This is a genomic window from Streptomyces sp. XD-27 (assembly GCF_030553055.1).
Classification (GTDB): domain Bacteria; phylum Actinomycetota; class Actinomycetes; order Streptomycetales; family Streptomycetaceae; genus Streptomyces.
In genome coordinates this window covers 172,271-287,613 of the sequence record NZ_CP130713.1, presented here as the reverse complement: position 1 = coordinate 287,613, position 115,343 = coordinate 172,271, and the positions used below count along the sequence as shown (strand labels likewise).

The window sequence follows — 115,343 nt, the reverse complement described above, 5'->3', positions numbered from 1 at the left end:
TGATCCTGGTCGCCGGCTGCGGCGGCGGTGCGGACGACGGGGGCGGCGGGGCCAGCGGGGGCAAGAACAGCTCCGGCTCCGCCCAGCGGGCGGGGCACAGCGCCTCGCCCACCGCGGACCCGACCCGTATCCCCGAGGTCGGCGACGCGCTTCAGTCCCGCATCCCGGCCGGATCGCGCCAGGTGGTCGCCGTGTACGGCAAGGGGGAGGACTCGGCGGACGCCACCGTCGTCCTCTATACCAGGGCCGCCGGGGAAGGCCGCACCTGGGAGAAGCAGCGCAGCTGGCCCGCGCACAACGGCAAGCGCGGCTGGACGGTCGACCACCGGGAAGGCGACAAGCGCAGCCCCGTCGGGGTGTTCACGCTCACCGACGCGGGCGGGGTCCTGCCCGACCCGGGGTCGCGGCTGCCCTACGCGCAGGGCGCCGCGTTCGCCGCGCCGCACTACTGGCCCAAGACGCACTGGCACGACTTCGACTACGTCATCGCCGTCGACTACAACCGGGTGAAGGGCACCAGCCCGATCGACCCGACCCGCCCCGAGGGCCGGCGCAAGGGCGGCAGCATCTGGCTGCACATGGACCACGGCAGCGGTACGTCGGGGTGTGTGAGCCTGCCCAAGTCCGGCATGGAGTACCTGCTCAGGACCCTCGACCCGCGGCAGCGGCCGGTCGTGGTGATGGGCGACAAGGCGCACCTGGCGAGCTGAGACCAGGGACGGGGCCTGAGACCAGGGATGGGATCTGAGACCAGGGACGGTCCGAGCCCCGGCGTGAACGGGGCCCGGCACCGAGCCTCATCGTCGGCGCGGGCCCGGCGCGCGTCCGGCCGGGCCCGCGCCCGCCGTCACTCGGCGGGCTTGTCCGAGTCCACGCCCGGCCGGGCCTTGGCCCACAGCCCGCGCGTGAAGTCCGGCATCTCCTGCGGCGCGCCCTTCGCCCTGATGGACGCGTTGCTCAGCGGGACCGGCGCGCTCCAGGTCGCGGCGTCGTACACGTCGAAGTCCGGCACCAGCCCCAGCCGCATGCACTGCATCAGCCGGTACAGCATGATGTAGTCCATCCCGCCGTGACCACCGGGCGGGTTGCTGTGCTCCTTCCACAGCCAGTGGTCCCACTGCGCGTAGGCGCCGAAGTCGCCCCACCGGTCGTCGGTCATCTCGGGTTCGAGGTAGATCCGGGCCGGGTAGTCCTCGAAGACGCCTTTCGTCCCGCCGAGGATGTTCACCCGGCTGTACGGGTGGGGGTTGGAGACGGCGTGCTCCAGCCGGATGACCCGGCCCTTCTCCGTCTGCACCAGGCTGATCGACATGTCGCTCTCGATGTACGACTCCTTCCAGCTCGGGTGGCCGGGCGGCATGTGCTGCTCGCGGTAGGCGGCCAGCCCCAGGGCGGGTGAGCCGAACGTCGAGATCCGTACGGCGCGGTCACCGCGGTTGACGTCCATGTAGTTGCCGACGGGACCGAAGCCGTGGGTGGGGTAGACGTCGCCTTTCAGCCGGGTGTGCCACAGCCGGCGCCAGGGGCCCTCGTAGTACTCGGGATCGAACATCAGCTCGCGCAGGTCGTGGATGTACGCGCCCGCCCCGTGCAGGAGTTCGCCGAAGAGCCCGGCGTGCGCCATGCGCAGTACGCGCATCTCGTTTCTGCCGTAACAGCAGTTCTCCAGCTGCATGCAGTGGCGGCGGGTGCGCTCGGACGTCTCGACCAGCTCCCACAACTGGCCGAGTTCCATCGCCAGCGGACACTCCACGCCGACGTGTTTGCCGCATCGCATCGCCGTCCGGCACATCTCGAAGTGCCAGTCCCAGGGCGTGGCCACATAGACGAAGTCGATGTCGGTGCGCGCGCACAGGTTCTCGAAGTCGTGCTCGCCCTTGGTGTACAGGGCCGGGGCGGGCCGGCCCGCAGACGTGACCTTCGCGGCGGCAGCGGCGGCCTTGGCCCTGACCGTGTCGCACACCGCGACGACGCGCACGCCCGGCAGGGCCAGGAACAGGTCGATCATCTCGCCGCCGCGCTGGCCGAGGCCCACGAGGCCCACGCGCACGGTTCCGCGCCGCTCGAACGGCACTCCGATCATCGTGGCGCCCTGGCGCGGCGGAGTGCCCGGGACGGCGGCCGCGGCGGGGGCCGCGGCGGCGCTCTGGGCGCCGACGCTCATCGCGCCGACCCCGATGCCCGCGCCGGCGGCGCCCGCGGTCCACAGGACGGAGCGGCGGCTGGGGTGCTGCGGTGTTGCCTCGTTCATCGATCCTCCAGGAGAACTGACGTGCGGGGCTGGTGGTCGAACCACGGTCAGGAACCCTGGCGGCTGGTGTGCATGAGACGCAAGAGGGCACTGGTTGAACTTTCGGCGCGGACTGTTGGACTCTCCCGCGAACGTGCCCGACGGTGCCCCTCCCAGCGCCGCGCGAACGTGTCCGACGGCCCGGTCGCCGGGCGTCCCTGCCCCCGCGCCGCTGTCAGTGGTCGTCACTATGCTCGTCGTGCCGACGACGCCCCTCTTACCGGCCGGAAGCCCCCGGCACCGCTCACCCCTCACGGAAGGAGCCCATTGCACCCCGACACGGCCGAATGGACCCCGCCTCCCGCCGACCCGGAGCAGCCCGCCCAGGTGCGGCGCATCCTCCGCCTCTTCCGCCCCTACCGCGGCCGGCTCGCCGTCGTCGGGTTGCTCGTCGCCGCCTCCTCACTGGTCTCGGTCGCCTCGCCGTTCCTGCTCCGCGAGATCCTCGACACCGCCATCCCCGAGGGCCGCACCGGCCTGCTGTCCCTCCTCGCCCTCGGGATGATCGCCGCCGCCCTGTTGAGCGGCGTCTTCGGCGTGACGCAGACCCTCCTCTCCACGACCGTGGGCCAGCGCGTCATGCACGACCTGCGCACCGCCGTCTACGAGCGGCTCCAGCGCATGCCGCTCGCCTTCTTCACCCGGACCCGCACCGGCGAGGTGCAGTCCCGCATCGCGAACGACATCGGCGGCATGCAGGCCACCGTGACCTCCACCGCCACCTCGCTGGTCTCCAACCTCACCAGCGTCGTCGCCACGGTCGTCGCGATGCTCGCGCTCGACTGGCGGCTGACCGCCGTCTCCCTGCTCCTGCTGCCGCTGTTCGTCTGGATCAGCCGCCGTGTCGGCCAGGAACGCAAGAAGATCACCTCGCAGCGCCAGAAGCAGATGGCCGCCATGTCCGCGATGGTCACCGAGTCGCTCTCGGTCAGCGGCATCCTGCTGGGGCGCACCATGGGCCGCTCCGACTCCCTCACCGCGGCGTTCGAGCGGGAGTCCGAGCGGCTCGTCGCCCTGGAGATACGCGCCGGCATGGCCGGCCGCTGGCGGATGGCCACCATCGGCGTGGTCATGGCGGCCATGCCCGCCGTCATCTACTGGACCGCGGGGATCGCCATGCGCGGCGGCGGCCCCGGCGTCTCGCTGGGCACGCTCGTCGCGTTCGTCTCCCTCCAGCAGGGCCTGTTCCGGCCCACCGTCGGCCTGCTGTCCACCGGTGTGCAGATCCAGACCTCGCTCGCGCTCTTCCAGCGCATCTTCGAGTACCTCGACATGCCGGTGGACATCACCGAACCCGCCGAGCCCACGCGGCTGCCGGAGATCCGCGGCGAAGTCCGCTTCGACAGCGTCGACTTCGCCTACGACCCGCCCGGCGCCGAGCCCGCCCGCCGCACCCTCAGCGGCGTCGACCTGACCATACCGGCGGGCGGCAGCCTGGCCGTCGTCGGCCCGACCGGCTCCGGCAAGAGCACCCTCGGCTACCTCGTGCCGCGGCTGTACGACGTGACCGGCGGCCGGGTCATGATCGACGGCGTCGACGTGCGCGAACTCGATTTCGACACCCTCGCCCGCGCCGTGGGGGTCGTCTCGCAGGAGACGTACCTCTTCCACGCCTCCGTGGCCGAGAACCTGCGGTTCGCCCGGCCGGACGCGACCGACGAGGAGCTCGCCGAGGCCGCCCGCACGGCCCAGATACACGACCACATCATGTCCCTGCCCGACGGCTACGACACCGTCGTCGGCGAGCGCGGCTACCGCTTCTCCGGCGGCGAGAAGCAGCGCCTCGCCCTCGCCCGGACCATCCTGCGCGACCCGCCCGTCCTCATCCTCGACGAGGCGACCAGCGCCCTGGACACCCGTACCGAACAGGCGGTCCAGCAGGCCATCGACGCCCTCTCCGCCGGCCGTACGACCATCACCATCGCGCACCGGCTCTCCACGGTCCGGGGCGCCGACCGGATCGTCGTCCTCGACGCCGGCCGCGTCACCGAACAGGGCACGCACGACGAACTGCTCGCCGCGGACGGGCGGTACGCAGCCCTCGTACGCGGCGACACCCACCTGACCTCCGCCCCCGCGGCCTAGCTAGGGTGGCCGCATGACACGCCACGACGACCTCCCCAAGGCCGAGTTCGCCTTCCCCGGCCCGGTGCGCGACCAGCTGGTCGCCGCGATCCTCTCCGGCGCCAAGACCTCCACGACGACGCTGGACGTGGAGTTCGAGATCTTCGGGGAGCCGATCCCGGTCGTCGGGGAGCGCCAGGTCGTCGTCGACTCCCAGGACCGGCCCGTCGCCGTCATCGAGATCACCGAGGTGCGGAAGCTGACGGTGGGGGAGATCGACCTCCAGCACGTCATCGACGAGGGCGAGGGGGACGAGACGATCGCCCAGTGGCGCGCCTCGCACGAGCGGTTCTGGCACAGCCCGCAGATGCGGGAGGCGCTCGGCGACCCCGGCTTCACCGTCACCGACGACACGCCGGTGGTCGCCGACCGCTTCCGGGTCGTGGAGCGCCTGGACCCTGCCGCCCCCTGACAGCGGTACGCCAGGCCGGGCGGGGGCGTAGGTCAGGAGAACTCGGCGCGGACCGCCTCCGTGTGCTCGCCGAGCGCGGGCACCGGCCGCATCGGCGCCCGCCGGCCCGCGACCTCCACCGGCGGCAGCAGGCCGCGCAACGGCCCGACCGGGGAGCCGAAGTCCCCGAACCGGTCCCGAGCGGCCAACTGCGGATGACCGGCGAACTCGTCCACCGTCCGCAGCCGGGCGCAGGCGATCCCGGCGCCCTCCAAGAGTGCGCTCACCCCGTCCGCCGTGTGCCCCGCGAAGCACCGCTCCAGCTCGGCCGTGAGCTCGTCGTCGTGCGCCCGCCGCAGCGGGTTGTCCGCGAACCGCGGATCGCGGGTCAGCTCCGGCCGGCGCAGCACCCGCTCGCACAGCGCCACCCACTCGCGGTCGTTCTGCACGCTCAGGAACACCCGCGCCCCGTCCCGCACAGATACGGCCCGTACGGGGAGATCGACGGATGGCGGGCGCCGCTTCGCGCCACCGGCGTCCCGCCGTACGCCTGCGCGTAGAAGGGGTGCCCCATCCACTCGCCCAGCGCGTCCAGCAAGGACACCGCCACCGCCGTGCCCTCGCCGGTGCGCTCGCGTTCGTACAGCGCGGTGAGCACGCCGGTGTACGCGTACATCCCGCCCGCGATGTCGGCGATCGAGACACCCGGCCGGGCGGGCTCCTCCGGGGTGCCGGTGATGGACACCAGACCCGTCTCGCACTGCACCAGCAGGTCGTAGGCCTTCTTGTCGCGGTACGGTCCCGTGTCGCCGTAACCGGTGATGTCGCAGGTGATCAGCCGCGGATGCCGGGCGCGCAGCGCCGCCGAGCCCAGGCCGAGCCGCTCGCAGGCGCCCGGCCTGAGGTTCTGCAGCACCACGTCCGCGCGCGCGACGATCCGATCCAGCAGCGCGCGGTCCGCGTCGTCCCTGAGGTCCAGGACGACGCTCTCCTTGCCCCGGTTGACCCATACGAAGTACGCGGACATGCCCTTGACCTCGCGGTCGTAGTCGCGGGCGAAGTCACCCCGGCCGGGCCGTTCCACCTTGATCACCCGCGCCCCGAGATCGGCCAGCTGGCGGGTGGCGAACGGGCCCGCCACGGCCTGTTCGAGCGCGACGACGGTGACACCCTGGAGCGGCAGCACGGCCCGTCAGCCTCCGAACAGCTTCCGCAGGAACCGGACCTGCTCCGCCTGCTGGTGCGCCCCGCCGCCCTCGTGCCCGTTGAAGGACCACACCTTGAGCTCCTTCTCCCGCCCCGCGTAGTGGTGGTACGCGGCGAAGCCGCCCGAGGTGGGCGTCACGGCGTCGCGCAGCGCGGTCGAGAACAGCGCGGGCGCGCTCGCGCGGGCGGCGAAGTTCAGCCCGTCGAAGTGGTCGAGGGTGTCGAAGACCCGGTCGACCAGATGGCGCTGGCCGGACAGGTACCGGGCCAGCTCGCCGTAGGGATCCGCGTCGGTGATCTCCACCGCCCGGCGTATGTGCGTCATGAACGGCACATCGACCAGCGCGCCCGCCAGACCCGGCACCAGGCCGGCCGCGGCCAGCGCCAGCGCGCCGCCCTGGCTGCCGCCGCTCACCACCACCCGCTCCGGGTCGACCGCCGGATGCGTGCGCGCCGCCTCCACCGCGCGCACCGCGTCGGCGTAGAGCCGGCGGTAGTAGTAGTCGTCCGGTGCCAGCACGCCCCGGGTCAGCTGTCCGGGCGCCTCCGGCCCCGTGCCGCCCACCGGATCAGCGGTGTTGCCGTAGGTGTCGGGGCTCCAGCCCTGCCCCCGGGTGTCCATCACGAACACCGCGTACCCGGCCGAGGGCCACACCAGCCACTGGTACGGCAGGCCCCGGCCGCCGCTGTAGCCCACGTACTGCACCACGCACGGCAGCGGCCCGGACGCCGCGCGCGGCACCAGCAGCCAGCCGCGGATCCGGTGCCCGCCGAAGCCGGAGAACTCCACGTCGTGGCAGGCGGCCTGCGACAGCCCCGCGTCGGTCTCGGTGAACCGCGCGTCCAGCCCGTGTCCGCGCGTCTCGTCCAGCGTCCGCTTCCAGAACCCGTCGAACCCGTCGGGCTCGGGCAGCGGCGGCCGGTACGTGCGGAGCTGATCCAGCGGCAGGTCGACGAACACGGCGGGAACCTCCGGAGTCGGGTCACCTGGTGCGTGCGGGTGGACGTCCTGTTCGAGATGTCGGCTGCGCGGGGTGGTCGGACGCATGTGATGGTCACATGCGTGTACGACGGCGAGTCAAGAGCGTCCCATGCTGTCCGGCGCGTCCACCCGGGCGGCCGCGGGATCCAGCACGCGCGTCAGGAAGGCCCTGGTCCGCGGCTGCCGGGGCGCACCGATGACCTGATCGGGACCGCCCTCCTCGACGATCACGCCGTCGTCCATGAACACCACGCGGTCCGCGACCTCCCGCGCGAAACTCATCTCGTGCGTCACCACCAGCATCGTCATCCCCTCGTCGGCCAGCGCCCGCATGACCGCCAGCACATCCCCGACCAGCTCCGGGTCGAGCGCCGACGTCGGCTCGTCGAACAGCATCAGCTCCGGGTCCATCGCCAGCGCCCGGGCGATCGCCACCCGCTGCTGCTGGCCGCCGGACAGCTGCGCCGGGTACGCCGCCTCCTTGTCCGTCAGGCCGACCCGGGCCAGCTGGCGCCGGGCCACCCGGTCCGCCTCGGCCCGGTCGCGCCGCAGCACCCGCCGCTGCGCGATGGTGAGGTTCTCCAGGGCCGTCAGGTGCGGGAAGAGGTTGAACGACTGGAACACCATGCCGATCCGGCGCCGCACCCGGTCGATGTCCACGTCCGGGTCGGTGACCTCGGTGCCGGCCACCGTCACCGTGCCGGACGTCGGCTCCTCCAGCAGGTTCACGCAGCGCAGCAGCGTCGACTTCCCCGAACCCGAGGGCCGATGACGCACACCACCTCGCCCCGCGCGACGCGGAAGTCGATCCCCTTGAGCACCTCCGTGTCACCGAAGGACTTGCGCAGCCCCTCGACCCGGATCGCCGCCGCGCCGTCCACCGCGGCCGTCTTCGCCACGTCCACGTCCACGCCCCTCACCTCGACTTCGCCGTACGGGCCTCCAACCGCCGCACCAGATCGCCCAGCGGGAGGGTGATGAGCAGATAGCACAGCCCGGCGACCATGATCGGCGTCAGACTGCGGTGCTGGTTGAGCGCGTCCCGGCCGAACTTGGCCAACTCGTACTGGTCCAGCGAGAGCCCGAGCAGATACACCAGCGACGAGTCCTTGGTGAGCAGGATCAGTTCGTTGGTGAGCGGCGGCAGCACGATCCGGAACGCCTGCGGGATGATGATCGACACCATGGCCCGCGCCTGGGACATGCCCAGGGAACGGGCCGCCTCCAGCTGCCCCTTGGGCACCGCCTGGATGCCCGCGCGGATCGTCTCCGCCATGTACGCGGCGCCGACCAGCCCCAGCGCCAGCATCACGGTGACGTACCGGTCCAGTGCGATCTGGAAGGCGAGCGGGACGCCGAAGCCCAGGGAGATGAAGACCAGCAGCGCGGGCACGCCCCGGAAGAACTCGATGTAGGCGATCGACAGCCAGCGGTACGGCGGCACCTGCGACAGCCGCATCAGCGCCAGGACCAGGCCCAGGACGAGCCCGAACCCGAAGCCGAACAGGGTGTAGACGACCGTGTTGACCAGGGCGGTGGCGATGATGTCGGGGAACAGCTCCCTGGCGACCTCGACATCGAAGAACGCCCGGCGCAGCTCACCCCAGTCCGCGGCCAGGACGACGGCGAGCAGGACGGCGACGAGCACGGCGTACTGGAGGGTTCGGATCACCCGCGTCCGCTGGCGACGGGTCATGGCCATATCGGAAGCGACTCCTCGACTCCGGCGGGAAGGACGGATAGGGGGGTATGCGGATATGGGGGCATGAGGTCACTTTTTCGGCGCGGCGCCGAACCATTTCTTGTAGATCCTGTCGTAACGGCCGTCCGCCCGCGCCTTCTTGATCACGTCGTTGATCTTCTCCCGCAGCGCGTCGCTGCCGGTCCGCACCGCGATGCCGTAGCTCTCCCCGGTGTCGAACTCCGCGGTCACCTCCGTGTCGCCGTTGTCCTTCACGTAGTCGTACAGCACGCCGTTGTCGTTGATGGCCGCGTCGACCTGGCCGGTCTTCACCGCCGTCAGCAGCAGCGCCAGGTCCTCGAACTGGACCAGCTTCACGCCCTCGCCGTGCTTCTTGGCGTACTCCTCGCCCGTGGTCGACTGCTGGACCCCCAGCGACTTGCCGTCGAGGTCGCCGAGCGTCCGGTAGCCGGCGCCCTTCTTCGCGATCAGGGCCTGGGTCGCGGCGAAGTACGGATCGGAGAAGTCCAGGTTCTTCTCGCGCACCGTGGTGATCGTCATGCCCGCGGCGGCGACGTCGCACTTGTTGGTGTTGAGGTCCTCACCGGACTGGATGCCCTCGAAGGGCGTGTCCACGATCTCCTGCTCGACGTCCAGTTCCTCGGCGACGAGATCGACGATGTCGACGTCGAAGCCGACGACCTTGCCGCCCTCCTTCACCTGGAACGGGGCATAGGGCAGATGCGTACAGGTCGTGAGCTTGCCGGACTTCACGAGGCTGATCTTCGAGCCGTCGCCGGACGGCTCGGTGCTGGTGCAGCCCACCAGCAGGGCGGCAGCGGCGGCGGTAGCGATCACAGGCAGTGCGGAGCGAGCGGACACGGCACCTCCGGGGCACGGGTCGGTGAACGTCCTACTTGATCAGCGAGCTGGCCCGCATCCTGCCATCGCCGGTGCGCGTTGTCGCCGCCGCGTGCGTTGCGAGCACGTAACGACCACGCGGTCTCGCGACCGGCGAACGCCCGGGAGGGAGCCGGGTTCCCACCGATGGACGATCGCCACACCGGTTCCGCGCTGGAAGACTGGCCCGGCATGACCGGCCCGGTACCACCGCCCCGGCACGACCGGCCCGGCCGATCTGCCCCCCGCCCCCCCACCGAGCAAGGACGACGCACATGGCCTATCTCGCCGCCGAGGACCGCTACGACGCCATGCGGTACCAGCGCTCCGGACGCACCGGGGTCCTGCTGCCCGAAGTCTCCCTCGGCCTGTGGCACAACTTCGGAGACACCCACCCCCTCGCCACCCAGCGCGCCGTGCTCCGCCGCGCCTTCGACCTCGGCGTCACCCACTTCGACCTGGCCAACAACTACGGCCCGCCCGCAGGCAGCGCGGAGAGCAACTTCGGCACGCTCTTCGCGCAGGACTTCCGCCCGTACCGCGACCAGATGTTCATCGCCACCAAGGCCGGATACGGGATGTGGCCGGGACCGTACGGCGAATGGGGCTCGCGGAAGTACCTGCTCGCCAGCCTCGACCAGTCCCTGACCCGCATGGGCCTGGACCACGTCGACGTCTACTACTCCCACCGCTTCGACCCCGACACGCCCCTGGAGGAGACGGTCGGCGCCCTCGACAGCGCCGTACGCCAGGGCAAGGCCCTGTACGCGGGCCTGTCCAACTACCCGCCCGAGGCCATCACCCGCGCCGCCGCCCTCCTCAAGGAGCTGCGCACCCCCTACCTGGTCAACCAGCACCCGTACTCGATCCTCCAGCGCGACGTCGAGGACGGGGTCCTGGCCGCCTCCGCCGACGCGGGGGTCGGGTTCATCGCCTACTCCCCGCTCGCCCAGGGCCAGCTCACCGACCGGTATCTGGCCGGGGTGCCCGCCGACTCGCGGATGGCCGTCGGCCACTTCCTCACGCGGGACGCGCTCACCGACCGCAAGCTCACCCTGCTGCGCGCCCTGGACAAGCTGGCGCGCGGCCGCGGCCAGACCCTCGCCCAGCTCGCCCTGGCCTGGGTGCTGCGCGACCCGCGCGTCACCTCCGTCGTCATCGGCGCCAGCGGCGTGGCGCAGCTGGAGCAGAACATCGCCGTCCGCGACACACCGCCGCTGACCGAACCCGAGCTGGCCGAGATCGACCGGCTCTCAGTGGAGGCGGGGGTCGCCATCCCCTGAGCGGGTCCGGCTACGATGAGTGACCGATCCGTGATCAGTGCTCGTCGTACGGAGGCCCCGCCTTGGCAACCCATCGGATACCCGTCGTCCTCATCGCGGGATTCCTGGGATCCGGCAAGACCACGGTGCTCAACCATCTGCTGCGGGTGAGCAGGGACACCCGCATCGGCGTCATCGTGAACGACTTCGGGAGCATCAACATCGACGCCCTGGCCGTGGCCGGGCAGGTCGACTCGATGGTCCCGATCGAGAACGGCTGCCTGTGCTGCGCGGCGGACGCCGAGGAACTCGACCGGATGCTGGACCGGCTCGCCGACCCCGCCGCCCGCATCGACGTGATCGTCATCGAGGCGAGCGGGCTGGCCGAGCCGCAGAGCATGATCCGCATGCTGCTCGCCAGCACGGACGAGCGCGTCACCTACGGCGGCCTGGTCGAGGTCGTCGACGCGGCCGAGTTCGACGGCACCCGCGCGCGGCACCCCGAACTCGACCGGCACATCAGGGCCGCCGACGCCGTCATCCTCAACAAGGCCGACCGGGTCGGCGGCGAGCAGCGGCAGCGCCTGCTGGAGACGCTGCGTACGCTGGCGCCGGGCGCGCCCGTGGTGGTGGCCGAGCACGGACGGGTCGACCCCGGCTTCCTCTTCGACCAGCGGCCCCGTACGGCGCGCACCGAGCCGTTCCGGCAGCTGTCCTTCGCGGACCTGTGGGCCGACGGGGTCGATGAGGCTGACGGGACTGACGGGGCCCATCACGATGACGACCACGACCACGACCACGGGCACGGTGCGCATCTGCACGCCGCGTACGAGAGCGTCGAGTTCTCCTCCGGCCGGCCCCTGCACCCGCGCCGCTTCATGGAGTTCCTCGACAGCCGGCCCGCCGGCCTCTACCGCATGAAGGGCTTCGTCGACTTCGCCGGGGCGGACCGGCCGCAGAAGTTCGCCCTGCACGCCGTCGGCTCCTACCTGAGGTTCCGGCAGTCCGCGTGGGAGCGCGACGAGCCGCGCGCGACCCAGCTGGTGATGATCGGCGCCGGTATCGACGCGGCCGCGCTCAAGGACGGGCTGGGGGAGTGCGTCGAACCGGCGCCGGAGACGGTCGAGGAGCACCACATGCTCGGTGTGCTGCGGTACGTCCAGCAAGACCAGCAAGACCAGCACAGCGAGCCGGACGAGCCGGCCGCGTACGCGGAGCCGGTGCAGCACACCGAGCAGGGCGCATCCAGAGCGCCGGGTCAGTAGGCCCGATCGGCGCCCGTCACGAGCCGCTTTTCCAGCAGGGTGACGGCGTACCGCTTGCCGCCGTCGCCCTGCTTGGCGGCCGTCTCACCCACGACGGTGTACCCCGCGTCCTCGTAGTACCGGCGCAGCCGCGCGTTTCGGCAGTCCAGCCGGCACAGTTCGCGCCCGGCGGCGGCGATCCGCCGCTCGGCCCGGGCGAGCATCGCCCGTCCCGCCCCGGCGGGCGCCGCCCCCCGGTCCGTCATCAGCCGGTGGACGTAGCCCGCGACCGGCGGCTGCGCGCCCCACGCGGCGACGTCCTCCCACCACAGCTCCCAGGCCCCGGCGGTCGGCCCGTCGGGACCGAGGGTGGCCAGCCACACCTCGCCCTCCGCGAGCCGCGCCCGGAAGTGGTCGCTCCCCATCTCGCCCGGCTTCCACTGGTCGATGCCGCAGCTCATCTGCCAGCGTGCGGCGGCGTCCCGCAGCCGGACGAGTTCGGCTATGTCACGCTCGTCGGCCTGTCGGAAGGACAGCGCCGGCGCGCTAGTAAGAGTCTCGCTCATGGGCCGATCCTGCCTGATCGCCCAGCGGGCGCGGCGATCGGGCCCATCCGGTGTCCGGCTGCCGGACACCGGCCCCATCCGGTGCCCGGCTGCCGCGGGCCCGGTCATCACGGCGCGGCGCGAGGTCCGTCGTTCAGGTGGTCTCGCGGCGCCGTCGCGCGCCTGGGCCCGCGGCGTGCGGGACGGTATGCGCATGCGTCACCAACTGCTGCTCTACCCCCTGCTCGGACTGCTGCCGGGGCTCGCCGGATGCCTCGTCGTCTCGCCGGACCGCGCCGCGAGCAACGCCACACCGGCCGCGGCCGCTCCGCGCGCGACCGCGGCGTCCCCGCGCCCGACCGAGGCGCCCGGGCGGGCGGGCCGGATCCCCGCGGGGACGGGCCACCGGGACAAGAACCGCGACGTGGCATCACGGCACACCGCACAGCCGTCCGCGCCGGGCGGCGTCCCCCGGCCCCGGCCGTCGGCGCCGGAGATCGGCGCCAACCGGCCCCAGTCGCCGCCGCCCGCGCGCAGGCGGCCGCGGGCCGGCGACCTGCCGGGCGCCGGGGTGCCGGGCGGGGGCCTGCCGGGTGCCTTCGTCCCCGACCAATGGCTGCCGCGCCCCGGAGGGAACGCGGGGTCGGGCTCGCTGTGCGATCTGGCGGGACGGCGGCTCAGCCCGGAGCACATGCGCCAGTGCCGGGGTCTGTACGGGTAGCGGCATTCGGGGAGCGGCCTGCGCCTCGGCGGCCGGCGTCAACCGGGCGGTGTGCGTACGCAGCCACTCCACCAGCCGGACGAGCCGCGCGTCGTGCCCGAGTGGCCGGGCGGTGAGCAACTGGTAGCAGGTGCCGTCCGCGACGAAGCCGAACGGCGCCACAAGCTGACCGCGCGCCAGATCGTCCTGGACCAGCGCGTACGGGCCGATCGCGACACCCAGTCCGGCGACGGCGGCCTGGAGCGACAGGTAGAAGTGCTCGAAGGTCTGCTCACCGGCCGCCTCGACCGCGGCGCCGGTCAGCCGCAGCCACTCAGGCCACGCCCCCGGACGGGTGCGGGTGTGCAACAACGTGACGCCGGACAGCCGCGCGGGATCGGTCAGACCGGCGGCCAGGCCCGGACGGCAGACGGGGCCGATGTACTCGTCGAACAGCGGCGTCCGGCCGACCCCCTCGGGAACGGCGAAGTCCTCGCGCCTGATGGCCGCGTCGACGCCGTCCCGGGCGAAGGACACCGGGCCGCCGCCCGCCGACAGGTGCAGGGCCAACGACGGCTCCAGACCGGCGAGTCCGGGCAACCGCGGGATCAGCCAGCGCATCAGCAGCGTCGGCTCGTACGACAGGGCCAGCGGCCCCGCCTCCCCGCCCCGCGCCACCTGCCGCGCCGCCGCACCGATCTGGTCGAAGGCGTCCCGTACCACGTCGGCCAGGCGCACGGCGGCCGCTGTCGGCACCATCGCACGCGCCGTCCGCTCGAACAGCCGGGTCCCCAGGGCGCGTTCCAGGTGCTGGATCTGCCGGCTCACGGCGCCATGCGTCAGATGCAGCTCCCGCGCCGCCCGCGTCACACTGCCGTGCCGCACCACGGCCTCGAACGGGAGCAGTGAGTTCAGCGGCGGCAGATCGCTTCGGGGCATGTGAGATTTTCTCACAGCGAGCGTGAGGAACATTCGCTTGTCCCCACCCCGGCACCTGCGACAACGTTGATCCGCCACCCCCGGCCGATCCACCACCTGTGAACGGAGCAGCGTGCCCAGGCGTATCGCCGTACTCGCCGACGACCTCACCAGCGCGGGTGACGGTGCCGCGCCCTTCCTGCGCGCGGGCCACCCCGCCCGCGTCCTGCTCGCCCCGCCCGCGACCCCGCCCACCGCGCCCGGCGTGACCGCCGTCGACCTCGACACCCGGCGGATGGGGCCCGGCGCCGCCGCCGAGCGGACCCTGCGGGCCGCCCGCACCCTGGCCGCCGGGCTCGGCCTCGGCGACATCCTGCTGAAGACCGTCGACTCCACACTCCGCGGCCATCTGGCGGCCGAGATCGCCGCCGCCCGGAGCGGCTCCGGCCGCCGCGCCGTCATCATCGCCCCCGCCTTCCCCGGCGAGGGCCGCACCACCGAGGGCACCGTCCAACTGCTGCACGGCATACCGGTCCACCGCACCGGGTACGCGGACGATCCCGCGCACCCCGCCCGCTGCTCCGACCTCGCCGCCCTCGTCCCCGGCCTCACCGCGGTCCCGGCCGAGCGGACCGCGTTGCTGCCGGAACTCGTCGCCGAGGGCCGCACGCTGCTGTGCCCGGCGCGCTCCGACCGCGACCTGGACCGGGTGGTGGCCGCGGTGCCCCGTCCGGAGGACGTGCTGTGGGTCGGCTCGCCGGGCCTGGCCGCGGCCCTCGCCCGCCGCTGCGCCGCCTCCCGTCCCTCGTCGCCACCCCCGGTTCCGGCGGCCCGGCGGCCCCTGGTCGTCGTCGGCAGCGCCAACCCCGTCTCCCGCGGCCAACTCGCCCGGCTCGGCGCGACGGAGGGCGTCGGCGGCACCGTCCTCCCCACCGGCTCCGCCGAGCGGCACGGCCGCGGCCCCGCGCAGGCGGCCCATGGAACCGATGGCGCCGGCGCCCCCGGGGCCGCCGGCACGGCCGGTGACGGAGCCCTCGCGACGGCCGCCGCCCTGCGGGCCCTGGCCCACCCCGTCCGCACCCTGAGCACCCCCGACCGGCGCACCGCCCCCGGCGGGGACGCCCCGCTCGCCGAGCGCCTCGCCGCGGCAGTCCGCCCCCTGGTCACCGAGGGCGCCGTGGACGGCCTCGTCCTCACCGGCGGCGAGACCGCCCGCGCCGTACTCGACGCCCTGCGCGTCGCCGCCCTCGAACTCGTCGACGAACCCGAGCCCGGCATCGCCCGCGCCCTCCCGCTCAACACCCCCGGCTGCCCCGTGCTCATCAAGGCGGGCGGCTTCGGCGACGAGGACACGCTGCTGCGCCTGTGCAGGCTGCTCACCCACCCGTACCCCGAGGAGATCGCATATGAAGCCCGTCGCCGTCACCATGGGCGACCCCTGCGGCATCGGCCCGGAGATCACGGCCAAGGCATGCGCCGACCCGGGCCGCACGGTGCCCTTCGTCGTCATCGGCGACCCCGGCCTCCTCGCCCGCACCTGCCGCCGGCTGGAGCTGCCGCTGACCGTCCGGCGGATCGCCACCGTCGCCGACGCGCGCGCGGCGCCCGGGACCCTGGAGGTGCTCGACGGGCCCGCGCTCCCTGAGGACCTGCCCGTCGGAACCGTCGACCCGCGCGCCGGCCGCGCCTCGTACGACTACGTCCGGCGCGGCGTCGAACTGGCCCTCGCCGGTGAGGTCCGCGCGCTGACCACCGCCCCCCTCAACAAGGAGGCGCTGCGCGCGGCCGGAGTGCCCCACCCCGGCCACACCGAGATCCTGGCCGAGCTCTCCGGCACCGGTACGTACGCCATGATGATGGCCAACGACGAACTGCGGGTGGTCCTGGTGACCGTCCACCAGTCACTGCGCACCGCTCTCGACGCCCTCACCACCGATCGCGAACTGGAGACGATCCGGCTCGCCCACCGCACCCTGCCCCGGGCGGACGGTACGGGCCCCCGGATCGCCGTCGCCGCGGTCAACCCCCACGCGGGAGAGAACGGCCTCTTCGGCGGCGAGGAGCGCGACATCCTCGCGCCGGCCGTGCGCGCCGCGCGGGCCGAGGGCATCGACGCGAGCGGGCCCTGGCCCGCGGACACCGTCTTCCTTGCCGCCCGCCAAGGGGAGTTCGACGTCGTCGTGGCGCAGTACCACGACCAGGGGCTGATCCCCGTCAAATACGCCGGCCTCGCCCACGGCGTCAACATCACCCTCGGCCTGCCCTTCGTCCGCACCAGCGTCGACCACGGAACCGCCTTCGACATCGCGGGACGCGGCATCGCCGACCACACCCCCCTGCTCACCGCCCTCCGCCACGCCGCCCGCCTCACCGCGCCGGCGCCCCGCCCCTGAACCGCGAAGGCCCGCCATGGACTTCATCTTCATGCTCACCCGCGACGACCGGACCGTCCGCGACTGCCTGCACGTGCTGGACACCGTCGCCGACGCCGGAGTCCGCCACATCGGATTCAAGGACGTCGGTGTCGAGCGTGCCACCCTCACCGCGCTCCACACCCGCATCAAGGAGCTGGGCGCCACCAGCCACCTGGAGGTCGTCAGCACCGACCGGGAGCAGGCGCTGGCATCGGTCGCCACCGCCATCGACCTGGGGGTCGACTGGCTCATGGGCGGCACCTGGGTCACCGAGGCGCTGGAACGGCTGCGCGGCACCGCCATCGGCTACCTCCCCTTCGCCGGGGAACCGCTGGGACACCCCACCCGCCTGGCGGGCGGACCGGCCAGGATCGCCGAGGACTGCCGCCGCCACGAGGCCGCCGGCTGCGCCGGCGTCGACCTCCTGGCGTACCGGGCCACCGAAGCGGACCCGCTGAGCCTCGTCCGCGCCGCCAGGGCCGCGACCTCCGGGCGCCTCGTCGTGGCCGGAAGCATCTCCGGCACCCGGCAGATCCAGGAGCTGGCCGCGGCGGGCGTGGACGCGTTCACCATCGGCTCCGCCGCGTTCAGCGGCTCCCTCGACCCGCGCAGGGGGTCGCTGCGCGGCCAGCTCGACCACGTCATGACGACGCTGACGGGTCAGGGCCGTCAGGGCTGAGCACGGCGTCGAGGTCGTAGCTGACCGGCTCCTCCAGTTGCGCATACGTGCAGCCGCGCGGGTCGCGGTCGGGCCGCCAGCGGCGGAACTGCGTGGTGTGCCGGAACCGGTCGCCCTGCATGTGGTCGTAGGCCACCTCGCACACCCGCTCGCAGCGCAGCGGCACCCACACGGCCAGGTCCTTCGCTCCCGACCAGCGGCTGGGCGCCCCGGGCAGCCGGGCCGACTCGTGCGCGGCCTCGTCCATCCAGGCGCCCCACGGATGCCCCGCCGGCGACGCCATCCGCAGCGGTTCCAGCTCCTCGACCAGTTCGCGCCGCCGCCGCATGGGGAACGCCGCGCACACCCCGACGTGCTGGAGCCGCCCCGCCGCGTCGTACAGCCCGAGCAGCAGGGAGCCGACCACCGGGCCGGACTTGTGGTGGCGGTAGCCCGCCACCACGCAGTCCGCCGTCCGGGAGTGCTTGATCTTGTACATCACCCGGGCGTCCGGCCGGTAGGGCTCGTCGAGCGGCTTGGCGACGACCCCGTCCAGGCCCGCGCCCTCGAAGCGTTCGAACCACTCCTGGGCCAGCTCGGCGTCGGTGGTGGCGGGCGCCACGTGGAGCGGTGGGACCGCCCCGCCCAGCGCCTCGACCAGCGCGGCCCGCCGCTCGTCCTGCCGAGTGGCGAGCAGTGACTCCTCGCCGAGCGCCAGCAGGTCGAAGGCGATGAAACGGGCCGGGGTCCGTTCGGCCAGCAGCCGCACCCGCGAGTCGGCGGGGTGGATCCGCTCGGTCAGCTGGTCGAAGTCCAGACGGCCGTCATGCGCGATCACGATCTCGCCGTCCATGACGCACCGCTCGGGCAACTGCGCCAGGAAGGCCTCGACCAGTTCCGGGAAGTAGCGCGTCAGCGGCTTGCCGGTCCTGCTGCCGACGACGACCTCCGCGCCGTCCCGGTACACGATGGCCCGGAAGCCGTCCCACTTGGCCTCGTACAGCATCCCAGGCGGGATCTTCGCCACGGGGCGGGCCAGCATCGGCTTCACCGGCGGCATGACCGGCAGGTCCATGTCCCGATTCTGCCGCTCACCGGCCGGTTCCGCCCGATATGCGCGCCACCCCAGGCGGGACTTAACGTGACTGACATGGGCGAAGCGGTGGAACTGGACGCCGGCGGGCACACGATCCGGCTGTCCAATCCGGACAAGGTGTACTTCCCGGAGCGCGGTTTCACCAAGCTCGACGTCGCCCGCTACTTCCAGGCCGTCGAGCCCGGCATCACCCGCGCCCTGCACGACCGCCCGACCACGCTGGAGCGCTATCCGGACGGGGTCGGCGGCGAGTCGTTCTTCCAGAAACGCGTCCCCAAGAACCACCCCGACTGGCTGCGGACGGCCACCATCTCCTTCCCCAGCGGCCGCCAGGCCGACGAGCTGTGCCCGGCGGACCTCGGCGCCGTGCTCTGGGCCGTCAACCTGGGCTGCCTCACCTTCCATCCCTGGCCGGTACGGAGCGGCCGGCTGGACCACCCCGACGAGCTGCGCATCGACCTGGACCCGCAGCCGGGCACCGGTTACCCGGAGGCCGTGCGTGCCGCCCACGAACTGCACGCGGTCCTGGCCGACCTCGGGCTGCGCGGCTGGCCCAAGACCTCCGGCGGCCGCGGCCTGCACGTCCTCGTGCCCATCGAGCCGCGCTGGACGTTCACCCAGGTACGGCGCGCCGCGATCGCGCTGGGCCGGGAGCTGGAGCGCCGGATGCCGGAGGAGGTCACGATCAAGTGGTGGAAGGAGGAGCGGGGCGAGCGGATCTTCGTCGACTACAACCAGACCGCCCGTGACCGGACGGTCGCCTCGGCCTACTCGGTCCGGCCCCACCCCCGTGCCCAGGTCTCCGCGCCGCTGCGCTGGGAGGAGCTGGACGAGGCCGTCCCGGCCGACTTCGACCTGGCGACCATGCCCGGGCGCTTCGCCGAACACGGCGACGTCCACGCGGACATCGACGACCACGCGTACGCGCTCGACGGGCTGCTGGAGATGGCCGCCCGCGACGAGCGGGAGCACGGCCTGGGCGACCTGCCGTATCCGCCGGAGCACCCGAAGATGCCGGGGGAGCCGAAACGGGTCCAGCCCAGCCGCGCCAAACGCCGGACCGACTGAGCACCGGCTCGCCCGGCCGTCTGCCCGGACCTCTGCTCGCAGGCATCAACCGCCGCGTCGGTCGACGACACGGCGGATCTTGCCGACCGAGCGTTCCAGGGTCTCCGGCTCCACGATCTCCACCTCGACGGTCAGGCCCACCCCGTCCTTGAGGCCCTTGCCGATGGCCTCCGCGGCGGCCTCTCGTATCTCCGGACCGGTCCCGGCCCGGGCCTCGGCGCGGACGGTCATCCGGTCGGTCCGGCCGTGCCGGGTGAGCAGCAGCTGGAAGTGCGGGGCCACGCCCGGCGTACGCAGCACGACCTCCTCGACCTGACTGGGGAAGACGTTCACCCCGCGCAGGATGATCATGTCGTCGCAGCGGCCGGTGACCCGCTCCATGCGGCGGAAGGCGGGCCGGGCGGTGCCGGGCAGCAGCCGGGTGAGGTCGCGGGTGCGGTAGCGGATGACCGGCATCGCCTCCTTGGTGAGGGACGTGAACACCAGCTCCCCGCCGGCGCCTTCGGGCATCACCTCGTCGGTGACCGGGTCCACCACCTCGGGATAGAAGTGGTCCTCCCAGATGTGCGGCCCGTCCTTGGTCTCCACGCACTCCTGGGCCACACCGGGGCCGATGACCTCCGACAGGCCGTATATGTCCACCGCGTGGAGGTCCAGGCGCGTTTCGATCTCCCGGCGCATCTCCTCGGTCCACGGCTCGGCGCCGAAGATGCCGATCCGCAGTGACGTGCCGCGCGGATCGATGCCCTGGCGCTCGAACTCGTCGAGGAGGGTGAGCATGTACGAGGGGGTGACCATGATGATCTCGGGCTCGAAGTCCTGGATGATCCGCACCTGGCGGGCGGTCATCCCGCCGGAGGCCGGGATCACGGTGCATCCGGCCCGCTCCGCCCCGTAGTGCGCGCCGAGCCCTCCGGTGAACAGGCCGTACCCGTACGAGATGTGCACCTTGTGGCCGGGTCTGCCGCCCGCGGCCCGGATGGACCGGGCGACCACATCGGCCCACATGGACAGGTCGCGCTCGGTGTAGCCGACGACGGTGGGCTGCCCCGTGGTGCCGCTGGAGGCGTGGAGGCGCCGCACGTCGGCCAGGGGGACCGCGAACATGCCGTACGGGTAGGTGTCGCGCAGATCCGCCTTGGTGGTGAAGGGGAAGCGGGCCAGGTCCGCCAACGACCGGCAGTCCCGCGGCGTGACACCCGCCGCGTCGAACTTGCGCCGGTACAGCTCGACATGCTTGTACGCGTGGTGCAGAGTGGCCTGCAGCCGCTCGAGCTGGAGCGCCCGCAGCTCCTCACGGGACATCAGTTCCGCCGGGTCCATGAGGGCCGCCGGGAGGGCCGGCCCGCGCCGCACCGCCGCGCCCGCCGTGCTGGTCGCACCGTCGCTCATGCGTGTCCTCACCTCCGCCTCGGACAACTCCACCCCGTACAACGAGCCGACCGAACATTCGGTACGGGTTGTGGTGAAGTCAATCCGCCGCCCGAGCCGCGTGTCAAGAGGTGTGCACGCCCTCCCCGCACGCCACACACTGGAGGGGAAGCGGGCCCTGGCGGTGGAGCGGCCGGAGAGGTGGGCCGATGCGGGAGTGGACATGGTCCTACGAGGGCTACGAGCCCGCCCAGGAGCGGCTGCGGGAATCGCTGTGCACCCTGGGCAACGGCTACTTCGCCACCCGGGGCGCCGCGTCCGAGGCCGTCGCGGACGAGGTCCACTACCCCGGTACGTACGCCGCCGGCTGCTACAACCGGCTGGTCTCCGCCGTCGGCGGGCGGCAGGTCGAGAACGAGGACCTGGTCAACCTGCCGAACTGGCTGCCGCTGCGCTACCGCCTCAAGCCCGCGGACGGCCCGGCGGGCCCCTGGCTCTCGCCCGACCGGACCGAGCTGCGCGACCACCGGCAGACGCTGGACCTGCGCGAGGGCGTCCTCACCCGGCAGTCCTCGTACGAGGACGCCCAGGGCCGCAGGCTCCGCGTCGAGGAGCGGCGACTGGTCCACATGAGGGATTCGCACGTGGCCGCGCTGCGCACCACGTTCACGGCAGAGAACTGGACGGGCGCGATCGACATCGTCTCCGCCGTCGACGGCGCGGTCGCCAACGCCGGAGTGGCCCGCTACCGCGAACTGGCCTCCCGGCACCTGACCCGGACGCAGACCGGCACCGCGGAGCCCGACACGGTCTGGCTGCGCTGCCGTACCAGCGCCTCGGACCTCCGCATCGCCATGGCGGCCCGCACCCGGGTGAGCGAAGGAGTCCCCCTGGTCTCCCGGCCGGACCTGTCCCGGCACCGGGCCGCCCGGACCCTCACCGCCCCGATCGCCGCGCACGGCTCCGTGACCGTGGAGAAGACCGTCGCGCTCCACACCTCCCGCGATCCGGCCATCAGCGATCCGCTGCGGGCGGCTGTCGAGCGGGTCAGGCGTGCCGCCGACTTCGCCGGCCTGCTGGCCTCCCACCGCATCGCATGGGACCACCTGTGGCGGCGCGCCGAACTGGAGGTGCCGGGGGAGGCGGGCCGCATCCTGCGCCTGCACCTGTTCCACGTCCTGCAGACCCTCTCGCCGCACACCGCGGAACTCGACGTGGGCGTACCGGCCCGCGGGCTGCACGGGGAGGCGTATCGCGGCCACGTCTTCTGGGACGAGCTGTTCGTCCTGCCGTATCTGAACCTGCACTTCCCCGAGGTCTCCCGCGCGCTGCTGCTCTACCGGCACCGGCGGCTGCCCCGGGCCTGCCGGGCCGCCGCCGACATCGGGCGGGCCGGGGCCATGTTCCCCTGGCAGAGCGGCAGCGACGGCCGTGAGGAGGCCCAGGTCCTGCACCTGAACCCGCGCTCCGGACACTGGCTGCCGGACCACTCCCGGCTCCAGCGCCACGTGGGCGCGGCCGTCGCGTACAACGTGTGGCAGTACTGCCAGGCCAGCGGCGACACCGACTTCCTGCACGCCAAGGGCGCGGAGATGCTGGTGCAGATCGCCCGCTTCTTCTCCGACCTGGCCGTACTCGACCCCGTCTACGAGCGCTACCGCATCCGCGGCGTCGTGGGCCCCGACGAGTACCACGACGCCTACCCGGGCGCCGCGTTGCCGGGGCTGGACGACAACGCGTACACCAACGTCACCGCCGCGTGGGTGCTCGCACGCGCCCTCGACCTCACCCGCGACCTCCCCGAACCGCGCCGCCGGGAGCTCTTCGAGCGCATCGAGCTCGACGCCGCCGAACTGGACCGCTGGGAGGACGTCTCACGGCGCCTGCGGGTGCCCTTCCACGACGGCGTCATCAGCCAGTTCGAGGGCTACGGCGACCTGATGGAACTGGACTGGGACGGCTACCGGGAGCGCTACGGCGACATCCGCCGCCTGGACCGCATCCTGGAGGCCGAGGGCGACACCGCCAACCGCTACCAGGCGTCCAAGCAGGCCGACGCCCTGATGCTCGGATACCTCTTCGCGCCCGGCGAACTGGCCGGGCTCTTCGGCCGGCTGGGCTACCACCTGGACGACGAGACCTGGCACGCGACCGTCGGGTACTACCTGCACCGCACCACCCACGGATCGACCCTGAGCGGACTGGTGCACGGCTGGGTGCTGGCGCGGGTCCGGCGCGCCGACGCCTGGCGCTTCTGCCAGGAGGCGCTGACCGGCGACGTCGCCGACATCCAGGGCGGGACCACGGCCGAGGGCATCCACCTCGGCGCCATGGCCGGCACCCTGGACCTGGTGCAGCGCGGACTGACGGGCCTGGAGACGCGTGAGGACGCGCTGTGGCTGGACCCGGTCCCGATGCCGGAGCTGTCCGAGTACGGGTTCTCCGTGCGCCACCGGGGCAACTGGGGCGTCAGCCTGCAGATGAGCCGCGGTCAGGTACGGATCGCCGTCCCGGTGTCGGACCCGGAGCCGATCCGCGTGGTGCTGGCCGACCGCGAGGTGACCGTGGCACCGGGGGAGTCCTCGGACCTGAGGCTGCTGCCCGACGGCTCGTCTTGACCACTTGCACATGCATCGCACCTGGTCAGAGCCGGTATGACGGCAATAGCCGCAATGGGCTTCCTGTGCCACCGTAAGCACCATGACGGGCAACGGGCACAGTCACGAGCACGGGCACGGTCATGAGCATGAACACGGGCATGGGCATGGGCATCGTCACGGCCGCCGGTTGGCCCATCTGCTCACGCCGCACTCCCACGAGTCCTCGGACAAGGTCGACGCGGCCATGGAGTCGTCCGCCGAGGGCATGCGCACCCTGTGGCGCTCCCTCGCAATCCTCGGCGCCACCACCGTCGTCCAGGCGGTGATCGTGGCGATATCCGGCTCGGTGGCGCTGCTGGGCGACACCGTCCACAACGCCGCGGACGCGCTGACGGCCGTCCCCTTGGGCATCGCGTTCCTCCTGGGCCGCAGGGCGGCGACAAGGAAGTTCACCTACGGCTACGGCCGCGCCGAGGACCTGGCCGGCGTCGTCATCGTGCTCACCATCGCCGCGTCCGCGGTGTTCGCCGCGTGGGCCGCGGTCGACCGGCTGCTGAGTCCGCGACCCGTGTCCCACCTGGCGGCGGTCGCCGCCGCCGCGGTCGTCGGCTTCCTCGGCAACGAGTGGGTCGCCCGCTACCGCATCCGCACCGGCCGCAGGATCGGCTCCGCCGCGCTGGTCGCCGACGGGCTGCACGCCCGTACCGACGGGTTCACCTCCCTGGCCGTCCTCCTGGGCGCCGGCGGCTCCGCACTCGGCTGGCATGTGGCGGACCCGATCGTCGGCCTGCTGATCACGGCCGCCATCCTGCTGGTCCTCAAGGACGCCGCACGGGAGGTCTTCCGGCGGCTGATGGACGCCGTCGACCCCGCGCTGGTCGAGACCGCCGAGCGCGCGCTGCGGCAGGTCGACGGCGTCGCGGACCTCGGCGAACTGCGGCTGCGCTGGATCGGCCACCAACTGCGCGCCGAGGTCGCCATCGTCGTCGACGGCGAGCTGAACCTACGTCAGGCCCACCGCGTCGCCGTCGAGGCGGAGCACGCCCTACTGCACGCCGTGCCCCGGCTCACCGCGGCCCTGGTCCACGCCGACCCGGCAGACGACCCCGCGCACACCGACCCCCACGCGGGCCTCGCCCACCACCGCTAGGCGCCGCGCGGCGGCAGCGGCTGCTCGGCCCAGATCACCTTGCCGGTCAGGGTGTACCGGGTCCCCCAGCGCTCCGCGAACTGGGCCACCAGGAACAGGCCGCGCCCGCCCTCGTCCGTGGTGGCGGCGTACCGCATGTGCGCGGAGGTGCTGCTGGTGTCGGAGACCTCGCAGATGAGGCTGCGGCCGCCGTGCAGCAGCCGCACATGGCTCGGCCCGGAGGTGTAGCGGATGGCATTGGTGATCAGCTCGCTGAGGATCAGCTCCGTGGTGAACGCGACCTCCTCCAGCCCCCACAGCGCCAGCTGCCGCGAGACCTCGGCCCGTACCCGGGAGACCGCCGCAGGGTCCGCCGGCACGTCCCAGTCCGCGATCCGGTCCGCCTCCCACACCTGCGTACGGGCCACGAGCAGGGCGATGTCGTCGCTCGGGTGGGCCGGCAGCAGCGCCTCCAGCACCGACCCGCAGACCTGCTCCGGCGGACGCCCGGCCGCCTCGAGCAGCACCTCCGTCAGCACGCTCAGCCCGGTGTCGATGTCCCGGTCGCGGCTCTCCACGAGCCCGTCGGTGTACAGCACCAGCTGACTGCCCTCCGGCAGCTCCAGCTCCGCCGTCTCGAACGGGACTCCGCCCACGCCCAGCGGCGGCCCCCCGGGAACCTCGGCGAACCGCACCTCGCCGTCCGGCAGGACGACCGCCGGCAGCAGGTGGCCGGCCCGGGCCACGCTGCACCGCCCGGTGGTCGGATCGTAGATCGCGTACAGGCAGGTCGCCCCCGTGATCGCGGCCTCCCCAGCGGGGACTCGGCCTGGTCGATGCCGCCCACCAGCTCGTCCAGATGCCCCAGCAGCTCGTCGGGCGGCAGGTCCAGCGTGGAGAAGTTGTGCACCGCCGTGCGCAGCCGGCCCATGGTGGCGGCCGCGTGCAGCCCGTGCCCCACCACGTCGCCCACGACCAGCGCCACCCGCGCCCCCGGCAGCGGGATCACATCGAACCAGTCACCGCCCACTCCCGCCTGCGCGGGCAGATAGCGGAAGGCCAGTTCGAGCGCGTCCTGCGCGGGGAAGCGCCGCGGCAGCAGGCTGTGCTGCAACGTCACGGCCATGTTGTGCTCACGCGTGTAGCGGCGGGCGTTGTCGATGCACACCGCCGCACGGGTCGCCAACTCCTCCGCCAGGGAGAGGTCGTCCTCCTCGAACGGCTCGGGCGCCTCCGACCGCCAGAAGTTCACCACCCCCAGCAGCACCCCCCGGGCCCGCAACGGCACCGTGATCAGCGAATGGATGCCGTAGTCGAGCACCCTGGCCGCCCGCTCCGGATGCTGCGCCTGCCAGCCGGACGCCTCGGACAGCACCGGTTCGAGCACCGGCCGACCGCTGTGCAGCCCCCACCCCTGCGGCGTCGACGGCACATACGTGATCCGTTCCCCCAGCGGGAACAGCGGGTGGTCGTCGCGGATCCCGGCGACCGCCGTGCGCAGCATCCGCGGATCGTGGCCGACGTGCGGCTCCTCGCCCCGCAGCACCGGCTCCGCCAGATCGACGGTGACGAAGTCGGCGAACCTCGGAACGGCCACCCGCGCCAGCTCCTCGGCTGTCTGGGTCACGTCCAGCGAGGTGCCGATGCTCGTACTCGCGTCGTACAGCAGCCGCAGCCGCCTGCGCGCCACATCGGCCCGCTCCGACAGCGCCCGCAGCTCGGTGGAGTCACGCAGCGTCGCGACACTGCCCGGCGGCCCGCCCTTGCGGGCGGTGAGCCGGATGTTCACCGCCAGCAGCCGGTCACCGCTCTCCACCACCTCGTCGGTCGCCTCCCGCCCCGACGCCAGCAGCTCCGCCACCCGCGGCGCGAGCCCGAGCCCGGTGACCGGGCGGCCCTCCGGGCGCTCGGGCAGCTCCAGCAGCCGACGCGCCTCGTCGTTGGCCAGCACCAGCCCACCGTCGCCCCCCACGATGAGCACGCCCTCCCGGACCGAGTGCAGCACCGCGTCGTGGTGCTCGTACATCCGGGTCATCTCGGCCGGACCGAGCCCGTGCGTCTGGCGCCGCAGCCGCCTGCTCGCCAGGGCCGCCCCGCCGGTGGCCAGGACCAGCGCCGCGACCGTGCCGCCGATCAGGATCGGCAGCTGACGGTCGACCGCCCCGCTGACCTTCTCGATCGTCACCCCGGCCGACACCAGGCCCACGACCTGCCCGTCGGCGTCGTTGACCGGCACCACGGCCTGCACCAGAGGGCCGATCGTGCCCTTGATGGTCTCGGTGACCGGCTTCCCGGCCAGCGGCTCGGCGATGTCCCCGACGAACTTCTTCCCGATCCGGTCCGGCAGCGGATGCGTGTAGCGGATCCCCTTGGTGTCGGTGACCACCACGAAGTCCACGTCGGACAACCTGCGGGCCTCCTCGGCCCGCGGCTGGAGCACCGCCGTCGGATCGGGCCCGCGCAGCGCCTCGACAATCCCCGGCGAGTTGGCGAAGGTCTCCGCGACCGCCAGCGACCGCCTGCGGGCCTCTTCCTTGCTGTCCCGCTCCGCCTGGAGCAGCAGCGATACCACCCCGCCACGACCAGCAGCAGCACGACGATCAGCTGGAGGACGAAGACTTGCCCGGCCAGGCTGCGCAGATACGCCAAAGTCCGGGCTCGACCTGGGATCCGGGCCATACGTCATGGTCCCACTTCCCCGCGCCCGGATGCGAGTGGAACGGGCCGACCGATGCAAACGCGCGCCCCGCCGCGTCCCGGTCGGGGACGCGGCGGGACGGCCGGGGACGCGGCGGGACGGCCGGGTTCAGCGGGTCCGGGTCTCGTCGCGGATGAGCGAGCGGACCATCCGGCAGGTGGTGTTGGACGGCGGGCGCACACCGATCCGCGCCGCGGTGGTCCGTATCCGGCGGTTGCGGGCCTGCTCGGGACGGTACACACCCGAGTCGAGCAGGGCGATGGCCAGGCGCATGGCCTTCAGACGGCGGTTGTGGGACTCGTACCACTCACGCGGCTGCCCGGCGGGCAACCGCTTCTTCGGCAGGGTCGGCAGGCACGGGAGAGGTTTTGCGGCAACGGCCATCGGCATCCTCCACGAAAGAGTCGGGAACCGCTTGCTGAACACCCCCCATTCTACGTCCCGGCACTGACAAAAGGCCCTGGCCAGACCGGGTTTGAGGGGGCTTTGGGGTACCGTGTCGGCCATGGAGATCTGGATCAATCCCGCGTGCTCGAAGTGCCGTGGCGCGATCAAGCTGCTCGACGCGGAGGGCGCCGGATACACCGTCCGCCGCTACCTGGAGGACACGCCCGACCAGGACGAGATCCGGGCCGTGCTCGGCAGGCTCGGCCTCGAGCCCTGGGACATCACGCGCACGCAGGAGGTGGCGGCGAAGGAGCTCGGGCTCAAGGAGTGGCCGCGCGAGGAGGGCACGCGCGACCGCTGGATCGCCGCCCTGGCGGAACACCCCAAGCTCATCCAGCGGCCGATCATCACGGCCGACGACGGATCGGCCGTGGTGGCGCGCACGGACGAGGCGGTACGGGAGGCCCTGTCCCGGTCCGCGCGCTGACCCGCGCGGTCCGGCGGCGGAACTCCGGCGGCGGAACTCCGGCGGCGGGGTCTCCCACGGCGGAACTCAGCCCGGCGGCAGCGGCCTGGCGGCAGACCTCAGCCCAGCGGCAGCGGCCTCGGCAGCGGCTGCTCCGCCCAGATGGTCTTGCCCTGCCGGGTGTAGCGGCTGCCCCACCGGCTGGTCAGCTGGGCGACGAGATACAGCCCGCGGCCGCCCTCGTCGGTGGCCCGCGCGCGCCGCATCCGCGGCTGCGTGCCACTGGGGTCCGACACCTCGCACGTCAGCACGTCGGTGCGGATCATCCGCAGCCCCACCGGGCCGCCCGCGTACCGGATGGCGTTGGTGACCAGCTCGCTGACCACGAGCTCGGTGGTGAACAGCAGCGATTCCAGGCCCCAGACGGCGAGCTGCCGGGCCACCAGCTCCCGCGCCTCGGCGACGACGGCCGGGTCCGCGTCGAGCGTCCAGGTGGCGGTGTCCTCCGGCGGCACACACCGGGTGCGGGCGACGAGCAGGGTCACGTCGTCCGGCAGCCGGGTCGGCGGCAGCCCCGCCACGACCTGCTGGACCACACCGTGCAGCGGGCTGTGCAGCGCGTCCGCCCGCACCAGGCGTTCCCGCAACTGCGCCATGCCCTCGTCCACGTCACCCTCGCCGCGTTCGATCAGGCCGTCGGTGTAGAGCGCCAGGACGCTGCCGGGGGCCAGGTCGACCACCGCCTTCTCGAACGGCAGGCCGCCCACCCCCAGCGGCGGGCCCGGGTTCAGCTCGATGTACGAGGCGGTGCCGTCCGGTTCGAGCAGGGCCGGCGGCGGGTGTCCCGCGCTGGCCAGGGCGCAGCGCCCGCTCACCGGGTCGTACACGGCGTACAGGCAGGTGGCGGCGAAGGAGTCGCGCCCGCCGTCGGAGGCCGTGTCGAGCACGCGGCCGCGGTCCGGCCCGTGCGCCGCCCCGATCCGCTCCGGGGACTCCGCCCCGCCCGCCGCCCCGGCGCGTTCCACCGGCCCCGGTTCCGCGGGCAGCTGCATCACCAGGTCGTCGAGGTGCGTGAGCAGCTCGTCCGGCTCCGGGTCGAGATCGGCCAGTGTGCGCACGGCGGTACGCAGCCGTCCCATCGACGCCGTCGCCCGCAGACCGTGGCCCACCACGTCCCCGACGACCAGCGCCACCCGGGCGGAGGACAGGGGGATGACGTCGTACCAGTCGCCGCTGACGCCCCCGACCGGGTCGGCCGGCAGGTAGACGCTGGCGGTGCGGACCGCGGCCATGTCGGCCGTGGCCGGGGGCAGCAGGCTGCGCTGCAGGCTGACCGCCGCGAGATGCTCGCGGGTGTAGCGGCGGGCGTTGTCCAGCGCCAGCCCCACGCGGGCGGCGACCTCCCGGACCAGCACGAGGTCGGCCTCGTCGAACGCGGGCCGGTCCGGTTCCGTGCGCCAGAGGGTGAGGGTGCCCAGCTGGGTGTCGCGCGCACTCAGCGGCGCGCTGATCGCCGACCTGGCGCCCGGCACGGCGCGGGCCCAGCCGGCGGCCTGGTCGCCGGTGGAGCCGCGGGCGTCCCGCACGAGGAAGCCGCGCCCCTGGGCGAGGGGAGGGGGCGCCAGATCGTCTCCGCCGGCCGGCGCCTCGGACCCCGGCTCCTCCGCGCCCGCTCCGGCGGTGGCCGTGCGGCGCTGGGCGACCCGCCCGTACCGGTCGGGCACGGGCTCGCTGCCGTCGAACACCGCGTCGGCCACGTCCACCGCGACGCGGTCGGCGAACGCCGGGACCAGCACATCGGCCAGGTCCCGGCTCGTCTGTTCCGCGGACAGGGACCCACCGAGGGCGGCGGTGGCGCGGTGGAGCACGGCCAGCCGCTCCTGGGCGCGGTGCTCCTCGGTGGTGTCGGTGTAGGTGACGGCGACACCCAGGAGCTGCCCGCCCGGTTCCTGGAGCCGGAACGCCGAGAACGTGAGGAAGCGTCCGCCGCGCGGGTCCTCCAGCGTCCGTGCCAGGGTGGTGAACCCGACCACCGGTTCCCCCGTTCGGAGCACACGGCCCAGCTGCGCGTCGACCATCTCGGCGTCCTGCGCCCACAGGAAGTCACCGAGCCGCAGACCGCGCAGGTCCGGGGGCACGCCGGTGTACGGCAGGAGGGGCGTGTTGGTGCGCACCAGCCGCAGACTCGCGTCGAAGACGGCCAGCCCGATGCGGTCCTGCGCGAACAGCTCCCCGGCCAGGGCGTGGTCCTCGCGCCACCTGGCGATCACGTCGGCCGGGGCCGCGAGGATCAGATGGCTCGGCGCGTGGCGGTGGCCTGCCCCGGACAGCGGCGTGACGCGGAAGAGGACCTCCAGCTCCCCGCCGGAGCCGTGCCTGAGGGTGGCCCGGCCTTCCCGTACCTCCGAGCCGCACGGCGCCGGAGCCTCGGCCCTGTGCGCGGCCGGGTCGGCGAGGAGGTCGGTGACCGGGCGGCCGCACACGTCTTCGGCCCGGCGCCCCAGGAGTCCCTCCGCCGCGGCGGTCCACGCCAGCAGGATGCCCGCACCGTCCACCAGGGCTGCGGCGGTGTTGTAGACGGCGAACGGATACCCGTCTGCTGCGGTGGGTGTGTCCATGCGGATTCGTCCTGTTGTCGGTCGGTCACCATGGTCTCAGGGCCGGCGGAGGTGCACGACCAGGCCGGCCGATCATGATTCTGCCCATGCTCAAGGCCGCGCCGGGAGACTGCTCCCCGGCCGAAGTGGCGCGGTCATCGTTTCCGTGTCGGAGCAGCGGTGACTGCCGTTTTGGGGGCGCCTCCGCAGAGGTCTGCGCCCCAAAGGAGCATGATGCGCGAAGATCGCAGCGAACGACCTCCCGACACCCCCGTCGAGGCCGTATCCGCCGACCTGCCGGGAGGTTTCTCCGTCAGTCCGATCACCGACAACTGCCGCCGGGTCTGCGAAGAAGGGCGGCATATCGTCGTGGGGATCAGCCACGGCAACAGCTATTTCAGCGTCAAACTACTCAGGAGTCTGCTGCGCTGGAGTCATGCCAGATTCCATCGGGTCGACGTCATCATTCCTGACGCGGCGCTCCGGGAGAACCTGCTGGTGCTGGGGCGTTCTCCCGAGTACGCGGAGCGCAAATCCCGCCAGGAGACCAACGCCGTGCGCAATCGGGTGGCGCGGGCGCTGGACACGGCGCGCATTCCCGCCACCGGCGCCACCCATGTCCACCTGCTGTCGGAGCTGATGGGCGACCCGGTCTACCGCACTCTGCGTGAACGCGCCGAAGCGGCGCTGCACCGGGACGGCGAGATCCGGCGCGCCTGCCTGCGCATGAGCCGCCTCGCGCTCGCAAAGTACCTCGACGGCGCCGCACCGACGGAGGACCAGGTCCGGGCGGGAACACGCTACCCACTGGCCGAGCTGCCCTTCTTCCTCGGTTCCGCCGAGTTATTCGGTGTGCCGTCCTCGCTGTGCTTCTATCACAAACCGATCCCGCTCGCCGACATCCTGTTCTCCAGGAATACGGACCTCGCCCCCTCCCCGCGGCAGGGGTACGCGGTCATCCGCCCGGCTCACCATCCCGCACGACCGGACTCCCCATTCCAGGAGGGCGCATGCACGCGCGCGAGCTGACAGCCGCCGGCCTGCACGACAGGCGAATCGCCGCCGCCTACATCTGCTGCGGACGATACCTGTCCCGGGGAAACCCTGCGGCCTATCCGATCGCGCGCAGCCTGCTGCCGCCCGGGAAACGCCCCTATTGGGACGCCATTCTCGCCTTCGCCGTGTACGTGGACAATCTGATCGACGATCGGACGAAATCCACCACCGAACGGCGTGCCCAGTACGACGCCTACATGAAGCAGGTCCTCCTCTTCCTCTCGGGCGATGATCCATGGCCTCGGGACCCGAAAACGAAGGCGGACCTGATGGGGCGACAACTTGCTCTCGCATTCCGTCATTTCACCCGCACATGGGATATCCCCGAGTCGTCCGTCCACCGGTTCCTGACGACCATCCGCACCGACCTGTGGGTCACGGAGTATCCCCGGTACGCGGACCTGGCGGAGTACATCGACGGGGTCTGCGGGGAGAACACGATCTGGGGCAACGCCTTGTTCGGGACGCGGGACGAGGAAGCCGACAGGCGGGCCGTCGCCGCGAGCTTCGGGCTCCAGCTCACCGACTACCTGCGGGACCTGGGCGAGGACCTCGCCGACGGGCGCCTCTACCTGCCGCTGGAGGACCTGCGCGACGTCGGCCTGACCCGCGCCGATGTGGAACAGGCCGCTCGGGACCGGCGCATGACCCCGCGACTGCGGGAGCTCGTGGAGTTCGAGACCGATCGCGCGCGGCGGTGCTTCGCCGAGGCGGCCGACTGGTGGCGGCTGGTGCATCCGTCCGGCCGCGAGCTGACCCGCACCTATGTCCGCCTCGGCCAGATCTCCCTGGAGCAGATCCGGCGGTCCGGCCACGACATCTTCCGCATCCGCCCGCGCGCACGCCTGGCCTGCGCCACGGCCTCCTGTGCCGGTTTCGCCGCCGGCTACGTCCGGGCCGCCGCCGGACGCCGTCGTCGGTGAGGCCCTTCACCAGGGGCGCGGTTGAGGCGCTGGCGCGGTCGCGGCGCCCACCGGGACCTGCCCGTGCGGACGGTCGAAGTGGGACTTGGCGTACCGGGCCGTGTCGCACAGCCCGGTGAGCAGATGCAGGCCGAGCCGGGTGGCGATGCCGCTGGACACGGTGAACACGCTGGAGAGGGACGGCAGCCCGACGCCGCTGCCGCTGGGCAGCGGCCGTTCGGGGGAGCGGGGGCGGGGATGGAGGGCCCGGCCCCTCCGAAGCGGCGGGTGCGCTGGGCGTACAGCTCAAGGGCGTGCCGGAAGTGCTCCGCGCCGAAGTCGGGCCACAGCACCTCGGGGAAGACGAATTCGGCGTAGGCGCACCGCCACAGCGCGAAGTTGGACAGCCGGTGCTCGCCGGAGGTGCGGATGACGAGGTCGACGTCCGGCAGGTCGGGGTGCTGCAGGTGCTGGGCGAAGCTCTCCTCGGTCACCTCCTCGGCCGGCACCTGCTCTTCGATGAGCGTGCGCGCCGCGCGCACGATCTCGCCGCGGCCGCCGTGGTTCAGGGCCACCGTCAGGGTCATCGCGCTGTTGTCCCGCGTGAGGTGCTCGGCGTAGTGCAGCTCCTGGCGCAGCGTTTCCGAAATACGGGGGCTCTTCTCGCCCAGGACGCGGATCCTGATGCCGTCGCGGTGCCAGTCGTGGACTCTTCTTCGCAGGAACTGGCAGCCGGTGTCCATGAGGCAGTCGACCTCCTCCTGCGGACGCGACCAGTTCTCCGTGGAGAACGCGAACAGCGTCAACCACGGGACGCCCTCCTCCAGGGCGGTTCTGACGACCGTGTGGACAGCCGTCTCGGCGGCCATGTGCCCGTGTGTTCTGGGCAGTCCGCGCTGCTGGGCCCAGCGGCCATTGCCGTCCATGATGCACGCGACGTGACGCGCTGCCGTGTGTGACCCCATCTGTCCTCCTAGGTGAGCACTGCATGTATTTGAGGGGTTTCGCATAGCGATCTACCCCGGCGAGGGCGGGCTCATCCACCGGTCCGGGCGCGCCGCGGACCGGCCGCTGACCCGTGCGGCGTACGCATGTGCTGAGTTGCACGTCGCCCATCGGCGGGTATGACGCATCGCCGAGTACTCCGTCAGGACAGGACATGTGCGCCATGGACGACGACGACATCACCGCCACGCTCGACAGGGTCAGGGACGCGGCGGTCAACGACTGGAATCCCGGCTTCCGGCGCTGCGCGGCATGCAACGCGCACCTCGCCGTGGTGGTGTCCGCCGAGGACCACGCGTCACCGTCCTCGGCGATCAGGGTCCGCGGCGTCTGCCCCGCCTGCCCGCGCGCCGCCGACCGCCGGGTCGCACGGCCGAGTTGAAAGCCCCCCACGCCCCCAGGGCGTAGGGGGAGGGGCAGGGGAATACGCGCCGCAGGCGTTGCGATCCGCCGGGCACGGCGGGCCGAGAACGATGCGGAGAAGAGAGGGAGATCGGAGGGGTCAGCGGCCGACCTTGCGCTTGTTCCAGACGTCGAACCCGACCGCGGCGAGCAGCACCAGGCCCTTGATGACCTGCTGGTAGTCGGTGCCGATGCCGACCAGCGACATGCCGTTGTTGAGGACGCCGAGCACCAGGCCGCCGATCACGGCGCCCATCACCGTGCCGACGCCGCCGCTCATCGACGCGCCGCCGATGAAGGAGGCCGCGATCGCCTCCAGCTCGAAGTTCAGGCCCGCCTGCGGGGTGCCCGCGTTCAGCCGCGCCGCGTACACGCAGCCCGCGAGCGCCGCCAGCACGCCCATGTTGACGAAGACCAGGAAGGTGACCCGCTGGTCCTTGACGCCCGACAGCTTCGCCGCGGCCTTGTTGCCGCCCAGCGCGTACACGTGCCGTCCGACGACCGCGTTGCGCATCACATAGCCGAGGCCGATCAGCAGCACGCACATGATGAGCATCACCACGGGCACGCCGTGGAAGCTCGCCAGGGTCAGCGTGAACGCGACCACGGCCGCCGTGATCGCCACGCACTTGGCCGCCCACACGCTGGTCGGCAGCACGTCCAGCTCGTGCGCCAGCTGCCGCTTGCGGTCGCGCCATTCGCGCAGCAGCAGGAAGGCGACGGTGACCAGGCCGAGGACGAGGGTGGGGTTGTGGTACTGGGTGTACGGGCCCATCTCCGGGATGAAGCCCTGGGCGATGTCCTGGAAGCCCTCCGGGAAGGGGGCCAGCGACTGGCCCTCCAGCACGATCTGCGTCAGGCCGCGGAAGAGCAGCATCCCGGCCAGGGTCACGATGAACGACGGGATGCCGAGGTAGGCGATGAAGAAGCCCTGCCAGGCGCCCGCGACCGCGCCGATCAGCAGCGACAGGACCAGCGCGAGGACCCACGGCATGTCGTGTTTGACCATCATCACCGCCGCCATGGCGCCGACGAACGCGGCCAGTGACCCGACCGACAGGTCGATGTGGCCGGCGATGATGACGATCATCATGCCCATGGCCAGGATGAGGATGTAGCCGTTCTGCTGGATCAGGTTGGAGACGTTGTTCGGCAGCAGCAGCGTGCCGTCGGTCCAGATCTGGAACAGCACGACGATGAAGGCCAGCGCGACGAGCATGCCGTACTGGCGCATGTTGGAGCGCACGAGCCGCGTCAGCAGCGCGACGGCCGACGGCGGGGCGGCCTTCGCGGGCGAGGGCTCTTGCGGGGGAGCGGACGTGGTGGTCATGGCGGTGCCTCAGCTTCTGTTCATGGTCATGTGGCGCATCAGGACTTCCTGGGTGGCCTCCGCGCGGGCTACCTCACCGGTGAGCCGGCCCTCGGCCATCGTGTAGATCCGGTCGCACATCCCCAGCAGCTCCGGAAGTTCGGAGGAGATGAAGAGCACCGACTTGCCCTGGGCCGCGAGCCGGTCGATGACGTTGTAGATCTCGTACTTGGCGCCGACGTCGATGCCGCGGGTCGGCTCGTCCAGGATCAGCACCTCGGGATCGGCGTGGATCCACTTGCTGAGCACGACCTTCTGCTGGTTGCCGCCGGACAGCCGCCCCACCTGCTCGAAGACCGTGGGGGCCTTGATGTTCATGGTGGTGCGGTAGCGCTCGGCGACACTGCGCTCGTGGTGCTCGTCGACGAACCCGCGGCGCCGCATGCCCGGCAGCGACGCCAGCGAGATGTTGCGGTTGATGTCGTCGATGAGGTTCAGGCCGTACCGCTTGCGGTCCTCGGTGACGTACGCGAGTCCGGCCGCCACCGCCGCGGGCACGGTCCTGGTGGCCACCTCGACGCCGCCGATCTCCACCGTCCCCGCGACGTAGCTGCCGTAACTGCGCCCGAAGACGGACATCGCCAGCTCGGTGCGGCCCGCTCCCATCAGGCCCGCGATCCCGACGATCTCGCCGCGCCGCACGGTCAGGGACACGTCGTCGACGACCGTGCGCTGGTGGTCGACGGGGTGCCGGACCGTCCAGCCCCGCACCGCCAGGGCGATCTCGTCCGCGTCCGCGCCCTCGTAGCGGGTGCGCTCGGGGAAGCGGTGGTCGAGGTCGCGGCCGACCATGCCGCTGATGATCCGGTCCTCGTGCAGCAGGGGTTCGGAGTCCGGGGTCTCGCGGACCGCCAGCGTCTCGATCGTCCGCCCGTCCCGCAGGATCGTCACCGAGTCCGCGATGGCGCGGATCTCGCCCAGCTTGTGGGAGATGATGATGCTCGCGATGCCCTGCTCGCGCAGCTCCAGGATCAGCTCCAGCAGCTTCGCGCTGTCCTCGTCGTTGAGCGCGGCGGTCGGCTCGTCGAGGATGAGCAGCTTCACCTCCTTCGACAGGGCCTTGGCGATCTCCACCAGCTGCTGCTTGCCGACGCCGATGTCGGTGACCGGAGTCTGGGGGTTCTCCCGCAGCCCCACCCGCTTGAGCAGCGCGCTCGCCTTGCCCAGCGTCGCGTCCCAGTCGATGAACCCGCGTGAGGTCTGCTCGTTGCCGAGGAAGATGTTCTCCGCGATGGACAGGTACGGGCTGAGCGCCAGCTCCTGATGGATGATGACGATGCCGTGCCGCTCGCTGGCCCGGATGTCCTTGAACGCCACGGGCTCGCCCTCGAAGAGGATCTCGCCCTCGTAGGAGCCGTGCGGATGGACCCCGCTGACCACCTTCATCAGCGTCGACTTGCCCGCGCCGTTCTCGCCGCAGATCGCGTGGATCTCCCCGGGCCGCACCGTCAGGTTCACCTCGGAGAGCGCCTTGACGCCGGGGAACGTCTTGGTGATGCCGCGCATCTCCAGTATCGGCCGGGTCACTTGAGCTGCCCCGCCGTGAAGTACCCCTCGCGGACGAGGAGATCGGTGTTCGACTTGTCGACGCTGACCGGGTTCAGCAGGTAGGACGGCACGGTCTTCTTGCCGTTGTCGTAGTCCTCGGTGTTGTTGACCCTGGGCTTCTTGTCGTTGAGTACGGCGTCGCCCATCTGCACCGCCTGGGCTGCGAGCTTGCGGGTGTCCTTGAAGACCGTCTGGGTCTGCTCGCCCCGGATGATCGACTTCACCGAGGCCAGCTCCGCGTCCTGCCCGGTGACGACCGGCAGCGGCTGGCTCTCGGAGCCGTAACCGGCGCTCTTGAGCGCCGAGAGGATGCCGATGGAGATCCCGTCGTACGGGGACAGGACCGCGTCCACCCGCGCGTCGCCGTAGCTCTTGCTGATCAGGTCGTCCATGCGCTTCTGGGCGGTGCCGCCGTCCCAGCGCAGCGTGGTGACCTGGTTCATGCTCGTCTGCTTGCTGCGGACGACCAGCTGACCGCTGTCGAGGTACGGCCGCAGCACCTTCATGGCGCCGTTGAAGAAGTACTTGGTGTTGTTGTCGTCCGGGGAGCCCGCGAACAGCTCGATGTTGTGCTTGTCGTCGGCGCTCTTGTCCGGCTTGCCGAGCTTGAGCTTGTCGACGATGTACGTGGCCTGGAGCTCGCCGACCCGCTCGTTGTCGAAGGACGCGTAGTAGTCGACGTACGGCGTGCCCAGGATGAGGCGGTCGTAGCTGATCACCGGGATGCCCGCGTCGTGCGCGCGCTTGAGCACTCCGGTGAGCGCGGAGCCGTCGATCGCGGCGACCACCAGCAGCCGGCGACCCTTGGTGATCATGTTCTCTATCTGGGCGACCTGGTTCTCGACCTTGTCGTCGCCGTACTGCAGGTCGGTCTCGTATCCGGCCTTCCGGAACTGCTCGGCCATGTTCCTGCCGTCGTTCACCCACCGCTCCGAGGCCTTGGTGGGCATGGCGAGGCCGATGGTGCCGCCCTTGCCCGCCGGGGGCTTGTAGCGGCTGCCGCCCCGGGCCTCCTGGCCGCAGGCGGTGAGCGAGACGGTGAGCAGCGCGGCGAGCACGGCCGCGGTACACGTGGTTCTGGTGCGCATAGGTCAGTCCTCTTCGGGGACGGGGAAACGCCGGAGTTCGCCGGGCTGCCGCGAGCCGAGCGGCGACATCCCGCCATCCGCGCCGTGCCGGGCCAGCAGGTCAAGGACGAGGCGGCCCCGCCTGACCCGCTCACGGGCGGTCGCCAGGGCCGTGTCGCGCAGCTGCGCGCCGTACGGATAGATGCCGGGGGAGCGGCTCAGGCCGAACTTGAGGTAGAGCGGGGCGCCGCGCCGGATCAGCTCGGCGGCCTCGTACATCCGGATGTAACCGCCGAGGTCGTCGGGCGCCTCGACGTAGATGTCCATCGGGGCGCCGCTGACCCGGCGGATCTCGGTGAGATGGGCCGGCGTCAGATCCGAGGGCACGTTGAGGGAGTCCGCGCCGAGCCGCTCGTACACGGCGTACGAGGCGGGGTTGACCGGCCCGGTGAGCGCGGACAGCTTGAAGGTGGTGTCGGCGGGCAGCAGCCCGGCCGTGCGCATCCGGTGCAGCGTCCACAGCACGCCCTCGTCGGCGACGAGCAGGCAGCGCACCCCCAGCGCCGTGGCCCGCAGGGCGTCCTCGACGCAGCCGGCGAGCGCGTCGTGACCGCGGGCGCGCAGCCCCGCGCCGCCGGAGTCGGTCCGGGTGGAGGCGCCGATGTCCCAGGTGCCGCGCGGCCCGGTGAACAGGCACAGCTCGATGTCCCGCTCGGCGCAGGACCCGACCATCTCGATGATCTCGTCGTCGGTGAGCATCCAGACGCCGCTGCCCTGGCTGATCCGGTGGACGGGCACCTCCAGCCGGGAGCTCTCCTTGAGGACGACGGCCAGGGCCTCCGGGCCCTCCACCGAGGGGATCTCGGTGCGCCAGGTGCCGCCGTCGGGGAACGCGTGCGGTGAGGCGTCGGCCGGGTCGGCGGCCCGCACCGTATGGCCGATGCGGGCGAGGGCGTCGACACCGGGTCGGCGCGGTAGGGAAGGGGCGGTCACGGGGCTCCTCCGTGCTATGCGTCCGGTATTTCGGACATGAAGAGTTTTGTTGGCAAGCTCTCGGCATTCATGCGGCGACTCCGAACGGAAGGCAACAAGAAGCAGCAGCATCAGACGTAATCGCTCAACATGCAAGCCTGTGGACGGAGGCGGTTCGACCAGATCGACGCCACGGGGGCGTGGCCGGGCCGCCGGACATGTCAGGGACGCAGCAGCACCTTCCCGGTCGTCGGGTCGCCGCCGCCGACCAGCGCGATGGCCTCCCCGAACTGCTCCAGCGGAAACTCGTGGGTGATCAGCGGCGCCGGGTCGAGCAGCCCCAGGCCGAACGCGCGGACCGCGTCCGACCAGGCCGACGACGGCGCGCCGAAGACGCTGCGGATCTCCAGCTGGCTCAGGCTGAGGTGCACCGGGTCGATGCCGGTGGCGCCGGGGGTGAACATCCCGGTGAGCACCACCCGGCCGCCCCGGCGCGCCAGCAGGCACGAGGACGCGGCCGTCGACGGCGCGCCCGCGGTCTCCACCACCAGGTCGAACCGGCCGTCCAGCGCCTCCGCGTCCGCGGGCGACAGGCTCCGGTCGGCGCCGAAGACCAGCGCCTGCTCGCCGCGTCCCGCCCGCGGGTCGATCACCGTCAGCTCGGCGGGGGAGGAGGCGGCCAGCAGCTGCACCGCGAGCAGCCCGAGGGTGCCCGCGCCCACCACCGCGATCCGCTCGCCGGGCCGGGGGCGGCCGGCCCGTACCGCGGCGGCGATCACCGCCGCGGGCTCCAGCAGGGCGGCGGCGCGCAGGTCGGCGTCGTCGCGCAGCGGGTGCAGCAGCCGGGCGGGCACCGTCAGATGGTCGGCGAACGCGCCCGGCTCGGTGAACCCGGTCTCCGCGTAACCGCCCTCGCACAGGCTCGTCTCGCCGCACCGGCAGCGCTCGCACACGCCGCACGCGCGGAACCCCTCCGCGACGGTCTTCCGCCCGGCGAGCGCGGGGTCCACGCCCTCGCCCACCGCCACCACGGTCCCGGACCACTCATGACCGGGCGTCACCGGGTAGCGCACGTAGGCCGCGTCGCGGTGGCCGTCGTAGACCTCGCGGTCGCTCATGCAGATCCCGGCGGCCCCGACCCGCACCAGCACCTCGCCGGGGCCGAGCTCGGGCCGCGGCCCGAGCACCAGCCGGTAGGCGCCGGGCCGGTCGATGACGATGGCGCGTGAGGGGCCGGTCGTTCCCGACGTGCCGGTCGTTCCCGACGTGCCGGTCATTCCCCGGTCCCCTTGGGCGCCCGCCGCTCCCAGCCCTCGGCCCACAGGTCGAACCGCGCCTGCTGCTGCGGGAACTCGGCCGCGGCGTCCACGTCGAGCTCGACGCCGAGCCCCGGGGCGTGCGACACCTCGAAGCAGCCGGTCTCCGGGTCCACCCGCGGCGCGCCCCGCACCACCTTCTTGATCTCCGCGTCCGCGAAGTCGTTGAAGTGCTCCAGGACCTTGAAGTTCGGGGTGCAGGCGGCGACCTGGAGCGAGGCCGCGGTCAGCACGGAGCCGCCGACGTTGTGCGGGGCCACGAGCACGTAGTGGGTCTCGGCGGTCGCGGCGAGCTTGCGGGTCTCCAGGATGCCGCCGATGTGCCCCAGGTCGGGCTGGATGATGTCCGCGGCCTGCGACTCGAACAACTCCCGGAACTCGATCCGGTCGTGGATGCGCTCGCCGGTGGCGATCGGCAGGTCCACCTTCTCCGCGACCTTCGCCAGCGCCTTGAGGTTCTCCGGCGGCACCGGCTCCTCCAGCCAGGCGGGCCGGTACGGAGCCAGCTCGCGCGCCAGCCGCACCGCCGTGGACGGGCTGAACCGCCCGTGCATCTCCAGCATCAGCTCGGCCTCGGGGCCGATGGCGTCCCGTACCGCCTCGATCAGCGACACCGCGTACAGCGTCTGCTCGTGGTCGAGCTCGAAGTGGCCGGTGCCGAACGGGTCGATCTTCAGCGCCCGGTAGCCGCGCGCCACGACCTCCTGGGCCGCCTTGTGGTACGCCTCCGGGGTGCGCTCGGTGGTGTACCAGCCGTTCGCGTAGGCCTTGACCCGGTCGGTGACCCTGCCGCCGAGGAGCTGCCAGACCGGAACGCCCAGCGCCTTGCCCTTGATGTCCCAGCAGGCCATCTCCACGCAGGCGATGCCCGACATCACGATCTCGCCGGCCCGGCCGTAGTCCCCGTACTTCATCCGGCGCACCAGGTCCTCGACCGCGAACGGATCGGAACCGGCGATGTGGTTCGCCTCCGCCTCGCGGAGGTACCCCACGAGCGCGTCGGTGCGGCCGAGCATGCGTGTCTCGCCGACACCGGTGAGGCCCTCGTCGGTGTGGACCCGGACGTAGGTGAGGTTGCGCCAGGGCGTCCCGACCACATGCGTGCTGATTCCCGTAATACGCACGACAGTTGTCCCTTGACTTGTTCGATATTTCGTCACGCGTTCGAAATGGTGGCGTGACCGTATTCACGTTGGCTGGAGGGTGTCAATGGGTCGGACGGGTGGGTCTTCGATCACGGCCATGGGGTCTTCGGTCACGGTCATTGCGCCGCGAACCGCGCGCCCCCTACTCTGTGTTCGTCATACCGATCATTGATCGAAGTTTCGGACATGTGGGTGGGAGGCCGACCATGGGGCGACTGGTGCCGGCGGTGACCAGGGCGCTGGACATACTCGAACTGTTCCTGGAAGGGGACGGGACGTACTCCGCGCCCGAGATCACCCGCACACTCCAACTGCCGCGCACCACCGTGCACGAGCTGCTCACCACCCTCGCCGCCCGCTCCTACCTGGTGCCGGTGCCGGAGCAGCCGGGCCGCTACCGGCTGGGCGTGCGCACCTACCAGCTCGGCAGCCGCTACGCCGAACAGCTGGACCTCGCGGCCGAGGGGCAGCAGGTCGCCCGCGAGGTCGCCGAGACCTGCGACGAGACCGTCCATGTGGCCATCCTTGAGGACACCGACGTCATATACATCGCCAAGGTGGACTCCACCCATGCCGTGCGCATGGTCTCGGCCGCGGGCCGCAGGCTCCCCGCCCACTGCACGTCGGTCGGCAAGATGCTGCTGGCCTCGCTGCCGCTGACGGAGCTCGAAGCCCGCATGGCGGGACGCGAGTTCGCCGCGATGACCCCCGACAGCATCACCGACCCGGAGGAGTTGCTCGCCGCGCTCGCCGGGATCCGGGAGGCGGGCATCGCGTCCGAGCACCGCGAGTCCAATCCGGACGTGAGCTGCGTGGCCGCGCCGGTACGGGACAGCGCGGGCCGCGTCGTCGCGGCGCTGTCCATCTCCGTGCCGATGATCCGCTGGAGCGAGGAGCGCGAACGGGAGCTGGCCGAGCTGGCCGCCAAGGGCGCGGGCGACCTCTCGGTCCGCCTCGGCCACCGGGGCGGACGGTGACGCCCGGCCCGACGGCGGGACGGGTGCGGGCGAGGGCGTACGACGTCGCGGTGCGGGAGGCGGCCGAGCTCGGTGAGGGCCCCACCTGGGACGCGGCGGCCGACCGGCTGATCTGGGTCGACATCCTCGGCTCGCGCGTCCACACCTACGCGCCCGGGGACGGCCGCCGCACCGTCATGGCCACCGAGCAGCACGTCGGCGCGGCGAAGCCCCGGCGCGGAGGCGGCCTGGTGGTCAACCTCAGGGACGGCGTCGGCCTGTACGGACCTGAGGGGGCGTCCTTCTCCTGGCTGGTGCGCAACCCGGTGCCGGGCCGCCGGGGCAACGACGCCGCCGTCGCCCCGGACGGGTCGCTGTGGGCGGGCACCATGGCGTACGACGAGCGGCCCGGCGGCGGCAGTCTCACCCGGATCGCCCCGGACGGCACCGCCACCGAGCAGCTCGGCGAGGTCGCCGTCAGCAACGGCACGGGCTGGAGCCCGGACGGCAGGCTCGTCTACTACATCGACAGCCCCACGCGTCGCGTCGACGTCTTCGACAGCGCGGAGGGCGGGGGCGTCTGCGCCGTGAACAGGCGGCCGTTCGCCGAGATCGAGCAGGGCGCCGGGTTCCCCGACGGGCTCACCGTCGACGCGGACGGCTGCGTCTGGGTCGCCCTCTGGGGCGGCGCCGCGATCCGCCGCTACACCCCGGACGGACGCCTCGACCGCACCGTCGGGCTGCCGGTGCGCCGGCCCACCGCATGCGCCTTCGGCGGCCCCGGACTGCGGGACCTCTACATCACCACGGCCCGCACCGGTCTGGACCGCCCGCACCCCCTCTCCGGCTCGCTGCTGGTACTGCCGGACGCGGGCCAGGGCCTGCCCGGCGTGCCGTTCGCCGGCTGACACGCAACCCGCGTACCGCCCGCCCAGGCACCGGACCCCCGGTGCCGGGGCGGCGTCGTCTCCGCGGCCGTGCCTCCTTGCGTGCCGTATCCGATTGAGTCCGTTTCCTTGCCCGAGTGTGTTTACTTCCCCGCAGCGTCTGCGTAATGTGACGCCAGAACCACAGCTTCGGGCATGGAAACGGATGTAAACCCACATGTACGCAGCGGAGCGCCAGCAGGAGATCCTGCGTCTCGCCCGGGAGAGCGGCCGGGTCGACGTGCTGTCCCTCGCGGAGGAGTTCCAGGTCACCGCCGAGACCGTGCGGCGCGACCTGAAGGCCCTCGACCGCGCCGGGCTGGTGCGCCGCGTCCACGGGGGCGCCATCCCCGCGGGCCGCCTCGACTTCGAGCCCGACCTCGCCGAACGCGACGCCGTCGCCGCCGAGGAGAAGGACCGCATCGCGCAGGCCGCGCTCGCCGAACTGCCGACCGACGGCAGCGTGATCCTCGACGCCGGCACCACCGCCGCCCGCCTCGCCGCCGCCATCCCCGTGGAGTCCACCCTCACGGTCGTCACCCACGCCCTGCCCGTCGCGGCCCGGCTCGCCGACCACCCCGGCATCACGCTCCACCTCGTCGGCGGCCGGGTACGGCACCGCACGCGCGCGGCGGTCGACGCCTGGGCGCTGCGCGCCTACGGCGAGATCAACGCCGACGTCGTCTTCCTCGCCACCAACGGTTTCTCGCCCGATGGCGGCCTGACCACCCCCGACCTGGCCGAGGCCGCCGTCAAACGCGCCGCGATCGCGGCCGCCCGCCGGGTCGTGCTCCTCGCCGACTCCAGGAAGTTCGGCAAGGAGCACTTCGCCCGCTTCGGCGACCTCTCCGAGGTGGACCTGCTCATCACGGACACCGGGCTCAGCCCCGACGACGCCCTCGCCATCGAGCGGCAGGGCACGGAAGTAGTACGCGCATGATCCTCACCATCACCCCGAACCCGAGCCTGGACCGCACCTACGAGCTGCCGGGGCTGGACCGCGGCGCCGTGCTGCGGTCCACGGCCGACCGGGTCGACCCCGGCGGCAAGGGCGTCAACGTCTCCCGTGCGGTCGCCGCCGCCGGCCACCGCACGGTCGCCGTCGTGCCGTTGGGCGGGCCGGAGGGCGCCCTGCTCGCCCGGCTCCTCGGCGACCTGGGCATCGAGGCCGCCGGGGTCCAGGTCACCGGCAGCACGCGCGTCAACATCACCCTCGTCGAGCCCGACGGCACCCTCACCAAGGTCAACGCGGCAGGACCCGAGATCACGGCGGGGGAGTCGGAGACCCTGCTGGAGACCGCACGCTCCCACTCGGCCGCCGCCGACTGGATCGCCTGCTGCGGCAGCCTGCCGCGCGGCCTGCCGCCCCAGTGGTACGCCGAATTGGTCGCCCGCGTCCACCGGGCAGGAGCCCGGATCGCCCTCGACACCTCCGGCGCGGCCCTGACCGCCGCACTCGCCGAACAGCCCGATGTGGTCAAGCCGAACGCCGAGGAGCTCGCCGAGGCCGTCGGCCGCCCGCTGGTCACCGTCGGCGACGCGGTCAAGGCGGCGGAGGAACTGCGCGAGCGCGGCGCCCAGGCCGTCCTCGCCAGCCTGGGCCCGGACGGCCAACTGCTGGTCGACGGCACGGGCACGCACTTCGGCAGCGCACGCGTCGCCGCCGTCCGCAGCAACGTCGGCGCCGGCGACGCCTCGCTGGCCGGCTTCCTGGCCGCGGGCGGCACGGGACCGGCGGCGCTCGCCGCGGCCGTCGCCCACGGCGCGGCCGCGGTCCAGCTGCCGGGCAGCGCCATGCCGACCCCCGCCGATCTCGACCTGTCCGCCGTCACCACGACCGCGGACATCCCCGTGGACCGCGTGCTGACGGAGCCGGCGCCGTGACCGCCCGCCGCGTCGGCCGTCGTACGGTCCCGGCCATCCGGGGCCGCCCCTAACGCCCCTGCCCCCACGAGCCTGGTCGGCGCACCCCCCATGCCCTGACCACCAGCCCTGCCCCCCACGCCTTGAGTCCCCACTCCCCCAGGCCGCCTGTCGCGGGGCGGTCCGCGAGCAAGGATCCGTGCAATGAGTGAGTTGATCACCGAGGAGCTGGTCGATCTCGACCTGTCCGCCGAGACGAAGGAAGCGGCCGCCCGCTCGCTCGCCGAGCGCATGGTTGCCGTAGGCCGCGTCACCGACCTCGACGGCTTCCTGGCCGACGTGGCGGCGCGCGAGGCCCAGATGCCGACCGGTCTGGACGGCGGCATCGGCATCCCCCACTGCCGCAGCGAACACGTCACAGCCCCCACGCTGGCCTTCGGCCGCAGCGGCCGGGGCATCGACTTCGGCGCCTTCGACGGACCCGCCGACCTGATCTTCCTGATAGCCGCCCCGGCCGGGGCCGACGACGCTCACCTGACGATCCTCTCCAGCCTGGCCCGACGCTTGATGGACGCCGACTTCACCGGCGTCCTGCGCGCGGAGCGGGACCCGGCCGCGGCCGCCGCCCTCATCCGCGGCGAGCAGCCGACGCCGCCTGAGACGGCGGCAGCGACGGAGCAGCCGGTCGCGGAGCCGCGCGGCGCCGAGGCCTCCACCGCGTCCCCCGGCGGGGCGCAGGCCGGCGCCCCGCTGCGGCTCGTCGCCGTGACCTCGTGCCCCACCGGCATCGCCCACACCTACATGGCCGCGGAGTCCCTCCGGAAGGCCGCCGAGGCCGAGGGCGTCGAGCTGGTCGTCGAGACCCAGGGCTCGGCCGGGTTCAGCAGGCTCGACCCCGCCGTGATCGCCGCCGCCGACGGCGTGGTCCTCGCGCACGACGTCCCGGTACGGGAGAAGGACCGGTTCGCCGGGAAGCCCACCGTGGACGTCGGGGTGAAGGCCGCCATCAACCGCCCCGCCGAACTCATCGCCGAGGTACGGCAGAAGGCCGCGCGCGGGGAGGGGACGGCCCCCGCCGCGGCCCCGGCGCCCATGGACGCCGCGGGCGAACCCGGCGAGCACTTCGGGACCCGGCTGCGCACGTGGCTGATGACGGGCGTCAGCTACATGGTGCCGTTCGTCGCCGCGGGCGGCTTGCTCATCGCCCTGGCCTTCGCCATCGGCGGCTACAAGATCGACAAGGCCCCCTCGGTCGCCGAGCACTTCGTATGGACCGACCACTCCAGCTGGGCCGCGCTGCTCTTCCAGATCGGCGCCGCCGCGTTCGGCTTCCTCGTCCCGATCCTCGCCGGATACATCGCCTACGGCATGGTCGACCGCCCCGGCCTCGTCCCCGGCATCGTCGGTGGCGCCATCGCGGTCACCATCGAGGCGGGCTTCCTCGGCGGCCTCGTCGCCGGTCTCCTGGCAGGCGCGGTGGTGATGGCGATCCAGCGCGTCGACGTACCCGCGGTCCTGCGCGGCATCATGCCCGTGGTCGTGATCCCGCTGATCTCCTCCGCGGTCGTCGGCTTCCTGATGTTCGTCGTCGTCGGAAAGCCGATCGCCTCCGCGCAGTCCGCGCTGACCGACTGGCTGAACGGGCTCTCCGGCGGCAACGCGGCCCTCCTCGGCATCGTCCTCGGCCTGATGATGTGCTTCGACCTCGGCGGCCCCGTCAACAAGGTGGCGTACGCCTTCGCCGTCGGCGGCCTGACCGACGCGACCGACAACAACCTCAAGATCATGGCTGCCGTGATGGCCGCGGGCATGGTCCCGCCGCTGGCCATGGCGCTCGCGACGACCGTGCGCGGCAGGCTGTTCACGCAGACCGAGCGGGAGAACGGCAAGGCCGCCTGGGTGCTCGGCGCCTCGTTCATCAGCGAGGGTGCCATCCCCTTCGCGGCGGCCGACCCGCTGCGGGTGATCCCCTCCGCCATGGCGGGCGGCGCCGTCACCGGCGCCCTGTCGATGACCTTCGGCTGCACCCTGCGGGCCCCGCACGGCGGCATGTTCGTGGTGCCGCTGATCGGACAGCCGCTGCTCTACGTGGTCGCGATCGCCGCCGGTACGGCCGTCAGCGCCGGCCTCGTCATCGTCCTCAAGGGCATGCGCGGCACGGCCGGGCCGAGGAACCGGCCGCCGCCACCGTGCCGGAGCCGGCGACCACGGCACCGTCCGCGGCCTGAGGCGGCCGACCCTCAGGCTGCCCAGCCCCGAGGCGCCCCGAAGCCCGCAGGGCCGGGCCACCCAGGTCCCATCCCATTCCAAATCCCTTCCACCCTTAGGAGAGATCCCATGCCCCAGCGCACCGTGACCGTAGGCTCCCGCAGCGGGCTGCACGCCCGTCCGGCCTCGCTGTTCGTCCAGGCCGCCGCCCGCCAGCCGGTCAGGGTGACCGTCGCCCGCGACGGCCGCGACCCGGTCGACGCCCGGAGCCTGCTCTCCGTACTGGCGCTGGGCGCCCGGCACGGCGACGCCGTGGTGCTGGCCGCCGAGGGCGACGGCGCCGAGGCGGCCATCGAGGAGCTGGCCGCCCTGCTCGCCGCCGACCTCGACGCCAAGGAGTAGCGGTGACAGCTGTGATGACCGGCGTCGCCGGGGTGCTCAGCGCGTACCGGTGAGGACCGGCAGCGACTCGGGGTGGCGGGCGACGGCGACGCGGTAGGGGAGCGCGGAGCCGTCGGCCGCCAGCCGCAGGTCGGGCAGGCGGCGGAACAACTCCGTGAGGGTGGCCTCCAGAACCAGCCGGCCCAGGGCGGCCCCGGCGCAGTAGTGCGGCCCGTGGCCGAACGTCAGATGTCCCGCCGGAGCGTCCCGGGCGAGGTCCAGCTGTTCGGGGTTCGGCCACGTCCGGGGGTCGAGGTTCGCCGCCTTGAAGGAGAAGACGACGACGTCGCCGCGCGCCACGTCGCATCCGGCGATGCGCAACGGCTCGGTGGCGAACCGGTAGTTGCTGCCGGAGAACGGGGCCGACAGGCGCAGCACCTCCTCCAGCACCCGCCGGCTCCCTGCCGCGTCCCCGACCAGCCGGTGCCTGGCCTGCGGGTTGCGCAGCAGATGCAGGCTGCCGGAGGAGGCGGAGGCGATGGTGGAGTCCAGCGCGGCGAACATGGCGCTGATGAGCATGCCCACCAGATCCTGCCGGTCGGGGACGGCGCCGGAGCGGTACGCCCGCAGCGCCGAGGTGGCGATGTTGTCCGCCGGATCGTGTTCCGCCTCCGCCAGCGCCGCCCGGATGTGGGCGGACAGGCGTGCGGCCGCGTCGAGCATGTGCGGCGCCTGCGGGTGATCGGTGCTGCTGAGTACGCGCACCAGGCCGGCGGCGTCCACCCGGCGCCGCGGGGGGATGCCGATGAGGTCACCGGCCACGTTGGTGGCGATGGGCAGGATGTAGTCCGTGACCAGGTCCGCCTCGCGGCGCCGGGTCAGCGCTTCCAGCGCCTCGGCGACGGTGCGGTGGACGAGCGGCGCGCGGCGCCGCACCGCCGCCTTGTGCAGCTGCTGGGTGAAGATCGCGCGAAGTCGGCGGTGCTCGGTGTGGTCGCGGCTGAGGGGACTGGGCAGGACGGTGAGGAAGTCGGTGGCGTAGCGCATGTGTGGCATGCCGTGGTGCGAAGGCAGCACGGAGCGGGCGTCGTTGACCAGGCGCCGGTCGTTGAGCCACTGGCGGGCCACGTCGTGTCTGAGGACCAGCCAGCCGGGGAACCCGGCGGGCGTCGGGGCCAGCCTGACCGGGCCCCGGCTGTGCAGACTGCGGTAGAAGGGAAACGCCCGCGGCTCGCTGCTGCAGGGCAGGAGCCGGCCGGCCGCCCGCTCCGAGCGGCCCGGCGCTGCGGGGGCGGCGGGCGCGGCGGGGACGGCGTACGGGCAGGCGGTGGTGTTCACAGCCGGATCACCATCAGGCCTGTGCTGGTGCCCGCTGCCAGGCCGACGAGCGCGATCAGGTCGCCGGGCCGGGCCTTGCCGGTCTCCATCGCCCGTACCAGCTGGAGCGGCAGCGAGGCCGAGGCGACGTTGCCGTGCCGGGGCAGGGTGAGGATCAGCCGGTCGGCGGGGATGCCGGGGTCCTCCGGATACCGCTCGACGTCCGCGACGGCGACCTGGTGCACCCCGACGAACGCGAAGTCCGCCCACCCCAGGCCGAGTTCGTCCAGCAGCGGTTGCAGGGAGCCCCAGCCGAGCCCGTCGATGCTCCTGCGCAGCCGGGAGCCGTCCATCTCGAAGTACGCCCGCTCCTGGTCGGGATCGCGGGCGACCGTGCCGCCGAAGCGGAAGGTGGCCGAGTCCCACGCGGCCGAGTCGGCGGCGAACCGGCTGCCGAGCACTCCCGGAGCCGAGGGGGAGGTGTTCGCCCCCGCCCTGAGCAGCAGGGCGGCGCCCGCGTCGGAGAACCCGTAGGAGGCGAACGAGCGGAAGAACGTCGCGTTGTCGCCCACCCGTAACCGGGCGGTCAGGGACGGCGCCTCGCCGCAGGTGATCAGCACCGTGCGGTAGCGGCCCGCGGCGATGAGCGCGGCGGCGACCTCCATGCCGTTCAGCACGCTGTTGCAGGCGTTCTTCACATCGAAGGCCGGGCAGGTCAGACCGAGTTTGGCCGCCACGATGTGGCCGGTCGCGGGCTCCGCCATGTCCTGACTGCCCGCCGCGAAGATCATCAGCTCCACGTCCCCGACGGACGCGCCGCTCTCTGCCAGCGCCTTGCGCGCCGCGGCCACGGCGAGGTCCGACGCCTGCTGGTCGGGCGCGACCAGATGCACTCCTTCCACACCGGTCAGCCGGCGCACCAGTCCTGCGGGAGGGACGAAGGGGGCGCTGGCCGCGGCGATCTGCGCTTCGCGCTCGGCGATGTCGATCCAGCGCTCCGCCAGGTGAACGGCCGCTCCCGCCACACAGGCCCTCATGTCGGTCATCTGCCCGACCGTAGTGACCCGCACGTCGCGCCCTCGGCAGCCATCGCCGCACCGGCCGCCCCTTTCACCCGTAAAGCGGATGATCGGCTATACGGATTTTATGATGAATTACGGGGGTGGATGCGGAGGCCGCCCACTCCGCCTTCGGGTCGTCGGCCCGCTCCAGAAGGCGGCCGATCCACGGGGCGTCGGCCGTGCCGGGCGTCACGCGTCCTCATCTGCCTCCTGCCACCCCAAGCGGACGACTATGTACCCCTCTCCCGGCCCCGGCGGCCGGGTCCACGACCGGGTAGTGACGGTGTGGAGACGACCGTGGGTCAGGGTGAAGCGCGGCAGCGAGACGCCGAACTCGGCGGCGATCGCCTCCAGAGCGCGGCGCTCACCCAGGCGTGCTGCGTCCGCGTCCGAGGTATCCGCGTCCACGGTATCCGCGTCCGAGGTGCCCTCAGTCGCTTCCGGAGCGAAGAGGCGGTCAGGGTCCAGCGCCGCCGGTATCGTCCCGCTCCGGCGGATCGTCGTGCCCTGGATCGTGAACGCATAGGCCTCCTCGCCGTTCTCCGCGACGGAGAGGTGGAACAGCTCGGGGGACCCGTGCGATGCGGCGGGAGCACTCCAGACCACGACCGCGCGGCCACCACGCGAGGCGGCGACGGCCGGGGAGGTGAACCGCCGCTCGTCGAAGGGGCTCGGCCATTCGTCGAAGGCGAAGCTCCAGCCCGGCCCGGCGCGGCCGACGGAGGCCAGTGCCTTGTCGTCGTACGACGAGCTCCCCCGGCCGCTCCGCAGCTCCCAGCGCGCGTCCGATGTCATCGGCTCGTGCAGCACCGCGTTCTCGTCGGCGCCGACGAGGGCGGGCAGGTCGGCCGGGTCCACGCCCTCCACCAAGATGAAGCGGTACGACTCAGGGCTCCTGCCCGGTTCCGGCTCCGCCAGCCACGCCAGGCCCCCGGGGTCGAGGTCCATCGTGGGTGCCGGAGCTTCGCCCGGCTCCCCGCCCCTGGTGGTGGCCAGCAGCTCCCGGCCCCGCTCCGGCGTGACCAGCGGGCCGAGGACGGGGTCGGCCAGCAGGCCGAGCGGCGCGAGGTGGTCGGGGCCCAGCGGCCGCCACCGCGGCAGCGCGGCGAGCAGCGTCCGCCACGCCGCGTCCGCCGCGCCCCAGCGCGCCTGCTCCCGCGCCCTGTCCACGGCCCGCCCGAACGGGCCTGACGCGGTGTAGCGGTAGCTCCCCTTCCGAACCTGCCGGAGTATCCCGTCCGCCGCCTCGCGCACCTCGTCGGATGCGCCCCGCACGTGATACGACCACATCTCCGCGTCATGCCCGTTCTCCACATGGTCCACCGCCAGCACGGGCAGCACCTCGGGGGCGTACACCGGGTCCGCGGCGAGTTCGTCGAGGTCCACCATGGAGGTGTGGCCCTGCAGGCGCCGGATCTGGTCGCACAGCGCCCGCGCCCGGGGCCTGCCGTACTCCGCCGCCTCCGCGAAGGCCGTCTCGGCCCGCTCGTACTCCCCGCGCAGCGCCTCCCGCCGCGCGTCCTCGACGGCCGCGTCCAGCTTCCGCGTCGTGTCGTTGGCGAACTCATTCTCCGGGCGGTCCGCGCGCAGCATGTGGAACTCCCGGTACATGTCCTCCATGAACTCCCGGAAAGACGCGTACCGTTCCGGCGGCATGGCAGCCCAGCTCTTGTAGCAGTACACGGCCCACTCGCCGCCGTCGCCCACGTCCCCCGGATCCAGCAGCACGTACACCGAGTCCGACTCCACGTCCAGCTGCAGCGCGCGGTCCCACATGCCGGCCTCCAGGACCTCCTCCGGCAGGGAGTCCTCGTCCAGGTCCTCCTGGTACATCTCGCCGAGCCCGGACTCGTCCTCGTGCCAGCGGGCCTCCTCGGTGCCGGCGAGCAGCCAGACGAAGCCGCCCGCGTGCCGCCACCCATCACTGACCTCGAGGAATGCCCGGTACGACGGTGGCAGCCGGTGGCCGAGCCGCTCTTCCGTCGCCGCTATCCGCGCGCCGGACGCGGGCGGGAAGCCCAGCCAGCGGTCGCGCCGGGCCTCCGCGTCGTCCTCGTCCTGTCCGTGGGGCGACTCGTCAGGGTCGTACGAGTCCGCCCACTCCTCGCTCCACCGGGTCAGGAAGGACTGCCAGTCGAAGGTCGTTTCCGTCATGTCAGTGATGGTTCCACCCACCACTGACAACCCCCTTGTCCCGTACGTCAGTCCAGCGGCGCCGCGGGCGCCGCGCGCCCCGGACCGGCCTCGGCGACGTGCGGCAGGACGTCCTCCAGTTCCTGCAGCAGCCGCCGCTTCGGCCGCGCCCCGACCAGTTCCTTGACCAGCTCGCCGTCGCGGTAGACCTGCAGGGTGGGGGCGGCGAGGACGTTGCGGGCGACCATCGTGGCCGGGTTCTCGTCGGTGTTGAGCTTGGCGACGGTCAGGCGGTCCGCCTCCTCGCGGGCGATCTCGTCGAGGACCGGCGCGAGCTGCCGGCACGGGCCGCACCAGGGCGCCCAGAACTCGACGAGAACGGGCCGCGTGCTGCGCAGGACCAACTGGTCGAAGGTGTCGTCGGTCACGGTGACGACGGCGGGCTGTGTGGTGGTCACGGTTGATGTCCTCTGCTTTCGGGCGGTCAGGTCGGGACCCGGCCGGAGGTCAGGGCGGGACCCGAACGCCGGGTCGGGACCCGGATGTCAGGTGGGCCCGTCCCGGAAGCCGGGCCGGGATCATGCCGAAGTCAGGGGGAGAACGCGCAGCGCGGCTCGGCCGCCCGGGACTCGACAGCCAGCTCCAGCTGCGCCGCCACCCGCTCGCGCACCTCGCCGAGTCGCGCGATGCACGCGTCGAGCTCGGCGAGCTTGCGCCGGTATACGGCGATCGAGTCGGGGCAGCGGTCGCCCGCCTCGTGCCCGCCGCGCAGGCACTCCACGAACGGCCGGGTGTCCTCGAGACCGAAGCCGAGGTCCAGCAGCGAGCGGATCTCCCGCACCATCCGCAGGTCCTCGTCTCCGTACTCGCGGTAGCCGTTGGCGGCCCGCCGGGCCCGCAGCAAACCCTGCGCCTCGTAGTAGCGCAGCGACCGCGTGCTGACCCCGGTCCGCTCGGCCAGTTCCCCGATCCGCATGGCGGCTCCTCCCTGGTTCACCCGAGACGCTAGACCTTGACGCCGGTGTCAACGCCAGCGCCGGGGACCAGCCTGCCACCGGGCGGCCGCCCGACCGCCACCGGGACCACCGCCCGACCGCCGCCGGGGGGGCGACCCGGACCAGGACGACCGTATTGCGCCAGGCTCGCCAACTCGACGGCCACGGGCCCCTTCCCATACGGCGGCGCCATGCCCGACAACCACTTCGGTCTGGTCGACGGCGGCCGGATGTCCCTCCGCACGCGGCTGGAACCGCTGGGCGCAGGGGACCACTGGGCCGCGTCCCGGTACCACGCACGCGTGGTGGGCGCGGCGGGGGACGGCCGTACGCCAGACGGGCTGGCCGGCGGCGGACGGGGCCGCACCCTGGGCGGCCCGGCCCCGCTCCACACGCTGACGGACGTGACGGTCGTACGGTCCCCGACGGCGCGCACGAGGTGACGGTCGACTGGGTGAACGGCCCGACCCACCGGGCCCGCCTGACGCTTGAGACGGTCCGCGTCGACGACTGACTGGATGAGGGCCTGTCCGTTTACGTCCCGAAGCGTTCCAGAGCCGACCGGGTCAGGCCAGCTCGTCTGCGAGCAGGTCCATCAGGAGACCGTCCTGCCAGGCGCCCGTCCGATGGTCGCGCGCGTACGCTCGCATGATCCCCACAGGTTTGAACCCGACCTTGCTGTAACAGCGGATCGCCGCGGTGTTGGCCGCGGCGGGATCGATGGTCAGCCGGTGATGGCCGCGTTCCCGCACCAGCCACTGAGCCAGCGTGCGTACCGTGTCGGCACCGAGTCCCTTCCCGTGATGCCTTGCCGACAGGAAGATATCGATGCCGGCATGGCGGAACTCGGGATCGGTCTCCTCGTCGAACTGGACGGCGCCGATGACCTCACCCCCGAAAACGACGGCCAGCATGTCCTCATAGTCCTCCGGGGGCGACCACCACGCCGCGACTTCCGGTTCTCTGACGATCCTGTCGAGAATCTCGGCATCGCCATCCGTCACCGATCGCAGCACGACCTCGTTCCCATGAAGTTCCATGCCCTCATTCTCCCTGGATAGCGGTGAAGGCGCTCCCTGTTTTTCGAACGCTTCGGGTCGTATTGCTCGTCTCCCGTCTCATTCAGGGCAGTGGGCTATGACGCGGCCCAACTTTCCGGCCTGAGAGGTGTTTACGAGTCGACTCGCTTGCTGGCCGCGCTTGGAAGTCAGCCGCTCCAGCAGCCCCGGGATCTCCTCGGGGCGGGGTTCGGGCTGCTCGCGGAGTTGGTCAAGAGCAGCCGGGATCGGGGATGACGCGTCGGCAGGCACGGTCTTCCACTCGGATCACGGGGCGTCGAGAACTCCATGATCTTCGAAGCCCGTGCGCGGGCCGGCCCCAGCTCCGGTGACGCGCGGCGCGCACCTGCGCGAGCTGCCTGGCCTCCCTCGACGAACAGCGCTGTGGGCAGGTCGGACAACGCCTGGATCCGCACCTAACCGAGTGCCGGCGGGTGCTCGGCTGGACGGCGTCCCCAGGCCGAGATCAGCGGCGCGAGTGTCAGGTCGAGTGTGCCCGCGTGGATGGCGGCCAGGTGCGCGTCGATCTCGGCGTCGTCGGCCAGGCCGGCCGCGAGCAGCTCGCCGCGCACGTGCCGGATGGTCGCCGCCTCCAGCCGGTCGCAGGCCGGCCCGCCGACCGGGAAAGAGCCCCCCGCGGCGACATCTACCAAGCCGGCCTCACGCAATGCCCGCGGCAGTGTCCGGCCGTAGCGCAGGTCCGCGCCGCGGCGCGTCAGCAGCTCCCGGACCGCGTCACGCAGCCGGTTGGCCCGCCGCTGCGCCGGGCCGCTGTCGTCCAGGCATGCAAGTGGCTGCAGAGCGGTATCGGCGTCCTCGACCAGCAGCCAGCCGCCGGGCCGCAGCGCCGCCGCCATCGTGGCCAACGCCCGAGCCCGGTCGGGTACATGGACCAGCACGAGCCGAGCGTGCACCAGATCGAACGTCCCCGGCTCCGGGGGCGGATCAGCGGCGACGTCGTGCTGGCGCACCTCGTACCCGTCGCCTGCCGTCAGCCACGACGGGTCGATGTCCGTGGCCAGCACGTGCCCGGTCGGACCGACGGCCGCCGCGAGCGCCTCCGGGATACTGGGGCCACCGGCCCCCACTTCCCAGCAGCGCGAGCCAGCCCTGACCCCCAGTCGATCGAAGTGCCCGCGCGTCACACCGTCGAACAGCTCGGCCAGCCAAACGAATCGCTCGCCCGCCTCGGCGCGCGCGTTGTCCAGCAGGTACCCGCGGGCGGGAGCGGACTCTCCACCGAGCGCGGTAGTCCCGCCTGTCGTATCCGGTCGGACACCGACGTGCGGCGGGCGGGGCGAGGAGGTCATGACTACATGGTCAACCTTCCCAGGCCACCAGCGCCACGACGACGGGAGAGGGATGTCTCACACAGCCGGCCAACCCCGCACGTCCTACGCACGGTTCTGCACCGTGACGTGCCGGAAGGGGTACATGTATTCGGCCCCCACAGCCATGTCGAGCGCGGCGAGACCAAGGTGGGCGTGGTCGGGTTCAGCCTGCCGGACAACGAGAACGCCACGTCGTTCGAACTGCGCGGTCCCACGAAGGAAGCCTCCATGGACACCGACCGATTCGCCTGTGTTCCGGTCAGGGCCCCGGACCGGACCGCGGGCTGACGAACAAGCACCCGAGCCGAGGCCGGGTGCTCGCCGTCGGCAGTCCGTCGGTGGTGTTCAGTGGGCGTCGGCGTCCTCGGGCGTGCTGCGTGCCAGGGCGGCCAGGGTGTCCAGCGCGGCGCCCAGCACATCCGGCGGGGGCGAGGCCAGGCCGATGCGCACCGCGCCGGGGGCCCGCCCGCTGCCGACCACGAACGCGGCGGCGGGGGTGACCGCGATGCCCCGGCGGGCGGCGGCGGCCACGAAGGTCTCGGCCCGCCACGGTGGCGGCAGTTCCCACCAGCAGTTGTAGGCGGCCGGGTCGGCGCACAAGGTGCCACCGGCCAGCCGGGTGGCCGCGATGCGCTGCCGGGCCGCGGCGTCCTCCCGTTTGGCGTGCACGATACGGGTCACCGTGCCGTCCCCGATCCAGCGGGTGACGGCGTCCAGCGCGAAGCGGGTCGCCGTCCAGCCTCCGGAGCGCAGCGCCGCCCCGATCTGCTCGGCGAGCGGTGCCGGGGTCACCGCGAATCCGGTGGTGAGGCCGGGGGCCAGCCGTTTGGAGAAGCTGTCGACCAGGATCGTGCGGTCCGGGGCGTAGCCGGCCAGCGGCGGCGGCCCGTCCCGGAGAAACGCCCAGACGGTGTCCTCGATGGCGTACAGGTCCAGTCGGTGCAGGGCGTCCGCGAGTTCGGCGCGGCGTGTGGCGGACATGGTCGTGCCGAGCGGGTTGTGCAGGGTCGGCTGGAGGTAGACGGCGTGCGTCCGGGCGACCCGGCAGGCGGTGACGAGGGCGTCCGGCCGCAGTCCGTCCGTGTCGGTGGCCAGCGGCACGAGGGTGACGCCCAGCCGGGCGGCGACGGCCTTGACCACGGGGTAGGTCAGTTCCTCGACGCCGAGCCGCCCGCCGGGCGGGACGAGGGCGGCGATGGCGGCGGCGATGGCCTGCCGGCCGTTTCCGGCGAACAGCACCCGGCTCGGGTCGGGCGCCCAGCCGGGCCTGGTGAGCAGCGCGGCGACGGCGTCCCGGGCGGCGGGGGTGCCGGTCGCGGCGACCGGGCGCAGCGCGGCGGCCAGCAGGTCGGGGCGGAGCAGCGGTGCCAGCCCGGCCGCCAGCAGCTCCGACTGGCCCGCGATCGCCGGGTAGTTGAGTTCCAGGTCGATGCGCTGGGCGGCAGGTTCGGCCAGGGCCGGGCCCGGGACGGGGGGTTCGGCGCGGACGAAAGTGCCGCGGCCGACCTCGCCCACCACCAGGCCGCGGCGGACGAGTTCGCGGTAGACGCGGCCCGCGGTGGAGTTGGCGATGCCGTGGGCGCGGGCGAAGGCCCGCTGGGTGGGCAGCCGGTCGCCGGGGCGCAGCCGCCCCGCCGCGATGTCCTCGGCCACCGCGTCCGCCGCGTGCCGGTAGTCCTCCATCGTCCGCTCCCGTCTCGGGCATTGCCCCGTATTGCACCGAGGGCAAAGTTATCATTGCACTCACCCGGTGGCCCGCCTAGCATCCACTCAACAGGGTCTGGCGAACGGGGAACTGATGAATACAGCGCTGGTGAACGGCATATCGATCGGGTACGACGACGAGGGGCCCCGGGACGGCGCGACACCTCTGCTGCTGGTGCACGGGCACCCCTTCGACCGGTCCATGTGGCGGCCCCAGCTCGCCGAGGCGGCCCGCGCCGGGCACCGCGTCATCGCCCCCGATCTGCGCGGCTACGGAAGCTCCGCGGTGGTGCCGGGCACCACCCCGTTCTCCGACTTCGCGGCGGACCTCGCCGGGCTGCTGGACCACCTGGGGATCGACGGCGTGGTGCTCGGCGGCCTGTCGATGGGCGGCCAGATCGCGATGGAGTTCCAACGGCTCCATCCCGACCGGGTGCGGGGGCTGCTGCTCGCCGACACCTCCGTGGAGCCGGAGACCGAGGAGGGCAGGGCGCGGCGCCACGCCATGGCGGACCGGCTGCTGCGGGAGGGCATGGGCCCGTACGCCGACGAGGTGCTGGACATGATGGTGGCGCCGTACAACATCGAGGCGCTGCCGGATGTCGCCACGCATGTGCGCCTGATGATGGGCGGCACCCGGCCGGAGGGCGCCGCGGCGGCACTGCGGGGCCGCGCGGCGCGGCCGGACTACCGCCCGGTACTCGCCCAGGTCGCGGTGCCCGCGCTGGTGGTGGTCGGCCGGGACGACGCCTTCACCCCGCTCCGGGACGCCGAGACCATGCGGCGGCTGATCCGGGGCGCGGAACTGGCCGTGATCGAGGGGGCGGCCCATATGCCCAACCTGGAGCGACCGGCGGAGTTCACCACGCTGCTGCTGCGCTTCCTCGACCGGATCGGACACCGGCGGGCGGCACGGACCGCCGGGACCGGGGCGGAGTCCTGACGATCCCGCGTCGCCGCGGACTTCCCCTGGCCGGACGGGCTGAACTCAGCCCGTCCGGCCAGGGCGGCCGGGGCCCGCGGTGGATCCCTGCGCGCACCCCGGCGCGGAGTCCGAGACGCGCCCCACAGCGGGGCGGGGCCGGGGAACGGACCCGCCCGCACCAGGACAGCCGCGTCAGGCGGTCTCCTCGCACGCGAACGTGAACGAGAACTCCGCCGGCGCCACCGCCAGCCGGTACCGCGGCAGCACCGTCGGCCCGCACGACTCGCTGCCGATGCCGTGCAGCCCGTGGTCGAGGTTCAGCCACACCGTGTCGGCGGACGGGACGAGGTCCGTGGTGTGGGCCGCGGCGTCGAGCTGCTCGCTGGTCCAGCGGCGCGCCGTGAGCCAGAAGTGCGGCCGGCCCTCGACGCGCAGGCTGCGCCCGTCCGACGCCGAACTCAGGCGCGCCCAGCGCACGTCCGCCCGCGCCCCGTTCTCCTGCGGCCGCACATACGGCGTCTGCAGGTCGTCGACCTCCATCTCCCACCGCGTGACCCGCGAGGCGGCCCGGGTGTCGGGGTACGCCTCGCCGGGGCCGCCGCCGAACCACGTGGCGTGGTCGTACGACGCCGGGACGCCGAGCCGGATGCCGAGCCGCGGCAGCGGGCAGGGCCAGTCGCCTTCCGGCGTGACCGAGACGGTCAGGTGCAGCCGCTCCTCGGACGCCGTCCAGCGGTAGACCGTCCGCAGGGCGAGGTCCACCGCGGCCGGGGCCACCCGTGTCACCACGATCAGGGCCCGGTCCGCCCCGCCCGCGCCGTAGTCTCCACAAGTCCCGTTCGACGACATCCCCACCGACACTACCCGGTGCCGCATCCGGTGCAGGCCGAGCTCCCGCCACCGCAGGCCGTTGCGCGGGTCGTCCGGCTGCCAGGGGCGCCGTTGTCGTTGTCCGTCGGCGCGCGCCAGACGTCCAGCCGCGCGCCGCCGGTGACCGGGACGGCGCCCACGGCGAGCAGCGTGCCGCTCGCCGGGTCGAAGGCCGCGGGGCCCAGACGGATGACGCCGTCCGCGTGGCGCGGGGCCACGGTGGTCATGGCGCGAGGGGGCCGGGAGCGGGGGCGCTCCGCCGCCGGGAACTGGGCCCACGCCACCCGGTGACCCGCGTCCGCCCACGCCGTGTCGGCGGCCAGCACCGCCTGTACGGTCCACAGGGCCTCGCCGTCCCGCTCCGCGTCCGGCGCGCCCGGCAGCTTGACGTCGGCGGACTCGCCGGGGGCCAGCGGCGGCACGGGCAGCTCGCCGGAGCCGACCGCCTCGCCCTCGACCTCGTAGGCCCAGGTGAACGTCAGGTGGGCCAGGTCGGCGAAGTCGTAGGTGTTGGTGACGCGCAGCGTGCCGGCCGCGCCGTCGCCCTCGATCCGGACCGGCTCGATCACCTTCTTGTACTCGACCAGCCCGGGGGAGGGCGTACGGTCGGGGAACAGCAGGCCGTCGCAGACGAAGTTGCCGTCGTGCAACTCCTCGCCGAAGTCCCCGCCGTACGCGTAGGACAGCTCGCCCTCGGGCCGCGCCGGGCGATGCCGTGGTCGATCCACTCCCACACGAAGCCGCCCTGGAGCCGCTCGTGACGCTCGAACAGCCGCTGGTAGTCGGCGAGCCCGCCGGGCCCGTTGCCCATCGCGTGCCCGTACTCGCACTGGATGAAGGGCAGCGCCCGGCGCCTGGCGTCCAGGTCCGCTTCGCCCCACGGGGCCTCGGCGCGCCGCCCGATCAGCTCCACCTCCTCGTGCGAGGCGTACATGCGCGAGTAGACGCCGGTGTCCTTGCAGGACAGGTCGCCCTCGTAGTGGATCACGCGGGACGGGTCGCGCTCGCGGATCCAGCCGGCCATGGCGGTCAGGCCGTGGCCCGTGCCGCACTCGTTGCCCAGGGACCACATCACGATGGAGGGGTGGTTCTTGTCGCGCTCGACCATCCGGCGGGCCCGGTCCAGGAGGGCCGGGGTCCACCGGTCGTCGTCGACGGGGTTGCCGCGCCAGCCGAGGGCGACGAAGCCATGGGTCTCCAGGTCGCACTCGTCGATGACCCACAGGCCCAGCTCGTCGCAGAGATCGAGGAACGCCGGGTGCGGCGGGTAGTGCGCGGTGCGGACGGCGTTGATGTTGTGCCGCTTCATCAGCACCAGGTCGCGGCGCATGGTCGCCAGGTCCACCGCGCGGCCCGCCTCCGGGTGGAACTCGTGCCGGTTGACGCCCCGGAAGAGGACCGGTTCGCCGTTGACCTTGAAGAGGCCGTCCTCGACGGCGACTGTACGGAAGCCGATGCGCAAGGACAGGCGCTCGCCCGCCGTCACCAGCTCCGCCTCGTACAGGCGCGGCGTCTCCGCCGTCCACGGCTCGACGGGGACGGTCGCGCTCGCGCCGGTGGCCAGGTCCAGGCCCAGCTCGGGAACGGTGACCCGGCCGCGCGGCTCGGCGTCCACGCGCAGTGTGCCCTCCCCGCTCACGTGGTCGTACGAGGCGTGCACGAAGACGTCCGCCACCGCCCCGGCCGGACGGTGCAGCAGTGTCACGTCGCGGAAGATGCCCGGCAGCCACCACTGGTCCTGGTCCTCCAGATAGCTGCCGGAGGACCACTGGTGGACGCGCACGGCCAGCACGTTGCCGCGCCGCCGCAGCAGCCCGCCCCCCGCTCCGCCCGCTTCCACGGCTTCGACCGTTCCCACGGCTCCCACCGCGAACTCGTGCGGCAGCCGACTGCCCTTGAACGTGCCGAGCTCCCGCCCGTTGAGCCACACCCGCGCGCAGGACTCGACGCCCTCGAAGCGCAGCACCGCCTCCCCGCCGTCCGGCCAGTGGTCCGGGAGGTCGAAGACGCGGCGGTGGTCGCCGGTGGGGTTCTCGGTCGGCACGTGCGGCGGGTCCACCGGAAAGGGGTACAGCGTGTTGGTGTAGATCGGCGCACCGTGCCCGCGCAGCACCCAGTGCGCGGGCACGGGCAGCCGGTCCCAGCCGGAGTCGTCGTACGCGGGGTCGGCGAACGACTCGTCCTCGGCGGTGGCCGTCGGCGAGAGCCGGAGGGCCCAGTCGGGCCCGTTCAGGCTCAGCCTCGCGGCGTCGGAGTCCGGGGCCCAGGCCCGGGGCGGCAGGAGCCGCTCGCCACCGCCGGGGGACACGTCCTCGTAGTAGGGGAGTGGAGCGTCGTAGGGGAGTGGCGCGTCATGAGAGGTGGGGCTCATCGCTCTCCTCGGTCAGCCCTTGATACCGGTCTGTGCGACACCATCCTCCTCAAGGAAGCGGTTGGGGGCATGAGGCCGGATACGCCAGAAACCCGACCGGCTCGGCGCCGGCGGGTGCGGGGCGCGGGAGTTCCAACCGGATCGTGCCGGGCCTTCGTACGGCGGGGTCAGGAGGTCCGGGCGTGGTGGTCCAGCAGGCGGGTGAGCAACTGCACGAGCTGGTCGCGTTCGGCCGGACTCAGCGGCGCGAGGAGTTCGTCGTGGAGGTCGTCCAGGACCTTGTCGAGGCGGCGTAGGTGACGGCGGCCTCGGGCGGAGATCGTGATGATGTTGCGGCGCCGGTCGTCGGGGTCCGGCGCCCGCTCGACGAGGTCACGCTCGGCCAGCTCGTTGAGCACGCCGACCATGTCGCTGCGGTAGATGCCGGTGCGCCCGCTCAGCACCGCTTGGCTGCCCGGCCCGAAATCCTGCAGTGAGGCGAGCACGGCGTAGTGCCACTTGCGGGCGTCGACCTGGGCCAGCCCGTCGTTGATCAGCCGGTCCGACCGCGCGGACAGCTGCGACAGCAGTCGGCTCGCCCGTCGACGCAGCCTGTCGGGCGTCTTGGGCGCGCCGTCGTCGGGCATGTCCGCGGCTTCGGCTCTGATCATGGCGCCCATCCTACCCGTTGCGTTAGTTCGACTAACGATGTACGTTCACTCGCGTCGAGAACGTTAGTGCAACGAACGTTTATTGAGTGAACGTCAAGGAAGGAAGATCTTGCCCATCAAGACACTGCAGATTCCCACCGCCGACGGCCAGGCCGACGCCTTCGCTGCCTTCCCCGACCACGGCGACCGGCACCCAGGGGTGCTGATGTACGCGGACGCCTTCGGCATTCGGCCCGTGCTGCGGGAGATGGCTCGCGAACTGGCCGGGCACGGGTACTACGTACTCGTCCCCAACTTCTTCTACCGGCATGGCTCGGCACCGCTGATCGACCTTCCCGAGCACATCGGAGAGGAGGTCCGGCCCGCGGTCGTCGCCCAGCTGATGCCCTTGATCGAGGCGCACACCGCCGAACGTGTGCTGAGCGACGCCGACGCCTACCTCAGGTTCCTCACCACCCAGCCCGAGGTCGGCGCCGGACCGGTCGCGGTGACCGGCTACTGCTTCGGCGGCCTCCTGGCGATGCACACCGCCGCGGCCCACCCCGGCCAGGTGGCCGCCGTCGCCGGGTTCCACGGCCCCGTGGGCGCCGACGGGCCCGACGGCCTGCGCCGCCTCCTCTCCACGCTCACCGCCCAGGTCCACCTCGGCCACGCCGAAACCGACATGACGCCCGAGGCCCTCGGCGAGCTCAACCGGGCCCTGGACGCCGCGGGTGTCGGCTACACCTCCGAGATCTACCCCGGTACCGTCCACGGCTTCACCATGTCCGACACCGACGCCTTCGACCCCTCCGCACTGCAGCGCCACTGGGACCGCCTGCTCCCCCTCCTCGACCGCACCCTGGCCAACAGCTGAGGCTCCGGCCCGGAAACCAGGAGGGGGCGCCGCTTATGGCGCCGTGCCGGTCGCATCGATCGCCCGCACGGCGGATCAGTGCGCCAGCGCGTACGCCTGCCCGCCGCGGGGGCTCGCCGCCGCCACGACCAACCCGTCCGCTCCGCTGCCGGTGACGCACACCTTGCCCAGCGTGTACGCGTCCACGAGGTCGATCTCGTGACCGCGGCGCCGGAGCTCGGCGAGCACGTCCGGATCGGCGCCACGCTCCATCACGAGCGCCCGGGGGCGGGCCCGGCGCGGGCTGAACGACGACGGCACGTGGTCGGTGTGGAACGTGAGCGCCTCCACCGCAGCCTGCGGGCCGAGCCCGAACTCCACATGGTCGAGGAAGAAGTTCACGGTCCACTGGTCCTGCTGGTCGCCGCCGGGGGTGCCGAACGCCAGGTACGGCCGCCCGTCGCGCAGGACCAGTGTCGGGCTGAGCGTGGTCCGCGTGCGCGGATCGCGGCCGGTCGCGGCGCACGCGTCCTCCAGCCGCCGAACCTGGTCCAGGACCAGGGGAACGGCCCGTTCGTAGGGCACCAGGTCGAACCCGTTGGGCGCGCCCGAGGTGACCCAGGTGTCCGCGTGCCGCGCGGCCAGCCGCATGCCTCGCGGCCCGGCGGCCGCGACGGCGAGCGGGACGTGGGGGCGCCGCGTGGACACCGGTTGCAGCACCACGTCGTGGCACGTGTAGTGGGTCCCGCGGTGATCGACCGGTTCCTGCCGCAGCAACATGCGGGTCAGCGCCACGAACTAGGCGAACCGGGACGCGCGCTGGGCCGGGGACAGCGGCGTGGAACGGAGCATGTCGGAGTCGTAGCCGCCCGCACCGATCCCGCACAGTGCGCGGCCGCCGGAGATGTCGTCGAGGGTCATGACCTCCTTGGCGAACATGGCCGGGTTGCGCAGGCCGGGACTCGCGACCAGGGGGCCGAGCCCGATGGCCGAGGTGGCGGTCGCCGCCGCGGTCAGGGTCGGCACCGCGCCGAACCACGGCTTCTCGCGCAGCCACCGCCAGACCACGTGGTCGTAGGTCCAGGCGTGGTCGAAGCCCAGTTCCTCGGCCCGGCGCCACAGTCGCCGGGCGGTCTCCCACCGGTGCTCGGGCAGGATCACGACTCCGTGACGCAGACCGCCCATCGGCTACCCCACGCCCTCGGCGCGCGACAGCGCGACGACCTCGTGCCGCGAGAAGAGGTCGTCCACCGCGCGGCCGGCCACCGCGAAGCCGGTCTCGGCGGCTTCGGCACCGTCTTCCGCCGCACCGGCCGGATACAGCCCGTTCACCGCGAGATCCTGGGAGACCGCGACGAGCCTGCGCAGCAACTGGCCCACGACGTGCCCCGGAACACCTCGCGCACCGGCCGGTAGTCCGGCGCCCAACTGCCGCTGAACCCGCGGTGCTGGCGGTACATGCTCGGCCGGATGACGCTCTGGTAGACCTCCCGGGGACAGGAGCTGCCGTAATCCAGCATGGCGCTGTAGCCGCGCACGTACTCGGTCAGAGACCGCACGGCCGCGGGCCGGGCGACCCGCCCCGCCCGCAGGTCGTCCAGCAGCCATGCCATCAGCCGCCAGATGACGAAGCTGACCTGGTGGCCGGTCACCCACCGGAACCAGTACACCGTCTCGGGCTCTGCGCCCGCTCCGAGCCGGGGCAGCGGTGGGTCCCCTGGAGCGACCTGCCGGATCCGCCGGCACGCCTCGTGGAAGGCGCGGCGCGGCGGGTCGGCTTCCACGGCGGTGTCCGCCGCCTTCGGCTCCGGCTCACCCGGCTGGGGAGGGTGAGTGGTTCGAGGCCGTAGGGGAGCCCGCCGAACGACCAGCCCGCGCGGGTGGGAAGGTCGGCCAGAACCATCCCGGCACCCATCACCGGTCACCCGAGAGGTGGGTGAACTCGCATTCCAGGCCGTTGACGTCGAACACGTAGAAGCTCTGCGTGCCGTCCGCATCGGTCACGATGTCGGTCGGACCGTCGGTCAGCGCGAAGCGGTACCGGCCGGAGTCGAACAGCCGCAACCACCGGTCGCGCCATTCCCGCAGTTTCTCCGCCGAGCCTGCCGCCAGGCACACGTGCTGGAACTGCACCACGCTCTCGCCCGGCCCGGCCGGGGCGCGGCCGGGCCCGGCCCGCTCGAACAGGTGGACGCGCAGGTCGCCGACCGCCAGTTCGGCGAGCCGGACGATCTCATATCCCTGTTCTCAGCTTGCCGATGAGCTCCTGCATTTCGCTGTACGTTTCGGCGGTCTCCTTCTGCCAGCCGAAGCGGTGGTACTCCACGCGGAGCGCGGCCGCGTGCCGGGCCTGGTAGACCAGTGACCGCCAGCGGGCCTCCGGCGTGGTGCCCACGGGCCCGTAGCCCTCCCAGAACGCGTCGCGTTCCGTGCCGGGACGCCGCCGCGCCAGGTAGATCGGCCAGTCGGCCTCCGGGTCGCCCCACCAGATGCGGTCGCAGTCGAACACCCCGTTGATCGTGGGTTCCGGCGCACCCGGCGCGACCATCGTGTTGCCCACCCACAGGTCGCCGTGCAGCAGCCGCGGCCCGTCGATCGCGTCGAGCACCGCGCGGTTGCGGTCGGCAAGCTTCACCACGAGACCGATGTCCTCGGCATCCAGCCCGGCGTCGGTCAAGTCCGCCGCGACGTCCTCGAACCAGGCGAACAGAGCGTGGCTCCAGGTGGCGTGCGCGGGACCGGCGACCCGCCCGAAACCCGTGCCGCGGACCGAGTGGATCGAGCGGGCGATCTCTCCGAGCCGCCGGAAGAACGGTCTCCACTCCGTGCGCGGGTAGGCATGGAGACCCTCCGGCGCGGGCACGCCGTCGAGCAGCGTCTGGAACAGGTAGTCGCGCCCGATGACGTCGTGGGTGAAGTCGACCACGAGGGTCCGCGGCAACAGCGACGCGATCGGCGCCAGGTACGGGATGCTCGCGTGCTCGTTGCGCATCAGCTCGGGCTCGGCCCGGGTCTGGCGCGCCGGATCCGGCGCCACCCGCAGGATGACCGGCCGCCGTGCACCGATCTCGACCCGGAAGGTGTTGTTGTAGTAGCCGTCGCCCAGTTCCACGGCCGACACCACCTCGGTGCCCGGACCGAAGGCCCGGCGGCACATCGCGTCGATCTCGTCCTCGGTCACCGGCTGCTGGAACGCACCCGACTCGCGCTGGATCGGTCGGTAGCTCATCGGTTCTCACCGCCGAAGGCGACCGGAAGCAGCTCCATGCTGCGCACCGTCGCGGTGCGCCGCCGCACCGGCGTGCCCGCCGGACGCAGTGGCCGCGGCGCCCGGAGCAGGCAGCGGACCAGTTCGCGGATCGCGAGCCGGCCGAAGACCGCGCCCACGCAGGCGTGTGCGCCCCAGCCGAAAGCCAGGTGCCGGTTGGGATTGCGGTCCAGCACCAGCTCGTGGGGGCGGGGGAACTCCTCCGGGTCGCGGTTCGCCGCGGCGAGGGCGGTCATCACCACCTGACCGGGCTCGATCGTCACGCCCTGGATCGTGGTGGTGCGCACGGCGACCCGGCTGGTGCCCTGCGCGGGGCCGTCGAACCGGATGATCTCGTCGACGCCCGTGGTCAGCAGCCGCTCGTCGCATGCCCGTACCAGTCGCGGCAGAGCGTTCTCGATGGGCAAGCCTGATTCCTTCCGGGCTTACGGAACCGGCACCCCGGAGGCAGTTCCGCGACGTCTCGCAAGAGTGGAGACTACGTTGCGCAATCGCACCATTGCAATATGCCGCGTGACATTGCACTGCACGATGCAGGCAGGGGCGGTCCGGGGGCGTATGGCGGAGTCGTCGGATACGTCGCAGCCCACCGGTGCGCCGCCGCCCGGGGCTCAGGCCAGCTCGCGCAGCGCCTCGCCGAGTGCCGCCACCCCTTCGGCGATGACGCCGGGCGGGCCGGCCGCGTAGCCGAGGACGAGGCCGGGGCGGCCGGGCAACTGCCGGTGCCACGACAGGGGCTGGCACTTCACGCCGCGGGCGAGCGCGGCGGCGGCGAGCTCGGTGTCGGGGACCTGCGGCGTGTACGTGACGGTCAGATGCAGGCCGGCCGCCGCGCCGTGCACGATCGCCCCGGGCAGGTGTTCGGCGACGGCGTCGATCATCGCGTCGCGGCGCCGCGAGTGGCGGCCGCGCAGCAGCCGCAGATGCCGCTCCAGGTCGCCGGACTCCATCAGCCGGGCGAGCACCAGCTGCGGCAGTACGGCGTTGCCCAGGTCGGTGAAGCGCTTCGCGTCGGTCAGGGCGTCGCGGTAGCGGGGCGGCGGCACCATCCAGCCGATCCGCAGCGCGGGCGCGAGCAGCTTGGACACGCTGCCCATGTAGCACACGCGATCGGCGAGCAGCGCGCGCAGCGCGGGCACCGGCGGCCGGTCGTAGCGGTGTTCGGCGTCGTAGTCGTCCTCCAGGATCAGCCCGCCGTCCTGCGCCCAGCGCAGCAGCTCGCGGCGGCGCTCGCCGCTGGTCACCACGCCGGTGGGGAACTGGTGGGCGGGCGTGAGCAGTACCGCGCGGGCGCCGGTGGCGCGCAGCGCGTCGACGCGTACGCCGCCGTCGTCGACCGGCACCGGCGGGGTGGCCAGGTCTCCGTTCCGCAGGTGCTGGCGGGTGCCGAGCGAGCCGGGGTCCTCCACCGCGACACCGTCGATGCCGTCAGCCCGCAGCACGGGGTGCAGCAGGGTGAGAGCCTGCGCGGTGCCGGCGACGATCAGCACCTCCTCCGGCTCGACCCGGATGCCGCGGCTGCGCGCCAGCCAGCCCGCGACGGCGCGTCGCAGTCGCGGGGCGCCGCGGGGGTCGCCGTAGCCGAGGTTGTCGGCGGACAGCTCGGCGAGCACGGCCCGTTCGGCGCGCAGCCAGGCCGCGCGGGGAAACGCGGCGAGGTCGGGCTGGCCGGGGGTGAAGTCGACGCGGACGCGGATGGCACGCAGCGCGTCGAAGACGTCGGCACCGGGTTCACCGTCGAACAGCGCGCCTGGCATCGCCCGGTCGGCGGTGCTGCCGGTGGTGAAGCGCGCGCCCGGTACGGCCCGGTCGACGGTGTCGCCGGTGACCGTGAGCGGTCGCCGGAACGGCCTGGTCCCGGTGGGAGCCAGCGGTGGCACGGCGGGGGCCGCGACCACCACCGTGCCCCCGCGTCGGCGCCCCTCGACGTGGCCGTCCTCGGTCAGTCGCCGGTACGCCTCGGTGACCACCCCGCGGGAGACGCGCAGTTCGGCGGCGAGCACGCGGGTGGGCGGCAGCCTGCTGCCCACCGCCAGCCGACCGTCGGCGATCGCCTGCCGCAGCCGCAGGGCCAGCCAGTCCGCCTTGCCGCCGGTGGGCACGTCGCGGGCGTCGAGCTGCAGGAAGTCCGAGCCGTACGCGGCGGATCCGCCGTCCCCAGGGCATCCGCCGTCCGCCGGGGCCCCGTCGTCTGCTGGGGATCCGACCTCCGCCGGGGACCCGACGTCTGCCGCGCACCCGTCGCCCGCCGGGGAGCCGCCGAACGCCGTGGACGCGCCGTACGCCGCGGATCCGCCGTCCGCCGGCGCGGCGCCGGTGCCGTCCGCCGCGCGTTCCCCCTCGTTCACGGGCCCATGGTGTCATGCGCCGCTGCGGCGCCTGCGCGCCGACCAGGGCCTAGGCACCGAAGGCGAACTCCGGTGCGGAGGGGGTGAGGACGGCCGCCGCCGGGTCGGCCGGCCAGTGTGCGGCCAGTTCCTCGGCGACCGTCTTCAGCAGCTCCGGCACGACCTCCCCACCGCCGTCGTGCATGGCCTCCGCCACCACGAGGATCCGGCTCGTGCGCTCGCCGACCGCGGAGTGGCCGCTCTGCCGGTTGGTCCAACGCCGGGCGTGTGCCCGTCCGGCGGAGTCGGCGAACGTCACCTCGCCGGGGGCGGGGTGCTCGGTGCCGCCGCCGAAAGTCGTGTAGTGCTCGTCACCGCGGGCGTAACGCACCTCGAGCAGGGGTCCGGCGATGCGGTCGGCGTCGAGGACCGCGACCGGTACCCCGTACGCGACCGAGATCGCGTTGCACAGGTCGACCACCGGATGGATGCGCGGCAGTGCCCCCTCCTTCCGCAGCCGCCGCAGCAGCGACTCCGAGGCGCACCGGTACTGCGTCGGCTTGAGCCCCATCCGGGCGAAGGCCCGTCGCCAGGCCAGCACTTCGGGGAACGCGCTCTCGGTGGCGCCGGCCAGCCGGGCCGCGGCACGGGCGGTGTACTCCGCGACGCGCGGGCCGACGTCGGCGGCGGAGTCGACGCCGGCGGCGCGGAGCGCGCCTGCGACGAGTTCGGGGTAGTCGGACCAGATGGCGTCCGCGTGCCGGAAGCGCATGCTCACGCCACCGCCAGCCGCGCGCTCAGGCCCACGAAACAGGCGGCGAACACCCGGCGGATGCCGGTCATCACCCTGGGCCGGGCCAGTACGCGGTTGCGCATGGCGGCGGCGCACATCCCGTACGCGGCGAAGACGACGAAGGTCAGCCCCATGAAGACGGCGCTGAGCCGGAGCATCATGCCGAGGGAGTCGGGCTCGCCGGCGGGGACGAACTGCGGGAGAAACGCGACGAAGAACATCGTGAGCTTCGGGTTGAGCACGTTGATCAGCACCCCGGAGGCGATCACGCGGGCCGCCGGGCGCGGCTCGTCCGCCCCCTCGACGGCCAGCGCCTCCTTGTCGCGCAGCGTCGCCCACGCCATGTACAGCAGGTAACCGACACCGAGGTACTTCACCGTCTCGTAGGCGACGGCGCTGGTGTGCAGCACCGCGGCGAGGCCGGTGATCGTCGCCACCAGATGCGGCACGACGCCGAGGGTGCAGCCGAGCGCGGCGACCACGCTCGCCCGTCGGCCATGGGACAGCCCGGCAGCGATGGTGTACACCACGCCGGTGCCGGGGGTGACCACCATGACGAGGGTGGTCAGCAGGAACGCGACACTCAAGGAGACCTCCGCAAGGTTCAAGGTCCTCCCACCCTGCCGCGGTCATGGTCCGGGAGACAGAGCCAAAGTGTGCCCGTCCAACTGGTCCATAAGAGGGCCGTTCTCCCGCGCGGGGCAGCTGACGTTACGCGGGCGCGCTCTGGGCGAGGACGACCTCCAGGGTGCGCGGGCCGTGGACGCCCTCCACGCGGTCCAGCTCGATGTCGCTCGTTGCGGACGGACCTGAGATCCACGTCAGCGGGCGGGACGGATCGAGCCGTTCCAGGGCCTGCGGCACCGAGTCCACGACCTGGTCCGGCACCCGGACCACGCAGATGTGGTGGTCGGGCACGAGCGTGATGCGGCGGCGGCCCTGGTCCGGGCCCGCGTCGAGGACGACCGTGCCGGTCTCGGCGATGGCGACGCGGCAACCGGTGACGACGCTGGAGACCGCGTCCAACGCGTGTGCGGTCTGGTCGGCGGAGTCCGCGATCCGCTCGGCTCGCGCGGCGGAGAGCCATTCGGCGGGCAGGCCGGGCGGCACGAGCACCGACGCCGCGCCCCGCTCTGCCAGCAGCCGGGCGATCAGGGCCGGCAGCCCCGCGGTGTCCGTACGGTGCACCATCGCGCGGTAGTCGGCGAGGTTCACGGCGAGCAGGTCGACCGTCTCGGAGGGGGTGCGGTCGCCGTGGGCGCGCAGGTACGCGCGGTCCACGGGCACCTGCGACGGGGTCTCGGCGCGCGGGACGTCGGCCAGCGCGCGGCGCACGCGCGCCAGGACGAGGGCTCGGCTGCTCACTTCGACTTCTCCTGTACTGAATCGCTCCGCGGCCCGGAGACGGTGTGCGCGCCGCTCGCCGAGTCGCCGCGCGTGCGTCGCCACCAGCCGCGGAACGACTCGGCCGGGACAGCGGGGAGCTCCCGGGTGTCGGACCAGGCGCGCCCCGGCCCCGGCAGCCGCCGCGGGTGCAGGCGGCGCGTCCGGGCGGCGAGGCGCTGGCCGGCGCGCCAGACGGCCGGGTGGTTCAGCGCCCAGCCCGCGGCGCGCATCGCGGCGCGCTCGGCGGCGTGGCCCCTGGCGGGTCTGACGACGGCGCGGGTGCCGCGTACGGACGCCGGGCCGCCCTCGACGACGCGCTCCCGCAGATGGACCAGGATCTGAGGGATGTCGATGGCCACCGGGCACACCTCGTAGCACGCGCCGCACAGGGAGGACGCGTACGGCAGCGACGCGTCGACCTCGCTTCGCGTCCCGCGCAGCTGCGGGGTGAGGATCGCGCCGATGGGGCCGGGGTAGGCCGAGCCGTACGCGTGCCCGCCCGCCCGCTCGTACACCGGGCAGACGTTGAGGCAGGCCGAGCAGCGGATGCAGCGCAGGGCCTGGCGGCCGACCGGGTCGGCGAGGGCGTCGGTGCGGCCGTTGTCGAGGAGGACCAGGTGGAAGGCCCGCGGGCCGTCGCCGCTGCCGGAGCCTGCCGTACCCGTCCACATCGAGGTGTACGGGTTCATGCGCTCGGCCGTGGAGGAGCGGGGAGGAGCTGCAGGAAGACCTCCAGGTCCCGCCAGGTGGGGACCACCTTCTCGATGCCCACGACCGAGATGAGCGTCTCGGGGAGCGTCAGGCACATGCGGCCGTTGCCCTCCGACTCGACGACGACGAGCGTGCCCGTCTCGGCCACCATGAAGTTGGCGCCGGAGACGGCGACCTTCGCGCGCAGGAACTTCTCCCGGAGGTGGCGGCGCGCCGCCTCGGCCAGGTCGGCGGGGGCGTCGGTGAGCCCGTCCGGCGCGGGGCGGCCCCAGCGCGCCATCTCCTTCGTGAAGATGTCGCGGATCTCGGCGCGGTTGCGGTGGATCGCCGGGACCAGGATGTGCGAGGGGAGGTCGTCGCCGAGCTGCACGATGAGCTCGGCGAGGTCCGTCTCGTACGCGGTGATGCCCGCTCTCGCCAGGGCGTCGTTCAGGCCGATCTCCTGCGTCGCCATCGACTTGACCTTGACGACCTCGTGCTCGCCGGTGGCCCGTACGAGATCGGTGACGATCCGGTTCGCCTCGGCCGCGTCCGCCGCCCAGTGGACCTGCCCGCCCGCGGCCGTGACCGCCGCCTCCAGTTGCTCAAGGTAGTGGTCGAGGTGGCGCAGGGTGCGGTCCTTGATCGCGGCTCCCGCGGCGCGCAGCTGTGCCCAGTCGGCCAGCTCGGCGACGGCCGACGCGCGCTTGGCGCGGATGGTGTGCGTGGCGTGGCGCAGGTTGGCCCGCAGTTGGGCGTCGCGGGTCGCGGAGGCGGCGGCCGCGGGGAAGGCCGGCATACCCAGATAGGCGCCGCTTACGCCGCTCGCGTCGCTCGTTCCACTCGTTCCGCTTGTGCCGTTCACCAGACGTCCCCTTCCGTGCTGGCCAGGATCTGGGCGATGTGGACGGGGCGGACCGTCGAGCCCTGGCGGGCCAGCGTGCCGCCGATGTGCATCTGGCAGGAGTTGTCGACGGTGCACACGGCCTCGGCTCCCGTGGCGGTGATGGCGCGCGCCTTGTCCGCGCCCATGGCGGCCGACACGGCCGGGTTCTTGACGGCGAACGTGCCGCCGAAGCCGCAGCACTCCTCGGCGCCCGACAGCTCCCGCAGCGTCAGCCCCCCGACCGCCTCGAGGAGCCTGCGCGGCCGGTCCCCCAGGCCGAGCATCCGCAGGCCGTGGCAGGTGGGGTGGTACGTGACGGTGTGCGGATAGTACGCGCCGACGTCGGTGGTCCCCAGCACGTCGACCAGGAACTCCGTCAGCTCGTACGTCCGGGGGACGACGCTCGCCGCGAGCTCGGCGAGCTCGGCGCCGCGCCCCTCGGCGGCGGCCTTCGCGCCGATGCGCGGGTAGGCGTCGCGCACCATGGCGGCGCAGGAGCCGGACGGCGTGACGATGTGGTCGTAACCGTCGAACGCGGCGGCGTAGCGGCGCACCAAAGGCTCGGTCAGGTGGCGGTAACCGGTGTTGAACTGCGGCTGGCCGCAGCAGGTCTGAGCGGCGGGGAAGTCCACCTCGACCCCCAGGCGCTCCAGCAGGGTGACGACCGCCCGCCCCGTCTCCGGGTACAGCGTGTCGTTCACACACGTCACGAAGAGTGCGACGCGCATGCGGCCTCCTCCCATGGTCCACGGTCGCCCGAGGGCTCATACTGCCGCAGCGGCTGAATGCCGCTCAGCAGACCCCTCAGCTCCGCGAGTCCGCCGGTCACGCGGTCACGACGCCTGCCGCACGGGCCGCCTGGACCAGAGGAGGGCGTTGATCTCGCGTACGGCCGCGCGCCCGGCGCGGTTCGCTCCGACCGTGCTGGCGGACGGCCCGTATCCGACCAGGTGGACGCGGGGGTCGCGGACCGCTCGGGTGCCATCGACGGCGATGCCGCCGCCCACCTCGCGCAGCCCTAGCGGAGCGAGGTGGGCGATGGCGGGGCGGAATCCGGTGGCCCAGAGGATCACGTCGGCGTCGAGGGCCCGCCTGTCGGCCCATGCGACGCCGGTCGGGGTGATCTGCTCGAACATCGGCTGCCGGTCGAGCACCCCGGCGGCGCGGGCCCGCTCCATCGCCTCCGTCATCGGCAGCCCGGTCACGGACACGACGCTCTGCGGCGGCAGCCCGCGCCGCACCCGCTCCTCGACCAGCGCCACGGCGGCCCGCCCCTGCTCCTGGCCGAACGGTCCGGTACGGAAGAGCGGCGGGCGGCGTGTCACCCAGGTCGTCTCCGCCGCGACCTCGGCGATCTCCAGCAGGTGCTGCACGCCGGAGGTCCCGCCACCGACGACGATCACCCGCTGACCCGCAAACTCCTCCGGTCCGGGGTATTGCGCGGTGTGCAGCTGGCGCCCGCGGAAGCTCTCCTGCCCGGGGTAGCGCGGCCAAAAGGGCCGGTCCCACGTCCCGGTGGCGTTGATCAGCGCGCGTGCCGCCCATGCTCCGGCGCCGGCGGTCTCGACGAGCAGCCGCCCACCACCGTTGTCGCCGTTGCCGTCGCTGTTGCCGATGGGGCGTACGGCGGTGACGTCGACCGGGCGTCGCACGCGGAGGTCGAAGGCGCGCTCGTAGCGTTCGAAGTAGGCGCCGATGACCTCCGACGAGGGACGGTCCTCATCGGCGCCGGTCAGCCGCATCCCCGGCAGGTCGTACATCCCGTGCACCTTGCCGTACGTGAGCGACGGCCACCGGAACTGCCAGGCTCCGCCGGGCGCGGGGGAGTGGTCGAGCACCACGAAGCCCGTCCCCGGCTCGTACCCCGCCCGTCGCAGGTGGTAGCCGCTGGACAGCCCCGCCTGCCCGGCTCCCACGACGACGACGTCCACTTCGCGCACCGCGACTATGTCGTTCACGCTTCTACTAACTACGGCAGTGCGCGGCATCTTCCCGGTCCGCCGGGTCGCATTCCCCTCCCAACCTGCCCGGCTGCCCTCCGCGCATACCGGGTACGTGCACTTCGTGCCACGTCACGCACAGGACCCCGCTGTGCGCCAAGCCTGACAGGAAGGAGGACGTTCATGGAGGACGTGACGCGTCCGCTCATCGTCGTCGGCGCCTCGCTCGTGATCACACTGCTCGTCGGCTGGGTGGCCGACCGACTGCTGCGCCGCGCCGACGCCCGGCACCCCGAGACTCCGCTGTGGGGTCTGCTGCGCCGCTGTGGACCGCCGCTGCGGGCCTTGGTCTGCACGGCGGCGCTGCGCGGCTCGTACGACAAGACACACCTCGCCGAGGGCCACGCCGTGGGCATTGGTCGAATCCTCACACTCGTCCTGATCGCCGCCGCGGCCTGGCTCGCGGTCCGCGCCTCGGCGGCCGTGGTGGAGTCCACGTACTCGCGCTACGCGGCCGGAGCCCGGGACCCGGCACGGGTGCGCCGCGTGCGGACGCAGGTGACGCTGATCCAGCGGGTGGTCACAGCGGTGGTCGGGGTGGTGGCAGGGTCGGCGATACTGCTGACCCTGCCCGCGCTGCGCGCCTTCGGCACCTCCATGCTGGCCTCCGCGGGCATCGTCGGCATCGTGGCCGGAATCGCCGCTCAGTCCACGCTCGGGAACATGTTCGCGGGGCTGTCGATCGCGTTCGGCGACATGGTGCGGATCGGCGACACGGTGGTGGTGGACGGCGAGTGGGGCACGGTCGAGGAGATCACCCTGACCTTCCTGTCCGTCCGGACCTGGGACGAGCGCCGGATCACCATGCCGGTGTCGTACTTCACCAGCAAGCCCTTCGAGAACTGGTCACGCGGCGGCACACAGAAGACCGGCACGGTCTTCCTCCACCTCGACCACGCCGCGCCCATGGAGGCGATGCGCGAGAAGCTGCACGAGATCCTCCGAGCGTCCCCGGCGTGGGACGGCCGTGACTGGGGACTCGCCGTCACCGACACCACGCCCAGCACCATCCAGGTACGCGCCCTCGTCACGGCGCGGGACGCCGACGACGCCTGGACGGTGCGCTGCGAGGTACGGGAGCAACTGATCGGCTGGCTGCGCGAGGAGCACCCCTACGCGCTGCCGCGCCTCGCCACGGCACCCGCGCCCAGGACGGCGCGGAAGGATGCCGCACACGCCGAGGTGGCCTAGGCCGTCAGTCCCGGCCTGCGTACAAAGCCAGAGGCGCGCACCCCCACTGTCGGAGTGTCACAGACCTGTTCGCAAACGGCTCCTACTCGGTGTGAGCGGGCGGAAGTATCGCCCCCATAAGGCAGGATCATCGGGAAATTCCGACTCCTGGGGGTTCCCATGGCTTACGCAGCCCGTTCACGCCGCACCACCGCGGTACTCGCCGCTCTCTCGCTCGGCGTCCTGGCGCTGACCGCATGCAACGACGACGCCGAGAAGGACAAGGCCGCTCCGGGCGCGGCAGCGAGCTCGTCCGCCGCGGGTGCGGACAAGGGCTCCGACACGCCCTCCACGGCCAGACCGAGTAACGGTGGCAGAACCAGCGGGGGTTCCTCCGACAGCGGTGGCAGCACCCCGCCGTCGTCGAAGCCCGGGGCCGGGGCCGACGACGGCCAGGACGGAGGCGTGGGCATGTGCGAGACGGCCGACTTGAGCTACAACGTCACCGTCGCATCCAAGCCCGTCAACCACGCCTTGCTGACCGCGACCAACAAGGGCAGCGACCCCTGTGTGCTGCCGGCAAACGAGCTGGCGATCACGATTCCGGGGCTCGACGGCGCCGCCGAGCACGTGGGACCCGAGGGCAAGGACTGGATCCTGAAGGCCGGCGAGAGCGCCTATGCCGGGATCATGTTCTCGCGCGCCGACACCGAGGGCGGCAAGGCCGCCGACAAGGTGGAGGTCGCGCTCACGTCTGCCGAGAGCCCCACGACGGTGCCGATCAACGATGGCCCCGTCACGGTCAACGACGGCCAGGTCACCAGCTTCTTCGGCACCGCCGAGGACGCGCTCACCTACTGATCACTCCGCCCTGGGCCAGACGGTGTACGCCGTAGGGAAGGAAGCGGCTGCTGCGGGGTCCCTTCGTACCGGACCCCGACTCGCCGACGAGCTCTACGCCCTGCGGCCCGAGGAGTTCACCGCAGCCCGCGACGGGCGCGCCGCGCAGGCCCGCAAGGCCGGCGACCGCAGCGCGCGTGGTGTCGGCGGCCGGGGTCAGACCGCGCGTAGCGTCGTCGCCGCCTTGTAGGTGCGCAGCACCGGTGCCGTCTCGATCCGCGTGACCGTGTCCCACGCCACCCGCCGCGTCAGGTAGTGGTGCAGGGCTTCCGCGTCCCGGCACAGCGCGTGCGCGACCAGGTTCGTCGGGCCGGTCGTCGCCGCGACCACCGCGAGCTCCTCATGTCCGGCCAACTCCGTCGCCACCGCGTCCAGGTGCGCGGGCGCCACCTGCATCCACAGCAGCGCGGACACCGTCACGCCCACCAGCGCCGGATCGATGTCCACATCGAAGAACATCGCGCCGCGCGCCCGCAGTTCGGCCAGTCGGCGGGCTGCCGTGGACGCGGTGGTGCCGGTCGCGGCGGCCAGGTCCGCGTAGCTGAGGCGAGCGTCCTCGCGCAGCGCGGACAGCAGCAGACGGTCCGCGTCGGTGAGGAGGTACGCGGGGGCCTCGGGGCCGCGGCATCGGGGGTGTCCGGGGCGCCGGTCGCGGCGCGCAGCCGCGCCTCCTGGCCCGCGTCCAGGGCGTCCACCCGTCCGCGCCACGCGGTCGGCCCGCCCAGGTAGGTGTGCAGCAGGTAGTGCGCGGACACCGCGGTGATCCCGGCTGTGCGGGGGATGTCGCGCAGCAGCAGCGCGTGCGCGTCCGGGCCCGCGGGCGCGGTGTGGATGATCGCGACGATCTCCGTGCCGCCGGAAGTCAGCCGTACCCAGGAGGTGTCGGGGCGGCGGGCGAGCGCCAGCGCGATGTCGTGCGCGCTGCGCGTCGCGGCGGTCAGCCGCACGAACCACTGGTGCGCGCCGGAGCTGCGGGGCGTGGGCAGGGCGACCACGCGCAGCCCGGCCTGCGCGTACAGCCGTCGGTAGCGGCGGACCACGGTCTGCGTCGAGCAGCCGAGGACGTCGGCGATGAGCGTGAACGGTGCCCGGGCGTCCACCTGCAGGGCATGGATCAGGCTCCGATCCAGATCATCCAGTACGAGCATATTCGCCAAACTAGCCGACCTTGATGGAAGTAATCACCGATGACAGTCGGGGAGATGGAAGTGTATGGGGAGTGGGCGGCACGGTGGTCACCGGCCGCCTGCCGCACGGCGACTCCGCCGTCCGCGGCCCGGCCACCACCGACACGCCCGTGCCGTCCCGGGGAGACCCATGTCCCGCACCACGAACCGCACCACGCATCGCACCGCCGACCGCGCCCAGCCCACCACCGCCGCCGCCCCGCCCGCGTCCGGTCGCCGCGGGCTCGCCCTGGCCGCCGTGCTGACCGCCGAGGCGATGAACCTCCTCGACGCCACGATCGTCCAGGTCGCCGGTCCCGTCATCCACACCGACCTCGGTGGAGCACCGGCCACCATCCCGTGGTTCAGCGCCTCCTACACCCTCGCGTTCGCCCTCGGCCTGCTGACCGGCGCCCGGCTCGGCGACATCGCCGGCCGCAAACGGGTCTTCCGCATCGGCGTCATCGCGTTCGCCGCCGCCTCCCTGGCCTGCGCGCTCGCACCCGGCGCCGTGACGCTGATCGCGCTGCGCGCCGTGCAGGGCGCCGCCGCGGCCGCGATCATCCCGCAGACGTTCGGGCTGATCCGCGCCATGTACGACGGCGACGAACTCACCCGGGCGCTCGGCATGATCGGCCCCGTCATGGGCCTGTCCGCGGTCCTGGGACCGGTTCTCGGCGGCGTCCTGACCCACGCCGACCTGCTCGGCTCCTCGTGGCGCGCGGTCTTCCTCGTCAACCTCCCCCTGGCCGCCGCCGTCCTGGCCGCGACTCCGTATCTGACCGAGGACCGCGCACCGGCACGGCCTCGTCTCGACCCGGTCGGCACCGTCCTCGCGATGCTCGGCACCGCCCTGATCGTGGTGCCGCTGGCCACCGGAAACCCCGCGCCCGCCGCGTGGGCCGTCGCCGCCGCGGGCATGGCGGTCCTGGGCGTGTTCGTCGCCCACCAGCGCCGCACCGCCCGCCGCGGCCACGCCCCGCTGATCGAACCGGCCCTGCTGCGCGGCCGGGCGTTCCCCGCCGCGCTGGCCACCTCGACGCTGTTCTTCGCCGTCATGAACGGCGTCATGATCACCGTCGTGCTGCACCTCGAACTCGGCCTCCGCGACGGTCCGCTCACCGCGGGACTCACCCTGCTGCCGTGGTCCACCGGACTGGCGATCGGCTCCTGGGCGGCCGGCACCCACCTGGTCCCGCGATACGGGACACGCATCATGCACACCGGCATCGCCGTCTTCGCGATCGGCCTGGCAGCCGCCGTCCTCGCGTACCGCGCCGCGGGCCCCGCCGGCTACCCGGCCGCGCTGCCCGCCGCCCTCGCCGTCGCCGGACTGGGCACCGGCCTGTTCACCCCGCCGTTCTTCAGCACCGCGCTGAGCGGCGTCGGCCCGCAGGAGACCGGCTCGGCCGCGGGCCTGCTCAACGCCGTCCAGCAACTCGGTGGCACACTCGGCGTCGCGGTCATCGGCGGCGTCTACCTGGGGGCGGCCGGCAGCGCGCGCACCGCGGCCCAGTACGCGCTGGGGGCGGCCGCGGCGATCCTGGCCGCGACGGCGGTCGCGGCCGCGGCGATGACCGCGCGCCCCACCCGCCGCTGACGACCTGACGCGTGGGGCACGACTCCGCGGAGGCGTGCCCGGTCGAAGGACTTCGTCCTGCGCGCCACCGCACTCGCGTTGAGCCGCCACCGCTGGAGCGAGCTGGGTTACGACCCTGCCTTCGCCCGTGACTACCTGCACCAGTTCAAAGCCATGGTCGAGTCCTTCGTGCCGGCCGACGACACGCATCTCGTCGGAGACTTCTCCGGACCGGACGAACGCGCGATGGCCTCATGCTCACAACACCCCCCCCGGGCAGTGAGGTGACGCCCCGCGGATGGTCAAGGTTCGCTCACGCCGCAATCGCCGCTACCTGCGCCGTCGGCAGATCAAGCACACCATCCCCGAGCCGAAGAACCAGCGGGTCAATCGCCGGCGCCGTGGCAGCGGGGGCGGCCGACCGTGCGGGTTTGACCGGCGAACCTACCGTCGCCGCGATCCGGCCCTGGCTTCGTCCGTGACCGCCGGGCCCCCGTGCGACGAGTTCCCACCGGGGGTGGTTCATTTGCCGGCGTCTTCGGCGAGGGTATGGGCGACCAGAGCGTTGGCGTGGCCGTGCCCCAGACCGTGTTCGGTCTTCAGCCAGGTGACGAGTTCCATGTGCTTGGTCAGGGGTGAGGAGCGGATGAGATCCTTCCATTCCGTGATCGGGCGGCCGTACTTCTTCTCGATCGAGGGGAAGTAGCTGGCAGGGCCTTTCGGCGTGGCGGTCATGTCGGGTTCTGTCCTTCTGTCCGTGTGTGTACTTCGGGTGCGGGAGCCTCGTCAGCGGACGACGTCGAAGACGTTCTTCTGCAGGCCGTTGGCGTACACCTCGTGCTCGACGAGCTTCAGCTTCTGGGTGTCCTTGTCGGTGGCGCTGAACAGGCGCTTGCCCGCGCCGAGGAGGAGCGGGAAGACGAGGAGGTGGTAGCGGTCGATCAGGCCGGCGTCCGAGAGGGCCTGGTTGAGGGAGGCGCTGCCGTGGAGGATGATCGGGCCGCCCTCGGTTTCCTTCAGTGCGGCGACGTCGTCGAGCGAGCGCAGGATCGTGGTCTCGCCCCAGTTCGCCACCAGGTCGTCGTCGGTGAGGGTGGTGGAGACGACGTACTTCGGCATCACCTTGTAGTCGGCGAAGTCCGCCATGTCCGGCCACACCGGGCTGAACGCCTCGTAGCTGGTCCGGCCCAGCAGCATCGCGGTGGCTTCCTTCTGCTCCCGGCCCTTGATCTCGAACGCCTCGGGAAGGAACTCCATGTCCTTGAAGGTCCATCCGGAGTTCCGGTAGCCGGGCTCGCCGCCCGGGGCCTCCACGACGCCGTCGAGCGAGATGAAGGCGGTGCTGATCAGGGTACGCATCGTAAGGTTCCTCGGTATCTCGTGTCTGGGTACGGAAGGTTCAGCCGGTGCACGCTTCGATCACACGCGCTGCCGCGGCGCACCCGCTGTGATCTCTGACTGCTGACCACAGCGAAACTCATCGGTCGCCGCCCGCCTGTCGGGGCGGCTTGAGCGAGCGGTCTAGTCGGCCCGTCCGTGACGGAGGAGGACCACCTGGGAGTCGAAGGTCCTGGTCTCGGTCAGGGTGAGGTCGAACCGCTGCTGTGGGGTGGTGAAGGCGCGCTTGCCGCCGCCGAGGACGACCGGGTGCACGAAGATCTGGTACTCGTCGATCAGTTGGTGCTCGGTCAGGAAGCCGGCCAGCGTGGCGCCGCCGAACAGCAGTAGGTGCGCGCCGCTGTTCTTGAGGGCGGTGAGCTGCTCGACGACGTCGGTGTTGATGACGCGGGTGTTCCAGTCGGCCTCGGTCAGTGTCGAGGAGACGACGACCTTGGACGCCTGGCGCCAGACGGGCGCGAATGCGAGGTCGTGCTCGTGGGTGGAGAACTCCTCGGCGCGGGGCCAGAAGCCGGACATCATGTCCCACACCTTGCGGCCGTACAGGAAGATATCGGCACCCGTGGTGAGAGCCTGCGAGTAGGCGGACAGTTCGCTGTCCATCCGGGGCCAGTCGAACTCGCCGTTCGGTCCCTCGATGAAGCCGTCCAGCGACTGGTGCACAAAGTGCGTGATCTTGCCCATGAGAAGCGGAATCCCCCTGATGAAAGCACGTCCGGGCGGTCGGCGACCACCCCTTGTGTACGATGTCCACATTCGAGGGATACGGCGATCCGCACCCCCGAGCGAACATGCAGGAGCCTAGACGATCTAAGTGGATGCTGTCCACATTGGAGGTGGTAGCCGTGACGGCAACCGGGAACGGCAAGCCGAAGCGGGACACCTACCGTCACGGCGACCTCCGCAACGCACTGATCGAAGCCGGTCTCGAACTCGCCCGCCAGGGCGGTCCCGAGGCGGTCGTGCTGCGCGCGGCCACCCGACGGGCCGGGGTCGTCCCGAACGCTGCCTACCGGCACTTCGCCGACCGGGGCGCCCTGCTGCACGCCGTCTCCCAGGCCGCCATGGCCCACGTCGCCCGCACCATGGAGGCGGAACAGGCCGCCCTGCCGCCCGCCGAGGACCCGGCGGCCGCCGCCCGCGCCCGCTTCCGGGCCGTCGGCACCGGCTACCTCCGCTTCGCGCAGGAGGAGCCGGGCCTGTTCCGGACCGCCTTCCACGTTCCCGGCGACATGGCCCACGCCGCCGCCGACACCGCCGCAGGCCCCGGCGGCAAGACCCCCTTCGAACTGCTCGGCACCGCCCTCGACGGCCTCGTGGAGAACGGCCTGCTGCCCGAGGACCGCCGCCCCGGCGCCGAGTTCCTCGCCTGGTCCGCCGTCCACGGACTCGCCGTCCTCCTCATCGACGGCCCCCTCCGCGGCCTGCACCCCACCCAGGCCCACGACGCCGGCCAGCACCTCATCGACATGATCGAACGCGGCATCTGACCCCACCACAGGCGTGTATCGAAAGTGCCTGGTGAGGATGGCGGAGAGCCCATTGGTGATCCAGAATGATCGGATGGTCACGCTTGAGACTCCCCGTTTGATCCTGCGTCGCTGGCGCGAGGAAGACGTTGCGCCCATGGCTGCCGTCAATGCCGACCCCGAGGTCATGCGGTGGATCCGTGACGGCAGCGTCCGTGACGAACAGCAGACTCGCGGCGGGATCCAGGCGTGGGAGAGCGAGTGGGAGTCACAGGGCTTCGGCCTGTTCGCCGTGGAGATCCGGTCCACTGGCGAGCTGGCCGGGTTCACCGGCCTTTCGGTGCCCCACTTCTTGCCTGAGGTACTGCCGGCGGTTGAGGTCGGCTGGCGGCTGGGGCGTTCCCACTGGGGGCAGGGCTTGGCCACCGAGGCCGCTGCGGCCGCTGTACGGTTCGGGTTCGAAGAGCGAGGGCTGGAGCGGATCGTCAGCATCACTCAAGTAGGCAACGACGCCTCCGAACGGATCATGACCAAATTGGGGATGCATCCGGTCCGTGAGACCGTCAATCCCGCCTGCGGTCGGCGAGTACGGGTGTTCGAGTTGTCGTCGGACCAGTACGTCACAACCACTCGTTGATGGCGGCAACGACTTGCGGGACACGTACGGCTTGTCCGCCCGCACCCGTCGCGGGCGCACGCGGGGCCTGCCGCACCCCAGTTGGGGCACCCGGATGCGGCCCAGCACGACCTCGAACTGCGGCCGGCTTCTCGCCTGCGGGGGTCTTCGCGGAATCCCGGATCACGCCAGGGTGACGCGCATGCCGCCCTCCGCCAGGACGTCGAGGACTTCGGCGAACAGGTCGTACGGCCGGCCGTCCGGCGTCAGGGCGCGGGAAAGGTGCTCGCGCGCGGTCGCGGCGTTTCGCCAGAGCAAGGTTGCGGGGGCCGTGTAGCCGAAGGTGCCGCGTAGGCAGTCGTCAAGGGCGTCCAGGCAGCCGCCGAAGTAGCCGCCCGGCCCGTTCACCGCCTCGCCGAGCGCCAGGTAGAGGCCGGGGACGTCGGTGATGTGCCGGCCGTCGAGTTCATACGCGTGACCGGCCGGCCGGTCCCGGTGCGCGCGCCGGCAGGCCCGCTCCTGGACGAGGTCCAGCCATGTCCCGCGCTGTCGGGTGTCGAGGCCGGCCCAGGCGCCGGGTTCGTCCGGCGGCCCGACGAGCCATCGCTCCCAGATCGGCCGCGCGTGTTCCGGGACCGGTGTGAAGAGTCTGCCGTCGAGCTCCAGGTCGATCAGATCCGCCCCGAGAACGGACGGGTGCCAGGCGCGGATGGTGGCCCGCAGCAGTCGCTCGGTGAGCGGCTCGCCTCGATCGTCCCGTATCTCCAGGGAAGCCTCCTCCAAGTCCAGCGCCCGCCGGGTGCCCTTCATCAGTGCACGCCGCAACTCCTCACTCTGGGCGAGTCCACGCAGGACGAGCGGGAGCGCGACCTGCTCGGGCGGCACGACACGGGCGAATTCCCGGCAGGAACCCAGCCACCGGTGCCCGTCGTGGACGCGCACCGAACCCCGATGCCCCTCGGGCGGGCCTTCGTAGTCGTCCAGACCGGTCAGCACGAGACCGTCCGCCCCTGGGGGCCGTCCAAGGCTCTCCGCGTCCTCCAGGAGCCAGGGCCCAAGTGCCACGTCCTCCGGCACCAACCACACCCGGCTGCCGGCCCAGCCGCGGACCTCGGCCCCTTCCGGAACCCAGCCGAACAGTTCGTACGTCCCGCGCCGGAGCTCCCCGAACAGTCCGTCCGCTTCGGCGCACACGCCCCAGACGTGGCCGTGCTCCGTCTCCGTCAGCGCGTAACGCGCCTGCCCGCCATGCTCCCTGTCCTCATGCACGGTGGAATCATGCCCGGTGGGAATCAAGACCGGCGTACAGCCGAGTATCCGCCGCGGGTTCGCTGACCGGCGAACAGCAGCGCCACGAGCAGTCAGCTCCAACCGCGCCACGTTCCCCTTGTGGAGACTCCGGTAGTCCGCCTCGACCAGTCGGTGGAGGACCCGCGTGTGACCCTGGTGCCGCTGCTTGCTCGACGATCCCAGGCCTCCCTACTCCTCCGGGCTCCGAAAGCGTGCTGCCGGTGGCGGCCGAGCTGCGTCTACGCCGCCGGGTTCGGGGTGAGGGGCGGGGACGGCGTCCCCGTGTCGGGGAGGTCGGAGGACGACCCCGCCTCGGGCCAGTCGGGGTCGTAGGCGCACGGCGCGCTGGCGCCGCCGTCCAGCCGCTGGTCTCTCGCCGACCAGGCGACGTGGACGTGGTAGCCGCCGTCGCGCTCGGCGCTGACCCTCCATTCCTGGTACTCGTCGTCGCGGCCGTACTCCGTGACGCGCCATGCGGAGTCCTTCAGGTGGGCGTGCAGCCGTCGCACTGCCGTCAGACCCTGGTCCTTGCCCACGTCCTGAAGCGTCCAGGAGTGGCGCATCTTGTAGGCGCCCTCCTCGGGTTCATCGGCCATGCTCTCCAGGCCCGTGGGGTAGCAGTAGTCGTTGCTCAGGCTGTTCTCGTCGTCCTCGCGCATGCCCTCTCCGGCGGGGTCCAGGACGCGGTCGATGCCGAGGGCGGCGTACGCGTCCTGGGAGTAGCCCCCGAGGCGACGGGCCATGGCCTCGGGCTTCACCTCGGGGTAGTCCTCGGGCGTCGCTCGCTGGGCCGAGTAGGTGATGATCAGCCCCAGGATGAACAGCACCGGCAGCAGCACCATCGCCGCACAGCCGATGCCTGCCGCCTTCAGTCCCGATATCGCGGGCTTCTCACTTCCACTCATGCACCGGACCGTACGGGGGACGCGGCTCCGCCCGGATCCGCGCGGCCGCTCACCAGACGTAGGTACTGATACTCACCTGCCCGTACGGGCAAGGCCCGAGACGGCGGTCAGCAGCCGGCGCCCCGAGGTCGCCACTCGACAGCGGCGGCAGGTCACGCTCGACGACCACATCGCGCTTTCCATCCGGACCGTGGCCGGCGGAAAAGGTGAGCAGGCCGCACACCTGCGGCAAGCCGCCACGTGGAGCGGCGCTGTCGGCTCGGCAAGGGCCATTCCCGCCCTGACTCGGTTGGCGGATCATCCCGCACCTCCGGCAGCGCCGTCCCCGAACGCTCGGGGGCGCGGGGTGTCTTCCCCGCGGTGGCCGTAGGGCAGGGAGCCGGGTCCTCGGCGTCGGCGGCGCTCGGGTCACGGAACGGCGGTCGGCGTCGTAGACCTGGGGCATGAGCCAGGAGAAGACATCGTGGCATCCGGGCTAGATCGTGCCCGCGAGCGGGATCTACGAGTGCGACTGCGGGGCCGGCCACCATTGGAGCACCGATGTGAAGGGCCACCGTTTCCCGCCGCTGCCGTCCGGCTGCACGGGCAGTTCGTGGTCGCTGAAGGCCGAGGCGCACCCGGACGTCTGAGCCCCGCCACCGGGCGGAGGGAGGCCGGTGATGCCACACCGCCTGCCGCTCGGCATCTCTCAGCGCTCGACGCCCGCGACATCGAGCAGCTGGTGCATGAGCTCGGCGGGTAGTGCGGGGTTGCGGGCCGCCGCTCGTGGCATCCCGTCACCCCCGAGCAGTTCGACGAGCCTTGGGCGGGGCAGGCGCGGGTCGGTCGCCGCATGGCGGCGGACCATGTCCTCCGCGTCGTGGGAGAGCCGTTCGACGAGTTCCGGTTCGGCCCGCGGGTCGAAGGTGGCCGCATACCGCAGCCGGTAGTTCGGGTCGTCCGCGAACCGGGCCAGGCCGGGGCGCGCGAAATTGCGGCGGTACGCCAGCGTGCCCCAGCTCAGCCCCTTCCAGTCGGCGAACATCGCCACGAGCAGCTCGTGCGGGGCATGGTCGTTCTCGCAGAGCATCAGCTTGACGTAGTAGTCGTCGTCGGCTGCCAACCGCTCGATCACATCGGCGGGCAGCTCCGGTGCGCACGTGACGCCCCGGCGCAGCAGGACGTGGCTGGAGGCCGCGATCTCCCGCAGCGCATCCGGATCGCCGAAGCGTTCCTCCACCCAGGCGGGCACCGGATCGCGGCCGGGGGCACGGTGTACTCGATCGCCGCCCGCTGCTCCTCGGTCACATCCGCGCGCAGGGACACGGCGAGACGGACGGAAGGCTCGGGATCGGCGGCCAGGGGGAGGGCGAGTGCCTGGGGTACGTGTGGGTTGCGGGCGGCCCCGTGACGTATCGAACCGTCCTCGTGGGTCACGAGGAGCGCGGCCAGGGCCGCGTCGACGGGTGCGGTGGACGCGGCGTCGCGGCGGCGGCGTTCGTCCGTCTCGGCGAGGAAGTCCTCAACCGTCGTCGGAAGGGGTACGTCGACGTGGGTGGCGCGTTCGACCGCCTTGCGCACCTGCGGATCGGGGTCGGCCCAGGCCGCGGCCTGAACCTCCGGGCGCAGTCTCGGCCAGCTCCAGGAGTCGATGGCGGCGGCCCGGACGCGGGGGTCGGGATCCTCGGCCAGCGACAGCAGCGTCTCGTCCGGCAGGCCGCGCAGCCCGGTGGCGAAGTACCGCAGCCGGGGCTCCGGGTCAGTGGCGAGTCGCACGGTCAGCTCTGTCGGCAATGCGACGTCGTACTCCCACGCCGTCACCAACGCGACGCGTCGCACCTTCGGGTCGGGATCCTCGGCCAGCACGGCGAGCGCATCCGGCGGCAGGTACGGATTCTCGGCGAGGATCTTACGGACACACGGGGCGGGGTGCGTGACGGCGGCCCTCGCCGCTTTGGGCGACAGCTTGCGATAGGCGAGCCAGTCCTGGGGGTCGGGCAGCGGGTCGACCGTGAAGACGCGCCGCAGCACCTCGTCCGGTGCCGCGCTGTTCATGGCGAGCCCCGCAATCCACTCCGCGTGCAGAGCGGTGTCGGCTTCGAGCAGCCGCAGGGCATCGGCGCGAGCCGCGTCCGTCGCCACCGACACGCCGAACGCGACCCGTGTCAGCTGATCATCCTTGTGCGCCATGGAGCGATCTTCTCAAGGCCCGCGCGGCCGGGGACCAGTCGCCTCGACGTCCGCGCTGCCCCTGCTGAACGACGTACTGGCCAAGCTGTGCGCTCAGCCGCGCCGGCGCCACCACTGTCAGGACGCGATGTCGAGGAGAACCTTGAACGCGAAGAAGGCCCCGGACTGCTGATCTCTTGCCAGTCCGGTAGGTACCAAGGCACGTGGCGAGGGGGCCGAGGACGGGGGTCTCGGCCCCCTCGCCACGCGTGCTGCGCTGGGCACTGTCACATCACCATGCTTCGTCACTGCAGAGGGCGCGTTTCGTCACCACCCCTGGGCGGCGGCGCCGGCAGCCCTCGGCGCACCGCTCCCACGTGTGCCGCCGCGCCTGTCCGCATCCACGCCGTGGCCATCCCGGTCATCGTCAGCAGTCCGGCGCTGATCAGCAGGCTCACCCGCATCCCCGTCATGAAGTCCTCCGCGACCAGGGCGCCGAAGGCGGCGATGCCCAGGCCGCCGGCGACCTGGCGGGCGGCGTTGAGCACGCCCGCCGCGAGGCCGGCGCGCTCGGCGGGGACCGCGTCCATCATCGCGGTGGTCAGCGGCGGCACCGTCAGCGCGCAGCCGAGCGACAGCGGGACCAGGAGGAAGGCCAGCAGGAGTGCGGGGTCTCGCCGTCTACGCGGAGCAGGAGGAGCAGCCCGGCCGCCGCGAGCGGCTGGCCCACGAGCATGGGCAGGCGCGGCCCGAAGCGGGCGCCGAGCTTGCCCGCGACGACGTTGGTCACCGCGATCACGCCCGTCATGGGGAGGAACATCAGTCCGGCCGACAGCGCCGAACGGTCCTGGACCTGCTGGAGGAAGAGGCTGAAGACGAAGACCATGCTGTAGAAGGCGACGCTGACCGCCGCGCCTGCCGCGACCGTGATCGCCACGGTGCGGTTGCGGAACAGCCCCAGCGGGACGACCGGATGCGGCTGGCGTGTCTCGATCCGCCGGAACGCGGCGCCCGTGGCGACGGCGACGGCCAGCGCGGCCAGCCCCGCCGGGCCGCCCTCGATCACCGCGAAGGCCAAGGCCGCCAAGGCGACGACGGCGGTCAGCTGCCCTGGCACGTCCAGGGGCGCGGGCCGGCGCTCCGACCTCGGCGCGCGGACCAGCAGGGCGAGGGCCAGTACCGCCAGCGGCAGGTTGACGAAGAAGATCCCACGCCAGTCCCACGCGGTGGTCAGCACCCCGCCCGCGACCGGGCCGACCGCGACGGCCGCCGAGCCTCCGGCCGTCCACAGCGCCACGGCGCGCGCCCGCTTGGCGGCGTCGTCCGGGTACGCCTGGCGTACGAGGGCGAGCGAGGCGGGCAGCATCACGGCGGCCGCGACGCCCTGCACCACCCGGGCCCCGATCAGGACCGGCAGGTTCGGGGCGAAACCGCAGGCCGCGGAGGCGAGGGCGAACACCGTGACGCCGAGCGCGTAGGTCCGGGTGGCACCCGCCCGGTCGGACAAGGCGCCGGTGGACAGCATCAGCGCGGCGAACGCGAGGGTGTACGCGTCCACCACCCACTGCAGCCCCGCGGTCCCGCCGCCCAGCGAGGAGCCCATCGAGGGCAGCGCCACATTCACCACGGACGCGTCGAGGCAGGTCAGCGTGAAGCCCAGCAGGGCGGCAGCCAGGGTCAGGCGGGGAGACGGCCGACGCGAGCCGGCGGGCGATTCTCCTCGCTCTGCAGGGAGTTGACTGGTCTCGGTGATGTGGTCCGTTGCCATGCCTTCACTCTGGCGATCTCCAGCGGCCTACAGTAGTGGCCTGAATGCCATACAACCGGAGGTTCTGGCCATGCCGCAGGCGCAGCCGCACCGAGCGCACCGTGTCGCCGTCATCGCCCCGTCCCCCGTGTCGATGTTCAACCTCGCCATCCCCGAGATGCTCTTCGAGAAGGCCGCGGTGGACGGGCGACCGGGTTACGAGGTGATCGTCTGCACGCCGGTGCCCGGCCGGATCGCCACCACCGGCGGCCTCTCGCTGGAGGTCGAGCGCGGACTGGACGCCGTGCACGACGCCGACACCGTGCTGGTCGCCGGCACCGGCCATCGCTTCGAGCCCGACCCGCTGACCGTCGCCGCGGTCCGCGAGGCCGCCGCCGCGGGCAAGCGGATCACCTCGATCTGCAGCGGCGCGTTCGTGCTCGCCGAGGCGGGGCTGCTGGAGGGACGCAGCGCCACCACGTACTGGGAGCTCGCCGAAGAACTGCGCAACCGCTACCCCGCGCTCGACCTCAAGGGCGACGTCCTGTACGTCCAGGACGGGACGGTCATGACGTCCTCCGGCTACGCCGCGGGGATCGACCTGTGCCTGCACATCATCCGCACCGACTACGGCGCCGCCATCGCCAACCGTGTGGCTCGCGCCGCGCTGGTCGCCCCCGTACGGCCCGGCGGCCAGACCCAGTTCACCCAGACGCCGCTCCCGCCCGAGCGCGGCAACGCCTGCGCGGACACCCGGGGATGGGTGATGCAGCGGCTCGACCAGCCACTGACCCTCACCGACCTGGCCCGGCACGCGGGCGTCAGCGTCCGCACCCTCACCCGCCGCTTCCACGCCGAGAGTGGCGTCAGCCCGCTGCAATGGCTCCTGCACCAGCGCATCGAACGAGCGAAGGAACTGCTGGAGACGACGACGCTACCGATGGACCAGGTGGCCCGCTCCTGCGGCCTCGGCACCGCGGACTCCCTGCGCAACCACCTGGCGCGGCGCACCGGCCTCACCCCCAGCGCCTACCGCACCCAGTTCAGCCGCCTGGCGCCTTCCAGAGTGGCGCGGGCGTCCACCGCCATGTCGTGATCGGCACCGCGGCTCCAGGCCGACGCGCGGCCGTCCGTACTCGCCTCAGGCCGTCGGGTCCCAGAGGCCGCCGGCCTCGCCGCGGGCGAGGTGCTCAGCGTAGACGCCGACCTTCCAGGCGATGACGGAACGGCACTCCTCCAGCGCCTGGATCTGCGCGTCGACGCGCTGCCGATGGGTGTCGAGGAGCCGCAGGCGTTCCGCCTCGTTGCCCGGGCCGTGCCGCACCAGTTCGGCGAACCGCTTGAGGTCGGCGAGCGGCATACCGGATTCACGCAGCTTGACGCAGATCAGCAACCAGTCCACGTCGAACGCGGTGTACCGCCGCCGGCCGCCCGTGGTGCGCCGGACCGGTCCGACCAGCAGGCCCTCGCGCTCGTAGAAGCGCAGTGCATGCACGCTGAGTCCGGTCCGCTCGGCCACCTCGCCGATGCTCAGTGGCTCCACATGGGTCTCGGGAGTCGCCATGCCGCCCAGCCTACGGCTTGATCTAGACCTCGCTCTAGATCGTAGCGTCGTCGGCATGACCACCACTCATCAGCAGCCGCTTGGCTCGCCCTTCTCTGCCACCAGCACCGTCGAGGACGTCATGGCCGACCTCGACCTGTCCGGCGTGACCGCCGTCGTCACCGGGGGCTACGCCGGACTCGGTCGGGAAACCACCCGGGGCCTGGCGGCCGCCGGGGCCCAGGTCATCGTTCCGGCCCGTCGACCGGGCATCGCCCGTGCCGCACTCGCGGATGTGGCGGACTGCGACGTCATCCCCATGGACCTGGCAGACCTGGACAGCGTGCGCGCCGCGGCCGCGCAGATCAGCGACTCCGCCGGCAAGGTCGACGTCCTGATGGCCGTCGCCGGCGTCATGGCCACCCCGGAGCGGCGCGTGGGACCCGGCTGGGAAGGCCAGCTCGCCGCCAACCACTTCGGACACTTCACACTCGCCTGCGAGCTCTACCCGCTCCTGGCCGCCGCCGACGGCGCGCGCGTCGTCGTGAACAGCTCTGCCGGACACACCCTGACCGACATCCGCTGGCACGACCCGCACTTCCGTACCGGCTACGACAAGTGGCTGGCCTACGGCCAGGCCAAGACCGCGAACTCCCTGTTCGCCGTGCAACTCGACGCCCTCGGGCGCAACGACGGCGTCCGGGCGTTCGCTCTCCACCCGGGAAAGATCATCACTGGTCTCCAGCGAGAGATGACGCTTCAGGAGCAGATCGAACGTGGCTGGGTGGACGGGCACGGCAAGGTGATCGGCACCGACTTCAAGACCCCCTCCCAGGGCGCCGCCACCGGCCTGTGGGCCGCCACGTCCCCGCTCCTCGACGGTCGCGGCGGCCTCTACCTGGAGGACTGCGACGTCGCGCGCGTCTCTGCCCCGACACGCCCATGGATGACGGCGGCGTTCGCGAGTACGCCATCAACCCCGGCGCGGCCGCACGGCTGTGGGACCTGTCCGTCACGGCGACAGGCGCCACCCCGATCAGTCACTGAGCCCACGCACTTCCGGCGGAGCGGTCAGGCGGCCTGGCAGAGCACCGCGGGGTCGGCCGGGGCCGAGGCGCGGGCCACGGTCGTGTGCACCGGACGGGCGGCGCGGACGGTGGCCGCGGCCTGCGAGCGGTTCCGCGTGAAGACGAGGAGGCGCAGCACCGCGAACCGCGCGACACCGGCGAGTGCGGAGGCGGACAGGTAGACGACCTGCTCGAGCACCGCACCGGGCGCCGCCACCAGTTGGTGCAGGACGAGCATCGCCACGCAGGTCACCGCGTACGCGACTGCCGCGGACCCGGCCGACTGCGCGTGCTGGCGCCAGGTCGCGCGCCCGCCCGCGCCGAAGGTGAAGCGGGCGTGCAACTCGGTGGCGAGGAGCGTGGAGACCGCGGTGATCAGGGCGTTGGCCAGGATCCAGGGAATCCAGGAGGCGAGGCCCGCCACGGCGAAGCTGGAGGCGAGCCCCACCCCGCCGCCGCAGAGCACGAAGCGGGCGAAGGCGGTGAAGGTTCCGGGTGCCGCCTGCTGCCGACTCTGCGCTGTCTCCATGACCCCGACCCCTTTGATGGCTCACTCCGCGAAACGCGCACCCCTCGGCCTGCGAGGCCGGAGGGGTGCGCTGCCCGTGCCGCCATCATGGCACACCTATGGCGCCATGGCGAGCCTGTGTGGCGCTATCTGTGCCGCCAATGGCGTCATGGCGTGGATGGAATCGCGAATGTGCAGGTCAGCGACTGGTGCGAAGGTGGCGCCAGTCGGCGGGTGAGGCGCGAGACGGCCGACAGCAGGCTGAACGGTTGCCGAGGCACCCGGCTCCGGAAGTGACCGGCCCGGGGCTCCCCACAGGGGAGACCCGGGCCGGTTCTTCGTGCGGAGAACTCAGTACGGCAGCGGCCCCTCCGGGGTCACCAGGTCCCGGGTGACCTCCGCGACCGACCGGCAGCCGGTCAGCGCCATCGCCAGGTCCAGGTCCGCGAGCAGGCAGTTCAGGACGTGCTCGACGCCCGCCCGGCCGTCCAGGGCGAGACCGTACAGGTACGGCCTGCCGAGCAGGACGGCGTCAGCGCCGAGCGCGAGGGCCTTGACCACGTCCGTGCCGGTGCGGATGCCGGAGTCCATCAGCACCGGCACCTCCGGGCCGACGGCGGCCCGCACCGCGGGCAGCGCGTCGAGGGCGGCCACGCCGCCGTCGAGCTGGCGGCCGCCATGCGTGGACACGACGAAGCCGTCCGCGCCCGCGGCGAGCGCCTTGCGGGCGTCGTCCGGGTGCTGCACGCCCTTGATGAGGATCGGCAGCGACGTGCGCTCCCGCAGCCAGGGCAGGTCGTCCCACGTGAGCGTGGGATGGGAGGAGATCGTCGCCCAGTGCGCGATCGGAGCCAGGTCGCCGCCGTCCGCGGGCAGCTGGGATCGGAACACCGGGTCGCTCGTGAAGTTGGCGATGCCCTCGCCGTGCACGAACGGGATGTACCCGGCGTCCAGGTCGCTCGGCCGGTAGCCGAACGTGGGTTGTCCACCGTGACGACGAGCGCCGTGTACCCGGCCGCCTCGACACGGCGGACGAGGGACTCGGCGACGTCGCGGTCGTTCGGCCAGTACAGCTGGAACCAGCGGGCCTCCGGCCCGGCCTCCTTCGCCACGTCCTCCATGGAGTGCGAGGAGAAGCAGGACAGCACGAACGGCACACCCACCTCCGCGGCGGCCCGGACCGAGGCCAGCTCGCCCTCGGGGTGCGCCACCGTCTGCGCGGCCACCGGCGCGAGCAGCACCGGTACCGGAAGGCGCCGTCCGAGCACCGACACCGACAGGTCGCGCTCGCTGACGCCCCGCCACATGCGCGGCACGAGCTGCCAGCGGTCGAACGCCGCGCGGTTGCGGCGGCCCGTCGCACCGGTGCCCGCGTCACCGGCGATGTACGCGTACGCGCGGGGTTCGAGGACCGCGCGCGCCGCCTCCTGAAGGCTCGTCAGGTCCGTGGACAGCTTGGGCTTGCCGCCCGCCATCCCGGCCAGATAGATCTGCCGCACCAGTTCGGCGCGGGGGGCGCGGGGCGCGCCCGCTGCTTCGGTCATGCGCTGCCTGCCTGTTCGTCGCCGCCGGCCGCCGTCGCGAGCCGGTGCAGGTCCTCGCGGAGGCGGCGGGTGAGCACCGCAACGGCCGGGGAGTCGCGCTCGGTCAGCGAGAAGTGGCCGCCGGGCGTCGTCTCCACGGCGAACTCGCCCGTGGTGTGGCGGGCCCAGCCCCCCGTCTCCTCCGCACTGTTCTTCGGGTCGTCGTCGGCGAGCAGCGCCGTCAGCGGCGCCGCCACGGCGGCGCCGGCCGCGCAGTGGTAGCCGCGCAGCGCCTCGTTGTCGCCGCGCAGCAGACGCACCATCTCCCGGACGGTCTCCGCGTCGTCGAGGAGCGCCTCCGGTACGCCGCCGAGCCACCGCACGTGCTTCACGACGGCCTCGTCGCTCTCCTCGCCGTCACCGCTCCTGTGCCAGCGGGCCGAGGGCGGCGCGGCGGCGGAGGCGAACAGGCGGACCACCGCGGGCCCTGCGCTCTTCGGGGCCTCCGCCTCCAGGATGCGGGTCGCCTCGAAGGCGACGATGGAGCCCATGCTGTGGCCCAGCACGAACAGCGGCTTGTCGTCGTGGCCCTGCGCCCGCAGCGCCTCCACCGCGCCCCGGGCAAGCGCCGTGACGCTCTCCGCGAACGGCTCGGACCTGCGGTCCTGCCGCCCCGGGTACTGCACGGCGAGCAGCTCGACGTCCTCGGGCAGCGCCGCGGACAGCGACGTGAACGCCATCGCGGGGCCGCCCGCGTGCGGGAAGCACAGCAGGCGGGCCCGGCTGCCGGGGCGCGGGTGGAACGTACGTATCCACTGACCCGGCCGCCGGACGGCGCCCCCCTGGGAGGCGCCGCCCGGCCGGGTCGAACCGGTGGCCGCCGCGGCGGCCTGATTGTCGGTCATGACCTGGGGAATCCGTTCGTTTCTCGGTCAGGAACCCAGCTTGGCGAGGAGCACGCCGAGCCGGTCGGACACGGCGGCGCGCACCGTGTCGCTGAGCCGGGTGCCGGCGAACACCGTCTCCAGCTCGGTGAGTTCGTCCAGGAGGGCCTGGGCGTCGTTCGCCTCCGAGCCGTCGGCGCCGTCGGCTCCTTCAACGTATCCCTGCTCCGCCTTCAGGTGCTCCACGAGCTCCGCCGGGGTCGGCCAGTCGTAGATGAACGTGGCGGGCAGCTTGACGCCGGTCGTGGCGCCGAGCCGGTTGCGCAGCTCCACCGCGGTCAGCGAGTCGAAGCCGATCTGGTTGAAGGGGCCGTGCGGGTCGACGACCGCGCCCGAGGCGTGGCCGAGGACGGCCGCGACCTCACCCAGGACGGTGTCCAGGAGCCGGTCACCGGTCGCCGGGCCCTGCGCGGGGGCCGGGTCCGCCGCTGCCCGGTCCGCCGCTGCCGGGGCCGCGTTGGCGGCGGCCGGCGCGGGCACCAGGTTCTTCAGCAGCGGCGGGACGGGGCTGCCGCTCGCGACCGAGGCGCGCAGGCCCTGAAGATTCCACGCGGCGGCCACGGTCACCGCGCTGTCCCGGCGCACCGACGCGTCGAGCAGCGCGATGCCCTGCTCGGACGTCAGCGGCGCCACACCGATACGGCCCATGCGCGTGATGTCGGTCTCGGTGAGCCCGGAGCCCATGCCGCCGACGCCCTCCCACAGGCCCCACGCGATGGAGACGCCGGGCCTGCCGACCGAGCGCCGGTACTCGACCAGGCCGTCGAGGAAGGCGTTGCCCGCGGCGTAGCCGCCCTGCGCGGCCGAGCCCATGGTCCCGGCGAGCGAGGAGAACAGCACGAACGCGTCCAGGCCCAGGTGCTCGGTGAGCTCGTGCAGATTGAGCGCCGCATCCACCTTCGGGCGCAGCGACCGGTCGAGGCTCTCCGGCGTCAGGTCCGCGAGGATGCCGTCGTCCAGGACCCCGGCCGCGTGCACGACGCTGCCGAGCCGCACGCCGTCCGCCGCCAGGCCGTCCAGGGCCGCGGCGAGCGCGTCCCGGTCCGCCGCGTCGCAGGCCACGACGTGCACGTCCACGCCCTGCGCGCGCAGCTCGTCGATGTCCCGCCGCGCGTCCTCCTGCGGCGCGCCCCGGCCCATCAGGACCAGGCTGCGCACGCCGTGCTCGGCCACCAGATGCCGGGCGACGAGCCGGCCGAGCCAGCCGAGCCCGCCGGTGATCAGGGCGGCGCGCGTGGTGTCCCACGGCTCGTCCGCGTCGGCCAGGGCGAGGACGACCTTGCCGATGTGCCGGGCCTCGCTCAGGTACCGGAACGCCTCCGGGGCGCGGCGGATGTCCCACACCGAGATCGGCGGAGCCTGCAGGCCGCCCTGCTCGAACAGGTCCAGAAGCTCCTGGAGCATCCCCTGGATGCGGTCGGGGCCTGGCTCGCGCACGTCGTACGCGCGATAGTCCACGCCCGGGTGCCGCGCGGTCACCTCGGCCGGCTCGCGCCGGTCGGTCTTGCCCATCTCCAGGAACCGGCCGCCGCGCGGAAGCAGCCGCAGCGACGCGTCGGCGAACTCACCGGCGAGCGAGTTCAGGACGACGTCGACGCCCTTGCCGCCGGAGGCCGCCAGGAACGACCGCTCGAAGTCGAGCGTCCGGGAGGAGGCGATGCGCTCGTCGGCCACGCCCGCGGCGCGCAGCGCGTCCCACTTGCCCCGGCTCGCCGTCGCATAGACCGTGGCGCCCAGGTGCCGGGCGATCTGGACGGCCGCAGTGCCGACGCCGCCGGCGCCCGCGTGGATGAGCACCGACTCGCCCCGGCCGAGACGCGCCAGGTCCACCAGGCCGTAGTACGCGGTCAGATAGGTCACCGGGACCGCGGCGGCCTGCTGGAACGACCAGCCGTCGGGGATCCGGCACACCAGACGGTGATCGGTGACCGTGTTGGGGCCGACGCCGTTGATGAGCCCCATCACGCGGTCGCCGGGCTTCAGGCCCGTGACGCCGGGGCCGACTTCGACGACGACCCCCGCGCCCTCACCGCCGCCGCCGCTGCCGGACGCGTTCACGTCGACGGAGGCGTGGATGACGCCGAGCGCGAGCAGCGCCTCGCGGAAGTTCAGCCCGGCCGCGCGCAGACGCAGCCGGATCTGGCCCTCCTCCAGCGGCTCGGCGACCTCCGGCCACGGCTCGAACGACAGGTTCGCGAAGGACGACTTGCCGACGTAGTCCAGATACCAGTTCGGCTCGTCTCGCGGCGGGCGCAGCGTGCCGCCGGGCGCCGACGTGGTCAGGGCCGGGCGGTAGGCGGTGCCGCCGCGCAGCGCCAGCTGCGGCTCATCGGCCGCTGCCGCGACCGCGGCCGTGAGCGCGGCGCGGGAGCCCGCCGTGCCGTCCTCGTCGAGCAGCGCGAAGCGGCCCGGGTGCTCGGCGTACGCCGACCGCAGCAGACCCCACACGGCGCGCAGGCCGAGCCGTGCGGTCGGCTGCTCGCCGTCCACGGCGACGGCGCCGCGCGTGATCGCCACCAGGCGGGTCGTGGAGAGCCGGTCGTCGGACAGGACCAGCTGAGCGGATGTCAGGACGTGGCGCAGGGACTCGCGGACGGCCGCCGGGTCCGGCGTCTCGTCGGCGCGGCCCGCCGCGACGGGCAGCAGGATGACCTCCGGCGCCTCCTCGCCCTCGTCCAGGGCGGTGGCGAGAGCGGTCCGGTCGGCGTATCCCCGGTCGACGATGCCGCGCAGCGCCTCGTCGGCGAACTCGCCGAGCACCGCCCAGGTCTCCGTGTCACCGGCGGCGGGCAGCCCGGCCAGCGCCTCCCACGACGGCACGTACAGGCCGTCACGGTCGCTCGCGGACGCTGCGGCGGCCGGGCGCAGAGCGAGCGAGCCGATGGCGGCCACCGGCGTGCCCGCGGCGTCGGCCACGTCCACGCAGATCGCGTTCCCGCCCGCGGGGGCGAGCCGCACGCGCAGCGACGCCACCGCGGTGCCGAACGTGCGCGCGTTGTTCCACGCGTACGGCAGCAGCGTCCTGCCGTCCGATGTGTCGGTCAGGCCGCCGAGCGCCGACGCGTGCAGGGCCGCGTCGAGCAGCGCCGGGTGCAGCGGGTACGCGCCGGGGGCCGGCTGCCGGTCGTCCGGCAGGGCCACCTCGGCGAACACCTCGTCGCCGCGCTGCCACAGCGCCTTGACGCCGCGGAAGGCCGGGCCGTACACGAGGCCCTGCGCGGCGAGGTCGGCGTACAGGCCGTCCGGGTCGACCGGCAGCGGCTCGGCGCCCCGCGGCGGCCACACCGTGAGGTCGGCGGCGGCGCCCGCCGCCGTGTCGGAGCCCTTGGCGACGGTGCCGCCCGCGTTGCGCAGCCACTGGGCCGACGCACCGGAGTCGTCGCCCTCCCGGCGCGAGTGGACGGTCACCGCACGGCTGCCGGTGGCGTCCGGGGCCGCGAGGAACACCCGCAGCTGGATCTCGGCGTTCTCGGGGTCCTCGGGGACGACCAGGGGCGCCTCCAGCAGCAGCTCCTCCACGACGTCGTAGCCCGCCTCGCGCGCGGCGCACGCCGCGAGGTCGAGCAGCGCGGTGCCCGGCACCAGGACCTGGCCGCCGACCTTGTGGTCGGCCAGCCACGGGTGCGTCGCCAGGGAGAGGCGGCCGGTGAGCAGCAGGCCGGCGGGCTCCGGCAGTTCGGCGACGGCCGTCAGCATTGGGTGGTCGAGCGCGGCCAGACCCGCCGAGCGCACGTCACCGGAGACCGCGGGCCTGTCCAGCCAGTACGGGCGGTGCTGAAAGGCGTACGTCGGCAGCGGGACGCGGCGCGCGCCCTGGCCCGCGAAGACCGCGGCCCAGTCGGCCTCGGCACCACTGGCGTGCGCGCGGGCGAGAGCGGTCAGGAGCGTCCCCGGCTCCGGGTGGCGGCGGCGCAGGGCCGGGATCAGCTCGTGCGCGGCGCGCGCGGAGCCCTCGGCGGCGAGGCAGTCGGCGGCCATCGCCGTGAGGTCGCCGGACGGGCCCATCTCCAGGAAGCGGGTGCAGCCGTCCTCGGCGAGGCTGTGCACGCCGTCCTGGAAGCGGACCGTCCGGCGCATGTGCCGCACCCAGTAGTCCGGGTCCGCCAGCTCGTCGGGCTCGGCGGGCAGACCGGTCAGGTCCGAGATCACCGTCAGCTCGGGGAAACGGAACTCCAGGCGCGCCGCGAGGGCGCGGAACTCCTCGAGCGCGGGCTCCATCAGCGGCGAGTGGAAGGCGTGGCCGACCTTCAGCCAGGTCGCCTTGCCGCCCGCCTCCTCGAACGGCCGGATGGCGGCCGCCAGGGCCTCCTTCTCACCGGAGAGCACCGTCGCGGCCGGGCCGTTGACGGCGGCGAGCGACACCGTACCCGCGCAGTCGGCGAGCAGCTCGACGGCCTCCTCCTCGGAGGCGCGCAGTGCCACCATCGCGCCGCCCGCCGGGAGCCGCTGCATGATCCGGCCGCGCGTGACGGCCAGCTGCGCGGCGTCCTCCAGCGACAGCACCCCGGCGGCGTGGACGGCCGCGAAGGCACCCACGGAGTGCCCGAGGACCGCGTCCGGCCGGATCCCCCACGACTCGAAGAGACGGAACAGGGCCACCTCGACGGCGAACAGGGCGGGCTGGGTGTATTCGGTGCGGTTCAGCAGGTCGGCCTCGGGCGTGCCCTCGGCGGCGCACACCACCTCGCGCAGCGGCCGGTCCAGATGCGGGTCGACGACCGCGCACACGGCGTCGAAGGCCTCGGCGTACGCGGGGAACGCCGCGTACGCCTCCGCGCCCATCCGCGGGCGCTGGGAGCCCTGACCGGCGAACAGGAACGCCGTGCGGCCCTCGACGGCCCTGCCGCGCACGGCGTCCGGGCCCGGTGTGCCGTCGGCGAGCGCGCGCAGCCGCGGGAGCAGGTCCTCGCGGTCGGTGGCGAGGAGCACCGCGCGGTGCGTGAGGTGGCGGCGCGTGGTGGCCAGCGACAAGCCGAGCGAGGCGAGGTCTTGAGCGGGCCCGGCGGCTCCCGCGGCCTCGGTGGCTTCGTCGGTGGTCAGGTGCTGGTGCAGGCGTTCGGCCTGGGCGCGCAGCGCCGTCTCGGAGTTCGCGGACAGGACCAGTGGGACCGCGGGCAGCGGGGCCGTGGTCTCCTCGGCGGTAGGGGCCTCGGGCTCGGGCGCCTGCTCCAGGATGATGTGCGCGTTGGTGCCGCCGATGCCGAAGGAGGACACGGCGGCACGGCGCGGCCGGTCGACCTCGGGCCAGCTCTTGGCCTCGGTGAGCAGCGACAGGGTGCCGCCGGACCAGTCGACGCCCGGGCTCGGCTCGTCCACGTGCAGCGTCTTGGGCATCAGGCCGTGCTGCAGCGCGAGGGTCAGCTTGATGAGACCGCCGACACCGGCGGCCGCCTGCGCGTGACCGATGTTCGACTTCAGGGAGCCGAGGTACAGCGGGGTGTCCGCGGTGCGGGCCGCGCCGTACGTGGCGATGAGGGCGCCCGCCTCCAGCGGGTCGCCGAGCGGGGTGCCCGTACCGTGGGCCTCCACGAGGTCGACGTCGGCGCCGGTCAGGCCGGAGGCCGCCAGGGCCTGCCTGATCAGGGCTTCCTGGGCGGGTCCGTTGGGCGCGGTGAGGCCGTTGCTCGCGCCGTCCTGGTTGACGGCCGAGCCGCGCACCACCGCGAGCACGGGGTGGCCGAGGCGCCGGGCGTCCGACAGGCGCTCGACGAGCAGCAGGCCTGCGCCCTCGGCCCACGCGGTGCCGTCGGCGGACGCCGCGAAGGACTTGCAGCGGCCGTCGCGGGACAGACCGCGCTGGCGGCTGAACTCCACGAAGGAGTTCGGGGTCGCCATCAGCGTCACGCCGCCCGCGAGCGCCATCGAGCATTCGCCGCGGCGCAGCGCGTCGACCGCCAGGTGCAGCGCCACCAGCGACGACGAGCACGCGGTGTCCACGGTGATCGCCGGGCCCTGGAGGCCGAAGGTGTACGACAGGCGGCCGGAGGCGACGCTGCCGGCGCTGCCGATGGTCAGGTACGCCTCGTACTCCTCCGGGGCGGGGGACAGGCGCGCCGCGTAGTCGTCGTACATGGTGCCGACGAAGACGCCGGTGCGGCTGCCGCGCAGCGTCGCGGGGTCGATGCCCGCGTTCTCGAACGCCTCCCAGGCGGTCTCCAGCAGGAGCCGCTGCTGCGGGTCGATGGCGTGCGCCTCGCGCGGGCTGATGCCGAAGAACTCGGGGTCGAACTGGGCGGCGTCGTAGAGGAATCCGCCCTGCTCGACGTAGGAGGTGCCCGCGTGGTCGGGGTCGGAGTCGAAGAGGTTCGCCAGGTCCCAGCCGCGGTCGGTGGGGAACGGGCCGACCGCGTCGACCTCGTCGACGACCAGCTGCCACAGCTCCTGCGGCGAGCTGACGCCGCCGGGGAAGCGGCAGGCCATCGCGACGATCGCGATCGGCTCCTCGTCGCGCTGCCGGGCGCGGGCAGCCGCGGCCTTGAGCCGTTCGTTCTCCTTCAGCGCGGCCCGCAACGCGTCGACGACTTGCTGGGGTGATGTGGGCGCCATCGTGTGTCTCTCCAAAGGTCCCTGTGCCGGGCGGTGTCAGGACTCGCTGTCGCCTAGAGCCAGGCGGATCAAGTCGTCGGTGTCCATCTCGTCAAGGAGGCTTTCGCTCTCGGCCAGGTCGGCGCCCAGCAAGGCGTTCCGCGGGTCGGGCGCGTCCTGCCCGGACGGTGCGTGCCGGCCCGCCGGTTCGGGGGCGAGCGCGGTGAGCAGCCTCTCGGCGATCGCCCCCGGGGTCGGGTGGTCGAAGACCAGCGTGGGCGGCAGCATGACGCCCGTCGCCGCGATCAGACGGTTGCGCAGCTCGACCGCGGTGAGCGAGCTGAGGCCGAGGTCCTGGAAGCGGCGGTCCGCCGCCACCTCGTCCTGCGGCTCGCCGAGGACGGCGGCCACCTGCGTGCGCACGGTCCGGAGCAGGATGTGGCGGTGCTCGCGCTCGGGGGCGCGGGCCAGCTTCTCGCGCAGCGCCGCGGCGGTGTCCTCGACGGGCCCGGCCTCGGCCCGGCGCGGGGCGAGGTCCTTCAGGACCGCCGGAGCGGTCGCCGCGTCCAGGGCGCGCGGGTCGAGCACCACGGCCGCGAGGTACGCAGCCCCGTCGGCGAGCGCCGCGTCGAACAGGGCGAGCCCGGCCTCGGCGGACAGCGAGCCGATGCCCGAGCGCCGCAGGCGCAGCAGGTCGGCCTCGCTCAGGTTGCCGGTCGTCGCGGACCCGTCCGCCCACAGGCCCCACGCGAGGGACAGCGCGGGCCGCCCCTCCGCGCGGCGCTGCCGCGCGAGGCCGTCCAGGTAGGCGCTGGCCGCCGCGTAGGCGCCCTGACCGGGCGTGCCGAGCGTCCCGGCGAACGAGGAGAACAGGACGAACGCCGTGAGCCCGAGGTCCTGTGTGAGCTCGTGGAGCAGCGCGGCGCCCGCGGCCTTGGGGCGCATCACCCGGTCCAGGTGGTCCGGCGTCAGGGCGCCGAACAGCGCGTCGTCGAGGACGCCCGCCGCGTGCACCACGCCGGTCAGCGGATGGGTGTCCGGCACGGCATCGAGGACGGCGGCGAGAGCGTCGCGGTCGGCGGTGTCGCAGGCCGCGACCGTCACCTCGGCGCCCGTGGCCCGCAGTTCGGCCACGAACTCGGCGGCACCCGGCGTCCGAAGGCCGCGGCGGCCGGTGAGCAGCAGGCGGCGCACGCCGTACGCGTCCACGAGGTGCCGGGACAGGAGCCGGCCCAGGGCGCCGAGGCCGCCGGTGACCAGGACGTGGCTGTGCTCGTCGAAGGCCGCCGGGGCGTCCGTCCGCGCCTCGTGCGTGCGCAGGCCCGGAGCGCTCACCCGCCCGGCGCGCAGCGCCAGTTGGGGCTCGGGGGAGGCCACCGCCTGCACGACGCCGTGCGCGGACTCGGGGCGGCCGTCGGTGTCGACCAGGGTGAAGCGGCCGGGGTTCTCCGTCTGCGCGGTGCGGATGAGGCCCCACACCGGTGCCCCGGCGAGGCGCACGTGCTCGCCTTCGGCGACCGCGACGGCGCGCTCGGTCACCAGGGCGAGCCGGGTGCCGTCCAGACGGGCGTCGGCGAGCAGGCCCTGGGCGAGCCCGAGCGCCGCGCGGGCGGCGGCGATCGGCGCCCCGGTGGGTCCACCGGGTTCGGTGGACCCACCGGCCGTGGCGGGCCCGCTGGTGGCGGACTCGCCGGGGGCGGGCGCGCTGGGTGCGGCGCTCCCGCCGAGTGAGGTGGCGACGACGACGGCGGGCGCCGGGGCACCGCCGTCGAGTGCCGCGCGCAGTCCGGCCAGGTCGGGATGGGCGTCGACCGCGACACCCGCGGCACGGATCACGCTCGCCAGGTCGGCGGCGTCGGCGCCCACGACCGCCCACGGGCCCGTCGGGACCGCCTTCGACACGTCCCGCTCGGTCCACTCCAGGGCGAACAGCGCGGCCCTGTCGGCCGAGGTGGCGGACGCGGCCGACGCCAGCGTCTCGGCCGGAACCTCGCCCACCGTGAGGGCCTTGGCGTCGAGAACCGGCGTGCCGTTCTCGTCGGCGATGTGCACGGAGCAGGTGTCCTTCGCGCGTTGACGGATACGGACGCGCAGCGCGGTCGCGCCGGGGGAGTGGAGAGCCAGGCCGCTCCAGGCGCACGGCACGACCCTGCGGCTGCCCTCCCCCCTGGCCCCGCCGGCCAGGGCGTGCAGGGCGGCGTCCAGGGCGGCCGGGTGCAGCTGGAAGCCGCGGCCGCGCCCGTGCGCCTCCGCGGGCAGGGTGACCTCGGCGTACAGGTCGCCGCCGGCGCGCCAGACGGCGCTCAGGCCCTGGAAGGCCGGCCCGTACTCGTAGCCGATCCTGGCCAGTTCGGTGTAGAGCCGGTCGACGGGCACCGGCGTCGCGCCCCGCGGCGGCCACAGCGTGAGCTCGGCCGAGCCGTCGGGATCCGCGCTCGCCCCGGACCCGGCCTCCTCCAGGACGCCGGCGGCGTGGCGCTTCCAGTCCTCCTTGGACGCGGCCGCGGGCCGCGAGTGGACGGTGAAGGCGCGCGATCCGTCGGTGTCCGCGGGGCCCACCAGGAGCTGGAGGTCCACGGGTTCGGTGAGCAGCAGCGGCTGCTCCAGAGTGAGGTTCCTGACGCGTTCCGCGCCGGACGTGCGGCCCGCGTACAGGGCGAGCTCCGCGACGGCGGGGCCGGGCAGCAGCGGCTGGCCCACCAGCGTGTGGTCCAGGAGCCACCGGTGGGCGTTCGGGTCGACCTCGCCGGTGAACAGCCAGCCCTGGCCTCCGGCCAGTTCGACGGCCTGGCCGAGCAGCGGGTGGCCGGTGGTGTCCGGCGCGGGCGCGGTGGTCGGCGCGGTCAGCCAGTAGCTGTCGCGCTGGTAGGCGTACGTGGGCAGCGCCACGGTGCGCCCGCCGCCGAGGAACGCGCTCCAGTCGACCGCGGCGCCGTGCACGTGGGCCTCGCCGAGCGCGAGCGCGAACCGGCCGACGCCGCCCTCGCCGCGGCGCAGCGTCCCGATGGCCGCCACGTCGCGCCGGCCCGCCCGCGCGGCGGTCTCGGCGATCGCGGGCGTCAGGACCGGGTGCGGCGCCGCCTCCACGAACGTAGGGTGGCCGAGGCCGACGAGATGGTCGATCACCGACTGGAACGCGACCGGCTCCCGCAGGTTGCGCACCCAGTACGCGGCGTCGGGCCCGGCCGGGCCGACGGCCTCGCCGGTCACCGTCGAGTACCACGGCACCTGCGCGGGCCGCGGCGTGATCTCGCCCAGCGCGTCGAGGAGTTCCGCCGCGACGGCGTCGGCCGCCGCGGTGTGCGGGGCGTGGTCGACCGCGACACGGCGCGCCGTGATGTCCTGCGCCGCGCAGGCCGCGAGCAACTCGTCCAGGGCCGCGGGCTCGCCGGCGACCACCGTGTGCGCAGGGCTGTCGACCGCCGCGACGGCGATCCGGCCGCCGTACGCGGCGATCCGGGCCTCGACGGCGGCGCGCGGCAGACCGAGCGCGACCATGCCGCCCGTGCCGGACAGGTGCGCGGCGACCGTCCGGGCGCGCAGCGCGACGACCCGCGCCGCGTCCTCGACGGACAGGGCGCCCGCCACGGTGGCCGCCGCGAGCTCACCCGCGCCGTGGCCGACGACGGCCGCGGGCTCGACGCCATGTGCCCGCCACAGCCGCGCGAGGGCCACCGACACCGCCCACGTCAGCGGCTGCGCCACCTCGGTCCGGTCCAACGGCCCCTGGAGCTCCGCCGCCGCGTCCCAGTCGACGTAGGGTGCGAGCGCCGCCAGGCACTCCTCGAACCGCGCGGCGAAATCCGGCGCCGACTCCGTCAACTCCCGTGCCATGCCCGCCCAGTGGGCGTCGAGGCCGGGGAAGACGAACACCGCGTCACCGGCCTGCCGGGCCTTGCCCGTCACCGACAGCGGGGTCTGCGCGCCCCGGCCGACCGCGTCGAGCCCGGCGAGCAGTTCGTCCCGGTCGGCGCCGACCACCACGGCCCGGTGCTCCAGGGCCGACCGGGTCCGCACCAGCGAGGCCGCGACGTCGAGCGGCGCGAGCTCCGGCCGTTCGGCGACGTGATCGCGCAGCCGCTCGGCCTGGGCGCGCAGCGCGGCCGGGGTCGCGCCGGAGACCACCCACGGCACCACGCCGGGGCCGGTCTCCTCGCCGACGGCGGCCGCGACGCGGGGGGCCTCGGGGCCTGCTCCAGGATCACGTGCGCGTTGGTGCCGCTGACGCCGAACGACGACACCGCGGCGCGGCGCGGCCGGTCGAGCTCCGGCCAGGCCGTGGCCTCGGTCAGGAGCGACACCGCGCCCGCGGTCCAGTCGACGTGGCGCGTCGGCTCGTCGATGTGCAGGGTGCGCGGCAGGACGCCGTGCTTCATCGCCATGACCATCTTGATGACGCCGCCGACCCCGGACGCCGCCTGCGCGTGCCCGATGTTGGACTTCAAAGAGCCCAGGTACAGCGGCCTGTCCGCGGCGCGGTCCTGGCCGTACGTGGCGATGACGGCCCGCGCCTCGATCGGGTCGCCGAGCTCGGTGCCCGTGCCGTGCGCCTCGACGGCGTCGACGTCGGCGGCCGCGAGACCGGCGACGGCCAGCGCGTCACGGATGACCCGCTCCTGCGCGGGGCCGTGCGGCGCGGTGAGGCCGTTGGTGGCGCCGCCGTGGTTGACCGCCGAGCCGCGTACGACCGCGAGGACCTCGTGGCCGTTGCGGTGGGCGTCGGAGAGCCGCTCCAGGAGCAGGACGCCCACGCCCTCGCTCCAGCCGACGCCGTCCGCGCTCTCCGCGAACGACTTGCAGCGCCCGTCCACGGACAGCCCGCGCCGCCGGCTGTACTCCAGGAACGTGCCGGGCGACGACATGATCGTCACGCCGCCCGCGAGCGCCAGGTCGCACTCGCCGCCGCGCAGCGCCTGCGCGGCCTGGTGCAGCGCGACCAGGGACGACGAGCAGGCCGTGTCGACGGTGACCGCCGGGCCCTGGAGGCCGAAGGTGTAGGCCACGCGGCCGGAGGCCACGCTGGGGGAGCTCCCGACGAACCGGGACGCCTCCACGTCGTCAGGCGTGCTGGTGAGGCGTGAGATGTAGTCGCTGTACATCACGCCGCTGAACACGCCGGTGCGGGTGCCGCGCAGCGAGGTCGGGGCGATGCCCGCGCTCTCCACGGCCTCCCAGCCGGTCTCCAGGAGCAGCCGCTGCTGCGGGTCGATCGCGTGCGCCTCACGCGGGCTGATGCCGAAGAACTCCGGGTCGAACCGGTCGGCGTCGTACAGGAACCCGCCGTGCTGCGTGGAGGACGTGCCCAGCCGGTCCGGGTCGGGGTCGTAGAGGTTCTCGACGTCCCAGCCGCGGTTCTCCGGGAACGGGCCGATCGCGTCGGTGCCGGTCTCGACCAGGCGCCACAGGTCCTCGGGGGTCCGGATGTCGCCGGGGTAGCGGCAGGCCATGCCGACGATGACGACCGGGTCGTCTTCCGGTACCGCGGCGACGGCGGGACCGTGCTCCTCGCGCTGCTCGCCGTCGGTCTCCTTGGCGACCTCCGCCAGCAGGTGGCGGACGAGCGCCTCGGGCGACGGGTGGTCGAAGACCAGCGTGGCCGCCAGTTCGACGCCGGTCACCGCCCCGAGGCGGCTGCGCAGTTCGAGCGCCGTCAGGGAGTCCATGCCGAGGTCGGTGAACGCGGCGCCGGAGGCGACGGCGGCGGGACCCGTGAGCCCGAGCACGGCGGCCACCGTCGAGCGGACCAGGTCCGTGACGCCGCGGCGCCGCTCGGCCTCGGGCAGCGCCGCCGTGGCGCTCGCCCACGACGAGCCGCTCGCCGCCGGGGCCGCCGCGGCGCTCACGCGGCGGCGCGTGGTGCGCACCAGGCCGCGCAGGAGCACCGGGGCCGACTCCGCTCGGTCCGGGTCACGCAGTGTCTCCAGATCCAACGCGGCCGCGAGCAGCACCGGTTCGCCGGTGGTGAGGGCCGCGTCGAACATCCGCGTGCCGCGCGCGGCGGTGATCGGTGCGAGCCCGGCCCGCCGCCACCGCGCCAGGTCGGCATCGGACAGCGTGCCCGCCATGCCGTCGGTGTTCTCACGGCCCCACAGGCCCCACGCGAGGGAGGTGGCGGGCAGCCCCTGGGCGCGCCGGTACTGGGCGAGGGTGTCCAGGAAGACGTTGGCGGCGGCATAGTTGCCCTGACCGGCGTTGCCGATGAGGCCCGCGACCGAGGAGAACAGGACGAACGCCTTCAGCGGCGCACCGGCCGTCAGCTCGTGCAGGTTCCAGGCCGCGTCCGCCTTCGGCCGCAGCACCGCGGACACACCGTCGGGCGTGAGGTTCCGCAGCGTGGCGTCGGCGAGGACACCCGCCGTGTGGACCACGGCGGTCAGCGGGTGCGCGGCGGGCACGGTGGCGAGCAGCTCGGCGAGCGCGGCGCGGTCGGCCACGTCGCACGCGGCAACAGTGACGTCGGCGCCCAACTTGGCCAACCTGGCGGCCAGTTCGTCGGCTCCCGGGGCGGCGCGGCCCCGGCGGCCGACCAGGATCAGGCGCTTGACGCCGTGCCGGGCGACGACGTGCTCGGCGAAGATCCGGCCGAGCGCGCCGGTGCCGCCGGTGATCAGGACGGTGCCGTCCGGGTCGAGGACGGCGTCGGCGCCGTCGGTCGTGCTGTCGGCCGCGGCGGGGGTGGCCACGGGGGCGGGCGCCAGCCGCGGCGCGTACACCTCCGTGTCGCGTACGGCGAGTTCGAGGCCGTCGGAGACGGCCGCGAAGACGGCCGTGAGGGCCCGCTCGGACAGCGCGGCGCCGTCGGAGCCGTCGATGTCCACCAGCGCGAAGCGGCCCGGGTGTTCGCTGCGGGCGGTGCGGACCAGGCCGCGCGCCGCGGCGCCCGGCAGGTCCCGCACGCCCTCGCCGGGCAGCGCGGCGAGCGCGCCGCGCGTGACGAGCAGCACCCTGCTCGCGGCGAACCGCTCGTCGGTCACAGCGCTCCGCACCACGGCCAGGGCGCGGGCGGCGGCGATGTGCGCGCCGCCCGCGGGGTCCGCGCCCGGCTCGGACGGGGTGAGCACCACGACGTCGGGAGCCGCGCCATCCGCATCCAGCAGCGCCGCCGGGTCCGCGTCGTTCTCGTATGCCGCACCGTGGACGCCACGGGAGCCGAGCGCGGCCACGAGGCCGAGCGAGTCGGCGCCGAGCACGGCCCAACGCCGCCCCGGCACGGCGGTGTCGTCGGCGACCTGGAACGGCGTGCAGCCGTAGCGGTACAGGCCGTCGTGGTGCGCGGCGGCGCCCCGCGCGAGCCGGTCGGCGGGCAGCGCCCGCAGGACCACCGACTCGGCGGACAGCACCGGGTCGCCGCCGGGCGTGGTGGCGGTCAGGGCGGCGCCGTCGCGGCCCTTCGGGGACAGCCGCACGCGCAGCGCCGTGGCGCCGGACGCGTGCAGCGTGACGCCGCCGAAGGAGAACGGGAGCCGCAGCGCGGCCGTGTCGTCGCCGCCGTCCCCGTCACTGCCGCCGCCGTCGTCTCCGTCACCGTCGTCGCCGTCGGGGAGCAGCAGCGCGTGCAGGGCCGCGTCGAGCAGCGCCGGGTGCACGCCGTATCCGGCGGCGTCCGCGTGCCGGTCCGGGGGCAGCGCCACCTCCGCGTACCGCTCGTCGCCCGCCTGCCAGGCGGTGACCAGCCCCTGGAAGGCCGGGCCGTACGTGTAGCCGAGGCCGGTCAGGCGCGCGTACAGACCGTCCGTGTCCAGCTTCCGCGCGCCCCGCGGCGGCCACGTCTCCGCGGCCGCGGACGGCTCCGCGCCGCCTGTGGCGAGCACACCGGACGCGTGCCGGGTCCACTCGCCCTCGTCCCACGGGGCGTCGTCCGTGACCGGCTCCCGGCGGGAGTGGATCGCGACGGGCAGCTCGCCGGAGCCGTCGGCCGCGCCGACGGTCACCTGGAGGCGCACCGCCCCGTCCTCGGGCACGGCCAGCGGCGCCTCCAGGACCAGTTCGCGCAGCCGGTCGCAGCCGAGCCGGTCGCCCGCGGCCACCGCGAGCTCCACCATCGCGGTGCCCGGAAGCAGCGCCGCCTCGGCGATGACGTGGTCGGCGAGCCAGGGGTGGCTGCGCAGCGAGAGGCGCCCCGTCAGGAGCAGGCCGTCGCCGTCCGCCGCGTCGGCGAGGCGCGTCATGCCGCCGAGCAGCGGGTGGTCGGCGGACGTCAGGCCGAGCGATGCCGCGTCGGTCGCCCGGGCGGGCGCGTCGAGCCAGTAGCGCTGCCGCTGGAAGGCGTACGTCGGCAGGTCGACGCGGCGCGCCCCGGGGAAGAGCCGCGCCGGGTCCAAGGTGGCGCCGCGCAGCGCGGCGTGGCCGAGCGCGGCGGCGACCGTGTGCGCCTCCGGGCGGCCCTGCGCAGCACCGCGACGGGCGCGGCGGCCTCCGCTTGCTCCTCGCCGAGGCAGCCGCGCACCATCGCGGCGAGCACGGCGTCGGGACCGAGCTCCACGTACGCGGTGACACCCGCGTCCTGGAGCACCCGCACCCCGTCGCGGAAGCGCACGGTGCCGCGCAGGTGGCGCGTCCAATAGTCGGGTGACGCGAGCTCGGCGGCGGTGGCGACGGCGCCGGTCAGGTTGGACACGACCGGGATGCGCGGGGCGGCGTACGTCAGGCCCGCCGCGACCGCGCGGAACTCGTCGAGCACGCCGTCCATGTGGTGCGAGTGGAAGGCGTGGCCGACCTTCAGGCGCGAGGTGCGGCGGCCCTGGTCCTTCCAGGCCGCCGCCAGCGCGGTGGCGGCGTCCTCGTCGCCGGTCACGACGACGGCGCGCGGGCCGTTGACGGCGGCGACATCCAGGCGGCCCGCGTACGGCGCGAGGGACTCACGGATCTCGTCCTCGTCGGCCTCGACGGCGACCATCGCGCCACCGGCCCGCGCGGCCTGCATGAGGCGGCCGCGCGCGGCGACCAGGGCGCAGGCGTCCGCCAGGCCGAGCACCCCCGCCACGTGCGCGGCGGCGAGCTCGCCCACCGAGTGGCCGAGGAGGAAGTCGGGTGTCGCACCGCAGTGCTCCACGAGCCGGAACAGCGCGACCTCGACGGCGAACAGCGCCGCCTGGGCGTACCGCGTCCGGTGCAGCAGCGCGGCCGCTTCGGACCCCTCGGCCGCGAACACCACGTCCTTCAACGGGTGCGGCAGGTGCGTGTCGAGCCGCGCGCACACGGCGTCGAACGCGGCGGCGAACGGCGCGGACGTCTCGTACAGCTCCCGCCCCATGCCCGGGCGCTGGCTGCCCTGGCCGGTGAACAGGAACGCCGTCCTGCCCTTGTGGGCGCGGCCCGTGACGGCCTTGGTGGGCGGCGTCGCCGGGCCCCGCAGGACATCGGCGGACGACTCGCCCGCGGCGAGTGCGGAAAGGCCCCGCAGGAAGCCGTCGCGGTCCTCGCCGACCACCGCCGCGGTGTGCGCGAACAGGGTGCGCGAGGACAGCAACGACCGGCCGACGTCGGAGAGTTCGAGCTCGGGCCGGTCCGCCACGAAGTCCCGCAGGCGCACCGCCTGCGCGCGCAGCGCGCTCTCGGTGCGCCCGGACAGCAGCCACGGCGTGGCGGGTACGGGCGTGGGCTCGGGGGTGCGCTCGGCGACCGCGGTGCCCTCGGCGGGCGCCTGCTCCACGATCACGTGGGCGTTGGTGCCGCTGATGCCGAACGACGAGACGCCCGCGCGGCGCGGCCGGCCCGTCGCGGGCCAGGGGCGCGCCTCGGTCAGGAGGGACACCGCGCCCGCGGTCCAGTCGACGTGGCGCGTCGGCTCGTCGACGTGCAGGGTGCGCGGCAGCACGCCGTGCCGCATCGCCATCACCATCTTGATCAGGCCGCCGACGCCCGCGGCGGCCTGCGCGTGGCCGATGTTGGACTTCAACGAGCCCAGGTACAGCGGCTGTCCGGCGTCCCGCTGCCCGTACGTGGCGAGCAGCGCCTGTGCCTCGATGGGGTCGCCCAGCCTGGTTCCGGTGCCGTGCGCCTCGACCGCGTCCACGTCCGTGACGGACAGGCCGGCCCCGGCGAGCGCGTCGAGGACGACCCGCTCCTGGGAGGGGCCGTTGGGGGCGGAGAGGCCGTTGCTCGCGCCGTCCTGGCTGAGCGCCGACCCGCGGACCAGGGCGAGGACCTGGTGGCCGGCCCGGCGCGCGTCGGAGAGCCGCTCCAGCATGAGCATGCCCGCGCCCTCGGCCCAGCCGGTGCCGTCCGCGGAGTCCGCGAACGCCTTGCAGCGCCCGTCGGGGGCGAGGCCCCGCTGGCGGCTGAACTCCATGAACAGGCCGGGGCTCGACATCACGGTCACTCCGCCGGCGAACGCCAGGTCGCACTCGCCGTCGCGCAGCGCCCGCGCGGCCATGTGCACGGCCACGAGCGAGGAGGAACACGCGGTGTCGACGGTGACGGCGGGTCCCTGGAGCCCGAAGGTGTACGAGGCGCGGCCCGAGACGACGCTGGTGAAGTTGCCGGTGATCAGGTAGCCGCTCGCCGTCTCGTCGGCGGCGTCCAGGCGCGGGCCGTAGTCCTGCTTGATGGCGCCGACGTACACGCCGGTGCCGCTGCCGTGCAGGCTCGCGGGGTCGACGCCGGAGCGCTCGACGGTCTCCCACACCGTCTCCAGGATCAGCCGCTGCTGCGGGTCCATGCCCGTGGCCTCGCGGGGCTGATGCCGAAGAACTCGGCGTCGAACAGGTCGGCGTCGTGCAGGAATCCGCCCTCGCGGACGTAGGAGCGGCCCGCGCGGTCCGGGTCGGCGTCGAACAGGGCGTCCAGCGGCCAGCCGCGGTTCGTCGGGAAGGGCGAGACGGCGTCCTTCTCGTCCAGGACCAGCCGCCACAGGTCCTCGGGCGAGGCCACGTCGCCGGGGAAGCGGCAGGCCATGGCGACGATCGCGATCGGGTCGTCGTCCGCCTCCCGGGACCTGACCTTGCGGGCACCGGCCCGCGGGGCGGTGGGCCCGGCCAGCTCGTCGGCGATGCGCTCGGCGAGCGTCTGCGGGGTCGGGTGGTCGAACAGGAGCGTCGCGGGCAGCTTCAGGCCGGTCGCGGCGACCAGGCGGTTGCGCATCTCCACGGCCGTCACGGACTCGAAACCGAGGTCGATGAAGGCGCCCTCGGGGTCGATGTCCCCGCCGCCGTCGCGGCCGAGTACGAGGGCCGCCTCCGCGCGCACCAGGTCCAGGACCCGGGCGAGGGTCTCCTCGCGGTCCAGGCCGCGCAGGCCCGACGCGTCGTGATCGTCGGTCTCGTCGTGGCCGTCGTGCCGGTGGGCGGGCGCGGCCGGTACGCGCACGGCGCCCGGCCCGGCGGAGGCCGCGCCCTCGGCGTCGTCGTCCGGGACCGGGGCGGCGGCGCCCTCCGGCCAGTGGCCGCGGCGCTGGAACGCGTACGTCGGCAGCTCCACGACCGACGCGTCCGGGGGGAACGCCGGGCGCCAGTCCACCGCCACGCCCGCGGCGTGCAGTTCGGCGACGGAGGTCAGAAACCGGCGCGGCCCGTCCTCGCCGCGGCGCAGCGTGGCGACGACGGCGGCGTCCGAGCCGGTGTCCTCCACGATCTGCTGGAGCGCCATGCCGAGCACCGGGTGCGGGGAGATCTCGACGAACGCGTCGTGGCCGGTGGCCAGCGCGCGGACGGTGCGCTCGAAGTCGACGGTGCCGCTGAGGTTGCTCATCCAGTACATGCCGTCGAGGACCGGACCGTCGACGAGCTCGCCGGTGATGGTCGAGTACATCGGCAGCGTCGGCGTGCGCGGCCGGATCGGCTCCAGGAGGCCGAGGATCTCCTCGCGCAGTACCTCCATCCGCTCGCAGTGCGGCGCCAGGTCGATCCGGATGCGCCGGGCCTGTACGCCCTCGGCGACCAGCTCGGCCTGCAGGGCCTCGATGGCCTCGACGTCACCGGACACCGTGAACATGCGCGGCCCGTTGATGGTGGAGACGAAGAGGCGGCCCTCCCAGGCGGCCAGGCGCGGCGTGACCTCGGCGACGGGCAGCGGCACCGAGAGCATCGTGCCCTCGCCGACGACGGGCAGCATCGCCTTGCTCCATAACGCCACGACGCGCGCCCCGTCCGCCAGGGACAGGGCGCCGGAGACCACGGCGGCGCTGATCTCGCCGTTGCTGTGCCCGACGACGGCGGCGGGCTCGACGCCGAAGGACTGCCACAGGGCGGCGAGGGACACCATGACGGCGAACAGCGCGGGCTGGACGACGTCCTCGCGATCCAGAGAGGGTGCGCCGGGCGCGTCGCGGAGGACGGCCTCCAGGTCCCAGTCGATGTGCGGCGCGAGCGCGGCCGCGCACTCCTCGATACGGGCGCGGAACACGTCGGAGGCGTCGAGCAGGTCGCCCGCCATGCCGGTCCATTGCGGGCCCTGGCCGGGGAAGACGAACACGGTGCGCTCGCGCGGCCTCGCGGTCCCGCTGATCTGCGCGGCCGTGCGGCGGCCCGCGGCGAGCGAGGTCAGCTCGGCGGTGAGCTCCGCGCGGTCGGCGCCGAGGACGACCGCGCGGTACGTGAACGCGGTGCGCGTGGTGGCCAGGGAGAGACCCAGATCGGCATCGGACGCGGGGTTGGCGGTGACGTGGGCGAGCAGCCGCTCGGCCTGGGCGCGCACGGCGGCGGCGGTGCTGCCGGAGATCAGCCACGGCAGGGCGCCGCCGCGCAGCATGGTGGTGGCGCTCGCCTCGGTCGCGTCACGGGTGCCGTCTCCGCGCTCCGTCGCCGCGGCCACCACGACGTGGCAGTCGGTGCCGTCGTCGCTGGACGACGAGACGCCGGCGAGCCGTTCGCCGTCCGGCCAGTCGCCCACCGTGTCCTGCACGCGCAGGTTCAGCTCGGCCGGCGGGGTACGGGGGTGCGGGCACGCGAAGTCGCGGCTCGGCGGCAGCCGGTCGTGGGTGAGTGACAGGACGACCTTGAGGAGCCCTGCGATACCCGATGCGGCGCCCAGGTGTCCGATGGTGGTCTTGGCGGAGCCGACGAGCAGCGGCTCACCGGCGGGCCGGGCGGCGCCGAGCACCGCGCCGAGGGCGGCGGCCTCGGCCGGGTCGCCCACCGGTGTGCCGGTGCCGTGCAGTTCGACGTAGCCGACCTTGGCGGGGTCGGTCCCGGCCCGTTCGTAGGCGCGTCGCAGCAGGGCGCGCTGGGCGTCCTCGCGCGGGACCGTGAGGCCCGCGCCGTCGTCGTCGACGGCACTGCCGCGCAGCACGGCGTGCACGCGGTCGCCGTCCGCGAGGGCGCGCGCGAGCGTCTTGAGGACGACGACCGCGCCGCCCTCGCCGCGTACGCAGGCGTTGGCGTCGTACGTGGCGCACCGGCCGTCGGGGGACGGGCCGCCGGACTGCTCCGCGACGGCGCTCTCCTCCGGCGCGAGGTGCAGCTCGACGCCGCCCGCGAGCGCGATGGCGGCTTCGCCGCCGCGCAGCGACCGGCACGCCATGTGCACGGCCACGAGCGAGGAGGCATGCCCGGCGTCGACGGTCAGGCTCGGGCCGCGCAGGCCGAGGACGTCGGAGACGCGTTCGGCGAGGAGGCCGCGGTCCAGGCCGGTCATGGAGGGGTGCGTGGGGCCGGAGCCGCCGGACGCGCGGTGCGCGAGGTCGGCGTGGTCGCCGGTCGTCGCGCCGAGGAAGACGCCGGTGTCGCCGCCCTGGAGGCTCGCCGGGACGATGCCCGCGTGCTCCAGGGCCTCCCAGCCGAGTTCGAGGACGAGCCGCCGGCGCGGGTCCGTCAACGCGGCCTCGCGCGGCGCGATGCCGAAGAACCCCGGGTCGAAGCGGTCGATTCCGTCGAGGAAGGCACCCTTGCCGGCCGTGCCGCTGTGTGCACCGGGCCCCCTGTCGGCGCGCGCGGCGGGCACATCGGCGACAGCTTGTGCGCCGCCCATGAGCACCTGCCAGTACGCCTCGGGGTCGGGGGCGCCGGGGAAGCGGCAGGACATCCCGACGACGGCTATGGGTTCCCGACAAGCCCTGCATCGCTGCGGGGGGTGTCAACTGACATGCCATTCCTCACTGAAGGCCGAGCGGTGTGGTGGGGAGAGCCGCTCCGGAGGGGGAGCGCCGGTGGCGGGCACGGGGAGCGCCTACCAGTCCACGAGCAGCCGGGACAGACCGCGGGTGCCCATGCCGTCCTTCCAGACCGCCGGCTCGGGGACGTCGGCGAAGCGCAGGTGCGGGAAGCGGCGCACCAGGCGGCCGAAGACGATCTGCAGTTGGAGGCGGGCCAACGGGGCGCCCAGGCAGCGGTGCAGGCCATGGCCGAAGGTGAGATGGACGTTGTCCCGGCTCTCCGGAGCCAGATACTCCGGTTCCGGGTAGACCTTGCCGTCGCGGTTGCCGTTCAGGAGCGAGACCATCACGCCGTCCCCCGCCTGCACCAGGA

The 115,343-nt window shown here is 73.3% G+C and carries 82 protein-coding genes and 17 pseudogenes (2 of these 99 running past the window's edge); 34 read left to right on the top strand and 65 right to left on the bottom strand.

Annotated elements, in window-relative coordinates; translation table 11 throughout:
* Nucleotides 1-710, top strand: partial view of a L,D-transpeptidase family protein gene (locus Q3Y56_RS01150; protein ID WP_304465430.1) — the 3' portion only. 55 nt of this gene lie to the left of the window's left edge; the window shows 710 of its 765 coding nt (coding positions 56-765); its start codon lies beyond the left edge, outside the window; its stop codon occupies nt 708-710.
* A gap of 137 nt (nt 711-847) precedes the next feature.
* On the opposite strand, the gene Q3Y56_RS01145 is transcribed toward Q3Y56_RS01150, so the two are convergent.
* Nucleotides 848-2,251: a Gfo/Idh/MocA family protein gene (locus Q3Y56_RS01145; protein ID WP_304460122.1), complete on the bottom strand. Its 1,404-nt coding sequence runs from the start codon at nt 2,249-2,251 to the stop codon at nt 848-850.
* Nucleotides 2,252-2,557: 306 nt separating this feature from the next.
* On the opposite strand from Q3Y56_RS01145, the gene Q3Y56_RS01140 reads away from it, so the two are divergent.
* Both Q3Y56_RS01140 and Q3Y56_RS01135 read left to right on the top strand, forming a co-directional pair.
* Complete coding sequence (locus Q3Y56_RS01140) at nt 2,558-4,375, top strand: ABC transporter ATP-binding protein (RefSeq protein WP_304460121.1); 1,818 nt, start codon at nt 2,558-2,560, stop codon at nt 4,373-4,375.
* A gap of 13 nt (nt 4,376-4,388) precedes the next feature.
* On the top strand, nt 4,389-4,826 hold the full coding sequence (locus tag Q3Y56_RS01135) for an ASCH domain-containing protein (protein WP_304460120.1): 438 nt from the start codon (nt 4,389-4,391) through the stop codon (nt 4,824-4,826).
* A gap of 32 nt (nt 4,827-4,858) precedes the next feature.
* On the opposite strand, the pseudogene Q3Y56_RS01130 reads toward Q3Y56_RS01135, so the two are convergent.
* From Q3Y56_RS01130 to Q3Y56_RS01110, 5 genes and pseudogenes are all read right to left on the bottom strand, one after another.
* A pseudogene (locus Q3Y56_RS01130) lies at nt 4,859-5,946 on the bottom strand (CaiB/BaiF CoA transferase family protein).
* 51 nt (nt 5,947-5,997) lie between these two features.
* Nucleotides 5,998-6,972, bottom strand: a complete 975-nt coding sequence (locus Q3Y56_RS01125; protein ID WP_304465429.1) for an acetylxylan esterase — start codon at nt 6,970-6,972, stop codon at nt 5,998-6,000.
* A gap of 117 nt (nt 6,973-7,089) precedes the next feature.
* Nucleotides 7,090-7,898 (bottom strand): annotated as a pseudogene (locus tag Q3Y56_RS01120) (amino acid ABC transporter ATP-binding protein).
* 11 nt (nt 7,899-7,909) lie between these two features.
* A complete protein-coding gene (locus tag Q3Y56_RS01115; protein ID WP_304460119.1) occupies nt 7,910-8,695 on the bottom strand; it encodes an amino acid ABC transporter permease in 786 nt (261 codons plus the stop codon).
* A gap of 69 nt (nt 8,696-8,764) precedes the next feature.
* On the bottom strand, nt 8,765-9,556 hold the full coding sequence (locus tag Q3Y56_RS01110) for an ABC transporter substrate-binding protein (protein ID WP_304460118.1): 792 nt from the start codon (nt 9,554-9,556) through the stop codon (nt 8,765-8,767).
* Between the two features lie 293 nt (nt 9,557-9,849).
* Here Q3Y56_RS01110 and Q3Y56_RS01105 point away from each other — a divergent pair, with 293 nt between their 5' ends.
* Both Q3Y56_RS01105 and Q3Y56_RS01100 read left to right on the top strand, forming a co-directional pair.
* A complete protein-coding gene (locus Q3Y56_RS01105) occupies nt 9,850-10,857 on the top strand; it encodes an aldo/keto reductase (protein WP_304460117.1) in 1,008 nt (335 codons plus the stop codon).
* A gap of 62 nt (nt 10,858-10,919) precedes the next feature.
* A complete protein-coding gene (locus Q3Y56_RS01100) occupies nt 10,920-12,101 on the top strand; it encodes a GTP-binding protein (protein ID WP_304460116.1) in 1,182 nt (393 codons plus the stop codon).
* Here Q3Y56_RS01100 and Q3Y56_RS01095 read toward each other — a convergent pair.
* Both Q3Y56_RS01095 and Q3Y56_RS01090 read right to left on the bottom strand, forming a co-directional pair.
* Nucleotides 12,095-12,646, bottom strand: coding sequence for an N-acetyltransferase (locus Q3Y56_RS01095; RefSeq protein ID WP_304460115.1), 552 nt, complete (start codon nt 12,644-12,646; stop codon nt 12,095-12,097). The two genes, Q3Y56_RS01100 and Q3Y56_RS01095, sit on opposite strands and share 7 nt — an antisense overlap.
* 409 nt (nt 12,647-13,055) lie before the next feature.
* The gene (locus tag Q3Y56_RS01090; RefSeq protein WP_304460114.1) at nt 13,056-14,264 is read right to left on the bottom strand and encodes a LysR substrate-binding domain-containing protein; all 1,209 of its coding nucleotides are present in this window, start codon (nt 14,262-14,264) and stop codon (nt 13,056-13,058) included.
* Nucleotides 14,265-14,376: 112 nt separating this feature from the next.
* On the opposite strand from Q3Y56_RS01090, the pseudogene Q3Y56_RS01085 reads away from it, so the two are divergent.
* From Q3Y56_RS01085 to Q3Y56_RS01075, 3 genes and pseudogenes are all read left to right on the top strand, one after another.
* Nucleotides 14,377-15,588, top strand: a pseudogene (locus tag Q3Y56_RS01085) (four-carbon acid sugar kinase family protein); the annotation flags it as partial.
* 61 nt (nt 15,589-15,649) lie between these two features.
* A complete protein-coding gene (gene pdxA / locus Q3Y56_RS01080; protein WP_304460113.1) occupies nt 15,650-16,636 on the top strand; it encodes a 4-hydroxythreonine-4-phosphate dehydrogenase PdxA in 987 nt (328 codons plus the stop codon).
* Nucleotides 16,637-16,652: 16 nt separating this feature from the next.
* Nucleotides 16,653-17,336: a HisA/HisF-related TIM barrel protein gene (locus Q3Y56_RS01075; RefSeq protein WP_304460112.1), complete on the top strand. Its 684-nt coding sequence runs from the start codon at nt 16,653-16,655 to the stop codon at nt 17,334-17,336.
* Here the strand turns inward: Q3Y56_RS01075 and Q3Y56_RS01070 are convergent.
* Nucleotides 17,299-18,390 (bottom strand): ATP-dependent DNA ligase, encoded by a 1,092-nt coding sequence (locus Q3Y56_RS01070; protein WP_304460111.1) that lies wholly within the window; start codon nt 18,388-18,390, stop codon nt 17,299-17,301. The two genes, Q3Y56_RS01075 and Q3Y56_RS01070, sit on opposite strands and share 38 nt — an antisense overlap.
* A gap of 75 nt (nt 18,391-18,465) precedes the next feature.
* On the opposite strand from Q3Y56_RS01070, the gene ligD reads away from it, so the two are divergent.
* The gene (gene ligD, locus Q3Y56_RS01065) at nt 18,466-19,479 is read left to right on the top strand and encodes a non-homologous end-joining DNA ligase (RefSeq protein WP_304460110.1); all 1,014 of its coding nucleotides are present in this window, start codon (nt 18,466-18,468) and stop codon (nt 19,477-19,479) included.
* Nucleotides 19,480-19,524: 45 nt separating this feature from the next.
* Here the strand turns inward: ligD and paaK are convergent, their stop codons facing one another.
* Nucleotides 19,525-20,871: a phenylacetate--CoA ligase PaaK gene (paaK, locus tag Q3Y56_RS01060; RefSeq protein WP_304460109.1), complete on the bottom strand. Its 1,347-nt coding sequence runs from the start codon at nt 20,869-20,871 to the stop codon at nt 19,525-19,527.
* 188 nt (nt 20,872-21,059) lie between these two features.
* Here paaK and Q3Y56_RS01055 point away from each other — a divergent pair, with 188 nt between their 5' ends.
* Both Q3Y56_RS01055 and Q3Y56_RS01050 read left to right on the top strand, forming a co-directional pair.
* Nucleotides 21,060-23,468, top strand: coding sequence for a glycoside hydrolase family 65 protein (locus Q3Y56_RS01055; protein WP_304460108.1), 2,409 nt, complete (start codon nt 21,060-21,062; stop codon nt 23,466-23,468).
* Between the two features lie 82 nt (nt 23,469-23,550).
* On the top strand, nt 23,551-24,600 hold the full coding sequence (locus tag Q3Y56_RS01050; protein WP_304460107.1) for a cation diffusion facilitator family transporter: 1,050 nt from the start codon (nt 23,551-23,553) through the stop codon (nt 24,598-24,600).
* Here the strand turns inward: Q3Y56_RS01050 and Q3Y56_RS01045 are convergent.
* Nucleotides 24,597-27,258, bottom strand: a pseudogene (locus tag Q3Y56_RS01045) (SpoIIE family protein phosphatase). The gene Q3Y56_RS01050 and the pseudogene Q3Y56_RS01045 sit on opposite strands and share 4 nt — an antisense overlap.
* 127 nt (nt 27,259-27,385) lie before the next feature.
* The gene (locus tag Q3Y56_RS01040) at nt 27,386-27,661 is read right to left on the bottom strand and encodes a hypothetical protein (RefSeq protein WP_304460106.1); all 276 of its coding nucleotides are present in this window, start codon (nt 27,659-27,661) and stop codon (nt 27,386-27,388) included.
* A 121-nt stretch (nt 27,662-27,782) separates the two neighbouring features.
* Between Q3Y56_RS01040 and Q3Y56_RS01035 the strand changes: the two genes are divergently transcribed.
* Entirely contained in the window at nt 27,783-28,151 is a 369-nt protein-coding gene (locus Q3Y56_RS01035; protein ID WP_304460105.1) for an arsenate reductase family protein, read from the top strand.
* Between the two features lie 98 nt (nt 28,152-28,249).
* Here Q3Y56_RS01035 and Q3Y56_RS01030 read toward each other — a convergent pair whose 3' ends face one another.
* On the bottom strand, nt 28,250-30,748 hold the full coding sequence (locus Q3Y56_RS01030; protein ID WP_304460104.1) for a SpoIIE family protein phosphatase: 2,499 nt from the start codon (nt 30,746-30,748) through the stop codon (nt 28,250-28,252).
* 210 nt (nt 30,749-30,958) lie between these two features.
* Between Q3Y56_RS01030 and Q3Y56_RS01025 the strand changes: the two genes are divergently transcribed.
* Together Q3Y56_RS01025 and Q3Y56_RS01020 are read left to right on the top strand one after the other, a co-directional pair.
* The gene (locus Q3Y56_RS01025) at nt 30,959-31,756 is read left to right on the top strand and encodes a tRNA-dependent cyclodipeptide synthase (RefSeq protein ID WP_304460103.1); all 798 of its coding nucleotides are present in this window, start codon (nt 30,959-30,961) and stop codon (nt 31,754-31,756) included.
* Nucleotides 31,738-32,706 (top strand): squalene/phytoene synthase family protein, encoded by a 969-nt coding sequence (locus Q3Y56_RS01020; RefSeq protein WP_304460102.1) that lies wholly within the window; start codon nt 31,738-31,740, stop codon nt 32,704-32,706. Before Q3Y56_RS01025 ends, Q3Y56_RS01020 begins: the two co-directional genes overlap by 19 nt.
* On the opposite strand, the gene uppS is transcribed toward Q3Y56_RS01020, so the two are convergent.
* Nucleotides 32,670-33,650 carry a polyprenyl diphosphate synthase gene (gene uppS / locus Q3Y56_RS01015; protein ID WP_304460101.1) on the bottom strand — a complete coding sequence of 327 codons (981 nt, stop codon included), beginning with the start codon at nt 33,648-33,650 and terminating at the stop codon, nt 32,670-32,672. The genes Q3Y56_RS01020 and uppS overlap by 37 nt on opposite strands.
* A gap of 203 nt (nt 33,651-33,853) precedes the next feature.
* Here uppS and Q3Y56_RS01010 point away from each other — a divergent pair, with 203 nt between their 5' ends.
* Entirely contained in the window at nt 33,854-34,072 is a 219-nt protein-coding gene (locus Q3Y56_RS01010) for a hypothetical protein (RefSeq protein WP_304460100.1), read from the top strand.
* A 120-nt stretch (nt 34,073-34,192) separates the two neighbouring features.
* On the opposite strand, the gene mmsB is transcribed toward Q3Y56_RS01010, so the two are convergent.
* The 6 genes from mmsB to Q3Y56_RS00980 all read right to left on the bottom strand — a co-directional run bounded on the left by mmsB (nt 34,193) and on the right by Q3Y56_RS00980 (nt 41,488).
* Nucleotides 34,193-35,422: a multiple monosaccharide ABC transporter permease gene (gene mmsB / locus Q3Y56_RS01005; protein ID WP_304460099.1), complete on the bottom strand. Its 1,230-nt coding sequence runs from the start codon at nt 35,420-35,422 to the stop codon at nt 34,193-34,195.
* 9 nt (nt 35,423-35,431) lie between these two features.
* The gene (gene mmsA, locus Q3Y56_RS01000) at nt 35,432-36,967 is read right to left on the bottom strand and encodes a multiple monosaccharide ABC transporter ATP-binding protein (protein ID WP_304465428.1); all 1,536 of its coding nucleotides are present in this window, start codon (nt 36,965-36,967) and stop codon (nt 35,432-35,434) included.
* 17 nt (nt 36,968-36,984) lie between these two features.
* On the bottom strand, nt 36,985-38,097 hold the full coding sequence (chvE, locus tag Q3Y56_RS00995; protein ID WP_304460098.1) for a multiple monosaccharide ABC transporter substrate-binding protein: 1,113 nt from the start codon (nt 38,095-38,097) through the stop codon (nt 36,985-36,987).
* Nucleotides 38,098-38,100: 3 nt separating this feature from the next.
* Nucleotides 38,101-39,069, bottom strand: a complete 969-nt coding sequence (locus Q3Y56_RS00990; protein ID WP_304460097.1) for a hypothetical protein — start codon at nt 39,067-39,069, stop codon at nt 38,101-38,103.
* 200 nt (nt 39,070-39,269) lie between these two features.
* Entirely contained in the window at nt 39,270-40,325 is a 1,056-nt protein-coding gene (locus Q3Y56_RS00985; protein WP_304460096.1) for a zinc-binding dehydrogenase, read from the bottom strand.
* Nucleotides 40,322-41,488, bottom strand: coding sequence for a mandelate racemase/muconate lactonizing enzyme family protein (locus tag Q3Y56_RS00980; protein ID WP_304460095.1), 1,167 nt, complete (start codon nt 41,486-41,488; stop codon nt 40,322-40,324). Before Q3Y56_RS00980 ends, Q3Y56_RS00985 begins: the two co-directional genes overlap by 4 nt.
* A gap of 227 nt (nt 41,489-41,715) precedes the next feature.
* Between Q3Y56_RS00980 and Q3Y56_RS00975 the strand changes: the two genes are divergently transcribed.
* The 6 genes and pseudogenes from Q3Y56_RS00975 (at nt 41,716) to Q3Y56_RS33290 (ending at nt 47,864) form a co-directional block, all read left to right on the top strand.
* A complete protein-coding gene (locus Q3Y56_RS00975; protein ID WP_304460094.1) occupies nt 41,716-42,486 on the top strand; it encodes an IclR family transcriptional regulator in 771 nt (256 codons plus the stop codon).
* A 23-nt stretch (nt 42,487-42,509) separates the two neighbouring features.
* Nucleotides 42,510-43,373, top strand: coding sequence for an SMP-30/gluconolactonase/LRE family protein (locus Q3Y56_RS00970; RefSeq protein WP_304460093.1), 864 nt, complete (start codon nt 42,510-42,512; stop codon nt 43,371-43,373).
* Between the two features lie 196 nt (nt 43,374-43,569).
* Nucleotides 43,570-44,331, top strand: coding sequence for a DeoR/GlpR family DNA-binding transcription regulator (locus tag Q3Y56_RS00965; RefSeq protein ID WP_304460092.1), 762 nt, complete (start codon nt 43,570-43,572; stop codon nt 44,329-44,331).
* Entirely contained in the window at nt 44,328-45,275 is a 948-nt protein-coding gene (gene pfkB, locus Q3Y56_RS00960) for a 1-phosphofructokinase (RefSeq protein WP_304460091.1), read from the top strand. The genes Q3Y56_RS00965 and pfkB overlap by 4 nt, the downstream gene beginning before the upstream one ends.
* A gap of 183 nt (nt 45,276-45,458) precedes the next feature.
* Nucleotides 45,459-47,408: pseudogene (locus Q3Y56_RS00955) on the top strand (fructose-specific PTS transporter subunit EIIC); the annotation flags it as partial.
* Nucleotides 47,403-47,864: an HPr family phosphocarrier protein gene (locus Q3Y56_RS33290; protein ID WP_369696840.1), complete on the top strand. Its 462-nt coding sequence runs from the start codon at nt 47,403-47,405 to the stop codon at nt 47,862-47,864. The pseudogene Q3Y56_RS00955 and the gene Q3Y56_RS33290, both read left to right, overlap by 6 nt.
* A 36-nt stretch (nt 47,865-47,900) precedes the next feature.
* On the opposite strand, the gene Q3Y56_RS00945 is transcribed toward Q3Y56_RS33290, so the two are convergent.
* From Q3Y56_RS00945 to Q3Y56_RS00920, 6 genes and pseudogenes are all read right to left on the bottom strand, one after another.
* Nucleotides 47,901-49,181: a cytochrome P450 gene (locus Q3Y56_RS00945; RefSeq protein ID WP_304460090.1), complete on the bottom strand. Its 1,281-nt coding sequence runs from the start codon at nt 49,179-49,181 to the stop codon at nt 47,901-47,903.
* Nucleotides 49,178-50,206, bottom strand: a complete 1,029-nt coding sequence (locus Q3Y56_RS00940; protein WP_304460089.1) for a 3-oxoacyl-ACP synthase III family protein — start codon at nt 50,204-50,206, stop codon at nt 49,178-49,180. The genes Q3Y56_RS00945 and Q3Y56_RS00940 overlap by 4 nt, the downstream gene beginning before the upstream one ends.
* Nucleotides 50,207-50,333: 127 nt before the next feature.
* Nucleotides 50,334-50,414: pseudogene (locus tag Q3Y56_RS00935) on the bottom strand (short-chain dehydrogenase); the annotation flags it as partial.
* The gene (locus Q3Y56_RS00930) at nt 50,411-52,375 is read right to left on the bottom strand and encodes an SMI1/KNR4 family protein (protein WP_304460088.1); all 1,965 of its coding nucleotides are present in this window, start codon (nt 52,373-52,375) and stop codon (nt 50,411-50,413) included. The pseudogene Q3Y56_RS00935 and the gene Q3Y56_RS00930, both read right to left, overlap by 4 nt.
* A 47-nt stretch (nt 52,376-52,422) precedes the next feature.
* Complete coding sequence (gene trxA / locus Q3Y56_RS00925) at nt 52,423-52,812, bottom strand: thioredoxin (protein ID WP_304460087.1); 390 nt, start codon at nt 52,810-52,812, stop codon at nt 52,423-52,425.
* Nucleotides 52,813-52,943: 131 nt separating this feature from the next.
* Nucleotides 52,944-53,330 carry a MerR family transcriptional regulator gene (locus Q3Y56_RS00920; protein WP_304460086.1) on the bottom strand — a complete coding sequence of 129 codons (387 nt, stop codon included), beginning with the start codon at nt 53,328-53,330 and terminating at the stop codon, nt 52,944-52,946.
* Nucleotides 53,331-53,540: 210 nt separating this feature from the next.
* On the opposite strand from Q3Y56_RS00920, the gene Q3Y56_RS00915 reads away from it, so the two are divergent.
* Complete coding sequence (locus Q3Y56_RS00915) at nt 53,541-53,792, top strand: hypothetical protein (protein WP_304460085.1); 252 nt, start codon at nt 53,541-53,543, stop codon at nt 53,790-53,792.
* A gap of 123 nt (nt 53,793-53,915) precedes the next feature.
* Here the strand turns inward: Q3Y56_RS00915 and aac(6') are convergent, their stop codons facing one another.
* Together aac(6') and Q3Y56_RS00905 are read right to left on the bottom strand one after the other, a co-directional pair.
* Complete coding sequence (gene aac(6'), locus Q3Y56_RS00910; RefSeq protein ID WP_304460084.1) at nt 53,916-54,389, bottom strand: aminoglycoside 6'-N-acetyltransferase; 474 nt, start codon at nt 54,387-54,389, stop codon at nt 53,916-53,918.
* Between the two features lie 434 nt (nt 54,390-54,823).
* The gene (locus Q3Y56_RS00905; protein WP_304460083.1) at nt 54,824-55,717 is read right to left on the bottom strand and encodes a methyltransferase domain-containing protein; all 894 of its coding nucleotides are present in this window, start codon (nt 55,715-55,717) and stop codon (nt 54,824-54,826) included.
* Nucleotides 55,718-55,825: 108 nt separating this feature from the next.
* On the opposite strand from Q3Y56_RS00905, the gene Q3Y56_RS00900 reads away from it, so the two are divergent.
* Entirely contained in the window at nt 55,826-56,026 is a 201-nt protein-coding gene (locus Q3Y56_RS00900) for a hypothetical protein (protein WP_304460082.1), read from the top strand.
* A gap of 57 nt (nt 56,027-56,083) precedes the next feature.
* Here Q3Y56_RS00900 and Q3Y56_RS00895 read toward each other — a convergent pair whose 3' ends face one another.
* A complete protein-coding gene (locus tag Q3Y56_RS00895; protein ID WP_304460081.1) occupies nt 56,084-57,421 on the bottom strand; it encodes a PLP-dependent aminotransferase family protein in 1,338 nt (445 codons plus the stop codon).
* 115 nt (nt 57,422-57,536) lie between these two features.
* Between Q3Y56_RS00895 and Q3Y56_RS00890 the strand changes: the two genes are divergently transcribed.
* On the top strand, nt 57,537-58,385 hold the full coding sequence (locus Q3Y56_RS00890) for an alpha/beta fold hydrolase (RefSeq protein ID WP_304460080.1): 849 nt from the start codon (nt 57,537-57,539) through the stop codon (nt 58,383-58,385).
* 174 nt (nt 58,386-58,559) lie between these two features.
* Here the strand turns inward: Q3Y56_RS00890 and Q3Y56_RS00885 are convergent.
* Both Q3Y56_RS00885 and Q3Y56_RS00880 read right to left on the bottom strand, forming a co-directional pair.
* Nucleotides 58,560-61,608: pseudogene (locus Q3Y56_RS00885) on the bottom strand (glycoside hydrolase family 2 TIM barrel-domain containing protein).
* A 167-nt stretch (nt 61,609-61,775) separates the two neighbouring features.
* Entirely contained in the window at nt 61,776-62,258 is a 483-nt protein-coding gene (locus tag Q3Y56_RS00880; protein ID WP_304460079.1) for a MarR family winged helix-turn-helix transcriptional regulator, read from the bottom strand.
* Between the two features lie 109 nt (nt 62,259-62,367).
* Between Q3Y56_RS00880 and Q3Y56_RS00875 the strand changes: the two genes are divergently transcribed.
* Nucleotides 62,368-63,114, top strand: coding sequence for a dienelactone hydrolase family protein (locus Q3Y56_RS00875; protein WP_304460078.1), 747 nt, complete (start codon nt 62,368-62,370; stop codon nt 63,112-63,114).
* 75 nt (nt 63,115-63,189) lie between these two features.
* On the opposite strand, the pseudogene Q3Y56_RS00870 reads toward Q3Y56_RS00875, so the two are convergent.
* The 13 genes and pseudogenes from Q3Y56_RS00870 to Q3Y56_RS00810 all read right to left on the bottom strand — a co-directional run bounded on the left by Q3Y56_RS00870 (nt 63,190) and on the right by Q3Y56_RS00810 (nt 74,431).
* A pseudogene (locus tag Q3Y56_RS00870) lies at nt 63,190-64,278 on the bottom strand (LLM class flavin-dependent oxidoreductase).
* Nucleotides 64,279-64,281: 3 nt separating this feature from the next.
* A complete protein-coding gene (locus Q3Y56_RS00865; protein ID WP_304460077.1) occupies nt 64,282-64,425 on the bottom strand; it encodes a hypothetical protein in 144 nt (47 codons plus the stop codon).
* Entirely contained in the window at nt 64,422-64,877 is a 456-nt protein-coding gene (locus tag Q3Y56_RS00860; RefSeq protein WP_304460076.1) for a hypothetical protein, read from the bottom strand. Before Q3Y56_RS00860 ends, Q3Y56_RS00865 begins: the two co-directional genes overlap by 4 nt.
* A gap of 130 nt (nt 64,878-65,007) precedes the next feature.
* The gene (locus Q3Y56_RS00855) at nt 65,008-65,229 is read right to left on the bottom strand and encodes a hypothetical protein (RefSeq protein ID WP_304460075.1); all 222 of its coding nucleotides are present in this window, start codon (nt 65,227-65,229) and stop codon (nt 65,008-65,010) included.
* Nucleotides 65,230-65,326: 97 nt separating this feature from the next.
* Nucleotides 65,327-66,322: a phosphotransferase family protein gene (locus tag Q3Y56_RS00850; protein WP_304460074.1), complete on the bottom strand. Its 996-nt coding sequence runs from the start codon at nt 66,320-66,322 to the stop codon at nt 65,327-65,329.
* Nucleotides 66,319-66,768 (bottom strand): cytochrome P450, encoded by a 450-nt coding sequence (locus tag Q3Y56_RS00845; RefSeq protein WP_304460073.1) that lies wholly within the window; start codon nt 66,766-66,768, stop codon nt 66,319-66,321. The genes Q3Y56_RS00850 and Q3Y56_RS00845 overlap by 4 nt, the downstream gene beginning before the upstream one ends.
* A 204-nt stretch (nt 66,769-66,972) precedes the next feature.
* Complete coding sequence (locus Q3Y56_RS00840; RefSeq protein ID WP_304465426.1) at nt 66,973-68,463, bottom strand: PLP-dependent aminotransferase family protein; 1,491 nt, start codon at nt 68,461-68,463, stop codon at nt 66,973-66,975.
* A gap of 295 nt (nt 68,464-68,758) precedes the next feature.
* A complete protein-coding gene (locus Q3Y56_RS00835; protein WP_304460072.1) occupies nt 68,759-69,460 on the bottom strand; it encodes a B3/4 domain-containing protein in 702 nt (233 codons plus the stop codon).
* A gap of 2 nt (nt 69,461-69,462) precedes the next feature.
* Nucleotides 69,463-70,068 carry a LysE family translocator gene (locus Q3Y56_RS00830; RefSeq protein WP_304460071.1) on the bottom strand — a complete coding sequence of 202 codons (606 nt, stop codon included), beginning with the start codon at nt 70,066-70,068 and terminating at the stop codon, nt 69,463-69,465.
* 124 nt (nt 70,069-70,192) lie between these two features.
* Nucleotides 70,193-70,846, bottom strand: coding sequence for an LUD domain-containing protein (locus Q3Y56_RS00825; protein ID WP_304460070.1), 654 nt, complete (start codon nt 70,844-70,846; stop codon nt 70,193-70,195).
* Nucleotides 70,843-72,356, bottom strand: a pseudogene (locus Q3Y56_RS00820) (lactate utilization protein B). The gene Q3Y56_RS00825 and the pseudogene Q3Y56_RS00820 overlap by 4 nt, the downstream one beginning before the upstream one ends.
* A gap of 62 nt (nt 72,357-72,418) precedes the next feature.
* A complete protein-coding gene (locus Q3Y56_RS00815; RefSeq protein WP_304460069.1) occupies nt 72,419-73,171 on the bottom strand; it encodes a (Fe-S)-binding protein in 753 nt (250 codons plus the stop codon).
* A 105-nt stretch (nt 73,172-73,276) separates the two neighbouring features.
* Nucleotides 73,277-74,431, bottom strand: a complete 1,155-nt coding sequence (locus Q3Y56_RS00810) for an NAD(P)-binding domain-containing protein (protein WP_304460068.1) — start codon at nt 74,429-74,431, stop codon at nt 73,277-73,279.
* Between the two features lie 135 nt (nt 74,432-74,566).
* Between Q3Y56_RS00810 and Q3Y56_RS00805 the strand changes: the two genes are divergently transcribed.
* Together Q3Y56_RS00805 and Q3Y56_RS00800 are read left to right on the top strand one after the other, a co-directional pair.
* Nucleotides 74,567-75,634, top strand: coding sequence for a mechanosensitive ion channel family protein (locus Q3Y56_RS00805; RefSeq protein ID WP_304460067.1), 1,068 nt, complete (start codon nt 74,567-74,569; stop codon nt 75,632-75,634).
* Between the two features lie 159 nt (nt 75,635-75,793).
* The gene (locus Q3Y56_RS00800; protein ID WP_304460066.1) at nt 75,794-76,474 is read left to right on the top strand and encodes a DUF4232 domain-containing protein; all 681 of its coding nucleotides are present in this window, start codon (nt 75,794-75,796) and stop codon (nt 76,472-76,474) included.
* 195 nt (nt 76,475-76,669) lie between these two features.
* Here the strand turns inward: Q3Y56_RS00800 and Q3Y56_RS00795 are convergent, their stop codons facing one another.
* From Q3Y56_RS00795 to Q3Y56_RS00785, 3 genes and pseudogenes are all read right to left on the bottom strand, one after another.
* Complete coding sequence (locus Q3Y56_RS00795; protein ID WP_304465425.1) at nt 76,670-76,960, bottom strand: Lrp/AsnC family transcriptional regulator; 291 nt, start codon at nt 76,958-76,960, stop codon at nt 76,670-76,672.
* A gap of 75 nt (nt 76,961-77,035) precedes the next feature.
* Nucleotides 77,036-77,221: pseudogene (locus tag Q3Y56_RS00790) on the bottom strand (hypothetical protein); the annotation flags it as partial.
* A 365-nt stretch (nt 77,222-77,586) separates the two neighbouring features.
* Nucleotides 77,587-77,661 (bottom strand): annotated as a pseudogene (locus Q3Y56_RS00785) (AsnC family transcriptional regulator); the annotation flags it as partial.
* Between the two features lie 169 nt (nt 77,662-77,830).
* Here Q3Y56_RS00785 and Q3Y56_RS00780 point away from each other — a divergent pair.
* Together Q3Y56_RS00780 and Q3Y56_RS00775 are read left to right on the top strand one after the other, a co-directional pair.
* Nucleotides 77,831-79,279 carry an MFS transporter gene (locus Q3Y56_RS00780; RefSeq protein ID WP_304460065.1) on the top strand — a complete coding sequence of 483 codons (1,449 nt, stop codon included), beginning with the start codon at nt 77,831-77,833 and terminating at the stop codon, nt 79,277-79,279.
* Between the two features lie 292 nt (nt 79,280-79,571).
* Nucleotides 79,572-79,682, top strand: a pseudogene (locus Q3Y56_RS00775) (IS5/IS1182 family transposase); the annotation flags it as partial.
* 98 nt (nt 79,683-79,780) lie between these two features.
* On the opposite strand, the gene Q3Y56_RS00770 reads toward Q3Y56_RS00775, so the two are convergent.
* The 3 genes from Q3Y56_RS00770 to Q3Y56_RS00760 all read right to left on the bottom strand — a co-directional run bounded on the left by Q3Y56_RS00770 (nt 79,781) and on the right by Q3Y56_RS00760 (nt 81,340).
* Nucleotides 79,781-79,993 (bottom strand): DUF4287 domain-containing protein, encoded by a 213-nt coding sequence (locus Q3Y56_RS00770; RefSeq protein ID WP_304460064.1) that lies wholly within the window; start codon nt 79,991-79,993, stop codon nt 79,781-79,783.
* A 51-nt stretch (nt 79,994-80,044) separates the two neighbouring features.
* Entirely contained in the window at nt 80,045-80,617 is a 573-nt protein-coding gene (locus Q3Y56_RS00765) for a dihydrofolate reductase family protein (protein ID WP_304460063.1), read from the bottom strand.
* 162 nt (nt 80,618-80,779) lie between these two features.
* On the bottom strand, nt 80,780-81,340 hold the full coding sequence (locus Q3Y56_RS00760; protein WP_304460062.1) for a dihydrofolate reductase family protein: 561 nt from the start codon (nt 81,338-81,340) through the stop codon (nt 80,780-80,782).
* A 161-nt stretch (nt 81,341-81,501) separates the two neighbouring features.
* Here Q3Y56_RS00760 and Q3Y56_RS00755 point away from each other — a divergent pair, with 161 nt between their 5' ends.
* Nucleotides 81,502-82,146: a TetR/AcrR family transcriptional regulator gene (locus Q3Y56_RS00755; protein WP_304460061.1), complete on the top strand. Its 645-nt coding sequence runs from the start codon at nt 81,502-81,504 to the stop codon at nt 82,144-82,146.
* A gap of 73 nt (nt 82,147-82,219) precedes the next feature.
* The gene (locus Q3Y56_RS00750; RefSeq protein WP_304460060.1) at nt 82,220-82,762 is read left to right on the top strand and encodes a GNAT family N-acetyltransferase; all 543 of its coding nucleotides are present in this window, start codon (nt 82,220-82,222) and stop codon (nt 82,760-82,762) included.
* A 12-nt stretch (nt 82,763-82,774) separates the two neighbouring features.
* On the opposite strand, the pseudogene Q3Y56_RS00745 reads toward Q3Y56_RS00750, so the two are convergent.
* From Q3Y56_RS00745 to Q3Y56_RS00735, 3 genes and pseudogenes are all read right to left on the bottom strand, one after another.
* Nucleotides 82,775-82,885 (bottom strand): annotated as a pseudogene (locus tag Q3Y56_RS00745) (IS5/IS1182 family transposase); the annotation flags it as partial.
* Between the two features lie 39 nt (nt 82,886-82,924).
* A complete protein-coding gene (locus tag Q3Y56_RS00740; protein WP_304460059.1) occupies nt 82,925-84,010 on the bottom strand; it encodes a barstar family protein in 1,086 nt (361 codons plus the stop codon).
* A gap of 260 nt (nt 84,011-84,270) precedes the next feature.
* Nucleotides 84,271-84,936: a hypothetical protein gene (locus Q3Y56_RS00735; RefSeq protein ID WP_304460058.1), complete on the bottom strand. Its 666-nt coding sequence runs from the start codon at nt 84,934-84,936 to the stop codon at nt 84,271-84,273.
* Nucleotides 84,937-85,418: 482 nt separating this feature from the next.
* On the opposite strand from Q3Y56_RS00735, the gene Q3Y56_RS00730 reads away from it, so the two are divergent.
* Nucleotides 85,419-85,565, top strand: a complete 147-nt coding sequence (locus tag Q3Y56_RS00730; protein ID WP_304460057.1) for a hypothetical protein — start codon at nt 85,419-85,421, stop codon at nt 85,563-85,565.
* Nucleotides 85,566-85,624: 59 nt separating this feature from the next.
* Here the strand turns inward: Q3Y56_RS00730 and Q3Y56_RS00725 are convergent, their stop codons facing one another.
* The 3 genes and pseudogenes from Q3Y56_RS00725 to Q3Y56_RS00715 all read right to left on the bottom strand — a co-directional run bounded on the left by Q3Y56_RS00725 (nt 85,625) and on the right by Q3Y56_RS00715 (nt 88,852).
* Nucleotides 85,625-86,038, bottom strand: a complete 414-nt coding sequence (locus Q3Y56_RS00725) for a hypothetical protein (RefSeq protein ID WP_304460056.1) — start codon at nt 86,036-86,038, stop codon at nt 85,625-85,627.
* A gap of 8 nt (nt 86,039-86,046) precedes the next feature.
* Nucleotides 86,047-87,105 carry a hypothetical protein gene (locus tag Q3Y56_RS00720; RefSeq protein WP_304460055.1) on the bottom strand — a complete coding sequence of 353 codons (1,059 nt, stop codon included), beginning with the start codon at nt 87,103-87,105 and terminating at the stop codon, nt 86,047-86,049.
* 284 nt (nt 87,106-87,389) lie between these two features.
* A pseudogene (locus Q3Y56_RS00715) lies at nt 87,390-88,852 on the bottom strand (MFS transporter).
* A gap of 70 nt (nt 88,853-88,922) precedes the next feature.
* Here Q3Y56_RS00715 and Q3Y56_RS00710 point away from each other — a divergent pair.
* Entirely contained in the window at nt 88,923-89,927 is a 1,005-nt protein-coding gene (locus tag Q3Y56_RS00710) for a GlxA family transcriptional regulator (protein WP_304460054.1), read from the top strand.
* Nucleotides 89,928-89,972: 45 nt separating this feature from the next.
* Here the strand turns inward: Q3Y56_RS00710 and Q3Y56_RS00705 are convergent, their stop codons facing one another.
* Nucleotides 89,973-90,395 (bottom strand): MerR family transcriptional regulator, encoded by a 423-nt coding sequence (locus Q3Y56_RS00705; RefSeq protein WP_304460053.1) that lies wholly within the window; start codon nt 90,393-90,395, stop codon nt 89,973-89,975.
* Between the two features lie 55 nt (nt 90,396-90,450).
* Here Q3Y56_RS00705 and Q3Y56_RS00700 point away from each other — a divergent pair.
* Nucleotides 90,451-91,421: pseudogene (locus Q3Y56_RS00700) on the top strand (SDR family NAD(P)-dependent oxidoreductase).
* A gap of 24 nt (nt 91,422-91,445) precedes the next feature.
* Here Q3Y56_RS00700 and Q3Y56_RS00695 read toward each other — a convergent pair.
* From Q3Y56_RS00695 to Q3Y56_RS00660, 8 genes and pseudogenes are all read right to left on the bottom strand, one after another.
* Complete coding sequence (locus tag Q3Y56_RS00695) at nt 91,446-91,970, bottom strand: hypothetical protein (protein ID WP_304460052.1); 525 nt, start codon at nt 91,968-91,970, stop codon at nt 91,446-91,448.
* Between the two features lie 330 nt (nt 91,971-92,300).
* A pseudogene (locus Q3Y56_RS00690) lies at nt 92,301-93,493 on the bottom strand (alpha-hydroxy-acid oxidizing protein).
* On the bottom strand, nt 93,490-94,377 hold the full coding sequence (locus tag Q3Y56_RS00685; RefSeq protein WP_304460051.1) for a thioesterase II family protein: 888 nt from the start codon (nt 94,375-94,377) through the stop codon (nt 93,490-93,492). The pseudogene Q3Y56_RS00690 and the gene Q3Y56_RS00685 overlap by 4 nt, the downstream one beginning before the upstream one ends.
* A gap of 27 nt (nt 94,378-94,404) precedes the next feature.
* Entirely contained in the window at nt 94,405-100,962 is a 6,558-nt protein-coding gene (locus tag Q3Y56_RS00680) for a type I polyketide synthase (protein ID WP_304460050.1), read from the bottom strand.
* Nucleotides 100,963-100,998: 36 nt separating this feature from the next.
* Nucleotides 100,999-104,775, bottom strand: coding sequence for a type I polyketide synthase (locus tag Q3Y56_RS00675; protein ID WP_304465424.1), 3,777 nt, complete (start codon nt 104,773-104,775; stop codon nt 100,999-101,001).
* 68 nt (nt 104,776-104,843) lie between these two features.
* Entirely contained in the window at nt 104,844-109,262 is a 4,419-nt protein-coding gene (locus Q3Y56_RS00670; protein WP_304460049.1) for a type I polyketide synthase, read from the bottom strand.
* A 122-nt stretch (nt 109,263-109,384) separates the two neighbouring features.
* Nucleotides 109,385-114,937: pseudogene (locus tag Q3Y56_RS00665) on the bottom strand (type I polyketide synthase); the annotation flags it as partial.
* Between the two features lie 107 nt (nt 114,938-115,044).
* Nucleotides 115,045-115,343 carry the final stretch of a cytochrome P450 gene (locus Q3Y56_RS00660; protein WP_304460048.1) on the bottom strand. The gene runs 874 nt beyond the window's last position, so 299 of the gene's 1,173 nt are visible here — the last part of the coding sequence; its start codon lies off the right edge, out of view; the stop codon is at nt 115,045-115,047.

Excerpts from the sequence above, each read along its gene's own strand:
- Q3Y56_RS00920 (WP_304460086.1), bottom strand. The coding sequence starts at position 53,330 with ATGCGGATCGGGGAACTGGCCGAGCGGACCGGGGTCAGCACGCGGTCG.
- Q3Y56_RS00940 (WP_304460089.1), bottom strand. The coding sequence starts at position 50,206 with ATGACCGACATGAGGGCCTGTGTGGCGGGAGCGGCCGTTCACCTGGCG.
- Q3Y56_RS00780 (WP_304460065.1), top strand. The coding sequence starts at position 77,831 with ATGTCCCGCACCACGAACCGCACCACGCATCGCACCGCCGACCGCGCC.
- Q3Y56_RS00835 (WP_304460072.1), bottom strand. The coding sequence starts at position 69,460 with ATGCGCTTCCGGCACGCGGACGCCATCTGGTCCGACTACCCCGAACTC.
- Q3Y56_RS00805 (WP_304460067.1), top strand. The coding sequence starts at position 74,567 with ATGGAGGACGTGACGCGTCCGCTCATCGTCGTCGGCGCCTCGCTCGTG.
- mmsA (WP_304465428.1), bottom strand. The coding sequence starts at position 36,967 with ATGCGCGGCATCACCAAGACGTTCCCCGGCGTCAAGGCGCTCTCCGAG.
- Q3Y56_RS00760 (WP_304460062.1), bottom strand. The coding sequence starts at position 81,340 with ATGGGCAAGATCACGCACTTTGTGCACCAGTCGCTGGACGGCTTCATC.
- Q3Y56_RS01075 (WP_304460112.1), top strand. The coding sequence starts at position 16,653 with ATGGACTTCATCTTCATGCTCACCCGCGACGACCGGACCGTCCGCGAC.
- Q3Y56_RS00695 (WP_304460052.1), bottom strand. The coding sequence starts at position 91,970 with ATGGAGACAGCGCAGAGTCGGCAGCAGGCGGCACCCGGAACCTTCACC.
- Q3Y56_RS01050 (WP_304460107.1), top strand. The coding sequence starts at position 23,551 with ATGACGGGCAACGGGCACAGTCACGAGCACGGGCACGGTCATGAGCAT.
- Q3Y56_RS00975 (WP_304460094.1), top strand. The coding sequence starts at position 41,716 with ATGGGGCGACTGGTGCCGGCGGTGACCAGGGCGCTGGACATACTCGAA.
- paaK (WP_304460109.1), bottom strand. The coding sequence starts at position 20,871 with ATGAGCGACGGTGCGACCAGCACGGCGGGCGCGGCGGTGCGGCGCGGG.
- Q3Y56_RS00895 (WP_304460081.1), bottom strand. The coding sequence starts at position 57,421 with ATGGAGGACTACCGGCACGCGGCGGACGCGGTGGCCGAGGACATCGCG.
- Q3Y56_RS00675 (WP_304465424.1), bottom strand. The coding sequence starts at position 104,775 with ATGGCACGGGAGTTGACGGAGTCGGCGCCGGATTTCGCCGCGCGGTTC.
- Q3Y56_RS00890 (WP_304460080.1), top strand. The coding sequence starts at position 57,537 with ATGAATACAGCGCTGGTGAACGGCATATCGATCGGGTACGACGACGAG.
- Q3Y56_RS00850 (WP_304460074.1), bottom strand. The coding sequence starts at position 66,322 with ATGAGCTACCGACCGATCCAGCGCGAGTCGGGTGCGTTCCAGCAGCCG.
- Q3Y56_RS01095 (WP_304460115.1), bottom strand. The coding sequence starts at position 12,646 with ATGAGCGAGACTCTTACTAGCGCGCCGGCGCTGTCCTTCCGACAGGCC.
- Q3Y56_RS00710 (WP_304460054.1), top strand. The coding sequence starts at position 88,923 with ATGCCGCAGGCGCAGCCGCACCGAGCGCACCGTGTCGCCGTCATCGCC.
- Q3Y56_RS00965 (WP_304460092.1), top strand. The coding sequence starts at position 43,570 with ATGTACGCAGCGGAGCGCCAGCAGGAGATCCTGCGTCTCGCCCGGGAG.
- Q3Y56_RS01040 (WP_304460106.1), bottom strand. The coding sequence starts at position 27,661 with ATGGCCGTTGCCGCAAAACCTCTCCCGTGCCTGCCGACCCTGCCGAAG.
- Q3Y56_RS33290 (WP_369696840.1), top strand. The coding sequence starts at position 47,403 with ATGCGCGGCACGGCCGGGCCGAGGAACCGGCCGCCGCCACCGTGCCGG.
- Q3Y56_RS00905 (WP_304460083.1), bottom strand. The coding sequence starts at position 55,717 with ATGACCTCCTCGCCCCGCCCGCCGCACGTCGGTGTCCGACCGGATACG.
- Q3Y56_RS00735 (WP_304460058.1), bottom strand. The coding sequence starts at position 84,936 with ATGAGTGGAAGTGAGAAGCCCGCGATATCGGGACTGAAGGCGGCAGGC.
- Q3Y56_RS01135 (WP_304460120.1), top strand. The coding sequence starts at position 4,389 with ATGACACGCCACGACGACCTCCCCAAGGCCGAGTTCGCCTTCCCCGGC.
- Q3Y56_RS01115 (WP_304460119.1), bottom strand. The coding sequence starts at position 8,695 with ATGGCCATGACCCGTCGCCAGCGGACGCGGGTGATCCGAACCCTCCAG.
- Q3Y56_RS01145 (WP_304460122.1), bottom strand. The coding sequence starts at position 2,251 with ATGAACGAGGCAACACCGCAGCACCCCAGCCGCCGCTCCGTCCTGTGG.
- Q3Y56_RS00770 (WP_304460064.1), bottom strand. The coding sequence starts at position 79,993 with ATGACCGCCACGCCGAAAGGCCCTGCCAGCTACTTCCCCTCGATCGAG.
- pfkB (WP_304460091.1), top strand. The coding sequence starts at position 44,328 with ATGATCCTCACCATCACCCCGAACCCGAGCCTGGACCGCACCTACGAG.
- ligD (WP_304460110.1), top strand. The coding sequence starts at position 18,466 with ATGGGCGAAGCGGTGGAACTGGACGCCGGCGGGCACACGATCCGGCTG.
- Q3Y56_RS01070 (WP_304460111.1), bottom strand. The coding sequence starts at position 18,390 with ATGGACCTGCCGGTCATGCCGCCGGTGAAGCCGATGCTGGCCCGCCCC.
- Q3Y56_RS00985 (WP_304460096.1), bottom strand. The coding sequence starts at position 40,325 with ATGACCGGCACGTCGGGAACGACCGGCACGTCGGGAACGACCGGCCCC.
- Q3Y56_RS00705 (WP_304460053.1), bottom strand. The coding sequence starts at position 90,395 with ATGGCGACTCCCGAGACCCATGTGGAGCCACTGAGCATCGGCGAGGTG.
- pdxA (WP_304460113.1), top strand. The coding sequence starts at position 15,650 with ATGAAGCCCGTCGCCGTCACCATGGGCGACCCCTGCGGCATCGGCCCG.
- Q3Y56_RS00750 (WP_304460060.1), top strand. The coding sequence starts at position 82,220 with ATGGTCACGCTTGAGACTCCCCGTTTGATCCTGCGTCGCTGGCGCGAG.
- Q3Y56_RS01090 (WP_304460114.1), bottom strand. The coding sequence starts at position 14,264 with ATGCCCCGAAGCGATCTGCCGCCGCTGAACTCACTGCTCCCGTTCGAG.
- Q3Y56_RS00915 (WP_304460085.1), top strand. The coding sequence starts at position 53,541 with ATGCCCGACAACCACTTCGGTCTGGTCGACGGCGGCCGGATGTCCCTC.
- Q3Y56_RS01105 (WP_304460117.1), top strand. The coding sequence starts at position 9,850 with ATGGCCTATCTCGCCGCCGAGGACCGCTACGACGCCATGCGGTACCAG.
- Q3Y56_RS00815 (WP_304460069.1), bottom strand. The coding sequence starts at position 73,171 with ATGCGCGTCGCACTCTTCGTGACGTGTGTGAACGACACGCTGTACCCG.
- Q3Y56_RS01025 (WP_304460103.1), top strand. The coding sequence starts at position 30,959 with ATGATGCGCGAAGATCGCAGCGAACGACCTCCCGACACCCCCGTCGAG.
- uppS (WP_304460101.1), bottom strand. The coding sequence starts at position 33,650 with ATGGGGTCACACACGGCAGCGCGTCACGTCGCGTGCATCATGGACGGC.
- Q3Y56_RS00685 (WP_304460051.1), bottom strand. The coding sequence starts at position 94,377 with ATGACCGACAATCAGGCCGCCGCGGCGGCCACCGGTTCGACCCGGCCG.
- Q3Y56_RS01035 (WP_304460105.1), top strand. The coding sequence starts at position 27,783 with ATGGAGATCTGGATCAATCCCGCGTGCTCGAAGTGCCGTGGCGCGATC.
- Q3Y56_RS01010 (WP_304460100.1), top strand. The coding sequence starts at position 33,854 with ATGGACGACGACGACATCACCGCCACGCTCGACAGGGTCAGGGACGCG.
- Q3Y56_RS00680 (WP_304460050.1), bottom strand. The coding sequence starts at position 100,962 with ATGGCGCCCACATCACCCCAGCAAGTCGTCGACGCGTTGCGGGCCGCG.
- Q3Y56_RS00765 (WP_304460063.1), bottom strand. The coding sequence starts at position 80,617 with ATGCGTACCCTGATCAGCACCGCCTTCATCTCGCTCGACGGCGTCGTG.
- Q3Y56_RS01030 (WP_304460104.1), bottom strand. The coding sequence starts at position 30,748 with ATGGACACACCCACCGCAGCAGACGGGTATCCGTTCGCCGTCTACAAC.
- Q3Y56_RS00720 (WP_304460055.1), bottom strand. The coding sequence starts at position 87,105 with ATGGCGCACAAGGATGATCAGCTGACACGGGTCGCGTTCGGCGTGTCG.
- Q3Y56_RS00810 (WP_304460068.1), bottom strand. The coding sequence starts at position 74,431 with ATGCCGCGCACTGCCGTAGTTAGTAGAAGCGTGAACGACATAGTCGCG.
- Q3Y56_RS01020 (WP_304460102.1), top strand. The coding sequence starts at position 31,738 with ATGCACGCGCGCGAGCTGACAGCCGCCGGCCTGCACGACAGGCGAATC.
- chvE (WP_304460098.1), bottom strand. The coding sequence starts at position 38,097 with ATGCGCACCAGAACCACGTGTACCGCGGCCGTGCTCGCCGCGCTGCTC.
- Q3Y56_RS00930 (WP_304460088.1), bottom strand. The coding sequence starts at position 52,375 with ATGACGGAAACGACCTTCGACTGGCAGTCCTTCCTGACCCGGTGGAGC.
- mmsB (WP_304460099.1), bottom strand. The coding sequence starts at position 35,422 with ATGACCACCACGTCCGCTCCCCCGCAAGAGCCCTCGCCCGCGAAGGCC.
- Q3Y56_RS00880 (WP_304460079.1), bottom strand. The coding sequence starts at position 62,258 with ATGATCAGAGCCGAAGCCGCGGACATGCCCGACGACGGCGCGCCCAAG.
- Q3Y56_RS01055 (WP_304460108.1), top strand. The coding sequence starts at position 21,060 with ATGCGGGAGTGGACATGGTCCTACGAGGGCTACGAGCCCGCCCAGGAG.
- Q3Y56_RS00800 (WP_304460066.1), top strand. The coding sequence starts at position 75,794 with ATGGCTTACGCAGCCCGTTCACGCCGCACCACCGCGGTACTCGCCGCT.